101 protein-coding genes, 1 tRNA gene and 4 pseudogenes (1 of these 106 cut by a window edge) are annotated in these 114608 nt (G+C 70.1%); 53 read left to right on the forward strand and 53 right to left on the reverse strand.

Going from position 1 to position 114608, the window contains the following annotated elements:
• A protein-coding gene (locus tag GWK25_RS01065; RefSeq protein WP_308404147.1) for a hypothetical protein crosses the window boundary here: on the forward strand, positions 1-273 show its end. Its footprint begins 408 nt before the window's first position; 273 of the gene's 681 nt are visible here — the last part of the coding sequence; its start codon lies beyond the left edge, outside the window; the stop codon is at positions 271-273.
• Positions 274-401: 128 nt separating this feature from the next.
• Here GWK25_RS01065 and GWK25_RS01070 read toward each other — a convergent pair whose 3' ends face one another.
• Positions 402-1163, reverse strand: coding sequence for a DUF4142 domain-containing protein (locus tag GWK25_RS01070; RefSeq protein WP_215447954.1), 762 nt, complete (start codon positions 1161-1163; stop codon positions 402-404).
• 306 nt (positions 1164-1469) lie between these two features.
• On the opposite strand from GWK25_RS01070, the gene GWK25_RS01075 reads away from it, so the two are divergent.
• Both GWK25_RS01075 and GWK25_RS01080 read left to right on the forward strand, forming a co-directional pair.
• Entirely contained in the window at positions 1470-1907 is a 438-nt protein-coding gene (locus GWK25_RS01075) for an NfeD family protein (RefSeq protein WP_215447957.1), read from the forward strand.
• 29 nt (positions 1908-1936) lie between these two features.
• A complete protein-coding gene (locus GWK25_RS01080; protein ID WP_215447959.1) occupies positions 1937-3046 on the forward strand; it encodes an SPFH domain-containing protein in 1110 nt (369 codons plus the stop codon).
• Between the two features lie 245 nt (positions 3047-3291).
• On the opposite strand, the gene GWK25_RS01085 is transcribed toward GWK25_RS01080, so the two are convergent.
• Together GWK25_RS01085 and GWK25_RS01090 are read right to left on the reverse strand one after the other, a co-directional pair.
• Complete coding sequence (locus GWK25_RS01085) at positions 3292-3501, reverse strand: hypothetical protein (protein ID WP_215447961.1); 210 nt, start codon at positions 3499-3501, stop codon at positions 3292-3294.
• Entirely contained in the window at positions 3498-3794 is a 297-nt protein-coding gene (locus GWK25_RS01090; protein WP_215447964.1) for a hypothetical protein, read from the reverse strand. The genes GWK25_RS01085 and GWK25_RS01090 overlap by 4 nt, the downstream gene beginning before the upstream one ends.
• Positions 3795-4878: 1084 nt before the next feature.
• Between GWK25_RS01090 and GWK25_RS01095 the strand changes: the two are divergent.
• From GWK25_RS01095 to GWK25_RS01115, 5 genes and pseudogenes are all read left to right on the forward strand, one after another.
• A pseudogene (locus GWK25_RS01095) lies at positions 4879-5120 on the forward strand (MerR family transcriptional regulator); the annotation flags it as partial.
• Between the two features lie 337 nt (positions 5121-5457).
• A complete protein-coding gene (locus GWK25_RS01100; protein WP_215447967.1) occupies positions 5458-5943 on the forward strand; it encodes a cation:proton antiporter regulatory subunit in 486 nt (161 codons plus the stop codon).
• Between the two features lie 6 nt (positions 5944-5949).
• Positions 5950-7203, forward strand: a complete 1254-nt coding sequence (locus GWK25_RS01105; RefSeq protein ID WP_215447969.1) for a cation:proton antiporter — start codon at positions 5950-5952, stop codon at positions 7201-7203.
• A 261-nt stretch (positions 7204-7464) separates the two neighbouring features.
• Positions 7465-7992 (forward strand): hypothetical protein, encoded by a 528-nt coding sequence (locus GWK25_RS01110; protein WP_308404148.1) that lies wholly within the window; start codon positions 7465-7467, stop codon positions 7990-7992.
• Between the two features lie 286 nt (positions 7993-8278).
• Complete coding sequence (locus tag GWK25_RS01115; protein ID WP_251828644.1) at positions 8279-9025, forward strand: alpha/beta fold hydrolase; 747 nt, start codon at positions 8279-8281, stop codon at positions 9023-9025.
• A gap of 14 nt (positions 9026-9039) precedes the next feature.
• On the opposite strand, the gene nhaA is transcribed toward GWK25_RS01115, so the two are convergent.
• Both nhaA and GWK25_RS01125 read right to left on the reverse strand, forming a co-directional pair.
• Positions 9040-10356 (reverse strand): Na+/H+ antiporter NhaA, encoded by a 1317-nt coding sequence (gene nhaA, locus GWK25_RS01120; RefSeq protein WP_215447978.1) that lies wholly within the window; start codon positions 10354-10356, stop codon positions 9040-9042.
• 226 nt (positions 10357-10582) lie between these two features.
• Positions 10583-11665, reverse strand: a complete 1083-nt coding sequence (locus GWK25_RS01125) for a CdaR family transcriptional regulator (RefSeq protein WP_215447981.1) — start codon at positions 11663-11665, stop codon at positions 10583-10585.
• Between the two features lie 282 nt (positions 11666-11947).
• Between GWK25_RS01125 and GWK25_RS01130 the strand changes: the two genes are divergently transcribed.
• The 4 genes from GWK25_RS01130 (at position 11948) to GWK25_RS01145 (ending at position 15090) form a co-directional block, all read left to right on the forward strand.
• Positions 11948-12286, forward strand: coding sequence for an STAS domain-containing protein (locus tag GWK25_RS01130; RefSeq protein ID WP_215447983.1), 339 nt, complete (start codon positions 11948-11950; stop codon positions 12284-12286).
• Between the two features lie 173 nt (positions 12287-12459).
• Positions 12460-13701 carry a sodium:proton antiporter gene (locus GWK25_RS01135; protein ID WP_215447984.1) on the forward strand — a complete coding sequence of 414 codons (1242 nt, stop codon included), beginning with the start codon at positions 12460-12462 and terminating at the stop codon, positions 13699-13701.
• A gap of 159 nt (positions 13702-13860) precedes the next feature.
• Positions 13861-14274, forward strand: coding sequence for a GNAT family N-acetyltransferase (locus tag GWK25_RS01140; RefSeq protein ID WP_215447987.1), 414 nt, complete (start codon positions 13861-13863; stop codon positions 14272-14274).
• 234 nt (positions 14275-14508) lie between these two features.
• The gene (locus GWK25_RS01145) at positions 14509-15090 is read left to right on the forward strand and encodes a DUF1513 domain-containing protein (RefSeq protein ID WP_215447990.1); all 582 of its coding nucleotides are present in this window, start codon (positions 14509-14511) and stop codon (positions 15088-15090) included.
• A gap of 69 nt (positions 15091-15159) precedes the next feature.
• Here the strand turns inward: GWK25_RS01145 and GWK25_RS01150 are convergent, their stop codons facing one another.
• The 9 genes from GWK25_RS01150 to GWK25_RS01190 form a co-directional block, all read right to left on the reverse strand.
• The gene (locus tag GWK25_RS01150) at positions 15160-15513 is read right to left on the reverse strand and encodes a hypothetical protein (RefSeq protein ID WP_215447993.1); all 354 of its coding nucleotides are present in this window, start codon (positions 15511-15513) and stop codon (positions 15160-15162) included.
• A gap of 156 nt (positions 15514-15669) precedes the next feature.
• Positions 15670-17103 (reverse strand): flotillin family protein, encoded by a 1434-nt coding sequence (locus tag GWK25_RS01155; RefSeq protein ID WP_215447996.1) that lies wholly within the window; start codon positions 17101-17103, stop codon positions 15670-15672.
• A 109-nt stretch (positions 17104-17212) separates the two neighbouring features.
• Positions 17213-17728, reverse strand: coding sequence for a hypothetical protein (locus tag GWK25_RS01160; RefSeq protein WP_215447999.1), 516 nt, complete (start codon positions 17726-17728; stop codon positions 17213-17215).
• A 266-nt stretch (positions 17729-17994) separates the two neighbouring features.
• Positions 17995-19941, reverse strand: a complete 1947-nt coding sequence (locus GWK25_RS01165) for a TrkA family potassium uptake protein (protein WP_251828645.1) — start codon at positions 19939-19941, stop codon at positions 17995-17997.
• Positions 19942-20206: 265 nt separating this feature from the next.
• On the reverse strand, positions 20207-20614 hold the full coding sequence (locus GWK25_RS01170; RefSeq protein WP_308404149.1) for an STAS domain-containing protein: 408 nt from the start codon (positions 20612-20614) through the stop codon (positions 20207-20209).
• A gap of 52 nt (positions 20615-20666) precedes the next feature.
• Complete coding sequence (locus GWK25_RS01175; protein ID WP_210524967.1) at positions 20667-20858, reverse strand: hypothetical protein; 192 nt, start codon at positions 20856-20858, stop codon at positions 20667-20669.
• Positions 20859-21054: 196 nt separating this feature from the next.
• Positions 21055-25980 carry a DNA repair ATPase gene (locus GWK25_RS01180; protein ID WP_215448005.1) on the reverse strand — a complete coding sequence of 1642 codons (4926 nt, stop codon included), beginning with the start codon at positions 25978-25980 and terminating at the stop codon, positions 21055-21057.
• Positions 25981-26068: 88 nt separating this feature from the next.
• Entirely contained in the window at positions 26069-28105 is a 2037-nt protein-coding gene (locus tag GWK25_RS01185; protein WP_215448008.1) for a flotillin family protein, read from the reverse strand.
• Positions 28106-28198: 93 nt separating this feature from the next.
• Complete coding sequence (locus tag GWK25_RS01190) at positions 28199-28690, reverse strand: hypothetical protein (RefSeq protein ID WP_215448009.1); 492 nt, start codon at positions 28688-28690, stop codon at positions 28199-28201.
• 688 nt (positions 28691-29378) lie between these two features.
• Here GWK25_RS01190 and GWK25_RS01195 point away from each other — a divergent pair.
• The 5 genes and pseudogenes from GWK25_RS01195 to GWK25_RS01210 all read left to right on the forward strand — a co-directional run bounded on the left by GWK25_RS01195 (position 29379) and on the right by GWK25_RS01210 (position 33100).
• Positions 29379-30185: a hypothetical protein gene (locus GWK25_RS01195; protein ID WP_215448012.1), complete on the forward strand. Its 807-nt coding sequence runs from the start codon at positions 29379-29381 to the stop codon at positions 30183-30185.
• 7 nt (positions 30186-30192) lie between these two features.
• A pseudogene (locus GWK25_RS44655) lies at positions 30193-30408 on the forward strand (helix-turn-helix domain-containing protein); the annotation flags it as partial.
• A 102-nt stretch (positions 30409-30510) separates the two neighbouring features.
• Complete coding sequence (locus tag GWK25_RS43130) at positions 30511-31356, forward strand: ImmA/IrrE family metallo-endopeptidase (RefSeq protein ID WP_308404150.1); 846 nt, start codon at positions 30511-30513, stop codon at positions 31354-31356.
• 134 nt (positions 31357-31490) lie between these two features.
• Positions 31491-32624 carry a hypothetical protein gene (locus GWK25_RS01205; protein ID WP_251828647.1) on the forward strand — a complete coding sequence of 378 codons (1134 nt, stop codon included), beginning with the start codon at positions 31491-31493 and terminating at the stop codon, positions 32622-32624.
• Positions 32621-33100, forward strand: coding sequence for an ASCH domain-containing protein (locus tag GWK25_RS01210; RefSeq protein ID WP_308404151.1), 480 nt, complete (start codon positions 32621-32623; stop codon positions 33098-33100). The genes GWK25_RS01205 and GWK25_RS01210 overlap by 4 nt, the downstream gene beginning before the upstream one ends.
• 43 nt (positions 33101-33143) lie before the next feature.
• On the opposite strand, the gene GWK25_RS01215 is transcribed toward GWK25_RS01210, so the two are convergent.
• Both GWK25_RS01215 and GWK25_RS01220 read right to left on the reverse strand, forming a co-directional pair.
• Positions 33144-33653 (reverse strand): DUF3761 domain-containing protein, encoded by a 510-nt coding sequence (locus GWK25_RS01215; protein WP_215448018.1) that lies wholly within the window; start codon positions 33651-33653, stop codon positions 33144-33146.
• A gap of 556 nt (positions 33654-34209) precedes the next feature.
• Positions 34210-34283 (reverse strand) — tRNA-Gly (locus GWK25_RS01220).
• Positions 34284-34574: 291 nt separating this feature from the next.
• On the opposite strand from GWK25_RS01220, the gene GWK25_RS01225 reads away from it, so the two are divergent.
• From GWK25_RS01225 to GWK25_RS01235, 3 genes are all read left to right on the forward strand, one after another.
• Positions 34575-34733, forward strand: coding sequence for a hypothetical protein (locus tag GWK25_RS01225; protein WP_215448021.1), 159 nt, complete (start codon positions 34575-34577; stop codon positions 34731-34733).
• 131 nt (positions 34734-34864) lie between these two features.
• Entirely contained in the window at positions 34865-35440 is a 576-nt protein-coding gene (dcd, locus tag GWK25_RS01230; RefSeq protein ID WP_033530332.1) for a dCTP deaminase, read from the forward strand.
• Positions 35437-35952 (forward strand): phosphoribosyltransferase, encoded by a 516-nt coding sequence (locus tag GWK25_RS01235; RefSeq protein ID WP_215448023.1) that lies wholly within the window; start codon positions 35437-35439, stop codon positions 35950-35952. Before dcd ends, GWK25_RS01235 begins: the two co-directional genes overlap by 4 nt.
• A 72-nt stretch (positions 35953-36024) precedes the next feature.
• Here GWK25_RS01235 and GWK25_RS01240 read toward each other — a convergent pair whose 3' ends face one another.
• The 7 genes from GWK25_RS01240 to GWK25_RS01270 all read right to left on the reverse strand — a co-directional run bounded on the left by GWK25_RS01240 (position 36025) and on the right by GWK25_RS01270 (position 44393).
• A complete protein-coding gene (locus tag GWK25_RS01240) occupies positions 36025-37122 on the reverse strand; it encodes a hypothetical protein (protein ID WP_215457127.1) in 1098 nt (365 codons plus the stop codon).
• 195 nt (positions 37123-37317) lie between these two features.
• Positions 37318-38376 (reverse strand): Yip1 family protein, encoded by a 1059-nt coding sequence (locus GWK25_RS01245; RefSeq protein ID WP_215448024.1) that lies wholly within the window; start codon positions 38374-38376, stop codon positions 37318-37320.
• A 125-nt stretch (positions 38377-38501) separates the two neighbouring features.
• Positions 38502-39977 carry an FG-GAP repeat protein gene (locus GWK25_RS01250; protein WP_308404152.1) on the reverse strand — a complete coding sequence of 492 codons (1476 nt, stop codon included), beginning with the start codon at positions 39975-39977 and terminating at the stop codon, positions 38502-38504.
• A 146-nt stretch (positions 39978-40123) separates the two neighbouring features.
• Complete coding sequence (locus GWK25_RS01255) at positions 40124-40519, reverse strand: nuclear transport factor 2 family protein (protein WP_215448026.1); 396 nt, start codon at positions 40517-40519, stop codon at positions 40124-40126.
• A gap of 79 nt (positions 40520-40598) precedes the next feature.
• A complete protein-coding gene (locus GWK25_RS01260) occupies positions 40599-40817 on the reverse strand; it encodes a hypothetical protein (RefSeq protein ID WP_215448028.1) in 219 nt (72 codons plus the stop codon).
• A gap of 544 nt (positions 40818-41361) precedes the next feature.
• A complete protein-coding gene (locus GWK25_RS01265) occupies positions 41362-42792 on the reverse strand; it encodes an FG-GAP and VCBS repeat-containing protein (RefSeq protein WP_215448030.1) in 1431 nt (476 codons plus the stop codon).
• A gap of 125 nt (positions 42793-42917) precedes the next feature.
• Complete coding sequence (locus tag GWK25_RS01270) at positions 42918-44393, reverse strand: VCBS repeat-containing protein (RefSeq protein WP_215448033.1); 1476 nt, start codon at positions 44391-44393, stop codon at positions 42918-42920.
• 312 nt (positions 44394-44705) lie between these two features.
• On the opposite strand from GWK25_RS01270, the gene GWK25_RS01275 reads away from it, so the two are divergent.
• On the forward strand, positions 44706-45482 hold the full coding sequence (locus GWK25_RS01275) for a DUF6281 family protein (RefSeq protein ID WP_215448036.1): 777 nt from the start codon (positions 44706-44708) through the stop codon (positions 45480-45482).
• 139 nt (positions 45483-45621) lie between these two features.
• On the opposite strand, the gene GWK25_RS01280 is transcribed toward GWK25_RS01275, so the two are convergent.
• Positions 45622-47916 (reverse strand): (Fe-S)-binding protein, encoded by a 2295-nt coding sequence (locus GWK25_RS01280; protein WP_215448039.1) that lies wholly within the window; start codon positions 47914-47916, stop codon positions 45622-45624.
• A gap of 536 nt (positions 47917-48452) precedes the next feature.
• On the opposite strand from GWK25_RS01280, the gene GWK25_RS01285 reads away from it, so the two are divergent.
• The 5 genes and pseudogenes from GWK25_RS01285 to GWK25_RS01305 all read left to right on the forward strand — a co-directional run bounded on the left by GWK25_RS01285 (position 48453) and on the right by GWK25_RS01305 (position 54066).
• Positions 48453-49388, forward strand: coding sequence for an MraY family glycosyltransferase (locus GWK25_RS01285; RefSeq protein WP_308404153.1), 936 nt, complete (start codon positions 48453-48455; stop codon positions 49386-49388).
• 464 nt (positions 49389-49852) lie between these two features.
• Positions 49853-51700 (forward strand): molecular chaperone DnaK, encoded by a 1848-nt coding sequence (gene dnaK, locus GWK25_RS01290; protein ID WP_033524480.1) that lies wholly within the window; start codon positions 49853-49855, stop codon positions 51698-51700.
• Positions 51697-52374, forward strand: a complete 678-nt coding sequence (gene grpE / locus GWK25_RS01295) for a nucleotide exchange factor GrpE (protein WP_184905663.1) — start codon at positions 51697-51699, stop codon at positions 52372-52374. Before dnaK ends, grpE begins: the two co-directional genes overlap by 4 nt.
• A 51-nt stretch (positions 52375-52425) precedes the next feature.
• Positions 52426-53605, forward strand: a pseudogene (gene dnaJ / locus GWK25_RS01300) (molecular chaperone DnaJ).
• Between the two features lie 5 nt (positions 53606-53610).
• Complete coding sequence (locus tag GWK25_RS01305) at positions 53611-54066, forward strand: heat shock protein transcriptional repressor HspR (RefSeq protein WP_215457129.1); 456 nt, start codon at positions 53611-53613, stop codon at positions 54064-54066.
• Positions 54067-54142: 76 nt separating this feature from the next.
• Here GWK25_RS01305 and GWK25_RS01310 read toward each other — a convergent pair whose 3' ends face one another.
• Together GWK25_RS01310 and GWK25_RS44660 are read right to left on the reverse strand one after the other, a co-directional pair.
• Positions 54143-56206, reverse strand: coding sequence for a PA14 domain-containing protein (locus GWK25_RS01310; protein WP_215448041.1), 2064 nt, complete (start codon positions 56204-56206; stop codon positions 54143-54145).
• Positions 56207-56242: 36 nt separating this feature from the next.
• Complete coding sequence (locus GWK25_RS44660) at positions 56243-56824, reverse strand: GntR family transcriptional regulator (protein WP_374200585.1); 582 nt, start codon at positions 56822-56824, stop codon at positions 56243-56245.
• Between the two features lie 71 nt (positions 56825-56895).
• On the opposite strand from GWK25_RS44660, the gene GWK25_RS01320 reads away from it, so the two are divergent.
• The gene (locus GWK25_RS01320) at positions 56896-57699 is read left to right on the forward strand and encodes a hypothetical protein (protein WP_215448042.1); all 804 of its coding nucleotides are present in this window, start codon (positions 56896-56898) and stop codon (positions 57697-57699) included.
• A gap of 133 nt (positions 57700-57832) precedes the next feature.
• On the forward strand, positions 57833-58096 hold the full coding sequence (locus tag GWK25_RS01325) for a DUF6406 domain-containing protein (RefSeq protein WP_215448044.1): 264 nt from the start codon (positions 57833-57835) through the stop codon (positions 58094-58096).
• 282 nt (positions 58097-58378) lie between these two features.
• Here GWK25_RS01325 and GWK25_RS01330 read toward each other — a convergent pair.
• From GWK25_RS01330 to GWK25_RS01410, 17 genes and pseudogenes are all read right to left on the reverse strand, one after another.
• Positions 58379-58510: pseudogene (locus tag GWK25_RS01330) on the reverse strand (IS701 family transposase); the annotation flags it as partial.
• Between the two features lie 75 nt (positions 58511-58585).
• Positions 58586-58873, reverse strand: a complete 288-nt coding sequence (locus GWK25_RS01335) for a hypothetical protein (protein WP_215448045.1) — start codon at positions 58871-58873, stop codon at positions 58586-58588.
• A gap of 71 nt (positions 58874-58944) precedes the next feature.
• Positions 58945-59220, reverse strand: coding sequence for a hypothetical protein (locus tag GWK25_RS01340; protein WP_215448046.1), 276 nt, complete (start codon positions 59218-59220; stop codon positions 58945-58947).
• A gap of 28 nt (positions 59221-59248) precedes the next feature.
• Positions 59249-60838 (reverse strand): WhiB family transcriptional regulator, encoded by a 1590-nt coding sequence (locus tag GWK25_RS01345; protein ID WP_215448048.1) that lies wholly within the window; start codon positions 60836-60838, stop codon positions 59249-59251.
• Between the two features lie 133 nt (positions 60839-60971).
• On the reverse strand, positions 60972-61688 hold the full coding sequence (locus GWK25_RS01350; protein ID WP_251828649.1) for a hypothetical protein: 717 nt from the start codon (positions 61686-61688) through the stop codon (positions 60972-60974).
• On the reverse strand, positions 61685-62797 hold the full coding sequence (locus GWK25_RS01355) for a hypothetical protein (RefSeq protein WP_215448050.1): 1113 nt from the start codon (positions 62795-62797) through the stop codon (positions 61685-61687). The genes GWK25_RS01350 and GWK25_RS01355 overlap by 4 nt, the downstream gene beginning before the upstream one ends.
• Positions 62794-63423, reverse strand: coding sequence for a hypothetical protein (locus GWK25_RS01360; RefSeq protein ID WP_215448052.1), 630 nt, complete (start codon positions 63421-63423; stop codon positions 62794-62796). The genes GWK25_RS01355 and GWK25_RS01360 overlap by 4 nt, the downstream gene beginning before the upstream one ends.
• Before the next feature lie 34 nt (positions 63424-63457).
• The gene (locus tag GWK25_RS01365) at positions 63458-64087 is read right to left on the reverse strand and encodes a hypothetical protein (RefSeq protein ID WP_215448054.1); all 630 of its coding nucleotides are present in this window, start codon (positions 64085-64087) and stop codon (positions 63458-63460) included.
• A gap of 51 nt (positions 64088-64138) precedes the next feature.
• A complete protein-coding gene (locus GWK25_RS01370; protein WP_251828650.1) occupies positions 64139-65356 on the reverse strand; it encodes a hypothetical protein in 1218 nt (405 codons plus the stop codon).
• Complete coding sequence (locus tag GWK25_RS01375; protein ID WP_215448055.1) at positions 65353-65961, reverse strand: hypothetical protein; 609 nt, start codon at positions 65959-65961, stop codon at positions 65353-65355. The genes GWK25_RS01370 and GWK25_RS01375 overlap by 4 nt, the downstream gene beginning before the upstream one ends.
• Before the next feature lie 37 nt (positions 65962-65998).
• Complete coding sequence (locus tag GWK25_RS01380; RefSeq protein ID WP_215448057.1) at positions 65999-66628, reverse strand: hypothetical protein; 630 nt, start codon at positions 66626-66628, stop codon at positions 65999-66001.
• A 51-nt stretch (positions 66629-66679) separates the two neighbouring features.
• A complete protein-coding gene (locus GWK25_RS01385; protein ID WP_251830807.1) occupies positions 66680-68815 on the reverse strand; it encodes a hypothetical protein in 2136 nt (711 codons plus the stop codon).
• Between the two features lie 130 nt (positions 68816-68945).
• Positions 68946-69461, reverse strand: a complete 516-nt coding sequence (locus GWK25_RS01390) for a hypothetical protein (protein ID WP_215448061.1) — start codon at positions 69459-69461, stop codon at positions 68946-68948.
• Between the two features lie 102 nt (positions 69462-69563).
• Positions 69564-72566, reverse strand: coding sequence for an ATP-binding protein (locus GWK25_RS01395; protein WP_251828651.1), 3003 nt, complete (start codon positions 72564-72566; stop codon positions 69564-69566).
• Positions 72567-72637: 71 nt separating this feature from the next.
• Positions 72638-73120: a hypothetical protein gene (locus GWK25_RS01400; protein ID WP_215448064.1), complete on the reverse strand. Its 483-nt coding sequence runs from the start codon at positions 73118-73120 to the stop codon at positions 72638-72640.
• Between the two features lie 41 nt (positions 73121-73161).
• The gene (locus GWK25_RS01405; protein WP_045558205.1) at positions 73162-73437 is read right to left on the reverse strand and encodes a TrbC/VirB2 family protein; all 276 of its coding nucleotides are present in this window, start codon (positions 73435-73437) and stop codon (positions 73162-73164) included.
• 56 nt (positions 73438-73493) lie between these two features.
• Positions 73494-75188, reverse strand: a complete 1695-nt coding sequence (locus tag GWK25_RS01410) for a conjugal transfer protein (RefSeq protein ID WP_215448067.1) — start codon at positions 75186-75188, stop codon at positions 73494-73496.
• Between the two features lie 322 nt (positions 75189-75510).
• On the opposite strand from GWK25_RS01410, the gene GWK25_RS01415 reads away from it, so the two are divergent.
• From GWK25_RS01415 to GWK25_RS01440, 6 genes are all read left to right on the forward strand, one after another.
• Entirely contained in the window at positions 75511-76044 is a 534-nt protein-coding gene (locus GWK25_RS01415; RefSeq protein WP_215448068.1) for a hypothetical protein, read from the forward strand.
• Between the two features lie 25 nt (positions 76045-76069).
• Entirely contained in the window at positions 76070-76432 is a 363-nt protein-coding gene (locus tag GWK25_RS01420; protein WP_215448069.1) for a DUF4913 domain-containing protein, read from the forward strand.
• Between the two features lie 150 nt (positions 76433-76582).
• Positions 76583-77254 (forward strand): hypothetical protein, encoded by a 672-nt coding sequence (locus GWK25_RS01425; protein WP_215448071.1) that lies wholly within the window; start codon positions 76583-76585, stop codon positions 77252-77254.
• 7 nt (positions 77255-77261) lie between these two features.
• Positions 77262-79418 (forward strand): peptidoglycan DD-metalloendopeptidase family protein, encoded by a 2157-nt coding sequence (locus GWK25_RS01430; protein ID WP_215448073.1) that lies wholly within the window; start codon positions 77262-77264, stop codon positions 79416-79418.
• 65 nt (positions 79419-79483) lie between these two features.
• On the forward strand, positions 79484-80890 hold the full coding sequence (locus tag GWK25_RS01435; RefSeq protein ID WP_215448074.1) for a PQQ-binding-like beta-propeller repeat protein: 1407 nt from the start codon (positions 79484-79486) through the stop codon (positions 80888-80890).
• 54 nt (positions 80891-80944) lie between these two features.
• Positions 80945-82675: a type IV secretory system conjugative DNA transfer family protein gene (locus tag GWK25_RS01440; protein ID WP_215448076.1), complete on the forward strand. Its 1731-nt coding sequence runs from the start codon at positions 80945-80947 to the stop codon at positions 82673-82675.
• Positions 82676-82757: 82 nt separating this feature from the next.
• On the opposite strand, the gene GWK25_RS01445 is transcribed toward GWK25_RS01440, so the two are convergent.
• Entirely contained in the window at positions 82758-84527 is a 1770-nt protein-coding gene (locus GWK25_RS01445) for a glycosyltransferase family 4 protein (RefSeq protein ID WP_215448078.1), read from the reverse strand.
• Positions 84528-84565: 38 nt separating this feature from the next.
• Positions 84566-85711, reverse strand: a complete 1146-nt coding sequence (locus tag GWK25_RS01450; protein ID WP_215448080.1) for a hypothetical protein — start codon at positions 85709-85711, stop codon at positions 84566-84568.
• Positions 85712-85969: 258 nt separating this feature from the next.
• Here GWK25_RS01450 and GWK25_RS01455 point away from each other — a divergent pair, with 258 nt between their 5' ends.
• The 4 genes from GWK25_RS01455 (at position 85970) to GWK25_RS01470 (ending at position 89892) form a co-directional block, all read left to right on the forward strand.
• Positions 85970-86476: a hypothetical protein gene (locus tag GWK25_RS01455; protein ID WP_215448082.1), complete on the forward strand. Its 507-nt coding sequence runs from the start codon at positions 85970-85972 to the stop codon at positions 86474-86476.
• 99 nt (positions 86477-86575) lie between these two features.
• Complete coding sequence (locus GWK25_RS01460) at positions 86576-86938, forward strand: hypothetical protein (RefSeq protein ID WP_215448085.1); 363 nt, start codon at positions 86576-86578, stop codon at positions 86936-86938.
• Positions 86935-88152, forward strand: coding sequence for a zeta toxin family protein (locus GWK25_RS01465; protein WP_215448088.1), 1218 nt, complete (start codon positions 86935-86937; stop codon positions 88150-88152). Before GWK25_RS01460 ends, GWK25_RS01465 begins: the two co-directional genes overlap by 4 nt.
• Before the next feature lie 582 nt (positions 88153-88734).
• The gene (locus GWK25_RS01470; protein ID WP_215457132.1) at positions 88735-89892 is read left to right on the forward strand and encodes a sugar ABC transporter substrate-binding protein; all 1158 of its coding nucleotides are present in this window, start codon (positions 88735-88737) and stop codon (positions 89890-89892) included.
• Between the two features lie 151 nt (positions 89893-90043).
• On the opposite strand, the gene GWK25_RS01475 is transcribed toward GWK25_RS01470, so the two are convergent.
• The 3 genes from GWK25_RS01475 to GWK25_RS01485 are packed head-to-tail and all read right to left on the reverse strand — an operon-like array spanning position 90044 to position 93401.
• Positions 90044-90922, reverse strand: a complete 879-nt coding sequence (locus GWK25_RS01475) for a transglutaminase family protein (protein ID WP_215457133.1) — start codon at positions 90920-90922, stop codon at positions 90044-90046.
• 5 nt (positions 90923-90927) lie between these two features.
• Positions 90928-91863: an alpha-E domain-containing protein gene (locus tag GWK25_RS01480; protein ID WP_045558194.1), complete on the reverse strand. Its 936-nt coding sequence runs from the start codon at positions 91861-91863 to the stop codon at positions 90928-90930.
• Positions 91860-93401, reverse strand: coding sequence for a circularly permuted type 2 ATP-grasp protein (locus GWK25_RS01485; protein ID WP_215448091.1), 1542 nt, complete (start codon positions 93399-93401; stop codon positions 91860-91862). Before GWK25_RS01485 ends, GWK25_RS01480 begins: the two co-directional genes overlap by 4 nt.
• A 516-nt stretch (positions 93402-93917) precedes the next feature.
• On the opposite strand from GWK25_RS01485, the gene GWK25_RS01490 reads away from it, so the two are divergent.
• Positions 93918-94979, forward strand: coding sequence for a LuxR C-terminal-related transcriptional regulator (locus GWK25_RS01490; protein ID WP_251828652.1), 1062 nt, complete (start codon positions 93918-93920; stop codon positions 94977-94979).
• On the opposite strand, the gene GWK25_RS01495 is transcribed toward GWK25_RS01490, so the two are convergent.
• Both GWK25_RS01495 and GWK25_RS01500 read right to left on the reverse strand, forming a co-directional pair.
• Entirely contained in the window at positions 94936-95934 is a 999-nt protein-coding gene (locus GWK25_RS01495) for a helix-turn-helix transcriptional regulator (protein ID WP_215448097.1), read from the reverse strand. The two genes, GWK25_RS01490 and GWK25_RS01495, sit on opposite strands and share 44 nt — an antisense overlap.
• 22 nt (positions 95935-95956) lie before the next feature.
• Positions 95957-96970 (reverse strand): helix-turn-helix transcriptional regulator, encoded by a 1014-nt coding sequence (locus tag GWK25_RS01500; protein WP_215448100.1) that lies wholly within the window; start codon positions 96968-96970, stop codon positions 95957-95959.
• Positions 96971-97285: 315 nt separating this feature from the next.
• On the opposite strand from GWK25_RS01500, the gene GWK25_RS01505 reads away from it, so the two are divergent.
• Positions 97286-97621: a hypothetical protein gene (locus GWK25_RS01505; RefSeq protein WP_033524521.1), complete on the forward strand. Its 336-nt coding sequence runs from the start codon at positions 97286-97288 to the stop codon at positions 97619-97621.
• A gap of 319 nt (positions 97622-97940) precedes the next feature.
• Here the strand turns inward: GWK25_RS01505 and GWK25_RS01510 are convergent, their stop codons facing one another.
• Positions 97941-98354 (reverse strand): pyridoxamine 5'-phosphate oxidase family protein, encoded by a 414-nt coding sequence (locus GWK25_RS01510; protein WP_184905592.1) that lies wholly within the window; start codon positions 98352-98354, stop codon positions 97941-97943.
• A 118-nt stretch (positions 98355-98472) separates the two neighbouring features.
• Here GWK25_RS01510 and clpB point away from each other — a divergent pair, with 118 nt between their 5' ends.
• From clpB to GWK25_RS01530, 4 genes are all read left to right on the forward strand, one after another.
• Positions 98473-101106, forward strand: a complete 2634-nt coding sequence (gene clpB / locus GWK25_RS01515) for an ATP-dependent chaperone ClpB (RefSeq protein ID WP_215448103.1) — start codon at positions 98473-98475, stop codon at positions 101104-101106.
• A 161-nt stretch (positions 101107-101267) separates the two neighbouring features.
• Positions 101268-101804: a YbjN domain-containing protein gene (locus GWK25_RS01520; RefSeq protein WP_184905588.1), complete on the forward strand. Its 537-nt coding sequence runs from the start codon at positions 101268-101270 to the stop codon at positions 101802-101804.
• A 283-nt stretch (positions 101805-102087) separates the two neighbouring features.
• The gene (locus GWK25_RS01525) at positions 102088-102624 is read left to right on the forward strand and encodes a Uma2 family endonuclease (RefSeq protein ID WP_215448106.1); all 537 of its coding nucleotides are present in this window, start codon (positions 102088-102090) and stop codon (positions 102622-102624) included.
• A gap of 235 nt (positions 102625-102859) precedes the next feature.
• Positions 102860-104503, forward strand: coding sequence for a M4 family metallopeptidase (locus GWK25_RS01530; RefSeq protein WP_215448108.1), 1644 nt, complete (start codon positions 102860-102862; stop codon positions 104501-104503).
• Positions 104504-104533: 30 nt separating this feature from the next.
• On the opposite strand, the gene GWK25_RS01535 is transcribed toward GWK25_RS01530, so the two are convergent.
• Together GWK25_RS01535 and GWK25_RS01540 are read right to left on the reverse strand one after the other, a co-directional pair.
• On the reverse strand, positions 104534-105775 hold the full coding sequence (locus GWK25_RS01535; RefSeq protein WP_215448110.1) for a pyridoxal phosphate-dependent aminotransferase: 1242 nt from the start codon (positions 105773-105775) through the stop codon (positions 104534-104536).
• 126 nt (positions 105776-105901) lie between these two features.
• Positions 105902-106360 carry a hypothetical protein gene (locus tag GWK25_RS01540; RefSeq protein ID WP_215448113.1) on the reverse strand — a complete coding sequence of 153 codons (459 nt, stop codon included), beginning with the start codon at positions 106358-106360 and terminating at the stop codon, positions 105902-105904.
• Positions 106361-106612: 252 nt separating this feature from the next.
• Here GWK25_RS01540 and GWK25_RS01545 point away from each other — a divergent pair, with 252 nt between their 5' ends.
• From GWK25_RS01545 to fbaA, 9 genes are all read left to right on the forward strand, one after another.
• Positions 106613-106816 (forward strand): hypothetical protein, encoded by a 204-nt coding sequence (locus GWK25_RS01545; protein WP_215448116.1) that lies wholly within the window; start codon positions 106613-106615, stop codon positions 106814-106816.
• 149 nt (positions 106817-106965) lie between these two features.
• Positions 106966-107181, forward strand: a complete 216-nt coding sequence (locus tag GWK25_RS01550) for a hypothetical protein (RefSeq protein WP_215448119.1) — start codon at positions 106966-106968, stop codon at positions 107179-107181.
• 129 nt (positions 107182-107310) lie between these two features.
• Positions 107311-107709 (forward strand): hypothetical protein, encoded by a 399-nt coding sequence (locus tag GWK25_RS43140; protein WP_251828653.1) that lies wholly within the window; start codon positions 107311-107313, stop codon positions 107707-107709.
• A gap of 534 nt (positions 107710-108243) precedes the next feature.
• A complete protein-coding gene (locus tag GWK25_RS01560) occupies positions 108244-108777 on the forward strand; it encodes a DUF2617 family protein (protein WP_215448122.1) in 534 nt (177 codons plus the stop codon).
• A 284-nt stretch (positions 108778-109061) separates the two neighbouring features.
• Positions 109062-110720, forward strand: coding sequence for a polyamine aminopropyltransferase (locus GWK25_RS01565; protein WP_215448125.1), 1659 nt, complete (start codon positions 109062-109064; stop codon positions 110718-110720).
• Between the two features lie 133 nt (positions 110721-110853).
• Positions 110854-111807, forward strand: a complete 954-nt coding sequence (locus tag GWK25_RS01570) for an SRPBCC family protein (protein ID WP_215448126.1) — start codon at positions 110854-110856, stop codon at positions 111805-111807.
• A gap of 160 nt (positions 111808-111967) precedes the next feature.
• Entirely contained in the window at positions 111968-112762 is a 795-nt protein-coding gene (locus GWK25_RS01575; RefSeq protein WP_215448129.1) for an aldose 1-epimerase, read from the forward strand.
• 48 nt (positions 112763-112810) lie between these two features.
• The gene (pyrE, locus tag GWK25_RS01580) at positions 112811-113365 is read left to right on the forward strand and encodes an orotate phosphoribosyltransferase (protein ID WP_215448132.1); all 555 of its coding nucleotides are present in this window, start codon (positions 112811-112813) and stop codon (positions 113363-113365) included.
• Positions 113366-113531: 166 nt separating this feature from the next.
• On the forward strand, positions 113532-114554 hold the full coding sequence (fbaA, locus tag GWK25_RS01585; RefSeq protein ID WP_033524532.1) for a class II fructose-bisphosphate aldolase: 1023 nt from the start codon (positions 113532-113534) through the stop codon (positions 114552-114554).
• The last annotated feature ends 54 nt before the right edge of the window (positions 114555-114608 follow it).

Below are 114608 nucleotides of genomic sequence, written 5' to 3' on the forward strand. Positions count from 1 at the left end.
ACCGGCACCGAGAGCGGACGGTACCTGTGCTCCGTGGCCGACCGGGCCGGGGCTCCCCTCTCGACACGGATCTGGCGAGGATGTGCGGGCTCGACCAGGCCGGGGGACGCCCTGACGGTCGTGTTCGACCCGAAGGGAGCGGTGCCGCCACGAGGTGTGGCACCGGGTACGGACCGTGGCCCGCTGCTGGGGGTGGCTGCGGTGGCGCTCGCGCTCGTCGTCGGGTGTGCGCTTGCCGTCGTACGGTCCTTCCGGCTTGATCCGCCTTCCTGAGGCTCCTGAGGCTTGAGGAGCCCTTCGTCGAACGCGAGCCTCCTGGCCGGGTGCCGCTCGGCCCCGGTCGCCCGTCTCTCCGGTGGCAGGCGCGGGGCCGGGCCGACCCGTCACGGTGGGGCTCCGCGTCATTCCTCGCCGGCGGATGCCGACGCCGAAGGGCTGGGGGGAGCGGTCGGGGCGGCCGTGTTCACGTCCAGGTCCGGTCGAGGGGTCAGGACGACCATGGGAGCGCCGGGCTGGGGCACGGGCGGGGTGGCCTGCTCCTTCGGCAGCTTCGGTGGATTGGTCTGCTGGTAGTTGACGTTCTCGTGATTGACCAGGCCGGTCTTCTCCAGCACGGTGATGTGGTCGAGCACGGTGTCGTTGGCGAGGTCGGCGAGCTGGCGCACCAGGGTGTTGCGGGTGCTGGCGCGGATCTTGGCGATGGCCGGGAAGATCTGGCCGTGCGTGACGCGCATGATCTGCACGGCGGTGGAGTCGAACTCCTTGCCCTGGGCCGCGTCCACGGTGGCCACGAACTGCTGTTGTTGCGGACTCGCCTGGTTGTTGAGCGTGATGCCCAGTTCCGGGGCGATCTTGCGGCACATCTCGTCGAGGCCGGCGTGCCCGACGACCAGGTGCTCGCCGGCCTCCTTCATTTCCGGGGTCGTACCGCGTTCCATGGCCATCTCTCCCAGCGGGTACTCCCACAGCCCTGCCGAACGCACCTTGATCACGAAGTCCCGGTCTGCCTCCGTCAGCGGACCGAACGGCGTGTTGGCGATGATGCGCTCGGTCGAGGTGGCCGTCTTCTCGACGCCCAGGATGGCGGGGTAGGCGAGCGCGACGACGGTCATCAGCAGGCCGCCGCTCATGAAGATGGCTCCTGCGGTACGGGGGATGCGCATGGTTCCTCCTGGCGTGCGGGCTCTGGCCCGGGTCGGGGCGCGAGCGCGGGCATCCGCCGGGGAGCGGATTCGGTCGCCAGGAGGTACGGACGCCGGCCACGGATGAATCATTGCGCTGGGCAAAAATTGCATGAGGGTGACGTGATGTGTATCACATGTGGATTGCAGGTTGAGCAGTCGCGGGGGCCTGGCCGTCCGACGCTCGCAAGGACTCTGAGCGATCAGGAGCGAGGGCTCCCACGTCTGTTCCGCCCGGCGTTCCGGAAGGTAACTTGGTAAAGAAGGGCCCCGAAGGAGGGCGATGCGATGCCGTGGTTCCTCTGGCTGCTCGCTGCCGCGGCGCTGGGTGCCGCGGAGTTCTTCACCCTGCCCCTGGTCTTCGGGTTGCTGGCGGGCGCCGCCTTGGTCGCCGCCGTGGTCGCTGGTGTGGGTATCGGCGTTCTCGGCCAGCTCGTGGCCTTCGGACTGGCGGCGGCAGCGGGTGTCGTCATCGTCCGGCCCGTCGCGCTGCGGCAGCTGGAACAGCAGCCCCTCACGCGAGACGGCAGTGATGCCCTGATCGGCAAGCGGGCCGAGGTCTTGCAGGAGGTCACCGCGACCCGTGGCCTGATCAAGCTCTCTGGTGAGGAATGGTCGGCCCGCGCCTTCGACGAGAGCCTGGTGATCCCGGTGGGCGCGTGGGTGGACGTCATGGAGATCGAAGGCGCCACGGCCATCGTCTACCCCCGCGAACTCCTTCCGTGAACGGCTGAACCAACAGCAACGGAGGCACTGTGGATCCCGTCGTCATCCCCCTCCTCGTGGCGGCCCTCGTCGTCGTCTTCCTCGTGGCTTCCACGGTGCGGATCGTCCCGCAGGCGCGTCGCTACAACATCGAGCGGTTCGGCCGGTACCGCCGGACGCTGCAGCCCGGCCTGAACCTGGTCGTGCCGGTGGCGGACCGCATCAACACGAAGCTCGACGTGCGCGAGCAGGTCTATTCGTCCGATCCCAGGCCGGTGATCACCGAGGACAACCTCGTGGTGAACATCGACACGGTGCTCTACTACCAGATCACCGATCCGCGGGCGGCGGCCTACGAGGTCGCGGACTACCTCCAGGCGATCGACCAGCTCACCGTGACCACGCTGCGCAACGTCATCGGCAGCATGGACCTGGAAGAGACGCTCACCTCGCGCGAGGAGATCAACTCCCGGCTCCGCGCCGTCCTCGACGACGCCACCGGCAAGTGGGGCATCCGGGTCAACCGCGTCGAGATCAAGGCCATCGATCCGCCGCACACCATCAAGGAGGCGATGGAGAAGCAGATGCGGGCCGAGCGGGACAAGCGCGCGGCCATCCTGCACGCCGAAGGGGAGCGGCAGGCCAAGATCCTCACCGCGGAAGGCACGAAGCAGAAGGACATCCTGGAGGCCCAGGGTGCGCAACAGGCCATGATCCTTCGGGCGGACGGTGAGGCCAAGGCGGTGGAGCTGGTCTTCCAGGCCGTCCACCGCAACAACGCCGACCCCAAGGTCCTGGCCTACAAGTACCTGGAGACGCTCCCGCACCTGGCGAGCAACGACAACAACACGTTCTGGGTGATCCCGGGGGAGCTGACCGAGGCGGTTCGGACCGTCACCCGAGCCTTCGGCGACGACACGACGGCAGGCCCTCCCACGCCTGGGCAACCCGCGGAAGCGGCCACCGCCGACGGTGACGGCACCTCGGACGAGGCCGGGATCCCGCAGCTGGAACGTGGCTCGACGCCGTCCCTCGACGCGGCCGCCGCCGCGGACGAGGCCGGGAAGCAGGCCGCCGCGGCGGTGAGCGACGCCAAGGCGGAGGCCGAGGCCGCGAAGTCGGCCCAGCTGCCGCGCCGGGCGCGGACCTCCGACGACTGAGCCCACTTTCTGCGAGCACCTTCACCCCGAGGCCCGCCTCCGGGCAGTCGCGCGGGTCGGTTTCGCCTCGCGTCCGCAACGTCGGGCCCGTGAGCGGTCAGACCTTGAGGAGGCGGCCTGCGGCCGCTGACGCTCTATCGGAGGTAGGGATGCAGGGCACCTGCACGTGTCCGGCACCCGGCTGCCGGGCGGTTGGTGTCGTGCCGCTGCCGGCTGGCGCCGCTTGCTGAGCCGGTCGGCCCCCCTCAGCTGGTTTGCCGGTCGGCCCTTCGGCGTCGCCGCAGCCAGTCGCCGGTTTCCCCGATCGCGGCGAGGAACGCGGCCGAGGCGATGCACTGGGCGAGCGTGGCGGGCTGGTCGAGCGCCTTGCCCACGAGCCAGAGGACGAGAGCGATCAGCGCCCACCAGACGGTGACGGAAACCGCGAAGCGCCATACGCGCCGTCGACTGGTCACGAGGCGGCCTTCCCGACTCTGCGTGGCGCAAGGGCTGCGTACGTGCAGCCCACTGCGGCAACAATGGCCGCGGTGGCCGTAGCCACCAGAGTGATCACGGGCGGCGCCTCGGCCAGGCGCGGCACCGTGTTGAGGGGCGCGACGGCGTAGAGAGCGAGCAGGGCCAGGCCGCGGGGGCGCAGGGGCGCGAACCGGTGCCTCAGTCGGCGCGGTATCCGGCCGCTGACCAGGGCCAGTCCGGCCGGGAGCAGGGTGAGGGAGAAGAAGACGAGGCCGATCCAGTGCCAGATCATGCGTGCGAGGACTCCTGTGGTGAGCGGCGGGCCGACGGAGGCACGGGGCGACTTCCGCCGCGACGGTGTCGGCGGTCGGCTGCGTCCGGCTGGGGAGCGTCGGGCACGGGCGGATTGGGCCCGACAGGCGTAGGCCGACGGAGCGCGTGGCCGCCAGGTCGATCCGGATGTGCCTGATGACGACCGATCACGGTCGGTCCTCGTCCCGGTGGACGAGGTGGGCGGTGAGTGCACCGATGAGCAGGGCCCAGGCCACAGCTGTGGGGCCTGCCTGGTGCCAGCCCAGCAGAATGGTCGCCCCTGCTGTCGCCGCTCCGGCGGCTATAGCACGACGGTCGGTGGCAAACGCCCACTGCTCACGGGCGGTTCCTTGCTGCCGGAGCGCACCGAGTGCCGTTCTGACCATCAAGGCGGCGATGATGATTGCGGGGGCCAGTAGCGAGGCGTCTGTGGCCATCAACCGGACGTCCCGTCAGGTCGGTCCGTCATCACGGCACCCATCGGGCCGTCGGCCGCTTCTGCCTGCGGAGCGTGAGCGACGGCCTGCCATGCCGCAAGAGGGAACAGTCCGGTGAACGATGAGCGGAATCGTGGGCCTGTGGCCATGACGGCACACCTCCGGGCAATGGCGACGGGCACAAGGCCCCTTCACGCCGACCAGACTTCCCGGCACACCCCACGTCCCTTGACGTGTTCTTTGCACTCTATCTGCCGTCGGCGCTCCCAAACAGCCCTGCAAGGAACGGTGTGGGCCATGGCCCCGCATACACGCTCACTCCCGGCCTGGTCCGCCTGGTGATCATGCGCGACAGCCCGCCGACGCAGTGGCGTTCACGGCAAGAGCCGCTACCCGCAGCGACTCCCTCCCGCCCAGGACGCTTCTGCGGCCATGACTCCCTCCTCCACGGGGCGAGACGTACACCGGTTGCGTGTCGGCGGCGCGGCAGCGGACTGCACAGCGGTCGGCCCGGTACGCGTCTGATGCTCGCTTGCCGACCCCCGGCCGCGCTCCAGCTGGGTCGATACGGCCGACTCCGGCCGAAGCAGGCCAAGGAGCGGCTGTGCCGACGAGTGCGTCAATGGCCCCCTCGGATTCACCCTCGACGAGATGCGTGCCCGCTGGAGGCCACCGACCGCCTCGACTCCGGCAAGGAACTGCCGCCCAAAGAGCGCGAAGAACTCCTGGACCGGCTGCGGGGCTTCGAAGAGGCCGCGCAGCAGCGCATGGCCGATCTGCGCTCCCAGCTGGCCCGGACAGAGGAGCTCGCGGCCACACTGCGCCAGCGCCTCCCGGTCCGGACCGCCGCGCCGGTCCGGACCCCATAGCCGATCGGAATCGAGCAGGGCTCGGCTGTCACCCCGCCACTCGTCAGCCGCGGTGCCCAGACCGTGGCTGAGGACCGGGCAGCCGGGCCGCCACCGGATCCCGCCACGTTCAGCGCGCGGTCTCGCTGAACGTGAGAACACACGGAACGGCAAAAAAGCCAGGTCCGCTGCGGCCATCGCTGATGGCTCAGCAGCTCCAGCCGCTCCGGGGCGCCGTCCACCTCCGGATCATAGGATGAGCCTCACAATCCGGATCTGATCTGGGCGCTCGTCAGGGCGGCCCCCGCACGCGAGCCACAGCAACCAACGCTCACGCAGACAGAGGAGGGGGACAGCCATGGGCGCGCCACGCCTGAGCAGCACACCGTTGCCGGGAATCGGTGTCCGCTACGACCTGACAACACGGGAGCACCGCCGTCTCTCCGTGGTCGCCCACCGGGATGGGCCGCGCACGATCAGCGCGTACCGGGAGGACGACCCCGACGCGTGCGCCCTGTCCGTACGGCTGACCGCCGAGGAGGCGGCCACCCTCATCGACGCGTTGATGCCCGCCCACCACAACCCGAACCTGCTGTCCACCACCGGCCTGGGGCTCGTGGCCGAGCGCATCGAACTGACCGCCGCATCGCGCTGGAACGGGCGCCTGCTGGGCGAGACCCGGATGCGCACGGAGACCGGCGCCTCGATCGTGGCCGTGCTGCGCCGGGCTGAGGCCATTCCCTCCCCGACCCCCGACTTCCGGCTCGCCGGCGGTGACACCCTCATCGTCATCGGTACCCGCGAAGGCGTGGAGACCGCCGCCGCGGTTCTCGGGCGGGAGTAACCCTTCATGCACTCCTCCGCTGTCTTCCTGATCGAGTTCGGCTGCATCATCCTGGTTCTCGGGCTGCTCGGCCGGTTCGCCGGGCGCTTCCGGTTCTCCCCGATTCCGCTGTACCTGCTGGCCGGACTCGCCTTCGGCAACGGTGGTCTGCTGCCGCTGGGTTCCAGCGAGGAGTTCGTGGCCATCGGTGCCGAGATCGGTGTCATCCTCCTGCTGCTTATGCTGGGCCTGGAGTACACCGCCAGCGATCTGGTCACCAATCTCAAGACCCACTACCCCGCCGGTCTGGTCGACGCCCTCCTCAATGCCCTGCCCGGCGCGGCACTCGCGCTGTTGCTGGGCTGGGGCCCGGTCGCCGCCGTCGTCCTGGCCGGCGTCACCTGGGTCTCTTCCTCCGGTGTCATCGCCAAGGTCCTCGGGGACCTGGGCCGACTGGGCAATCGCGAAACCCCGACCGTCCTGAGCATCCTCGTCCTCGAAGACCTCTCCATGGCGGTCTACCTGCCGATCCTCACGGCCCTGCTGGCCGGGACCGGCCTGGCGTCAGGCAGCGTGACCCTCGCCATCGCCCTCGGCGCAGCCGCGCTCGTCCTGGTCCTCGCGGTCCGCTACGGCCGCCACATCTCCCGCTTCGTCTCCAGCGACGACCCCGAGAAGCTCCTCCTCGTGGTCCTGGGCCTGACCTTGCTGATCGCCGGGCTCGCCCAGCAGCTGCATGTCTCAGCCGCCGTGGGTGCCTTCCTTGTCGGCATCGCCCTGTCCGGCGAGGTCGCCGACGGCGCGCACAGCCTTCTTGCCCCGCTGCGGGACCTGTTCGCCGCCGTGTTCTTCGTCTTCTTCGGCCTGAACACCGACCCCGCCAGTATCCCGCCCGTCCTCCTGCCCGCACTCGCCCTGGCCGCCGTCACCGCCTGCACGAAGATCGCCACCGGTTACTGGGCCGCCAAGAGGGCTGGCATCGCCACCAAGGGCCGCTGGCGAGCCGGCGGCGCCCTCGTCGCGCGCGGCGAGTTCTCCATCGTGATCGCCGGACTCGCCGTCGCAGCCGGCGTCGAACCCTCCCTCGGCCCGCTGGCCACCGCCTACGTCCTGCTCCTCGTCCTCCTCGGGCCCCTCACCGCCCGCTACACCGAGCCCCTGGCCACACGCCTGCTCAGGCAAGGCCGCCCACAACCCGCCCCGAAGCCCAACGGCACCACACCGCCGCCGGCGGACACATACGAGACCATCAGCGATCAGGACGCTGTCGGCCGCGCATAACTGATCGCGCGGAACGGCTCACAGCAGCCAAGCCTGATTGGCAGGTCCGGCCCCGGCCCCGCACCAAGTCCCGGACCCGGCGCCGGGCTTCAACATGCGCGAACCGGCCCGCTATCCGGCCCATGAGAAGAGTGCCGCGACCGCAATGCGCAGGGGGCCATCGCGCATGCATGCTGATGTCTGCCGACAGAAACGGGGGCGCCAGTGGAAGCAACCGCAACACGCTCAGTGACGCGTGCACGCGTGGGGTCGTGCCTGGCGGTGACGGTCCTCCTGCTTCCTCTCGGCGGCTACGGGCTGGCCAGGATGGGGGTAGCCCCCGAAGGCACACCGATCGTGCTCGGCCTGCTGTCCGCGATCGCCGGCTTCCTCGTCCTACCTTCACTGTGCGAGGAGCGGGTCCCGTTCCGGCACTCATCGTCGCACCTGACTGCGCACACCCTGACCGGCGAACGGTCCGTCGACCTCAACCGGATCACCACAGTCCGGCTACTGACGACCTTCTCCTATGGCAGCGCGTACCGGACCGTGCTGGTGCGTGACGCCCACGGCGTGCGCCTGGGTATCACGACAGAAAGAAGCCGCAGGAAGCTGCGCCGCGCGATCGAGAAGGCGGACGCGAAAGACGTGCGAGGCGCCTTCAAGCCCCGGGTGAGTCGTGCGGCACAGGCACATCTGGGTCTTGCCCCAAGGCGAGGGCTCGTCGTCCATACGGTTCTCTCCCTTCTGTTTGTGACGGTGTCCGGGAGCCTGTATGTGGCTGCTGTACTCCGACTCGGCGGGCAGTAAGCCTTCCATGCAACGACTGATCAGCCCGTTATAGCCCTTGCGACGACTCACTCGTGATCACTCGAAGCGGCGCCGGCCCGCAGCGGTGTCGGCGCGTGGAACCTGGTGCCCACCCCGACCCCGTATCCCTCAGCGGGGCTACCCTGCCGACGTGCCCTCCATCTATCGCAACGCCAGCAGTCGGCACCGGGTGCGGGATTGGTGTCTCGGACGGCTCGGTGAGTGGGGTGTGCCGCACCAGCGCCATGAGATCCCCACGACCGCCGGGGTCACCAGCGTCATTACCATGGGCCCTGCGCCTGCGCCCGCCGCGCCGACCGTGGTGCTGGTGCCCGGCACGAACACCAACGGCGCCGTCTACCGGCACATCTCCGAGGCGCTGGCGGCATGTTGGACCACCGTGGTGCTGGACGTGCCCGGGCAGCCGGGTCTGAGCGCTGATGTGCGTCCGCGGCGAGGCCGGTCCGCCTGGTACGGGCGGTGGCTCACCGAGGCGCTGGAACAAGTGGTGCCGGGACCGGCCGTCGTCGTCGGGCACTCGCTGGGCGGCGCCATCGTGCTCGCCTCCGACTCCCCCCGCATCACCGGGCGGGTGCTGCTGTCCAGTGCCGGACTGGTGCGGCTGCTGGTCCCGCCGTCCATCGTGGCGGCCACCGTACCGTGGCTGGCTCGGCCGACAGCGCTGCGCGCGGCCCGGGTGCTGCGCTCGATGGTGGCACCCGGCGGACGGGTGCCGGACGAACTCGCGGAGTGGATGACCGTGGTCGCCCGCTGCTGCCACAGCAGTCTCGCCCCTGCCCCGCTCCCACCACGGCTGCTGGCAGAGCGCCGGTCGGTGCCGTGCGTAGTGGCCACCGGCCGTCATGACATCTTCCTGCCGCCGCAGCGCGTGGCACCGGCCGCGCAGCGGCACCTGGGCGCCAGACTGCACGTCCTTGAGCGCTCGGGGCACCTGTTGCTGGACGAGTCGCCTGACGAGATCATCACGCTGGTGGCCCAAGCCCTGGGCACGACACCCCGGGACATCGAGTAGCAGGCACCACCGTTTCAGCTCGTGCCCTCGACACCGTCGTGGCCGGAGGCGGTGCGCTGGTAGATGTCGGGGATGCCGTCCGCGTCTTCGTCCAGGGTTTCGGCCTCCCACAGGCGGCGGTAGATTCCGTTGCGGCGTTTGATCAGCAGTGCCGCGACGGCTGCGGCGAGCAGTGAGCCGAGCAGGACGGCGGCCTTGATGTGCTCGACGTCGACCGGGTCGGTGAAGGCGAGTTCACCGATCAGCAGGGCGACGGTGAAGCCGATCCCGGCCAGGACCGCCAGAGCGAACACGTCCGCCCACGCCAGGTCCGGGTTGAGGCGGGCCCGGGTGAAGCGGGCCGCCAGATAGGTGCCCGCGAAGATCCCCACCGTCTTGCCCACGACCAGACCCAGCACCACTCCCAGGGGCTCCGGGCGCGTGAACACCTCTCCGAGGACTCCGACCGACACGCTCACCCCGGCGGCGAACAGCGCGAACAGCGGTACCGCCACACCGGCCGACACCGGCCGCAGCAGATGCTCGGTCCGCTCCCCCGGGGAGGCGTCCTCGTCGTCGTCGCGGACGGTCCGCAGGATCAGGCCCATCGCCACACCGGCGACCGTGGCGTGCACGCCGCCGTTGTACATCAGCGCCCAGATCACCACTCCCAGCGGTACGTACCACCACCAGCCGCGCACCCGGAACCGCTGCAGCAGGTAGAACACGACCAGTCCGGCCGCGGCGCCGGCGAGGGCAGCGGGGTTCAGGTCGCTGGTGAAGAAGACGGCGATCACCAGGATCGCGCCGAGATCGTCGACCACCGCCAGGGTCAGCAGGAAGGCCCGCAAGGCGGAGGGGAGATGGGTGGAGAGGACCGCGAGGACGGCGAGCGCGAAGGCGATGTCGGTGGCCATGGGCACCGCCCACCCCTGTGCGCTGCCCCCGCCGAGTCCGACGGTGGCCAGGTAGACGGCGGCTGGGACCGCCATGCCGCACAGGGCGGCGACCACGGGCAGGGCCGCCGTGGCGGGGGTGCGCAGCTCGCCGACGACCAGTTCGCGTTTCAGCTCGATTCCGGCGACCAGGAAGAAGATGGTCAGCAGCCCGTCCGCGGTCCAGTGCCCGACGGACAGATCCAGGCCGAGCGCGGGTATCCCGAAATGGAAGTCGCGTACGTGCTCGTACGCGCCGCTCCACGGGGTGTTCGCCCAGACCAGCGCCACCACGGCCGCCGCCAGCAGCACCAGCCCGCCGACCGTCTCCGTGCGCAGGGCGCGGGCCACCCGCACCTGCTCCGGCCAGGGCAGCAGGCCGAGGAAGACAGAACGCTCACGCTGGCCGTCACGCATCCGGGAGAACCTCCACAGCATCGGATATCGGGCACACGTGCCCCTTCGACGCCGACCAGACTTCCCGGCACACCGCGCGTCGATTGACGCGTTCTTTACACACTATCCGGGGCCGCCACGTGTATGCGCCCTGGGCGCCGCGGCCTACTGCGACCTCCTGTGATGGTCGTCACGGCCAGCGGGCGGAGACCGCTGCCCTACACCGTGCGGCGAGCAGAGCCGGGGCCTATTTGCGAACCTGCGACGGCTTCGACGGCCAGTCCAACAAGCGGGCGCCGATCACGGCGGTCTGGAGCGTGTAGCGGTGCACCGGTTCGGACGGGTCGGCACCGGTGAGCTTGTGGATGCGTTCCAGGCGGTAGGTGAAGGCGCGCACACTCAGTGACAGCCGCCGCGCCGCCTCCGCCGACACACAGCCGGAGTCGAAATAGGCGGTGAGGGTGTCGAGGAGCGGCTGAGGGCCGCCCCGGGCTCCGCGCAGCGGGCCGAGGGCGCTTTCGACCAGGTCGGCCATGGCCTGCCGGTCGCGGGTGAGGACAGGGTAGACAAGGAGGTCGGCGGCGTGCAGCACGGGTTCGTCGAGTTCGAGGCGCTCACCCAGGTCAAGGGCGTTGAGAGCCTCCTCGTAGGACTGGACGACGCCGGCCGCGCCGGGCTGCGGGCGGCCGATTCCCACCTGGCCGCCGCCGGTGGCGGCGAACGCCTGCTTGGCGAAGTGGGCGAGCACCTCGCTCTGGTCGCCCGGGGCGATGCACACCAGTCGGCCGTCCTTGGTGGTGAGCAGGATGCTGCGGTCGCCGAACCGGCCGATCAGCGCGTGCTCCACCTCCCGGAGCACGGTGTCTCCCTCTTCGTACGCGACCGTGCCGCGTGCCACGGCGACCGCGTGCTCGTACGACAGCCGCAGCCCGTAGCGTTCGGCGCGCTGCGCCAGCCGGCCCAGGTCGCTGCGGCCGTACAGCAGGTCGTCGATGAACTCGCGGCGAGCGGCTTCTTCCTGGCGTACGGCGAGCCGCTGCGCCCTCTCGTAGCCTTCGGCGAACGCGTCGACGGCCTGCGCGGCGGCGCCCAGCGTGTCGTCCACGGAAACACTGTCCCCGGTCGGCCAGTGCGCCCGGGTGGCTGCCATGTGGGCGCCGACCAGGGCGCGCAGTCCTAGACCGGCCTCCGCGGCCTGCTCGCCCAGCCCACGACGGGAGCCGAGTTCGTCCCGGGTCAGTCGGCGACCGGTCGCCGAGGCGTCCGCGAGGATGCGGGCGTACCCCTCCAGGTACTCCTCGTAGTCCTCGGACACGTCCCGCCCCGCCATGTGGGTCCCCTCGACGTTTGATGCGTTGTTGACGTCTTTCTAGCGCATGGTCGCGAACTTGACCCGGTACGAGTCATGCCATTGCCTGTCTCCGGCACTTTTCAGAGGCGAGGACATGCCGACTACGGGCAAGGCGTCACTGCCGCGCGGAGGGGTACGGGCGCGCTCTGGTCAGCGCATGGAGGCAACGTAACGGGCGGGCGCCGGTTATCACCCGTACGCTGCTCCTAGGTGTGCCGGGAAGCCTGGTCGGCGGACACGTCCGCCTGCCCGGAGGCTCTGATGCCCCTCTTCCGCCACCGCCGCCGCCCCGGTCCGTTCCCACCATCGGGCCGTGAGGTTGTCCGGCTGCGCGGCGACCTCGACGCTCGCAGTGCTGCGCGGACGGGCCGGCGCCTCCTGCGGGTCATCGAAACAGGACCGGATGTCCTGGAGGTGGACCTCACGGAGTTGCGGTACCTCAGCCCGGTCGGCTGCGCGGCGTTCTTCACCGCCGTCCGAGCCGCGCGGGCACGCGGCACCCGGCTGATCATCACGCATCCGAGCGACCAGGCGCGGGCGGTCATGCGGCAGATCGGCCTGACCTACGTTCTGACGCACTGGGACACGGGAAGCCACTGAAGCGCGTCCCGTGCAGCGCACCATGCCGGATCGCGGCAATGTCGGACGGCCGTCAGTGCACGGAAAGAGCCTGTCAGCACGGCGTAAAGAGCGTGTAGGGTTCCCCGCGGTGTGCCGGGAAGTCTGGTCGGCGGTTGTGGGAGAACTCTCTTCGCCGATCGGGGGTCGTGGTCATGCTGCTCGTCGTGGTCTTCGGGGTGGCGCTGCTCATCGCGGTGCTGCTGTCAGGTCTCGCGGCCCGGACCGTGCTGTCGACCTCGCTTCTCTTCCTGGTCGGCGGCGCGCTAGTCAGCGACGGTTTCCTGGGCTGGATCCACATCACTCCGGACAGCGAGATCGTGTCCGTGACGGCCGATCTGGCGCTGTTCGCGGTGCTGTTCACCGACGGCATGCACGTCTCCTTCCCCAAGCTGCGCGAGAACTGGCGCAACCCGGCCCGCGCTCTCGGCCTCGGCATGCCCCTGGCGTTCGTCGGCATGGCGCTGATCACGCACTACCTGGTGGGACTGGACTGGACAACCTCCTTCCTCGTCGGTGCCGTGCTGGCGCCCACCGACCCGGTGTTCGCCTCCGCGATCGTCGGCCGCAAGGAAGTCCCCTCCAAGCTGCGGCAGTTGCTGAACGTCGAGAGCGGCATCAACGACGGTCTCGCCCTGCCCGTCGTGCTCATCCTGATCGCCGCGGCCGGGCCGACCTCCGGGCAGGCTGAAGCATCCTTGGGGACGATCGCGCTGGAACTCGTCCTGGGACTGGTCTTCGGTGTCGTCCTACCGTTCGTGGTGATCGAGCTCGTACGCTTCCGGCTGCTGGGCGCCGAGCCGAAGCTGCAGCCACTGCTCCCACTGGCGATCGGCGTGATCCTGTACGCGCTCTGCCACCTCACGCACGCCAACCCCTACCTCGCCGCGTTCGCCGCGGGTGCCGTGCTCACCGCCCGGTCACTGGAGGCGAAGGAGGCGTTCGAGCCGCTCGGGGAGGCCCTCGCGGAGCTGGCCAAGTTCGCGGCCCTGCTGGTGTTCGGCGCACTGCTGACGCCGTCGCTCTTCGGTGACCTGTCCTTCGGCGGGTACGTCGCCGTGGTCCTCGCCATCGTGCTGATACGCCCGGCCTCCTTGCTGCTCTCCTTGCTCGGCACGCGGTTCACCCGCCAGGAGAAGCTGGTCGCGGCCTGGTTCGGGCCGAAGGGCTTTGCCTCGGTGGTGTACGGGCTGCTCGTCCTGCAGGCCGGTATCCCGCAGGGCGAGGAGGCGTTCACCCTCATCGCCGTATGCATCGCCTTCTCGATCGTCGCGCACAGCTCCACCGACGTGCCGATCGCCCGCCTCTTCCACGTTGACGACCTCGCCGGAATCCCGGCCGGACGCAGGGACGCCGACACGCAGTCCAAGGAGACCACCGCGGATGCGCGCGCGTGAAGCGCGGCTGTGCCGGCCGCTCGTGGGAACGCCGTACCGCGTGTTATGGCGCGGACCGGCGAAGGAACCGGGAGACCTGGCACTGAGGCGTCGGGAGTATGACGCCGGAGCCTGACCAGACCTGCTCACCCCGCGGAGACAGCAGGAGGTCCACTCTCGATGACCGGGTTCTGGAACGTCGACGCCCCTGACGGTCAGCCGGTACGACTGACCTACGTCTCCGCCGCTGCTCCGGGTGGTACGGCCGAGTTCATCCTGCGCGGTCCGTGCGGCCGTGTCATCGGCCGGCTTCGTTTCCGTGCCTGCCGAGCGTGCCGTACGGGGCGCATCCTGGACCTCTGGGTCTGCGATACGTGGCAGCGCCAGGGGCTGGGGCGAGGACTGGTGTGTTCCCTGTTCGCCCACCGTCGCGGCTACCGGTGGAACACCACCCTGCAGAGCCGCCCGGGGCGGGCCTTCTTCGCGGCGATGACACGGGAGACCACACTGAGCCTGTCCCACGGTGGCCCGTTATGTCCGCATCTCATGGGATGGTTCCGGCGTACTTGGCGTCGTCTGTTGCACGCCTACTGAAGGCGGGGCTCAGCACGGCCGGGGGCCCGTCATCACCTTTCGCGGCCGGGATGTCGGCGGATTCCTGACAGCAACCTGCAGGCAGACCGTAGCGAACGCTGCCGGAACCTGGCAGTGCGACCGCTATAGATGTGCGTGCACCATGAAAGATGGGGAGCTGGACCGGGCAGTGGGCCCTTCTCTCCCCAGCAGGCTGGAAGCAAGTTGCCGGTGCTCACGAAGGGGTGTCGGCCGATGGCGACGGTGCGGTGTGCCAGGGTGCGGTGGTGGCGGTGGCGGCGTAACCCGCTGCGGCGGCGCAGCGATGTCATCGAAGCCTGGGTCATCCTCGCCGGATGGGTGCTGGCCCTGGTGGGCGGCTTGTTCGCGGGGCTGGCGGCGGCAGACGCGGTCGAGCGGTCCGCGGACCGGCAGCGGGCGGAGCGCCGCGAGGTGTCGGCCGTACTCGTCGAGGACGCCAAAGGCAAGGTGCCCGCCAGGGCAGCGGGCGATCCCCGGGTGTGGGCGACGGTCCGCTGGACCGCGCCCGACGGTTCGACACGCACCGGCGAGGCCCGGGTGTCGGCCACGAGCCCCGCCGGCAACCGGGTCACGATATGGACTGACAAGGACGGTCACCTCACTGCCGAACCTCTGACCGACGAGCGGGCACGATCCCATGCGGCTGCCGCAGGATTGCTGGTCGCGGCAGGTGCGGGCGGCATCACCCTGACCGCTGTCTCCGTCACACGCACGTGCCTGAGCCAGCGGCGTCTGGAGCAGTGGGCGGTGGAGTGGGAGCGGATCGACACGCGGTGGGGGAGAAAGGCCGGCTGACCCGACCAGTTGATCAGCGAGACCCAGCGGGGCGACGAAGTCCGCCCCCCGTCCGGCTGGCCAGGGTCATCACAGCCGACCGCTGATGCCCTGTGCCTGATCGACAGTCTGTGCTCGCACTGCCCGCCGGTAGAACCACTCGCCCAGCTGCGATCCGGCCACGAGCCCTCCCGCGAACACCAACAGCCCACCCTGCAGCACGGTGGCGAAGAAACTGGCGTCCTCGGTGTCCAGGTCGCTCCACCGCAGGAGCGGGCCGGTCAGCCCGCCGAGCCAGATCACCAGCAGGGCGACGCCCCGGACGCGGATGGCCCATGGGGTCGTACGGCTGCGGATTCGTTTCGGCGCCCAGCCCCGCAGCGAGGCAATGGCCACGGGCAGCGCGAAGGCCGACCAGCCGACCAGCCAGAGCCACAGAAACACCCCCTCGTACCTCCTTGCGGAAAGCCGCCCCAGCGGCGGAAAGACCAGCGCACACACCCTGCTCCGATGCCAGACAGCGAAAGTGCCTTCGTGTACGAGCCCGGGCGGTTTCAGGACCACCCGGGCTCGTTCCTCTGGCCGGTGTCGGTTTCGGTGTCAGCCGGTGATCTCGACCTTCCCGTTGGCCTCGGCGGGTGCTGTCGTCGCGGGGTGCGCGCCGCCGACCCGGCCGGTGATGCCCTTCAGCAGCTCGGCGAGGTCGACTCCGGTGGTGGAACCGAGCAGTTCGAGGCCCTGGGCGACGTTGTCGGCGACCGTGCGCGAGAGCTGACTGGCGCCGTCGGTGGAGATGACGGTCATCTTGTCGATCGCGCTGAGCGGTTCGGACGCCTTGGCGACGACCTGCGGCAGCACCTCCACCAGCATCTGCAGGACGGCGGCGTCGCCGTACTGGGCGAAGGCGTCGGCCTTCTTCTGCATGGCGTCGGCCTCGGCGGCACCCTTGGCGCCGATGGCGGCGGCCTCCGCCTCACCCTCGAGGCGGACGGCGTCGGCGAGCGCGGCGCGCTGCGCCTTCTCACCCTCACCGGTCAGCCTGGCCCGCTCGGCGGTTGCCTCGGCCTCCTTGACCAGCGCGATACGGCGGGCCTCGGCCTCCTGCTCGGCCTGGTAGCGGGCGGCGTCGGCGGGCTTGCGGACCTTGGTGTCCAGCTCCCGGTCGGTCAGCGCGGCCTGGCGTTCGGCGACCTTCTCCTGCTCGCTGAGCACTTCCTGCTGCCGGGCTGCCTCGGCGAGCGGTCCGGCTGCGGCGGCGCGGGCTGCGGCCTCGTCGGTCTCGGCCTTGATCTCGGCCTGCTTGAGGTAGAAGGTCCGCTGGGCGATGGCGATTTCCTCTTCGGCCTTCAGCCGGGCCTGTTCGGCGGCGCGGCGGGCGACGGCCTCGGCGATGTCGGCCTCCTGCTTGGCGCGCGCTGCCTCCGGGCGGCCGAGGTCCTCCAGATAGGAGCCCTCGGTGGTGATGTCCTGGATCTGGAAGGCGTCCAGTACCAGGCCCTGCCCGGACAGGCTGGCCTCGGCCTCTTCGGCGACCTGACTGGCGAACGCGGCGCGGTCGCGGATGATGTCCTCCACGGACATCCGGCCGACTATGGCGCGCAGCGCGCCGGAGAGAACTTCCTGGGTGAAGCCGACGATGCCGTCCTGCTGCATCAGGAACCGCTGGGCGGCGGCGCGGATGGAGTCCTCGGTACCGCCGACCTTGACGATGGCGACGCCTTCGAGGTTCGCCTTGACGCCTCGCAGCGTGACCGCGCCGCGTACCGCGATCGGGATGTGGCGCGAGGACAGGTCCAGGGTGAACTTCTGCTGCACGAACGGCACGACGAACACCCCGCCGCCGACCACGACCTTCTGCCCGCTGTTGTCGGTGAACACCCGCCCGGTCTCCGGGTCGGTGGCCTGCTTGCCGCGCCGGCCGGTGACGATGAACGCCTCGCTCGGACCCGCCACCTTGTAGCGGGTGACCACGACGAGGCCGAGCAGGACAAGGAGTACGACGACTCCTGTCACGGCAATGACGACTGAACTCATGAGCTCTTTCCCCTCAGCCCTCCCAGGGGACGGCAGATCGATACGGTTCAAGTGGATGAAAGGGCGGGGCCGGTGCAACGGCGCCCGATGTGAAGAACGGCGTGGCGGGTCAGCGTTCGACCGGGCGTACGGAGACCGCTGTCTGCGACAGTGCCTCCTCCACCCAGATCTCGGCGCCTCGCGGCACCGGGCCTGGGCTCTTCGCCGCGAGCTTGACCGGTTGCCCGGCCAGGTGGACCAGCACCTCGCCGTAGCCGCCGTCCGGAATGGCCGTCACCACGGAGCCCGCAGTGCCGATCAGGTCGTCGCCGCGCGGGGCAGCGCTTGACCGGTTGTTCAACAGGGCCCGGCTGAGGCGGTAGGCGAGCCAGCCCGTGGCAGCTCCAGCGGGCACGCCGACCGCGGTGGCGCCGACCGCTCCGAGCCCGGTGGTGCCCAGGACGATCGCGCCGGAGAAGCCGAGCATGGACACGAACCCGGCGATGACCGGAAGCGACAGCCAGCCGTCGAAAAGACCGTCGAGCGCGTCGACGCCGCCGAAGAAGCCCTCAAGAACACCGTCGAAGACGAGAGACAGAGCGAGGAGTACGACTCCTGCGATGCCGAGACCCAGAAACCAGGCCATCCGCGTTCACCGCCCCTCTCCCACTGTCACCGCGCTGGTGACCGCAATACTCACATGGAGACCCCGGCGAAAACACTGCCTGGTTCCGGCAATCTTTACGCTCTCTTGATGTCGTCCTCCCCGCAGCCTGGCCGGAGCGCGGTGATGACCCGGTCGGCGGCAGCCCCCGAAGGGCAGCCGCGTCCAGACCAGTTGCTCGCGTACAGCCGCCCCTGTTCCGTCGAGCAGCCGCACCGACCGGGTCGGGAAGCGCCACGGAGCCAGGTCTACGGCCTGGCGGGGTCGGCCGGCCTGGGCTGGCGGCCGAGGAGTTCGGCGAGTCCCTGTCGAGTCGTTGCCAGCACGACCCGGTCCTCGGGCCGCAGGACGTATCCGGGGTGCAGTTCCCAGAGCAGCCCGGGGGGCCGGTCGTCGCCGTCGGCCGGATGTGCCGCGGCGAGGTCGGGGCGCCGGTCGGCTGGCGCGGCGGCGTCCAGCGCCAGGACGCGCCAGGCCCCGGGGCGGAAGGCTTCGGCGACCGTGCGGCCCTCCAGTTGCGGGTGGCCTGCGACGACGAGGGCTGCGACGAGGAGGACCTTGCGTTCGACGGGGATGGCGCCGAGGATCTGGCGGCCCATCATCGCGCCGGCGAACGCGGGGGCCGCAAGGCTGGAGACACTGCGGCTGCGGGTGAGGGCCTGCGGGTGGGCGGCGCGCAGGGTGCGGTAGACGGCGGTGGCGAAGTCGTCGTCGTACAGCCGCAGCGCGACACGCAGGTCGGGCTTGACGGAGCGTGCGTACAGGGCGGCTTCGAGGTTGGTGGTGTCGGAACTGGTCAGGGCGAGCAGGGCGTGCGCGCGGTGGATCTTGGCGGACTCCAGGACGCCCTCCTCGGTGACGTCCCCGATGACGGTGGGGATGCGCAGACGGCGGGCCAGCGGGATGCCGCGTGCCTCGGGGTCCGACTCCACACAGACGACGGGGATGTCGAGTTCCTTCAGCCGGGCGAGTACGCGGGTTCCGATCTTGCCGAGGCCGAGGAGGACGACGTGCCCGGACAGGCCGCGCGGTGGGCGGCGCAGGGCGGAGGCGCTGCGGAATGTGCCCAGGCCCTCCAGCACGGCCGCGGTCATCACCGGCAGCAGCAGCAACCCGGCCAGCCCGGAGAGGAGTTGCATGATCTGACGGCTCAGCGGCTCGCCGAGCGCCGGGTCGTCGATAGCGAACAGGTCGAGCAGAGTGAGGTACGTGGCGTGCAGCAGGCTGTCGTCGGTGGTCAGCCAGGAGGCGACGGCGAGGCCGAAGACGCAGGCGAGCAGGCCGGACAACGACCAGCGCAGCCGACGCGAGAACAACTGTCCGAGCGGGCCCCGGTTGGCCAGCCGCCCGCTGGGCAGGAGCGGCCCGCTGTACGAGACGGCCTTCAGTACCACCGTGCCGTGTCCGGTCGCTGCGGTCACCGCCTCCTCGCTGGGCAGGAGTCGGGGCGCCTCCGTCCCGCTGCGGTCCGAACCCTCGGCCCCCGCAGGATCGTTGGCCGTCGCCGAGAGCAGTGCCAGCGTGCACAGGCCAGGGTCGAAAGCCTCACCCCGACGCGACGGAGTGCGTTCGACCGCGCGCAGCAGCAGTCCATCCGCCTGTACCACCTTGCTGGTGCCCGCGACGGCCGTAGCGGCCAGTGCCGGTGCGGCGGTGTCCGCGTCGGACAGGACGGTCGTGGAGGTGTCCAGAGCCACCGGGTCCAGCCCCGGTGAGGCGAGTACGGCGGCCTGGTCCAGCAGCTCCTCCAACTGCTGGCCGAGCTTGCGGTTGTACAGCCGGATGACCAGCCGCACCTGCGGGTTGAGGCGCCGGGCGATCAACGCGGCGCGGATGTTCACCTCGTCGTCCTCATGCACCAGAGCGACCGCGGTGGCCCGAGCCACACCGGCCGCGGCTAACACCTCGTCGGTGAGCTCCGACGCCTCCAGCACATGCCCGTCGCCGGTGGCATCCGGTGCGGTGCCCGCGGCCCTCGTCATCACCGAGGACACTCGTCCGAAGAGTGCCGTCGCCCGGTCCCGGCCGGTGGGTGACGTGCCCGTCGCGACACCGCCCTGGGTGGGAGCGACGAGCGTGACCTGCTCGCGGTAGACGTCGCGCAGTTCGCCGGACAGCCGGTGGGCCAGCCCGTCATCACCACAGACGATCATGTGCCCGCTGCGTGGCGGCAGCTGGTGTGGGAGGGACGACATGGAAGATCACTTTGCCGCAGTTCGACAGCTGCTTCCATGCCTACGGAACAGATGCCGTAGGTGGGGGCCGCGAGGCGGAGAGTGGATCGGCAGATCCGCATGATGGCTCTGCCTCCGCGCAGCGGGTGGTGCGGCGAACCGTTGTTTCGACCCGGCCGGCTGCGCCGCTTCGCACGCCGACGCCTGCGGCGCATCGGCACGGGCCGCCGTTGAGCCCCGGTCACGGCAACCCCTACCGGAAGGCCGACCGCGATGACGCCGCCGCTCAGACACCGAAGCCGGCTTCCGCGTCGACGACGGAGTCATGTACCCGAAGGACTTGATCAGCCCCCGTCATCTGAAGGACCCGCTGGAGGGGATCGGGGACACTCGCCAGTACCAGCACGGCGCCGCTCGCCGCCGCCTGCCGCCACGCTCCGAGCAGCACGCTCAGTCCGACCGAGTCGCAGAACGAGACGTCGGACAGGTCCAGGACGATGAAGCGATCGCCCCGCCCCAACAGCTCTTTGAACTGTGCTCGGAACACCAAGTCGGTCCCATAGTCCATGTCGCCGCCGACCCTCGCTACCAGGCAGCGACCCGAAGTGGTCATCTCGACCGAAGGGTCAGTCACAAGCGCTCTCCTAGGCCGTCCTGGTAGGGAGAAGACGGAGGAATCATGAGGGGAGCCCATGCTTCGCGGCTGAGGGAAGCAGCGACTCCCGCGGTCATCACCGCAGGATGTGTCACGGACCGCCTCGATTCCACCGGCCGGTCAGCAGCACGATGCCAGCAGCCGCCAGGCACAGGATGCCGAGCAGCAGCACCGGGAGTCCGGGTCCGGGCAGCACCCACATCACCGCACCGCAGAGAGTGAGCAACGCGCCCACGACCGTGAGCACACCTACGAGGGTGCATCCCGTGAGAGGTCTGGACATGTGGCGGCTCCAGGGAAGGGGGCAGTCAATGCCGACCAGGCTTCCCGGCTCACCTGTGGCGCATTGTAGCCACAGGCGACAGAAGCACGATGGCCAGGGAGACGAGAGAGGGGCGGCTTCGACGCCGACAGCAGTGGCAACTCGACGTGACCGCTCCCGCGGGCAGGCGCGGATCGACCGGACGGTGCGCGTGACCTCACTCCTTTTCCGGCCCCGGGGCCGGGCGGGCCGCGTGGCGGGCAGTGGGGTTGGCGATGAGGTGGCGTGGGTCGGCCGCTCGGCTGATCGCCAACTCGACGGCGGCGATCCGGTCGGCGAGGAGACCCAAGGCGGCGACTGCGCGAGTGAGCTGGTCGTCTTCGGGACCACCGAGCGCCTGCGCACGGACGTACGCGGTCTTCAACTCGCTCCAGCGGGTGGATTGTTCGGGCGTGAGCGTCCCGCGCAGCTCGGCGAGCCGGAGCAGGTTGGCCTCGGTGCCGGTGGTGAGGGTCTGGGCCTCGGCGGTGTAGTGGTCGTCGATCAGCGCCGCCAGCTCGGTGTCGTTCATGACGGGCTGGATGCGCTGGGTGATCTTGTTCATGTTGCGGTAGGAGCCCTGGAGCTGGAAGGGCGGCTCGACGCGGGTGGCGTCGGTCTGCGCGGCGGAGGCGATGTACGCGGCGTTCACCGCGAGGACCGTCGCGCGGGCCGTGAGCAGGTGGCGCAGGACGGCCAGGACGCGCTCCAGTTCGACGTGCTCGTACGTGTGGGTGAGCCGGTCTGCCCGGGCCGTCGCGTCGCCCTGGGCTAGGCGGACGAGCAGGTCGAGGTCGGCGCGGTCGCGTCCGGCGAGCGGGGCGAGGACCGGGTTGGCGGTGAGGGCGTTCTCGATGAAGCTGAGTGCGAAGGTGTCCTCCTTGCCGGTCAGGACGTCGCCGAGGTTCCAGACGTCGGCGCGGTTGGTGAGCATGTCGGGGATGCGGAAGCGGCTGCCGGACTCGGTGTAGGGGTTGCCTGCCATGCAAACCGCGAAGCGCTTGCCGCGCAGGTCGTAGGTGCGCGGTTCGCCGTCCCTCACGCCCTCGATGCGGCGGGTGGCGTCGCAGAGCGGGATGAACTTCTGCAGCAGTTCGGGCGAGGTGTGCTGGATGTCGTCCAGGTACAGAAGGGTGTTGTTGCCCGCCTCCAGTGCGAAGTTGATCTTCTCGACTTCCCGGCGGGCGGTGGCGTTCGGGGCTTCGGCCGGGTCGAGTGAGGTCACCGCGTGGCCGAGGGCGGGGCCGTTGACCTTGACGAGGATCATCCCGAGCCGGTCGGCGACGTACTCCATGAGGGTCGTCTTGCCGTAGCCGGGCGGGGAGATGAGCAGCAGCAGGCCGCCTGTGTCGGTGCGCTTGGACTCGCCGGTGGTGCCGAGTTGCTTGGCGAGGCTGTCGCCGATGAGCGGGAGGTAGACCTCGTCGATGAGCCGGTTGCGGACGAACGCGGACATGATCCGCGGGCGGTACTCGTCGAGGCGGAGGCGAGTGCGCTCGGCGGCCACCAGCGCCGTGCGCAGGTGCTGGTACGCGCGGTGGGCGGGCACTTCGTGGGCGCGGAACTCCTTGGTGCGGGCCAGGAGTTCGTCGACCTGGAGGGTGAGCGTGCGTCCGGTGATCCGCGGGTGGGTGCCGAGCAGGCCCTCGACGGTCTCGGTCAGGGGTGCGTCGGACTCGTAGCGCGGCAGGTCCGGGCAGAGTTCTGCGGCCACCGCCTCGGCCAGATCGCCGGGGGTGGTGTCCGTTCCGGTGGCGGTGGTGTAAGACGTCAGCCATGCCTCGACGAGTTGCCGGCGGGCGGCCGGATCGGCGAGGGCGGCGAGGTCGTCGTCGTAGGCCGATGTGCCCACCGTGCGGCGGAACTTGTCGAGCAGGGTGCGGCTGCCGGCGCTGATGACGAAGCCGGCGGGGCCGGTCGTGAGCTCCTCGAAGAGGTAGGTGGCCGCCGCTTGCGTGCCGATCACCTGCGCGAGTTCGGCCACGAGATCGTCGATGGCGGGCGCGAGACCGAACGTGTCCCGGGCGCGAGCCAGGGACACTGCGCGCCGGGTCCAGCTGTCGCGCTCCTCGGCCGTCGTGTCGTGCGCCCAGAAGAGGTGTGCGGCGGCGCGGGCGGCGGGCTCGTGACGAAGTAGCCCGGCGCTTTCGTGCAGGCGCAGGAGCGCGGTGAGGATCAGGGTCGCGTCGTGGTCGTGGACACCGCGTTCGTAGCCCTCGTCGTAGGCGGTCTGCGCCGTCTGCCGGACCAGTGCGGGCAGGTCGTCGGCCTCCGTGAGAGCGGCCGGGCCGTGTTCGTCGAGGAGGCGGGCGGCCAGGTGTTCGGCCCGGTAGACCTCGGGCGACTCCGAGGGCAGAGGGCGGTCCCAGAACGGACGGGTGGCCGCGAAGTCGGGGTCCGTGACCGGGGAGCGGTAGTCGGTGCCGGTCAGCGCGAAGGCCAGGCCCTCGCCGTGGGGGACGAGGGTGAGGTCGAGGGGTTGGGTGTTGACGGCGAAGCGGTGGGTGCCCAGGCGAAGGGTACGGCCATCGTCGGCGTAGAGGTCGGTGCGGTCGCGCAGGGCCCGCAGGGCCTCCTGGCGGGCGGACTTCAGGCGGCCGTCCAGCTCCTCCGCCCTGACCTGGTCGCGGAGGTCGCGCAGTTCGGCGGCGATACGGCGGACCTTGGCGGGCATGGGGTCGGAGGTGAAGTACGTGGCGACGGCGTCCGCGTCGGCGAGCGTGGCGGCGCGGCGGGTGATCGTCTTCAGGACGCGGTTCGCCGAGTCGGTGAGGCGTTCGGCGCGGCGGGCGCGGGTGTCGGCGAGGGTCTGCTTGCGGGCGGAGAATGTCTCGTGGATCTCGTCACGTCTGTCCGCCAGTTCGCCGAGGAAGTCGTCGAACTCGGCGAACCGGGACTCCAGGTTCTCCACCTGCACGAGCAGGCGGGCCAGCTGCTCGTCGCACGCCTCGGGGCTGTCGGCGGCGGCGAAGGCGCCGTTGACGGCCTGGCCGAGCAACGCGGACTCGGCCGCGAACTCGGCCCGCCCCTCGCGCTCCTGGAGTTCACGGCGGCGGCCCTCGAGGGTGGCGCGGGCGCGGTTGACGCCGCCCAGCACCTCGGTGATCCGCTCCAGGACGGACGTACGGACAGTGGCGTCGCCGATGTCGAGCCCGGCGACGACCTCGGTCACCGTGCGCAGTTGGCCGGTGAGGTCCTCAAGACGGGCGGCGAGGGGTGCGGCCTCGGCAACGGTGGCGATCGCCACCGTGTCGGTGGCGAGTCGCTCGATATCGGTCAGGTGCTCGGAGAAGGCGTCCGCGCGGGCGAGGTGGGCGACGGCCCGCTGCCCGAAGGCGACGAGGTCGGCCTGAGCGGCAGCGGCGAGTTCGTCGACGCGCACGGCGTCGGCGTACCGCATGTCCTTGAGCGTGAGCAGGTGACCTTGCGCCTGCCTGAGTTCGGTCAGGCCCGCCACCCAGGCGGCGGCGCCCTGGGAGACCTCGCCGCGCAGACGGCGCACCACCGTGGCGATGCGGGCCGCCGCCTCGTCGAGCGCGTCGGCTGCCTGTCGCGTGAGTGCCTGGACGGTCTCGAACTCGGCCAGTACCTGCTCGGCGGTGGCCCGCACCTGGGTGAGCGGCTCGTGCAGATCGCCGAGTTCGGGTTCGCGCAGCCAGTGGTAGGAGTCGGCGGCACGAACGCAGGCTCCGGCCAGGGCCTCGTACACCGCACTGGTCGGAGTCGTCTCGGCGACGGCGCCCGCGATCGACAGGCAGTCGGAGATGCCGCGGACGAGATCGGCGTTGCCCACGCGGGCCAGCGGGCCGGTGCCGACGGGCCGGGCGGCGGCGTGGTCGTCGGAGACGTACGGGGAGTTCCAGAGCTGGAGCGGGTGAACGCGTTGCGGCTCGGCGTCGACTCCCGCGGGGTCCGCGCGCAGCACCATGAGCGTGCCGTCGTCGAACAGGGCCCAGCCGTGACAGGACAGCGGGGTCGCGACCTCCTTGCGGATCATGTTGTACGGCAGCAGCAGGCTGCGGCCCTCCACGCGCGCGTGGAACGCGAAGAGGACGTCCTCGCCGTTGGGCGAGCGGACCGCCCGCTCGAATTCCAGCCCGCCGGTGTCGACGCCGTCGAACGTCTTGTACGCCCCCGTCGCCAGGCAGTACCCGCCGGGGAAGACGATCCCCTGGTCCTCGGGCAGACGGCGGCACGCCTGCCCGATGCCGTCGAGGCGGACGACGGTCCTGGTGAGCGTGTTGAAGACCAGGTAGCGGTGGACGTCCTCCTTGTAAGGGAGGACGTCCAGCAGGATGAGGGCACCCACGCGGGCGTACGAGATGTCGGCGTCGGCGAGCGACTGCAGAGGCTCGGCGACCGGCTCGGCGTAGATGCCCTCGCCCGTCTCGGTGTCGTCCTCGACCTTGACCGTCAGCGTCCCGCCGACCGTCTCGACGAAGACCTCGCCCTCGATGGAGACGTGCGGGTGGCGGCCCAGGACGTGGTCCTCGCGGGTCGTCTCCGTCCACGCGAAGTCGTGGGAGGGCGGGAAGACGTGGTCGCGTTCGCCGCGTGCGTCCAGGAAGGCCGCCCGGCCGTCGTCGGTCACTGCCCAGCGCAGGACGCGGATGTCGCCGGCCTTCTCACCGGTCTGGAAGACGGCGAGCACCTTGCCGTCGACGCGGCGGAGCTGGAGGAGGTGCGCCTGACGGTAGTAGCGGTGGAGAGCCGCGAACTCCCGTACGAAGGCAGGGTCGTCGAGCAGACCGGGCACGGCGTCGTCGGTCAGCCGGTTCAGGTCCCTGTCGTACAGGGCGAAGACGTCGCCGACGGTCGTCTGCGGCTTCAGACCGAGGAAGACGTTGTGGCCGAACAGCATTACGTCACCGACGGAGACGATGTCGCGGGGCACGCAGTTGTGCTCGGTGCGCAGCCGCTCGGTGCTGCTCAGCTCCAGACGGGTGGAGCCGAACTCCTCGGTGCGGCGGACGTTGAGCGCCTCGGCGCGCCGGGCGAGTTCGGCGGCCTGGGCGGCCAGCCGGTCGCGCAGCACCTCGTACGTACCCGCGTCGAACGCGGTGGCCGGCGCGTCCTGCGTACCGGTGTCCGGGCCGGTGGTCATGGGATCCCTCTCAACAAGTCGGTGGAGCACGGTCCGGAGCCGCCGTCCCCTGTGCGGCAGCTCCGGACCGCGGATCATGGGCCGCCGGTCAGACCTTGGCGACGCTGCCGTTCAGAGCGGTGAGCGAGGCGTCCGCGAGACCCAGCTCACCGGCCTTGTCGAGCAGCTGCCTCAGCGCGGCCGAGTCGGCCCCGCCCGTCTTCATCAGCTTCATCAGCAGCGCGGAGACGGTCAGTTCCCGCACATCAGCCGTCGATACGGAGCCGAGGACGCGGCCGAGATCGTCCGTGAAGCTGGAGGTGCCGTCCAGCCAGGGCTTCGCCAGCGCCTGGGCGGTCTCGGAGTGCTGGACGAAGCCGTCGACGCCCTTGCCGAGCGCGATCGAGGACACCAGCCGGTCGAGGAAGACCGACTCCCCGCCGACGATGTTGATGTCCGCGTTCTCCAACCCGGTGGCCAGCACCGTGGCCTGCGCCTCGGCGACCTGCCGCTGCACGTCCAGCCCGGCCAGCCGGATGTCCTTCTCCGCCTCCAGCCGCAGCCGGTACTCCTCGTGGCCGCGGGAGGCGTCGTCCAGGGCGGCCATGGCGGCGGCCTTGTCGGTGAGACCAGCGGCCTCGGCCTTCAGCTTCCCGCTGATGCCCTCGGCCTCGGCCAGTGCCTTGGCCCGCGCACCGTCGGCTTCGGCGCGCAGCCGGGCCTGGGTCGCCTCGGCCTCCGCGCGGCCGGCCTTCTCGATGACCTCGGCCTCCTTGTCGCGGACCTGGACGGCCGCCAGGCCCTCGGCGGCGGATTCGGCCTGGACTCCCTCGGCGAGGCGCAGTTTGGCCCGTGCGTCGAGGTCGGCGGTCTTCAACCGGGCCTCGGCCAGCGTCAGTTCCTCGGCGGCCCGGTGCGTGGCGGCCTGCTCGGCGGCCTCCGCCGCCTTGATGTCCTTGACCAGCTTCTCCTGCGCCTGAGCCTCGGCGGCGATGATCACAGTCTGCCGCTCCCGCTCCGCCTCCTCCACGGCCCGCAGCTTCTTGATGGACTCCTCCTGCTCGGCGACCGTACGGTCCACGGCGACGCGCTCGCGGATGACCTCGGCGATCTCCCGCTTCTCCGCCTCGACCTCCTTCGACGCGGCGATCCGCGTCAGCTCCGTCTCCCGCTCCCGCGCGATGACTTCGAGAAGACGGTCCTTCTCGATCCGCTCGGTCTCGATGGCGATGACGCGCTCACGGTTCTTCGCGGCGACCGCGACCTCACGGGCCTGGTTCTCCCGCTGCACACCCAGCTGCTCCTCGGTCCGCAGGAACGCACCCTGCGACCGGAGCCGCTCCTCCTCCATCACCCGCGCCGTCTCGGCCTCCTCACGGGCCCGTACCGTCTCGATCTCCCGGCGCTGCTTGATCTCGGCATCCGCCTGGCGGCGCTCCAGCTCCAGGATGGCCTCGCGGGCGTCGACGTTCTGCCGAGTGATCTCCTTTTCCTCATGGCGCTGCGCCTCGTTGGTGCGCACATGCTCCACGGCCGTCAGCTCGGTGATCTTCCGGATGCCCTGCGCGTCAAGGACGTTGGCGGGGTCGAGCTGGGTCAGCGGCGTCTGCTCCAGGTAGTCGATCGCCGCGTCCTCCAGGTGGTAGCCGTTGAGGTCGACGCCGATGACCTCGATGATCCGGTACCGCAGCTCCTCGCGCTTGGTGTAGAGGTCGGTGAAGTCCAGCTGCTTGCCGACGGTCTTCAGCGCCTCGGAGAACTTCGCGTGGAACAGCTCCTGCAACGTGTCCCGGTCGCTCGCCCGTGCCGTACCGACGGCCTGGGCCACCTTGACGACGTCCTCGACGGTCTTGTTGACCTTCACGAAGAACGAGATCCGGATGTCCGCGCGGATGTTGTCCTGGCAGATCAGTCCCTCACGGCCGGCCCGCGTGATCTCGATGGTCTTCACCGAGATGTCCATCACCTCGGCCTTGTGCAGCACCGGCAGCACGACCTGCCCGGTGAAGGTCACATCGACCTTGCGCATCTTGGAGACGATCAGCGCTTTGCCCTGCTCCACCTTGCGGAACAGTCGGGCGACGACGAGTACGGCGAGCAGGCAGACGGCGACGAGCGCGCCGATGCCCACGATCATGGTGACCATGGCATACGTCCTTGAGGCGTAAGGGAGTTGCAGCGTGAGGAAGAAGAGCCGGGGCGAGATCCGGCGGCGTTGCGGGTCAGGTGGTGTTGCGGGTCAGGCGGCGCGGTCCCGCCGATGAAGCGCGATGTCGCGTGACGTCCCCCGGCGGAAGTCTTGGCCGTCGGCGTCTCGCAGTCCGATCACGTCGCCCGAGCGGGCCTCGCCCGGCACGGACGGCCCGGGTTCATCGGGGAAGAGGCGCTGCAACGGCCGTACGAGCACGCGTGCCACCCGCCAGGCGAACAGCGGCGCGGCGATCAGTACGGCGACCCCGGTCACAGCGCGCACCGGACCCGAGAGGACAAGCGGATCCAGGAGAACGGTCGCGCAGAGGCTGCCGAGCCAGGCCGCACCCGTCACCAGCGAGAACCCGACGGAGACCGGCACCCCGCCCAGTCCCCAGACTTCGGCGTCCGCATCGTCGTCGAAGCTGCCGGAGTGAGCCGCGCCCACCGCGACCAGCAGCCAGAAGCACACGACCACGATCAGGGCGACGGTGAAGGGGAAAACCGGGTACGTCGTGGCGGCCCCGAAGAACGTCCGCATTCCGATCCCCCGATCGTCCCCGTCTGTGACAGCCTCAGCGCACACTCCAGGCCCTGGTGCCGGTCACCTGCCGGTGCCCGGCACCGAGGCCGATCCGCGTGCTTCCCTCCCGACCAATCCTGCCTGGGGAACACTCGGAGCGCATTGCTGGCTTCCGGCAATCTTTACTCGGTCTTCCATGCCGGTTCCCGCTAAGAGTGCGTCAAGATGTTCGCCGGACGAGTGCCCGATGTTCAGGGCTGGTCCGAGGCGCAGCCTGCTCCAGTGCCTCGGTCAGCCATCGCCCGCACCACGCGGACCGACCCAGACGTGGGCGGACGTCAGCGCTCAGACCGGGCTGTCCGGGCACGTCGAGCACGACGGTCGGCCAACGGGTCGCGAGTACTCCGGACGCGACGGAACTCTCGACGAGCCAGAGAGCGGGACCGGCGACGACGTGCGCCCCGATCGCGACCACGTCGAACGCCGCGTCCGTGGACTGCTCGACGACCTTGCGGTCCAGGCTTGAACTGACCCCATCTCAATGCGGAAGGGGTTGCCGAGCAGTGAACCGAAGCGCCCCGGCCGCCTGCCGTCTCGCGGACGCCTGCAGCATGGGCACCCTGATGTACTTGAGGTGCGTGCCGCTGACCAACCCATCTGCTTTATTCTCGCGCACCATTCGTGGCCTTCTGGTATCGTCGCGGCCGTGGAAATCACTCTGCAGCAGGCTGTGAGTGATCTCCGGCGGGTGCTGGAGATCATCCGGGACGTCGCGCGCGATGTGTACGCGACCAACGCCGACCGTCATGACCCGTCTCACGGGGACGACAACGGCACTTTTGCTCAGTTGGTCTGGCGGAACATCGCCAACCTCTCCTTCCAGAAGCTCCACCAGGCAGGGATTCCGGTCCGAAAGGTCGCAGGCGGGGCGATCGAGGTCATCTCCCAGCGGTGGGTCGTGAGGGTCTACAAGTTCCCGCTCACTGCCCCTGGAAAGGTGCGCGACAAGCTCGAACAGCTCAGCTGGGACGGCAGCGCCGCCCGACTTCGGGGTGCCGTGCAGAACAGCACTGCTCAGGATCAGATGGCGTTCGACCAGGACCCCGACTGGGCCGACAGCTTCGCGGCAGCTGTTCCTCAGGGGCATGTTCGGATCGTGCACACGGGTGATCCGGAAACGGGTAACTGCGTCATCGAGGTGGGTCTTCCGCAGGACAACCGCGAGGGCGGCTCGCCCTGGCTTGATGGGACGGTCGAGATCCACAATGATCTCCAGTCGGGCCTTCCGGCTCCGCGATCGGCCGTGGATGAACTTGTCGTGCACGGCGAGCTGCCCGACGAGAGCCTCGCAGATCAAGACCACGAGCCGGCGTCTGAAACGGATTCCGACGAGGACCGTACCGTTGAAGAGGAGGCCCCCAAGGCGCCTGATCACACTGACCTCAAGGAGAACGATCTGCCGCTTCGCCGGCGCACCGAAGACACGCGCGAAGAGCGCGAGAACACAGACTGAGAAATCAATGCCGACACCGCCGCGAGGATCGAGAGGCGCTGAGCTCGCCTCCCGTTCCTTCGAACCCGAAGCTCTGACCACGGCTCGTCAGCTTCGAGGGCTCCGCAAGAACGAGCTTGCCAAGCAGGTCGGGCTCACGCCGGCAGCGGTCAGTCAGTACGAGCTGGGCCAGAGTCGGCCTTCAAGCACGGTAGTTGCGCAGTTGGCCATGGCGCTGGGAGTGCCCGCCACCTTCTTCGCTACAGGGCACCCGCATCCAGCGGTGCCCAGCGCCGCCCACTTCCGAAGCCTCCGGGCGACGACGCAACTTCAACGGGATCAGGCGGTGGCGTTCGGCAAGATCGTCTGGCGGCTGGTGACAACCGTCGAGCACTACGTGGAACTCCCCCCAGCGGCCCTGCCGCGCCTTGCTCTGCCGGCTGAGCCGAGCAGGGCGGACATCGCGGCCGTAGCGCGCGAGGCCCGTGAGGCCATGGGGGTGCCCAGCGGCCCGATCCCGCATGTGACACGACTACTCGAAGCCCATGGCGCCGTGGTCCTGGAGCTTCCTGCGATGTCCAAACGGGTGGATGCCTTCTCGCATTGGTATGGGACCAGGCCGCTGGTCTTCCGGAACCCCGCCAAGAACGACAAGGCTCGATCTCGCTTCGACGCCGCGCACGAGGCCGGGCACCTGGTCATGCACCTTGATGCTGAGCCCGGCAGCAGGATCGTCGAGAACCAGGCGCACGACTTCGCGGCTGAATTTCTGATGCCGAGCGCTGAGATCCTTGCGGAGCTGCCGAAGAGGCTGGACTGGGAGGCGCTTTACGCGCTGAAGCGACGCTGGGGCGCATCGCTCAAGGCCCTCGTCTACCGTGCCCACGCCCTCGGTGCCTTCCGGGAGACGACGTACAAGCGCGCCATGATGATGCTCTCTCAGCATGGCGACCCCGAGCCTTGCGATCTCGGCCCTCGTGAAGCACCCCTCCTGCTCGAAAAGGCGGTCCGCCTTTGTGAGGAGACGGGTGTGTCGTTCGACGACCTTGTCGCCCGTTCGGGCCTGCCCTTCGAGCTTGCGAACGAGGTCTACGCCACGGCGACGATGACGAGGCCGCGCCTTTCCCTGGACGCATCCGAGGAAGGCACAAAGCCAGCCGCTCCTGAGGTGCTCACGCTTTTCCCGAGTTGATCGTCGGGGACAACCGGGGTCAGGGAGACTCTTCGGTCACCTTCTCCCTGATCAGGCCAGATCTGTGGCCAGGGACCGGAGCGCCGGACGTGGCTTGGGAAGTTGCCCGGGTCCGCGTCGTATCGCCCTCCACCGTGACGCTGCATGTGGACGAACTGCGGCAGGCCCAGGTGTACCGTCCGGCCGATCTGATGGGCACGGAGTTCCGGTCCAGCGAGGTGGCGCAAGGCGCGGAGGATGGACTGGTCGCCTTCTTCCATCAATCGGGCGGCGACGACGGCTCAGCCTTCGCCGAGCGTCTTCGATCGCTGACCGATGACACAGTCGTATGGCGTCGAGAGCTGCTGAGGGACGGGCAGGGTCACCCGGTCGCCCTCTACGCATGGGCGTTGGACGGTCGGACGCTGATCGTCCCCGTACTGCGCACCGCGGGCCATCCGCTGGAGGAGACCCTGGCCAGGCAGCTGCTCTTCCTGCTGAAGCGCCAGGGGCGCGACTGCGGGGCGGAGACCATACGCATCAGCGACCCACACCTCTCCGCCGTGGCCAAGGCCGCCGCCGGGGACGACGGCTTCTTCGAGCACGACGGCAAGTTCGTGGCCCTCTTGGTGAACGTGTGCGGTACGGCAGCCGAGGTGGAGGCGGTGGCCGGCGGGCTCGCCCGCGAGCTGACCGTGGAAGCAGCCTCACTTCACGCCGGGATGCCGGCCGAGGTGGCCTCGGTGGTCGAGCGCGCATGGTGGCCGGCGAAGGTCATCGACTCCGAGCTGCCGTCATTCCTGGTGCCGATCGAACCGCGCTGGTCCACCGAACTGTTCAACGTCCCGGCCATGCTGCTGCCGCGCAGCGACGTACTGGGGATCAGCCGGGAGCACGTCTACTACCGGTCTTCCGGGCACCGCGGCGAGAGCGTCCCTGCCCGTCTGCTCTGGTACGTCAGCAAGGGCACTGCGGGTGTGGACGGCCAGATGGTGGTGGGCAGTTCGCGTCTCGACGAGGTGCTCATCGACACACCTGACACTCTCTTCTCGAAATTCGAACACCTGGGCGTATATGGTCGGGGTGAGGTCAAAGCAGCCGCCGACGCCTCGGGCCGCGCCATGGCGCTGAGGTTCTCGGACACCGAGATCTTCCCCAGGCCGGTGACGCTGCGGCGATTGACCTCCCTCACCAAAGGGCTGGGACTACCGTTGTCGCTGATCTCCCTGTCGAAGATCAGCAACGAGCTGTTCCAGGCGGTCTACAAAGAGGGGCACCGAACGACGTGAACGAGCCGGAACGCGCGATGCTGCTGTCCGTCCACCCGCGCTTCGCCACCGCGATCCTGGACGGCAGCAAGACGGTGGAGGTCCGCCGCCAACGCGTCGCCGTGCCTCCCGGAACCCCGGTTCTGCTCTACGCGACCGCGCCCACCATGGCCCTGGTGGGCATGGCGCGAATCGTCTCGGTCCACGTGGCCTCCCCTAAGGAGGTGTGGTCGGCCCACCGTGCTCAGACCGGGATCACTCGACGCGAATACGACGCCTATATGAGCGGTGCTGCCCAGGCGAGTGGGATCACGCTGGAGCATCCCGTGTCCTTCGACGAACCTGTGCCGCTCAGCGCGCTGCGCGCCACAGGCACCTTCCACCCTCCGCAGAGCTACCGCTACATGAAGAACGATGATCTCCGGCAGGTGGCCGAAGCCGGGCCCGTGGCGGGCACCGCCCTTCGCGAGGCACTGGGTGGCCTGGTGCCCGCATAGGGCGGGTAGCGGTTGACGACGTCATCCGTGCCGACCGGTTGTGTCAGCTGGACCAGTTGAAGATCAAGGTCGCCCAGGGCCTCGCAGGGACGACGCCGCCGTGGTAGGAACATGCCCCTTGCCGTCCGATGGACGTGGAGGGCCATCCGTCACGACAGTGGGCGGGCGAAGGCATCACCACCCGGCTGACTTCCGCAGGGGCTTGCTGTATTCGAGTGGCCTGGCTTATGTAGTCGTCACTGAAGCACTCTTTGTGGTCGAGAACGACTCGTGCGGCACGCCCGGCCAGTTCGCGCTTGTCGCTGTATGCCGCCGAGATGTCCAGCTCGGTGGCCGACGTTGCGCTGAGGTCTCCGAGGTCGTCAGGGAAATCGGAGCCAAGCTGGAGGTCGAGGAGGCTCGGGTCTAGGGGAGACACGTGGGGAATCCGCACCGCTTGCGCCTTGTCGCTCTGCATGCGGGCCTGAGTCCGGAGCGGGCGGCACGCGGCCTCGTGCTGCTCCTCTTTCCAGGAGTCCCATGCGCAGGAGCCCAGGCTGGCGAGCAGTGCCATGGTGATGACACCGAGGCCGAAGCGAATGGTCCGTCGTTCTTGTTCGGCCCGCTGCCTTGCTCTCTCGGCTTGCGCCTCTGCCTCTGCCCTAGCTGCTTCACGCTCGGCCCGTGTCGCGTGGTGTCGGCAGCCGCGGCCGATCTCTTGGCGGAGCTTGCACGGCGTCCCCTTCTGTGTGGGGCGCCCGCATCGCGGCGCTGGTCGGCGTCTTCGAGAGCGGCTGTACGCGGCGGCCATGCCGCGCATTGTGGAGCATCGGCTCGCACTGCCGGGGCGGAACGGCCGAAGCAGTGCTGCGCAGTGGTCGGCGCGACACTGCCCCTGCAAGTTGCCCTTTGCGTACGCGACTTGGCCGCCATTTGCACGCCATGTGACCAAGGTCACCGAAAACGCGTCTCACTACTCGAGACATTGAGTTACTGGAGTGCCTGCAGTGGGCCTTTGTGGCGCCTCCGAGTGGCGCTTGACCTCGACTTAGGGCACGCAGAGGGCGCGCCACCCTCAAATTGGACTAGACAATAAACAAACCCCAGGCCACTGACCTGGGGTTTCATCGTGGAGCGGGTGACGAGAATCGAACTCGCGCTCTCAGCTTGGGAAGCTGATGTTCTACCATTAAACTACACCCGCGTAAGACGCCGGTTGGTGCCGGTGTCGGAACGCATCGTTACTTTACCTCATGTCGGGCCCCGCGCGCTGAAGGCGTGGGGCCCGGTTGCCTTTCAGGGCGGGGATGGGGCTGCGGGGCGCGGGAGTTGGGGCGTACGGTGGAGGTGCGGAAGAGGGTCCGAGAGGGTCGTGGAACGGATCGGAGTGCCGCCTGGAGGGGCGTCCCGTTCATCCCGTAATGTGGCGCTTCGTGTCACGTCGACGTAGGTCGACAGCCAGACGCGGCTCTTGGGGAAGGGACTCTTGGACTTGATGGAGCGCACCGTCGTCCGTTGTGCCGATGGGCACGTGTTCAGCACCGCTTCGTTCCCGATGCAGCAGGCCGAGCGCCTCGGCCCCGGTCGGCTCATGCGCTGCCCACGCTGCGCGCGCCTGCGCAGCGTCGTGCCGGTGGCGTTGCAGAAGCGGTAGTCGAAGCGGTAGTCGAAGGGGCTAGCCACAGCGGTCGCCACAGGTAGAGCTACCTGCGGCCGGCAGTCGTCGAGGCGCGCGGAGTCCGTCCTGATGGTGGGCGGCCCGCGCGTCTTGCGTATCCTCGGGGCGTGCTTCTCTCAGACAAGGACATCCGGGCCGAGATCGACGCCGGTCGGGTGCGGATCGATCCGTACGACGAAACCATGGTGCAGCCGTCGAGCATCGACGTGCGTCTCGACCGCTTCTTCCGGGTGTTCGAGAACCACCGCTACCCGCACATCGACCCGTCCGTCGAGCAGTCGGACCTCACGCGGCTCGTCGAGCCCGAGGGGGACGAGCCGTTCATCCTCCACCCCGGCGAGTTCGTGCTCGCCAGCACCTACGAGGTGATCTCGCTTCCCGACGATCTCGCCTCTCGGCTGGAGGGGAAGAGCTCCCTGGGCCGGCTCGGGCTCGTCACCCACTCCACCGCCGGGTTCATCGACCCCGGCTTCTCCGGGCACGTCACCCTCGAACTGTCCAACCTCGCCACGCTCCCCATCAAGCTCTGGCCTGGCATGAAGATCGGGCAGCTGTGCATGTTCCGGCTCAGCTCGCCGGCCGAGTTCCCGTACGGCAGCGAGCGCTACGGCTCCCGCTACCAGGGCCAGCGCGGCCCGACCGCCTCCCGGTCCTTCCTCAACTTCCACCGGACGCAGGTGTGAGCGTGTCCCAGCCCCGGGAGAACCTCACCTACGAGGCGTTCGGCACCGCCGTACGCGAACTCGCGCAGACCATCGCCGACGACGGGTACGAGCCCGACATCGTGCTCAGCATCGCCCGCGGCGGGGTCTTCGTCGCCGGCGGGCTGGCGTACGCCCTGGACTGCAAGAACATCCACCTCGTGAACGTCGAGTTCTACACCGGCGTCGGCACGACCCTCGACATGCCCGTCATGCTCGCCCCCGTCCCGAACACGATCGACTTCTCCGACAAGAAGGTCCTGATCACGGACGACGTCGCCGACACGGGCAAGACGCTCAAGCTGGTCCACGACTTCTGCCTCGACGCCGTCGCCGAGGTCCGGTCCGCCGTGATCTATGAGAAGTCCCACTCCCTCGTGAAGTGCGAGTACGTGTGGAAGCGGACCGACGAGTGGATCAACTTCCCGTGGAGTGTTCTGCCTGTAGTACGTAAGTCGGGGGAGCCTGTCACTCCGTCCAAGGAAGCGCTCTGATCCGACGGGGCGGGTGACGCTGCGGCCCCTCGCCCGGTGGGGGAGGGGCCGGCACGGGGCGTCACCAGGGGCTCACCACCGTGAGGCGGTCGCGCATCGCTCCCCGTCCGACTTCCGTATGCGCTCGTCCAGTGACGTGCTCCGGTCGTACGGGTCGAGTGCCGGGCCTTCTCCCGAGGGTGAAGTCGCGCGTTCCGCGGCGAACTCGGGGGTGAGGTAGCCGGTGAAGGTGTCGCAGCCGCCGTTGGTGGTGTCCACCTTGTAGGAGACCAGGGAGAACGTGCCGGGCTCGGTGATGATCTTCGCCGGGTCGTCCCAGCTCATCACGACCTCGCGGCGCACGATGGTGCGGGCGACCTCGTCGCTCCCCGCCTCCGCGCGCACGACCGGGTAGACGTACGTGACATCCGTGGTCACCTCGACCGCGCCCCGCTTCCCTTCCCGGTACGTGATCCGCCCGCGTGTCTTGACCACATCCCCGACCAGCCGGACCTCGGAGCTCTCGAACCGGCTGAACAGCAGCAGGGGATCGTTCTCCCGGCTGGGCGAACGGAACGCGGTCGCCAGGAAGTCCCGCACGTCCTTCTGGTGCGGATTGATCAGCGCGATCGCCTTCTTCGGGCGTTCCCCGCGCAGCACACCGCGATCCAGACTGGACTCGGCGAGGAAGTCCCGGCTCTTCTCGAGTGCCTCCGCCACCTGCGCCTTGCTCATCCAGCCGGTCGCCCGTGCCTCGGGCAGGGCGAGCGCGGCCGTCCCGTCACCCCACCGGGCCGCGGGCGATCCCCTGAACGGCTGCTTCAGGGTCGGCTGTTGGGTCGCCGGTTCTGTCGGCGGGGGTCCATCCGGGCGCTGCGACTCCGCCGCGAGGGGTGCGCGTTCGCCGCTCTCGCCCGCGAACCATCCGACCACCTGCCCCGGAGCCAGTGCCACGACCAGCAACGCGGCCGCGACGAGCAGACCGATTACGTACCAGCCCTTGCCTCTACGACGTCGGGGCGGTTGGTGACTCCTCCACGGCTCCGGCTCGGCGGGGGCGTCCCGCAGCCGTCCCGCCACCATGCGGGCCCGCGCCGACGGCTCCTCCGGCGCGTCCTTGCTCCCCGCCTCGGCTTCGCGGAGAAAGCGCTCCCACTCCTCGTCCGATATGGACTCCCCACCCTTGCCCACCCCGGCCCCCGCCCTCTCGCCCACCCGGCCCCACCCCAGGACCGGTCAGTTTTCAGCATCATCACACAGTGCAACTCGGCCCGCTCCAGCCGCCGTCGGCTACAGGTCCGGCCCTCGTCGGCCACTCGCGCGACTCCTGACAAAGAGAAAGGGCTCCCGGCAAGTCGCCGGGAGCCCCTCACTCGTCACCTGTGGTCAGAACGTACCCAGCTTGATCAGGGACAGGATCGCCACCAGCTGGATCGCCGAGGCGCCCAGGGCCTTCGGCCACGGGAGGTCGTGGGACTTGGCGACCATCATGGTCAGGAGGGCGCCCGCAGCGACCCAGGTGATCCAGCCGAGGATCTGGACGAAGGAGGCATCGCCGCCCGCGAACATCGCGACGACCAGGCGTGGCGCGTCCGTGAGGGTCATGATCAGCATGGAGAGGCCGACCGTGGGCTGCCAGGCGCCGTCTCCGCCGAGCTGCCGGGCGAGGGTGTGCGTGACCACGCCCAGGACGAAGATGCTGACCACCATCGTCACGCCGGTGACGAGCACGATCGGCACGGCCGCCGAGAGCGTCGCCTTGATCGCCTCTTCGCGTGCGGCGTCGAAGCCGAAGACGGCCAGCAGGCCGTACAGGAACGTCACGATGAGAGCGGGACCCCACACCGCGTAGTCGCGCATCACCAGGAACGTCTGGTTCGGGCTGGTGACGATGCCCTTGAGGAGCGCCTTCCAGGGCAGCCGCGGGCCGAGCGGCGCCGCCGGGGCGTTGCCCGCGCGGTAGGTGTCGCCCTGCTGGTACGGGTCCTCGCCGACGGAGAACATCTGGGTGTGGCCCGGGTTGTTGGCCGCGTACGGGTCCGGGCCGCCGCCCTGGGGGTGCCCGCCGTCGTCGCCGAAGTACTCCGGCTCGCCGTGGTTCCCGTGCCCGCCATGGCCCCCGTGGCCCCCATGGCCTCCGTGGTTGCCCTGGGGCCCGTAACCGCCGGGGCGTCCACCGCCGTGCGTCTGGGGCCAGCCGCCCTGACCGCCGCGCCCGCCGCCGTACGGCGGTCCCGGGGGCGTCTGGGGGTAGCCGTACGACGGGCCGCCGGCCTGCGGGGCCTGCTGTCCGTACGGAGGGTTTTGCGGTCGCGCTTGAGGAGCGCCGTTGTCCCGGCCGCGTCCGATCCTGAATCCAGCCACGTCATCGAACGTACCTGGTCCCGGACTGCCGCGTGCCGGGCCGGGGCCAACCGGCCCGGCTTTGCGGCCGAGCTGTGACATCCCCTAAGGGATCGTCAGGGATGTGTGAGGGGTGGGGCGGGGTCGGCCCGGTGGTCGGTCCAGTGGTCGGTCCGGTGGGGGCGGTCACGGCCTCCGCGCAGGTCGGCGGCCGTGCCGGCGCGCGCTCAACGGCTGCTGACGTACCTGCCGTACGACAGGGCCGACGCCGGGGACGGCAGGCCCAGGTTCTTCGGGGTGAGGGCGTAGGAGCCATTGACCGAGGTCTTCGGGAAGCCCCAGACGCCGCCGGACTTCGCGTTCTCGCCCGGGGCGCCGACGGCCGTGTCCGGGGTGCCGTCCTTGTCGTAGTCGCCGGTGGCGACGGCGGTGCCGAAGGCGTCGTTCGCCTCCGCCACGCCGGGGACCTTGGGCCGGTCCTGGTGGTACGGGACGGACGTGGCCTCGCCGAAGCGGTCGACGATGCCGCCCTCGTGGCTCAGCAGGAACGTCATCGCGCCGGCCGCCGCGCGGGTGCCGATGGCCTCGCCCGGGGCGCCCACGACCAGGTCGTCGCGGCCGTCGTGGTTCCAGTCCAGTACGGCGAGGGAGGCGCCGAAGCGGTCGCCGTCCTCGGCGACGCCGTGAACGCCGACGGTGTCCTGGTTGAGGGTCTGGGTGCGCAGGCCGAAGGAGTTCTTGTCGCCGTAGAGGAGGTGGATGCCGCCGCCCTTGGCGTACGACTCGGGGCCGCACGGGTCGTCGATGTTCTCGTCGGCGATCTCGCGGCACTCGCCGAGGGCCAGGTCGTCCAGTCCGTCACCGTCGAAGTCGCCGACGGCGAGCGCGGAGGCGGCGCCGTTGTCGGAGTTCCAGACGTTGGCCATACGGCGCTCGGTCTCGTCCCAGGACCACAGCCGTACGTGGGACTGGGTGAAGGGGGCGTCGATCGTGTAGTAGGCGAGGGCGAGGTCGTCCGTGCCGTCGGCGGTGAAGTCGCCGGTGGCGAGGACCGGGGCGCGGCCGCCCATGGGCGTGGCGAGGACGGTGGTGACGACCAGGTCCTCGCCGTTGTCGACGGCGGCCCGCACGACGACCTTGTCCCGGCCGCCGACCACGAGGTCCCGGCCGCCGTCGCCGGTCAGGTCCGCCGCCGCGACCGACCAGCCGTACGCCGCGTTCCCCGACGGGCCGGTGAGGGCGTTGGACGCCGGGCCCGTGCCGCTCCGCGCACCGCCGACGACGGTGACCGTGCCCGCGTCCGCGCCCCGGCCGGTGACGTCCTCGCCGGGCGCGCCGACGATCAGCTCGGCGAGGCCGTCGCCGCTCAGGTCGGCCAGCAGTACGGAGGCGCCGAAGCGGTCGCCGGCCTCGGGGGTGCCGGGGACCTCGGCGGTGGACTGGCTGACCCGGATGCTGCCGTTTCTGCCCAGGCCCTTGGGCCCGCCCCAGACGAGGTTCACATAGCCGGCCTTGGCCTTGCCGTTCACGGTCGCGTCGGGGACGCCGACGGCGAGGTCCGCGTAGCCGTCACCGTTGAAGTCGCTGGTCACGGCTGCGGCGGAGGGGGCGGCGGTGGCGACCGGCGCCAGGGTGAGGGCGAGGGCCGCCGTGGTGGCGGTCGCCACGGTGGCGGCGGCCAGGGCGTATGTCCGTCTGTGCACGGGGGGCTCCAGGTGATGGCCGGATTTCGGGGTGGGGTGCTGGCTGGTTCACCTGTGTGACACCTGGAGGCCGCGCGGGGTTGTAGTACGGGAGCCGGGAGCCGGGAGCCGGGAGCCGGGAGCCGGGAGCCGGGAGCCGGGAGGGGCTAGGACCAGAAGTCTGCCTCCTTGTCCATGTCCTCCTGGCACTCGTCGATGTCCGTGAACTTGCCGCCGACGATCCTGAAGACGAGGCAGCCGTTCTGCTCGATCCGCTTGCCGCCGCGCTCGGCGGTGTACCGGTGCACGGAGACGGCGTGGCCCCGGCCGTCCACGCACACATGGCTGAGGGTGACGTCGAACGTCCCGGCGGTCTCCTCGAAGAGGCGCTGGAACATGCCGATGATCGCGTCCTGCCCCTTGTAGTCGCCCGACAGCAGGTGGCTGCCGGGGACGTGGTGCGTACAGTCCGAGGCCATCAGGGAGCGGAGGGTGTCCATGTCGCCTCGGGTGAAGGCGTCGTAGCCCTTGCGGACGAGCGCTGCGTTCGGGTGTTCGGCCATGGGGATCGCCTACTTTCCGGATGCCTGCCTGTTGTGCTCCTTTTGTGTGATTATCGCCACTAGTGGGGTGCTTCGCAGGCTAGGGCTGGGTGCGGGCCAGGAGGAGGATCTGGTTTGGGCGGGGGCGCCGGGGGGCGGGGACGTCAAGTGCGGTGAGGCTCAGCCAGGCGAGTTCGAGGAGAGGGATGGGCTGGCCGTCGAAAGACAACGCTTCTTGGAGCACCGCGATGGCGACGAGGAGGGCTGTGCGGACACAGGGCAGCGTCCGGGAGTCGATGGGTGTGGCCCGGGACCGCATCGAGGCCAGCAGCGTGGAGATACACCCTGCGGCTGCCGCGAGCGGTGCCCTCGGCGGGGGCGGGGACGGCCCGCTCGGAGAGCAGGAAGCTCAGGACCGCGACGCCGAACGCGGCGTACATCCACGTCCAGCTGAGCCTTCCGTCGTTCAGCACCTGGTTCGTCGCCACGCCGCCCGTGACCAACAGCCCGGCCAGGCCCACGACTCGGAGCACACCGCGTACGCCCGTCATTCCCACCCCCGTGGTTCTCCGCGGTCAGTCCGGCTTCGGCTCAGTACCCAGTTCACACCAGATGTACTTGCCGTCCGTCCCGTTCGCCGTGAACCACCCCCAGTCCTCCGCGTAGGCGTCGACGGGGTGGAGGCCTCGACCGGAGGTGGGGGTGAGGGCGGGGGTGGTGATCGTCGGGGGTGTCGGGTCCGTGTCCCGCTCCAGGGGAGAGGGAAGGGAGGAGAGCGGGGACGCGAGGGGGGAGGGCGTACGCCGTCGTGGTCGTACCGGGGGCGTACGCCGTCCGGTCAGCCCGGGACGTACGCCGTCCGGTCAGCCCGCGAGTACGTCTCCGAAGTACGCGTCGCCCGAAGGGCCGCCCACCGTCTCGCCGTTGAAGGACTTCGCACCGGTGCCCGTGATGCCTGACGTGCCGGACTTCAGCGTCCAGACGGCACCGTCACTGGAGTTCTCGCCGTAGGCGCCCGCGACCAGTTCCGCGAAGCCGTCGCCGTTGCTGTCGGTGAGGCGGACCGCCGCTCCGAAGTAGTCGTACGCCTCCGCGGCGCCGGGGACGCCCGCGGTGTTCTGGGAGTAGGACTTGGCGCCGCTGCCGGTGAGGCCGGACTTCGAACCGCGCAGGACGACGACGGCACCGGCGTGCTTCTTCGAACCGACGGTCTTGTTGAGGACGCCGACCGCGATGTCGGTGTGGCCGTCGCCGTTGACGTCTCCCGCGGAGAGGCTCCAGCCGAACGCGTCGTTCTTCGTGGCGGTGCCGGGCACGCCCGCGGTGTCCTGGCCGATGCGGACCGGGGTGCGGGAGCTGAGGCCCGTGGCGCTGCCGTAGGTGACGGTGATGGCGCCGCCGAGGCCGCCGTTCGGCTCGTCGGTGGACTTCTCCATGAAGTTGCCGGTGACGATGTCGCCCCGGCCGTCCTTGTTCACGTCGGCGATGACGGCGGCGTAGCCGCCGGCTACCTTGGGGCCCGCCTTGAGGCCGGAGGCGGAGCCCTTGTAGAGGACGCCGCGCGTGCGGTAGCCGTCCTTGATCTCCTGCTGGCCCATGACCAGCAGGTCCGTCGCACCGTCGCCGGTGACGTCCCCCGCGACGATCTTGTCGGTGTTGATGCCCGTCTGCTCGTACGTGTCGATGCCGACGAGTTTCGTCGCCTTGCCGGTGCGGGAGATCGGGCCCTCGAAGATGTTCAGCTCGGGGAACGCGATGTTGGCGGCGGCCAGGTCGGTGTCGCCGTCGCCGTCGAAGTCACCGGTGGCGACGGACCAGCCCAGCTCGTTGCGGTTCTCGGGGAGGGGTGAGGTGATGTCGGTCGCTGTCTTGATACCGCTCGCTCCGCCCCACAGCACTGTGAGGGCGCCCGAGTCGCCGGACGAGCCGAGGGAGCGGCCGTGCGCGCCCACGATCAGGTCCGTGTAGCCGTCGCCGTCGAGGTCGCCCGTGGTCAGACGGTCACCGAAGTATCCGGACGACTGCGGGGAGCCGGGCACACCGGCCGTGGCCTGGCTGATGATCTGGCGCTTGGCCGTGGTGAGGCCCTGGGCGGTGCCGTAGACGACCGCCACGTAACCGGCCCCCTTCTTGCCGGAGACCTTGGCGATGGGAGCGGCGATCGCGAGGTCGCGGTAGCCGTCGCCGTTGAAGTCACCGGAGAGACCGGAGGGCGCCGCGACGCTCGTCGCCGGGAGCGCGGTGAGGAGGCCGGTGGCGAGGGCGGCGGCCAGGAGGAGGGAGCGGGTACGCAAGAGGGCTCCAGGAAGCAGGAGGTGGAGGAGGGGCTGGATGGAGGGCAGGTGCCGAGCGGACGGGGGCCCGCACCCGGTCGGGTGCGGGCCCTGCCACAGGCTGTGGAACGTCGGTCCGTGACTTCTCAGTTGGCCGCGTTCGCGCCGAAGACCGGCTGCCCGGAGGTGGAGACGCCGACCGCGGACGGGGCGATGGAGCGCGAGCCCGTCGTGGTGATCTTCGTGCCGTCGGAGGGCAGGTAGATCAGGGAGCCGTTGAAGTCGTTCTCGCCGTACGCGCCGACCGTCAGGTCCGCCTTTCCGTCGCCGGTGACGTCGGTGAGCTTGACGTCGCTGCCGAGGCGGTCGTCCGTCTCGTCCGAACCGGGCACGCCGGCCGTGGACTGGGCGAAGTACTGGTAGCCGGAGGTCGTGTTCAGACCGGCGTCCGTGCCGTACAGGATGGTCAGGGCGCCCGTGTTGACGACACCGCCGAGGTTCTCGCCGGGGGCGCCGGCCACCAGATCGGTCTTGCCGTCGCCGTTGATGTCGCCGAGGGACAGCTCGCTGCCGAACCAGTCGCCGCGCTCGGAGGAGCCGGGCACGTTGCCGCTGTTCTGCGTCACCGCGACCGTGGTGCCCGGGCCGTCGACGGTGCCGTAGACGACGTGGACCTTGCCGCCGGTGGACGACTCGGGCACGGAGGGCTCGCTGCCGTCCTTCGACGGGTCCCAGTCCTGGCCGGTGACGATGTCGCCGTAGCCGTCACCGTTGACGTCGCCGATGCCGGTGATGATGCCGCGCTTCAGCTCCTGCGCGCCCGAGGCGCTCAGACCGGAGGCGCTGCCGGGGACGTACCAGTTGGTGTTGTAGTGGTAGTCGCCGTCGGTCTCGTAGCCGTTGACGACGAGGTCCGTCCGCTTGTCGCCGTTGACGTCGCCGGCGCTCATCACCAGGGTGCCGGTGCCGTTGCCGGAGAGGATGTCGGTGGTGAAGCTGTAGCGGGCGCCGTACGTGCCGGACTTGCTGATGCCGCCCTTGAAGACGTACACCCGGTTCGACGAGGAGCCGACCGCGAGGTCCTCCTTGCCGTCGCCGTCGAAGTCGCCGGACGCCAGCGCGGTGCCCCAGTAGTCGTGCGAGGAGGTCGCCGGGTCCTTGACGGTGGTGGCGCCGGACAGGCCGCTCGCCGAGCCCCAGACGATGAGGACCGTGCCGCCGTCGGTGTCGCCGTCGACGTCCTCGGCCAGCGCCGACACGGCGAGGTCGTCGTAGCCGTCGTTGTTGTAGTCGCCGTACGCGCTGACCCAGCCGAAGGCGTCGTTCTTCTCCGCGCTGCCGGGTACGCCGGTGGTGTTCTGGCTGATCGTGGCGCGCTTCGTCGAGGTCACGCCGCTCGCCGAGCCGTACAGGGCGACGATCTGACCGGCGCCCGAGGCGCCGCCGACGGTGGCGTTGCCGGCCGAGTACGCGACGTCGCCGTAGCCGTCGCCGTTGAAGTCGGCCATGGGCTGGTGGACCGAGTCGGCCGCCGTCGCCGTCACGGACGAGAACGTGAGCAGACCGCCGGTCAGCGCGGCCGCGGAGGCCGTCGCGAGGGCGAGTCGCAGATGCTTGTGCATGCGGGAATCTCCTGCTGCATGCGGACGCCTGGCAGACGTCCGCAGTCAATGGGGTGCCCGTTCCATCCCTGTTCGTCTGTATTTCAGCAGGACGTAAGGAGGTCGTTGGCTAACAGGAGACCGCTGAGGGGGCCGGTGGGTTGTACGGGTATTCGAGAAACTTCTGCGGCCACTGAGATCGGTGGGACAACGGGAGCGAAAGGGGTTCGTAGGGCATCGGGCAGGCCGGGTGTCCGGGCGAACGTTCCGTCGCGCTCGTGCGTCTGCGGTGCGAGGCAACGACCGACAGGCCGGCGAACCGGAGGAGACGACATGCTGAGCGGTACCCGTGTACGGATCGCCCTGGCCGCCCTGGCGATGGCCCCCCTGACCGTCGGGTGCGCGGCACTGGACACCGGGGGTACGAGTTCCGCCTTGTGCGTGTTCGCCGTGGACTACGACGACCGCCAGTACGTCGAGGCGGGCAAGGTCGCCTACACCCTCGGCGCCGAGGTGGGCACCGCGCGGGACTCGGTCTGCGAGGACCAGGGCGGCGGCGAGGAGGACCGGGTGGCGGCCGAGGACCTGGCCGTCTACACGGCCTACGCCATCAAGGGCGTCGACACCGAGGACGCGATCGCGGTGCGTGAGTCGCCGGGGAGCGAGGTGCGCGTCCTGGTCAACGCGGTCGAGGACGAGGGGATGACCGCGGCGGTCGAGCGGGTGTTCGGGAAGGGTGAGCAGGGCGGCGAGGACAGCGCCGACGACGGCGCTTCCGACAGTGGCGACGGCGACAGCGCGGCCACCGTGGGGAAGTGCGCGCTCGTCGTGGAGTACGGGAACAAGGACTACATCGGCCGGGGCGACGCGAAGATCGAGCTGGGGGCCAAGGCCGGGTCGGCCCGTGCGGTGCCCTGCTGGGACACGCCCGGCGAGGTCGACCCCTCGGCCGACCCGGAGGTGTTCCAGGCGTACGAGATCAAAGGGCTGGACCCGGCCGACGCGATAGCGATCGACTTCTCGGCGGACGAAGAGCCGTTCTTCATGGTCCGCATGGGCGACGGCCTGCCGCCGGAGGTCGAGGCCCTGCTCGCGGCCGAGGAGGGGTGAGCGGCGCGGGGCCCGAGGCGTCCGTCTCCTGGCCGTACGTCTCCTGAGCCGTGCCAGTGGTGCCCGCCCGTGGCGTGACGGTGCCCCCGGTCCGAACCGGACCGGGGGCACCGTCACGCCAGTTGCTGTGCGCACGCGGCTACTTCACCGGCTGCGGCTCCGGCTCGCTCTCCGTCTCCGCCGTGCCCGCCGGGGGCTCGTCGTCCGGGACCGGGGTCTTGACGGACTCCAGCAGCAGCTGGGCGACGTCGACGACCGTGACGGACTCCTTGGCCTTGCCCTCGTTCTTCTTGCCGTTGACCGAGTCGGTCAGCATGACGAGGCAGAACGGGCAGGCGGTGGAGACGATGTCGGGGTTGAGGGAGAGGGCCTCGTCGACGCGCTCGTTGTTGATGCGCTTGCCGATCCGCTCCTCCATCCACATCCGCGCGCCACCGGCGCCGCAGCAGAAGCCGCGTTCCTTGTGGCGGTGCATCTCCTGCTGGCGCAGGCCCGGGACGGCGGTCATGATCTCGCGCGGCGGCGTGTAGATCTTGTTGTGGCGGCCCAGGTAGCAGGGGTCGTGGTAGGTGATGATGCCCTCGACCGGGGTCACCGGGATCAGCTTGCCCTCGTCGACGAGGTGCTGGAGCAGCTGGGTGTGGTGGATGACCTCGTAGTCGCCGCCGAGCTGCGGGTACTCGTTGCCGAGGGTGTTGAGGCAGTGCGGGCAGGTGGCGACGATCTTCTTGGCCGACTTGGGCTTGCGGGACTCGTCGGTCACCTTGCCCTCGTCGTCCATCTCCTCGCCGAACGCCATGTTCAGCGCGGCCACGTTCTCCATGCCGAGCTCCTGGAAGAGGGGCTCGTTGCCGAGGCGGCGGGCGGAGTCACCGGTGCACTTCTCGTCGCCGCCCATGATGGCGAACTTGACGCCCGCCATGTGGAGCAGCTCGGCGAAGGCCTTGGTGGTCTTCTTGGCGCGGTCCTCCAGGGCACCGGCGCAGCCGACCCAGTACAGGTACTCGACCTCGCTGAGGTCCTCGATGTCCTTGCCGACGACCGGGACCTCGAACTCGACCTCCTTGAGCCACTCCAGGCGCTGCTTCTTCGCCAGGCCCCAGGGGTTGCCCTTCTTCTCCAGGTTCTTGAGCATCGTGCCCGCCTCGGACGGGAACGCGGACTCGATCATCACCTGGTAGCGGCGCATGTCGACGATGTGGTCGACGTGCTCGATGTCGACCGGGCACTGCTCGACACAGGCGCCGCAGGTGGTGCAGGACCACAGGACGTCCGGGTCGATGACGCCGTTCTCCTCGACGGTCCCGATCAGCGGGCGCTCGGCCTCGGCCAGGGCCGCGGCGGGCACGTCCTTCAGCTGCTCCTCGCTCGCCTTCTCCTCGCCCTCCATGGTCTTGCCGCCACCCGCGAGCAGGTAGGGCGCCTTGGCGTGGGCGTGGTCGCGCAGCGACATGATCAGCAGCTTCGGCGAGAGCGGCTTGCCGGTGTTCCAGGCCGGGCACTGCGACTGGCAGCGGCCGCACTCGGTGCAGGTGGAGAAGTCGAGGATGCCCTTCCAGGAGAACTGCTCGACCTGGGAGACACCGAAGACGTCGTCGTCACCGGGGTCGGTGAAGTCGATCGGCTTGCCGCCGGAGGTCATCGGCTGCAGGCCGCCCAGGGCGGTGGCGCCGTCGGCGTTGCGCTTGAACCAGATGTTCGGGAAGCCGAGGAAGCGGTGCCAGGCGACACCCATGTTGGTGTTCAGCGAGACGACGATCATCCAGATCAGCGAGGTGCCGATCTTGATCATCGCGGTGAAGTAGACCAGGTTCTGCAGGGTGCTCGGGTCGAGGTCCTTGAAGGCGAGGACCAGGGGGTACGAGGCGAAGTAGCCGGCCTCGTAGTGGTCCACGTGGTGGATGGCGCCCTCGAGACCGCGCAGGGTGTAGATCGCCAGGCCGATGGTGAGGATGACGTACTCGACGAAGTACGCCTGCCAGGCCTTCGAGCCCGCGAAACGCGACTTGCGGCCGGCCCGGGAGGGCAGGCTGAGCAGCCGGATGGCGATCAGCACGAGGATGCCGAGGATCGTCATCACACCGATGAACTCGATGTACATCTCGAACGGCAGGAAGCCGCCGATGACCGGCAGCGTCCAGTCGGCCTCGAACAGCTGGCCGTACGCCTGGGCGAGGGTCGGCGGCAGCGTCAGGAAGCCGATCGCGACGAACCAGTGGGCGAAGCCGACGATCCCCCACCGGTTCATCCGGGTGTGGCCGAGGAACTCCCGGGCCAGGGTGATCGTGCGCGCCTTCGGGTCGTCGGTACGGCTGCCCGCCGGCACCGGCTGACCGAGCTTCACGAACCGGTAGATCTGCGCCACGGCTCGGGCGATGAGCGCAACGCCGACCACGGTCAGGACCAGCGACACGATGATCGCGGCGAGTTGCATTTCGGGGCTCCTCGGGCCTGCGAGGGGGTTTTCTCCGGCGATTTCTCCGGCGATTTCTCCCGGGGACCCGTCGGGTACCTCGAAGATCGCTGGAGATCACTGGAGATCATTACTAAGCGGTAACTTATGCAGTCCGTCTGAGACTACCCAGTTCTTCTGCCGCACTGTAGCCAGGGGGGCGGTGATCTGCGTCGCTGAGGGTTGCCTGAGTGCGACGCCGTGGCGCCCCCGTCGCGACATCGGGCGAGCGTGCTATTTCAAAACGATCGTGTTATTCATCAGGAATTGTGACATTTGTGCCTAACTTGGATCCGTGCTGTACGGAATCCTCGCCGCCGCCTCCGCCCTGTTGCTGACCGCCGTACTCTCGGCGGCCGTCCGCGTGCCCGCCCTGCGGCTGGGGATCGTGGAGCGCCGGCGCGGGCGGCGGGTGCCGTTGCTCGGGGGCGTCGCGGTGCTGGGCGGGGTGGGAGCCGTGGCCTGGGGGGGAGTGGAGCGAGGTCGCTCCGCTCGGTCGGGAGGCCGGATGGCTGATCGTGGTCGGGGCGGGGCTCGGGGTCTTCGGGCTGGTCGGGGACGTGTGGCGGCTGCCGGCCGTGGTGCGGGCGGCGGGGGTGGTCGTCGGTGCCGCGCTGGTCGTGCCGTACCGCGAGCTCGGGGTGCTGGGCGGGATGGCGGGGGTCGTCTGGATCGCCCTCGTGGTGCACGGGTTCAAGGGGATGGGACGCTCCGACGGGGTGCTCGGCGTGGTGGGGGCGGTCACCGCGTTCGCGTTGAGCGGGTGTGCGGCGGCGGAGGTGATGGACGGGCTGGCCACGCTGTTCAGCGTGCTGGCCGCCGCGCTCACGGGGTTCCTGATGCACAACTGGCCGCCCGCGCGCGTCGTGATCGGCACGTGCGGGGCGCTGTTCGTGGGCTTCCTGCTCGCGGGGGGTGCGCTGCATGTGTACGCCGTCGGGTACGGGGCCGGGGTGGGCGCGCCCTTCGCCCTGACGGCCGTGGCGACCGCCGACGCGGTGCTCGTCCTGGTCTCGCGGAAGCGGGCGGGGCGGGAGCTGTGGCGGGGCGGGCCGGATCATCTCGCGCACCGGTTGCGGCGGGTCGGGCTGACGCCGCCGGGGGTGGTGGTCGTGATGGGGGTCGCGGCCGCGGCGTCCACGGGTGTGGGACTAGCCATCCACATGCTGTGGACGCACCCGCGTTCGGCGTGGTGGGTGGCGGGGGCGACCGGCCTGGTGGTCCTGGCCATGCTCTTCGTCCCACCTGGCCCGGCCAGACCGTCCCCCACGGCCGTGCACCCCGCCTCCACGGGCATCCACCGCCCTCGTCCAGCTCCCACAGGGGGCCACCGCGCCCCCGCCCCGCCGGCTCGCCCCATCCCGGGAGGCCGCGCCCCCGGCCCCCGACCCCGCTCCCCACGCTTCCAGGAACAGGAGTCGGCGGAGCTGGGGCGGAGGGGGTGGGTGGGGTAGAGGGGCAGGCCGGGAGGTGTGGGACCGAGGGGGCGGGGCGGGAGGCTGTGTAGGGCCGAGGGGCGGGGGGAACTTGCGCGAGAAGCCCCACCGCGCCCGCGCCCGAAAATCGGACCGGCGCCGATCCTCACCCGACGGCGGTGCGGCGGTCGTCGGCCACTGCTGCGGACCCTCTCGCACGCTCCAGGGCATCGGGCGTCCACGGCGACCGCCCCCGACCGACCGCCATCCGCACCGCCTGCCTACCCCTCAGCGCCCGCCCCCCGGCCCCATCGCCCCGCCACCACCGGCCTGCCGTCACCCCCCAACTCTCCCCCGTGCGGAGCATTCCCGCAGGTCAGGCGCCCCTTGCGTATAAGGAAAACATAAGACTTGAGCCCCCTCGACTCAGCTCTGTTGACCCATCGGTGGGCGTCATGCACACTTGAGTCCGTTCCACTCAAGTCATTGTTGGAGGAATTGAAATGGCACGTGCGGTCGGCATCGACCTGGGCACGACTAACTCCGTCGTCAGCGTTCTGGAGGGCGGCGAGCCCACCGTGATCACCAACGCCGAGGGCGCCAGGACCACGCCGTCCGTCGTCGCCTTCGCCAAGAACGGTGAGGTGCTCGTCGGCGAGGTCGCCAAGCGTCAGGCGGTCACGAACGTGGACCGGACGATCCGGTCCGTCAAGCGTCACATGGGCACGGACTGGAAGATCGAGCTCGACGGGAAGCACTTCAACCCGCAGCAGATGAGCGCCTTCATCCTGCAGAAGCTGAAGCGCGACGCCGAGGCCTACCTGGGCGAGAAGGTCGCGGACGCGGTCATCACCGTCCCGGCCTACTTCAACGACTCCGAGCGCCAGGCGACCAAGGAGGCCGGTGAGATCGCGGGGCTCAACGTGCTCCGCATCGTCAACGAGCCCACCGCCGCCGCCCTCGCCTACGGCCTCGACAAGGACGACCAGACGATCCTCGTCTTCGACCTCGGTGGCGGCACCTTCGACGTGTCGCTCCTGGAGATCGGTGACGGCGTCGTCGAGGTGAAGGCCACCAACGGTGACAACCACCTCGGTGGTGACGACTGGGACCAGCGCGTCGTCGACTACCTGGTGCAGCAGTTCCGCGCCGGCCACGGCGTGGACCTCGCCAAGGACAAGATGGCGCTCCAGCGTCTGCGCGAGGCCGCCGAGAAGGCCAAGATCGAGCTGTCCTCGTCCACCGAGACCTCGATCAACCTGCCCTACATCACCGCCTCCGCCGAGGGCCCCCTGCACCTCGACGAGAAGCTCACCCGCGCCCAGTTCCAGCAGCTGACCGCGGACCTGCTGGAGCGCTGCAAGACGCCGTTCCACAACGTCATCAAGGACGCCGGGATCGCCCTCTCCGAGATCGACCACGTCGTTCTCGTCGGTGGCTCCACCCGTATGCCCGCCGTCGCCGAGCTCGTCAAGGAGCTGACCGGCGGCAAGGAGGCCAACAAGGGTGTGAACCCGGACGAGGTCGTCGCCATCGGCGCCTCGCTCCAGGCCGGTGTCCTCAAGGGTGAGGTCAAGGACGTTCTGCTCCTCGACGTCACCCCGCTGTCCCTCGGTATCGAGACCAAGGGCGGCATCATGACCAAGCTCATCGAGCGGAACACGACGATCCCGACCAAGCGGTCCGAGATCTTCACCACCGCCGAGGACAACCAGCCCTCCGTGCAGATCCAGGTCTACCAGGGCGAGCGCGAGATCGCGGCGTACAACAAGAAGCTCGGGATGTTCGAGCTGACCGGTCTGCCGCCGGCGCCCCGCGGCGTCCCGCAGATCGAGGTCTCCTTCGACATCGACGCCAACGGCATCATGCACGTGACCGCGAAGGACCTGGGCACGGGCAAGGAGCAGAAGATGACCGTCACCGGCGGCTCCTCGCTGCCGAAGGACGAGGTCGACCGCATGCGCCAGGAGGCCGAGCAGTACGCGGAGGAGGACCACCGCCGCCGCGAGGCCGCCGAGACCCGCAACCAGGGCGAGCAGCTCGTCTACCAGACCGAGAAGTTCCTCAAGGACAACGAGGACAAGGTCCCCGGTGACATCAAGACCGAGGTCGAGGCGTCCGTCGCCGAGCTGAAGGAAGTGCTCAAGGGCGAGGACACCGCCGAGATCCGCACGGCCACCGAGAAGGTCGCGGCCGTCTCGCAGAAGCTCGGCCAGGCCCTCTACGCCGACGCCCAGGCCGCGCAGGCCGCGGGCGGCGAGGCCGGCGCCGGCGCCGGTGACGCCAAGGCCGACGATGACGTCGTCGACGCCGAGATCGTCGACGAGGACCGTAAGGACGGTGCCGCGTGACGGAGGAGACCCCGGGCTTCGACGAGCAGCAGCCGCAGTCGGCTCAGCCGCAGCAGCCTGATGTCCCCTCCGGCTCCGCCGAGGACGCCGAGTCGAAGGCCGCCCCCCAGGAGGGGGCGGCCCCGGCCGGGGACGCGGCAGCGACGGCCCAGGTGGCCGGTCTGACGGCGCAGCTGGACCAGGTGCGTACGGCGCTCGGTGAGCGCACGGCGGACCTCCAGCGCCTCCAGGCCGAGTACCAGAACTACCGTCGGCGGGTCGAGCGCGACCGGATCACGGTCAAGGAGATCGCCATCGCGAACCTCCTGACCGAACTCCTGCCCGTACTCGACGACATCGGCCGCGCGCGCGAGCACGGCGAACTCGTCGGCGGCTTCAAGTCCGTCGCCGAGTCGCTCGAGACCGTCGCCGCGAAGATGGGCCTCATGCAGTTCGGCAAGGAGGGCGAGCCCTTCGACCCGACGATCCACGAGGCCCTGATGCACAGCTACGCGCCCGACGTCACCGAGACGACGTGCGTGGCGATTCTCCAGCCGGGGTATCGCATCGGCGAGCGCACCATCCGCCCCGCGCGGGTGGCCGTGGCCGAGCCGCAGCCCGGCGCGCAGACCGCCAAGGCCGAGGAGGCCGAGGCGGCCGACGACAAGGAGAGCGGTGGCCCGGACGAGGGCTGACGCCACAGGCCGACACGGCATGCAGGGTGAGTGGAAGGAGGGACGTCGAGGATGAGTACCAAGGACTTCATCGAGAAGGACTACTACAAGGTCCTCGGCGTCCCCAAGGACGCCACCGAGGCCGAGATCAAGAAGGCGTACCGCAAGCTCGCCCGCGAGTACCACCCGGACGCCAACAAGGGGAACGTCAAGGCCGAGGAGCGCTTCAAGGAGATCTCCGAGGCCAACGACATCCTCGGTGACCCCAAGAAGCGCAAGGAGTACGACGAGGCCCGCACCCTCTTCGGCAACGGCGGCTTCCGCCCCGGACCCGGCGCCGGCGGCGGCTCGTTCAACTTCGACCTGGGCGACCTCTTCGGAGGCGGCGCGCAGGGCGGCGGGGGGAGCGGGCGGCTTCGGCGGGGGCATCGGCGACGTCTTCGGCGGCCTGTTCAACCGGGGCAGCTCCGGCACCACCCGGGTGCAGCCCCGGCGCGGCCAGGACATCGAGTCCGAGGTCACGCTGAGCTTCACCGAGGCCATCGAGGGCGCGACCGTACCGCTGCGCATGTCCTCGCAGTCGCCCTGCAAGGCCTGTTCGGGCACCGGCGATGCCAACGGCACCCCCCGGGTGTGCCCGACGTGCGTCGGAACCGGCCAGGTCGCGCGGGGCTCGGGCGGCGGTTTCTCGCTCACCGACCCCTGCCCGGACTGCAAGGGCCGCGGCCTGATCGCCGAGCACCCCTGCGACATCTGCAAGGGCTCAGGCCGCGCCAAGTCCTCCCGCACCATGCAGGTCCGGATCCCGGCGGGCGTCTCCGACGGCCAGCGGATCCGGCTGCGCGGCAAGGGCGCCCCCGGTGAACGGGGCGGCCCCGCGGGCGACCTGTACGTCGTCGTGCACGTCGACCCGCACCCGGTGTTCGGCCGCAAGGACGACAACCTCACGGTGACCGTCCCGGTGACGTACCCCGAGGCGGCACTCGGCGGAGAGGTCCGGGTCCCGACCCTGGGCGGTCCGCCGGTCACCCTGAAACTGCCTCCGGGCACCCCGAACGGCCGTACGATGCGGGCCCGGGGCAAGGGCGCCTTCCGCAAGGACGGCACCCGCGGGGACCTGTTGATCACGGTCGAGGTGAGTGTCCCGAAGGACCTGTCGGGGAAGGCTCGTGACGCGCTGGAGGCGTATCGCGAGGCGACCGCGGGCGAGGACCCGCGAGCGGAGCTGTTCCAGGCCGCGAAGGGAGCATGAATGTGATGGACGGCCGCCGTAGGAACCCTTATGAGCTGACGGAAGAGACACCGGTGTACGTCATCTCGGTGGCCGCCCAGCTCTCCGGTCTGCACCCGCAGACCCTGCGCCAGTACGACCGTCTCGGCCTGGTCTCCCCGGACCGCACCGCCGGGCGGGGCCGTCGCTACTCGGCCCGTGACATCGAACTGCTGCGCACCGTCCAGCAGTTGTCGCAGGACGAGGGCATCAACCTGGCCGGCATCAAGCGCATCATCGAGCTGGAGAACCAGGTCGCCGCGCTCCAGTCCCGGGTGGCCGAGATGGAGGCCGCGCTCGACGGCGCCGCCGCGGCCATGCGCCAGCGCGAGGCGGCGGTCCACGCGTCGTACCGGCGCGATCTGGTGCCGTACCAGGAAGTGCAGCAGAGCAGCGCGTTGGTGGTGTGGCGGCCGAAGGGGCGGCAGCCGTCGGCAGACTGACGGTACGTCAAGTAGGAAGAGGGGCCCGGAGGTTCAGCTGAACCTCCGGGCCCCTGCTGTGTCCTGGTAGGTGTGCTCAGGGGGCCAGGGCCGCCCAGGCGTCGTCGGGGGCGGATTCGGTGCCGTCGGTGTGGAGGGCGGTCACCCAGTAGAAGTGGGTGGTGCCGGCGGCGGCCGTGGTGTCGGTGTACGACGTGCCGGTGACCGGGTCGGCGGTCAGGGGCTCGTAGGCGGCGGTGGCCGGGTTCCACCGGTACACCCGGTAGCCCGTGATGTCCGTCCCGTCGGAGTCGCCTGACAGCTTCCAGGTGAGGTCGACGCCGGCCCCGCCGGCGGCCTTCCCGGCGCTCGCGTCGACCAGCCGGTCCGCGGGGGTCTCCACGGTGGGCCGCAGGTCGAGCTCGGTGACGGTCGTGGACACCATCTTGTCGGCCGACGTGTAGGTGGAGTTGCCCGAGGTGTCCACCGCGTCCACGAAGTACGTGTGGTGCTCGCCGTCCTGGAGGTTCGCCGAGTCGACGAGCCGGCTGGTGCCCGCCTCGACCGTGCCCACATGCGTGTACTCGGTCCCGTCGTCCACCGTGCTGAGGCGGAACACGTTGTACTCGGCGAGGTCGGAGACCGGGCTGTCGTCCCAGTCCAGGACCGTGCCGTACTCGGTGGCGGTGGCCGTGAACCCGGTGACGAGCGGCGGGGCGGTGCCGTCGCCGTAGCCGTGGGAGATGGTCTGCGAGGGGGCCGACTCCCGGCCGAGCGCGTCGACGGTCGTCACCCAGTACACGTAGAACCCGTCGTCGGGGCTCGGCACGACCGTGGTGTCGGTGCAGGTGTAGGTGTACTTGGTGCCGTAGGCGGTGTCGGTGAGCTTCGGTTCGCAGGGCACCACCCGGGAGTCGACGACGTCGAAGGTCCCGGTCGCCTCGTCGAAGCGGCGCTCCTCGCGGTGGACGCGGAACTCGGTCGGCGCGTACGGCGACACGTCCCAGCGCAGATCGACGCCGCCGCCGTCCTCCGGCCGGTTCTCCGTCTTCCAGAAGTACGTCGTCGCGAGCGGCCGGGCGATCGACACCACCGACGAGTACGCGGTGTTGCCCGCCGCGTCCGACACCGCGACCTTGTAGTACGAGGTCTCCCCGTACGGGGCGGTGGCATCGGTCGCCGAGTTGCCCCAGGGGCCCTTGACCTCCTCGAACGGTCCGTCGGGCGAGGCGGCCCTCAGCAGCCGGTTCGTCTCGGCACCTTCGGACATCCACCAGAGGGACACCCCGTGGAGGGAGGACTCACCGCTGACCTTCAGATCCCGGACGGTCGGCGGGATCCGGTCCACCGTGGTGACCAGCTGATCGGCCGTGCCCGTCGACGTGTTGCCCGCCTTGTCGTAGGCGCGGACCTCGTAGTAGTACGCCGCGCCCGACTTCGGCAGCCCGGTGTCGGTGTACGAGGTGGAGGTGGTCGTCGCGACCGGCGTGCTGCCGAACGAAGCGCCCTTGAGCCGCCGGTAGACCTTGTACCCGGCGAGGTCCATCTCCTTGTTCTTCGCCCAGGTGACCTTGGCCCTGCCGGTGGCCTCGTCGTACGCGACCGCGGCCCCCGTCGGGACGAACGGCTTGACCGTGTCGACGGTGGCGGAGGTGCGGGGCGTGTAGGCGAACTTGACCTTGGCGGACCCGGTCCAGTTGACGTAGTCGACGCGGAGGGTGTGCTTGCCGGAGGGGATGGTGACGTTGACGGTCTTGGAGACGGTCGTCGAGCCGTTCGTCCAGAGGTTGATCTTGCGGGCGTCGGTGGTGCCGGGGTCGAGGTAGACGCGGATGCCGTCGAGGCCGGTGGCGGAGAGGGTGAAGGGGCCGCCGGAGCCGAAGTCGCGGGTCACGGTCCAGCGGACGCCGAAGTTGTTGGCGGGCAGTCCGGTGGCGGGTGCGCCGGTGCCCCAGTTCTGGTCGATCGCGCTGTCGCAGTCCGTCTTCTTCGGGGTGCCGGAGAAGGTGGTGTTGGCGAAGAGCTGCCGCTTGAAGACGGGGGAGGTGCAGGTGACGGCCGCGTTCGCCGTCGTGGCGGTCGAGACGAGCAGACCGCCGGCGGTGGCGAGCACGACGACGGCGGCCGCGGCGGCCGTCGTCGAGCGTCTGACTGAGGTCATGGGGTCCTGGGGTCCTTCAGGGCGGGAGGGCGATCGTCACCGGCGGAGGTTACACCGCCGGTGACGATCAGACGTTTGGGGTGGGGGGATGGTTGTACGGGGTGGATGGGGCGCGTGGGTGGCTTGGGGTGTGTGGGGTACTTCGCCGCGTGTCCAGTCCTGCTCGCGCACATGCCGCATGGCCTTTGCCGCCGTCGCGTTCACAACGCCGAACTCCTGGGCGATCTCCAGCGTGGACGGCACCCGGCTGCCCGGCGAGTACGTGCCGCCCTCGATGCGCCGGATGATCTCCGCTGCGATCTGCCGCCACAGCGGGCGCGTACGGTGTTCCATGGACGTGGTGTGGCCCGGCGGAGCGGCCCGCACCGGCTGAGGCACCCACCGGGCCCGTGCCGCAGCGAATGGCCTTCGGTGCCAGGCGCAGGACGCCGCGCGGTGCGCAAGCCAACGTCGGAGCGTCGGCCACGCCGCGAAGGCGAGAGCCATACGCAGCGAGTTGTGGAACGGCGAGTAGGCACGCACGGGCACGAATGTGGCCGCGCCGTTTCCTTGCGAAAGCGTTCGTACGGGGTTGGCCGACGTGCGCGCGCTGAAGGCCGCTGCGGATGACGTGGCCATGATCGGTTAGGGTCGGGTCTCGTCGCGCGTACGCGCGCGGGAGATGTGGGCCGACTCGGGGGAGAACGCGCGTGGAGACTGGATCGGGGCTGGGGCGATTCGGCCGCCTGGCATTCGCCGGCCCGGTGGTGCTGGCCGCTCCGATCCGTCCCGATCGGATATCGGACCCGGTCATCGACCGACTCCAGCGGGCCCGGACGGCGTTGGGGCTCCTGGCCAGCGTCTGGCTGGTGATGGCCTACCCGATGCGGAAGGGGCGGGAGGACTTCGTCCTGGGCAAGGTGGAGAACCTGATGATCGGCTGCGCCGTCCTGGTGGCCGCCGGAGCCGTGGGCATCACCGTCTTCATCTTCGCGGCGCGCCCACCGCTGCGCCGCCTGTACGCGCGCCGTCTCGTGAGTCCGCTGACGGTACTCGGCGTCCTCGCCCTGGAGATGGGCATGTTCTGGCTCATGCTCCAGGCGGTGCGCGGCAACGTCCTCTCTCCCGATGGCCTCAATGCGTGGTCGTCCGAGTCCGGTAACGTGCTCCTCCGCCTGGTGCTGGGCCTGCTCGCCCTCGTGGCTCCCATCGCCTATTTCGTTCTGATGCTCGCCTCCGCGCTCCTGATTCTGGTGACCACCTACTCGGCGCTGAACTCATGCTTCCGCGTCAGCGATGTGCACGAGCTGTTGCCCGGACTCCTCTCGCCGTTGCTGTTCTGGTCGTTGTTCTTCATCAGCCTCTCCGACAGCCCTGACGTCGCGGCCCCGCCGGAGGTGCTGTACTCCTTCCTGCTCGGCGGGCCGCTGTCGGTGACGGCACTGTCGGTGTGGGAGATACGACGTCTTCGTACGAGGTACGGCATGAACTTGCGGACGGCGCTGGCCCGTTAGGAGTTGCGGGGGCGGCATCCGGCAGCGTGCGCGCGGCCTGTGCATCGGCAGGTTCGACCTGGGAGGGTGTTCGACCGGGACATCCGGTTGGAGAGAGCGCGCTCTCTCCGAACTGCACCGTTTTGGAGACGAAATGACGACTCAGGAAATCGCGATCGCCCCCAACACCCAGACGAACAGGCCTATCGGGAGTTTCAGCGTCATTCACGTCCACGCACCGCAGGGGCAGCCCACGACGGTCCGGCTCGCTGTCGAATCCGGAGGTGAGGAGGCGCGTCACTCACTGACGGTAGGAGACGTTTTCCCGGTCCAGGACAGGCTATGGAAGCTCGACCGCGTCGAGGATCTCCATTCCCCGACGGGCAACTGGACTGTCGTTCTGTCCCGGGTGGAGTGAGCGACGGGGGCCGTTCACGCATCGTCAGAGCGCCTCGGGCGTGGGGCCCGTCGCCGAGTCGCGGACAGGGCCACGCCACCTGATTCGCCGGAGGCTGGGTTCCTGAGCCGTCGGCTCCTAGTACTGCAACGGTGCTTGTTCTGAGTCCGGGCAGTTTTCAGTGGCTGTGCCCGCGTCGTTTGTGATGGCCGACGCGGGCCTGGCGCTGGCGTCGTCGTCGCCAGGTCGAGCAGTGCAGGATGTGTTCGATGGGGATGGGGCGTCGGTCGGCGAGGCGGGTGATCAGGCGTCTGATCTCGACAAGGTCGAGGTGGATGAGCTGGGAGGATCCGTTTCTGCTTTGTCCGTGCCCAGTTCGCGGGCCCGCAGGACGGTCAGGCATGCGTGGGCGGCCATGGCGAGGGTCATGTGGCGATCAGTCCTCGCATGTAAGCGAGCACCGACTGGCGCGGCTCAACTGCCACTGTCTGCCCTCGAGCCGAACTGGGCTCAGCCGAGACCGCGGTGGGCTGCCCACAACGTCCCGGCGCGGCTGGCCGCGTCGACAACCAGAGCCGCCAGTTCTGGTTCGTCGGGGACCGGGAACGAGACATATGCGCCCCGGCCACCGCCGACTGGTCGGCCATAGGCTTTCGCGGCGAGGTGACCGTCCGGGAGAAGCCGGATGTTCAGTGTGGTCAGTTGGAACTCTTCACCACGTCGAGTGTCCGTCCAGCGGAGCGCCTGCGGGATCACGACGTTGATCGCCAGAGCACTCACTTCCAGGTCGCCACTCATGGACGGATGCTCTCACGCGAGCCGCATAGGCGGGGCGAAGTAACCAGTTTGATCACAGCTCGCTACGCACCCTAGTCGAGCTGTTCTGTCGTCCCGTCCGGGTGGATCAGGAGGCGGATGGCGCCGCCGTAGCGGTTGTCGGTGATCGTGGCCGGGGTCGGGGCGCCGAGTTGCTGGGCCCGTTGCTGGAGGATCGACAGGACGACGTCCTGGATGTCGCCGTACGGCGGCGCGGTGACCGGGACGCCGTCGATGAGGCCGGCGTTGGGGGAGAAGACGTGGACCTGGGCGTCCGCCGCGCCGGGGTTCGCGGCGGGCGGGATCGGAGACGGGGTGGGTTCGGTCATCTCGGGTCGGGGTTCCTTCCGGCTCGGCTCAGGCGCTCTTCGCCTCTCCCCGCTCGGGGAGGAGGGTCTCGTCGAGGTCCTCGACGTTCAGGGCTTCCAGGACGCGAGCGTACGTGCCGCGCGAGAGGCGTTGCAGGCGGCCCGACTTGACCAGGGTGGAGAGGACGTTGCTGATGGTCTTCGACGGGTCGCCGTAGACGCCGGCGGGCAGCGCGCGGAGCACGTCGCGGGCGGAGAAGGCGCCGGGGAAGCCGGCGACCGCCTTCTCGACGGCGGCGCGGATGCTGGGGGTGGAGGAGGCGCGGCGGGAGGCGGGTCCTGCCGTAGTCGGGGCCGGGTGCCCGGTGTGCGTGGGGTGGGGTGTGGGGGAGACCGAGCGCGGGAGGTGGTCGTGGATCTCTTGCACGGCTGCGCGGATCGTCTCCAGGGAGGCGTCGCCGATTGCGTCGCCGGCGGCCGCGAGCATGGTCGCGACCTTCTCTATGTTCGTGAGGGTGGCGGCCAGTTCGCGCAGCAGCGGTTCCAGGAAGTCGCGGCGGAGCGCGGCCACCGGGTCGGTGGTGGCGAGTTCGACGGAGACGGAGCCGGTGAGGGGGCGTCCAGGGGGGAGGGGCGCGCCGTCGGTGCCCTCGGAGGTGTCGGCGCCGTCGGGGAGCAGCGACTCGACAGCCTTGCGTAGGGCCGGCAGGTCACGCGGGGCTTCGGCAGCCGGATCGGTGCCGCCGGGCATGCACGTCAGCATCGCGACGAGTTGTTCGAGGCTGGTGAGCGCGGGGAGCGCGGAGCGCACCAGGGGGCCGAGCACGGCCTGCCGTACGGCCAGGGCGGGATCCTCGTACGAGAAGGTGATCCGTTGCCCGGCCTCGGCCGCTGCCATGGGTTCCTCGCTCCTGCCGTTCGACGGTCCGGACGTGTGGGGCGACCCGTCCGGAGGGGGCGTCTGTCTGTGCGTCGGCTGTGTGGGGGTGTGCGGTTGCAACAGCGATGTCAAAGCGGCGCGCGGTGGGCGTTCCCTCAACATGCGTTGATCATGGGCCAGTTGACCCTGCAGCTGCTGGAGCTGGTCGAACGCATCGAGGATCCGCTCCAGTTCGGGAAGGTCCGGGGCGGTCGACCGACGGCTTGCGGATTGGGCCGCGGACGACTCGTCCGCGCGGGACCTGAGGCGGGTGAGCCGTCGAGGCTGCGAGCCGGAGTCGAAGCGGACGGCGGCGTGGGCCGGCAGGTTGCCGTTCTCGTCGCCGAGGTCGAGCATGCGGCGCAGCGCGCGGCGGTCCTCCCGGGTGGTGGCCGCGGTGTAGCCGTACGGCTCGGCGTACGCGACGGCGTCCTGGAGACATTCCGCCCAGAGGGGGCAGGAGGCGCACAGATCGCGCGCGGTGCGGAGGAGGACGAGGTGTTGGCGGCGCTGATCGGGTGAGACGCCCGAGGGTGTCGGAGTCGCGGCGACCGGGGAGTGCGGGCCTTGCGGATTCTCCGAGTTGTCCAGCAGCGGGTGTTGGAAGACGTCCGGCCGACGCCGGCACGGCAGAGCCGCGTCGGGTATGTGGGCCTCCCGGTCGACCGCCCTGCGGGCAGGTCGGACAGGCAGCCTGGCCAGCGTCGTATGGCTTGCCATACGCATGAGTAATAGCCCCCGTGGTGATCTGTGATCGCGGGGGACTCTAGAACAAATTGTCAAACTGATGCAACGCATGTGCAAAGTGCTGGCTGGAAACGAACAGTGCCGCGACGAACCATTCACAGAAGCCTCAACTGTCCGCCGTTTTCCGGGCGTCACGAGGACGCGGCCGACGTATCGCCCTGCCCAACCTTCTGACCCGGGCTGTCATGGCCTTCGCGGATGCGCCGCGCAAGGCCAGGACACCGAGTACACCCACGAAACCGATCGGCACGCCCGCCTCCGGCACGAACATGCCGACGACGGAGCCGATGACCAGGATCACATCGGCGATCACGACCGTGACCCCGCGCCGCCCCGGGTGCTCCTTCACCATCCACGCGCCCAGCAATGCCATTCCGGCCAGCGCCCAGTAGCCGAAGGCCGCCGTTCCGGTGACGGCTGCGCTCGTGTTCATCCGGGCCGAGTCGCCGGCCGCGGAGAAGTAGCCGCTGAAGGCTGCGGCGAGGACCGTTGAGGCGAGGGCGAGGAGGAGTTGGGTGCGGCGACGGAGCAGCCAGACGGCTCCGCCGAGCAGCAGCGTGGCGCAGACCATCACGAAGGATGAGCCGCTCTGGGAGGCGATGGTGAAGAGGGTGTAGGCGGCGGCCAGACCAAAGACGATGCGGGGGAGCATGCGTACGGCCCAGGGGTCGGTCTTGTCCTGGCGGAGGAGGCGGCGGAGGCTCGCCGCGGGCGATGTCGGGCGGACCGGATCAGGGTCAGACGGCTTCGGCTGCGGCCGCGTGTCCGCCTTGGGATTCGTCTTTGTGCCCGTCTTTGGCTGCTTGCTCGTCTTCGTGGTCATTCCAGCCCTGTGCCTGTGGCTTGTTTTCCGAGGTCCGGGACCGGCGGGTCCGTGAGGCCGGCCGCCGGGGTAGAGGCGCGTGCTTCATTCTTGACAGGTACGGGTTTGAATCCGACCTGCCAGACAGGGATGTGGGCCGACGGCTGGGGCCGGACCGGATCTTTGACGGTGAGGGGAACCGTTTCGGGAACCTCGGACTCGGCAGCGGTCGCTTCTTCGGCCTCGGGAACCTCCGTTTCGTTCGTGGTGGAGGTGGCCGCCGCCTTCGCGGCTGCTCTCGCGTTGCGTTCGACCGTCACTGACGCGCACTCGGCGGCCAGCGCCTCCTGGCGTTCGACGGGATCCTGTTTCGCGTACGCGGCAACGTCGACGTAGTGCGGCAGGGTGGGGTCGTCGACCTGTACCTGCGCGCGTATCTGGTGCGCGCCGATCTCGTTCCGTGACGCTTCCGGCCACTGCTTGCTAGGCGCGTAGGCGAACTTGACGTTGTCCACGCCGACGTACGGATTCGTGTGCAGGGCGGGGAGCTCTTGGTTGTAGAGGATCGAGCGCGTGTGGGCGGACTCGGCGAACACGATGACCTGGCCGCGGGCTGCGGCGGCGTAGGTCTCGGAGATGTTGGCCCAGACGCCGCGGGCCCATTCGTAGGTGAAGCCCTGGCTGTCGCCACCGAGTACTTCTCGGACCGTGTCCTCGAAGAGGTACATCCGGTTCAGCTGTCGGCCGCCCTCTGTGGTTTCCAGGGTCTGGGCTGTTCCGAGCTGTCGCTTGTTCTGGGTCCTGGCCCAGGCTTCGGCGACGTACCGGTTGTCGAGGAAGTTCTCGTTCCTCCAGTTCAGCGGTGCATCCGGGTGCTCGACACCGTGAGACCAGAAGGCGCTGGTGGGGTTGGTCCCCTCCGGGGGTTCGACGCCCTTCGGATCCCTGCTCAGAGCCTCGATGTATGTCTTGACGGACCCGAAGCCCGCTGCTTCGGATTCCGCTTCGAGGCGATCGAGGATGGCCTGGGCCCCCTCCAGGGTGCTTGCCTTATGAGCCTCCGCAGCTTCCTCGTTGGCGATTTTGAGAGCGAGTCGTTCGATGTACCTGGGTATCGGTTGTGGGCTCACAGTGCTCCGATGTCGACCGGGCGCGGGTGGAACTTCACGGACAGGTTGGCGGCACCAGCGCGTGGGGCCCGCGAGGCGGTGTTCCCCTTGAGGAAGATCTCCAGGACCACCAGGGAACCGGTCGATTCCCGGGGCATCCAGTACGCCAGGCGGTGGGGGTTCTGCTGTGCGTGCCGGTACTCACGTGAGCCGACGTCGTGATTGCCGAGGTTCTCGGGAAAGTCCTCCGCGTCCCAGGCGCCTTCCCAGGTCGGCTCTCCCAGGACTGCGCAGGCGGCTGTCAGGTAGAGAGGCCATACGCGTGCCGCTTCTGCCAGCACCTCGGGGTTGTCCTCGACGGCTTCGGCGCCCGCTCCCCAGAGCCAGTGGCTGACGTGGGTCACCGGTGCCCAGCTGCCGCCGAGGTTGTTGAGGGTGAACGAGCCGCCCGTGTCGGTTCGGATCTGGAGCACCCGCTCGAAGCTCGTCGGTACCCAGTCGAACTGCGCGCACCACATGTCCAGGCCCTTGCCGGGGTAGGGCGGGCCGGCCCAGACCGTCGGCCAGTCCACGTCCGACAGCCCGCGCAGTTCGGTGATCAGTTCCTGCGGGGTCCGGTTCTGCGGCCCCGAAGCGGAGAGTCCCATGATCAGTACCTCTGGTTCCTCTTGTTCCTCGTTGTCACAGCAGCCAGCCGGAGCCGTCGTCGTCGGGGTCGGCTGGGCCGTGGCAGGCGAGGGAGATCGTCGCACTGCCGGGTCCCCACCCGGCCGCCGTACCCGCCGACAGGTTCGCCCTGAGCGCGCACATGGGCGCGCCCGGTGTACGGGGGAACCACACGGCGAGGCGGTGCGGGTCGCGGTGCTCCCGGCGCCACTCCTCGTCGCGCCAGTACGCGCGTCCGGGGGGCTCCGGGAACCCGTCGGTGTCCCAGTCGCCCGACCAGACAGGCGTGCCCAGGACAGCCTGGGCAGCGGCGAGGTAGCTGGGCCACTTGCGGCTGACGAGGGACATCACGGGCGCGTTCTCCGCCGCCGAGCCGGACCGGACCGACCACAGGACGTGCTCCACCCGGGTGATGGGCCGACCAGGGGCGACCGACGCCAAGTGCAGCTGGCCGCCCTGTGCCGTACGCACCCGCTGGCCCGCCTCGAACCACAGCGGCTGCCAGCCGAAACCGGCGCACCAGGACGCCAATTCCTCATCGTCCTCCGGTACTCCGGCCCAGAGCGCGGGCCAGTCCAGGCCGATGAGCCGCCCCAGTTCCTCGACCAGGTGGTCGGGGGTGCGGTCGACGGTCAGGGCGGGCATGCGGTGGCTCCTAGGTGTGGGGCGGTGCGGCAGGGGACGGCGGCGGTTTGATCACTCGGCCAGGGTCGGGCCGCGCACCTGCTCGGGGGCGGGAGGGGCTTGGGAGGTTGTGGCGGTGCTCGGGACTTGGGCGGCTGGGGCCGGTACGGGCTTGAGGGTGACTCCGGGCAGGAAGTGGGCGCCTGCGATGGCCGACGCCGAGGGCTCGGGCGGCTGGATCTGTTGCGGGCCGGTCCTCGCGTTCACTTCCACGCCGGGGAGGAAGGCGCCGTGGGTGCTGACCACCGGGGTGGCCTGAGCACGGGCTTCGTGCGCCCAGGCCAGATCCGTGGAGTTGGGCAGGGCCACTTCGTGGTCCGGGCGCAGAACCTTGATCTCCTCGACGTACTTCTCGACGTCGGCCGCGCGGGCGGGGCCGTCCATGGCCGCCACGCGGGCGCAGACCTCGAGGACGGCAGCGCGCTGGGCCTCCGGAGTGGGGAGCGACTTCAGGTGCTCCAGGTCGAGGTGGCCGGCCTTGGTGAGCGGCGTGTACTTGGGGTCGTTCTCGTCGTATCCGAAGGTGTGGACCTGGGCGCGTACTGCCCGGGAGGCCAGCAGCTCCTGGGTTTCCGGAGCGAGGTCCGCGTACTTGCCCATCGGCGGCGGATACATGAAGTCGATGATGTCGAGCTTGCCGTCTCGGCGGAGCTGCGGGGCTTCCGTCTGGTAGGCGACGGCTCCCGGGTTGAGCTCGGCCATGAAGAAGAGGGCTTCGGTCTCGGTCGTGGCCGCGTATCTCTGGGAGAGGGCGCCCCAGGCGTCGTAGGCGAGGGCCGTGCCCGTGTCCCGGTCCAGTTTCAGCGCCCTCTGCACGTTCGCATCCCACAGGTGGAGCTCGCCCAATGCCTTTCCGCCGGGCGTGCCTTCCAGATAGCGCAGAGTGTCCTCGACTATTGAGTTCTGAGCCTCGGTGTACGCCGCCGCTACGTGCATGCTCTGAAGCTGTTCCCCAGCCTCCACGTCGACTGTCGGGTGGTCCTCCAACCGGTAGGACCAGAACGCCGATCGGGTGTCGGGAGTGGGAAGTTCCATGTCCTGCTCAGCAGCGAACTCCCTCAGCCGCTTGCGGAGCTGCTCTGTGTATTCCTTGTCCGGAAGGTGGGCGATGCCTGCGCGCAACCGCTTCGAGATTCTCCTGACCTCGTCAGGAGTCGGTGCGGCCTCGCCGGTGTGCTGTCGGTCTCGGGCGTCGTCGAGGACTTGGCCCGACACGTGTACCTGGATCACGCAGCCTCCGGCGGGTAGCAGTCGACATTGATGAGTGCGCGCCGAAGCTCGCCGGGTTCCAGAGCGGCGCCCAGGCTGACGGTCAGAACCGTGATGCGCCCTTCAGGGCCGCTCTCGCGCCACACAGCCATGCGATAGGGGTCCATGTCCTCCAGGCGGATGTCGCGGGGCATGAGCCAGTGCCGGTCGTGCGGTGGTTCCGGGAAGGAAGGGTCGTCCCAGGCCCCGGCGAAGGCAGGTTCACCGAGCACAGGGCGTGCGGCAGCCAGGTACGCGGCCCACTTCTCGGATGCCTGCGTGAGGACCTCGTCGTTCTCGGAGACTTTGTCGGCCGACTGCTGCCAGCTCGTCCAGCCCAGTTGCTTGATCGGAGCCCAGCCGGCCTCGCGCACGGGGTCGAGCACGAAGGTCTGCCCCGTGGCGCTACGCACTGTCAGCACCCTCTCCGCCGAGGTCGGCTTCCAGCCGAACAGCGCGCACCAGTCGTCCAGCGCCTGACCGGGGTTCGGAGGACCCGCCCAGACCGCGGGCCAGTCCACGTGCTCCAGGCCCCTGAGCTCCTCTGCCAGCTGGTCAGGGCTGCGGTCGATCCTGAGCGTCGTCATCGTCTGTTGCCTTCCTCGTCTACTGGCCGGCTCCGGTTCATCCGCGCCGTGCCTGCCGCTCCGCGTCCGCGTGGGCGGGGTCGTGGCAGGCGAGCACGATCCTCGCATCGGCCGGTACCGGGCCGCGCCCGGTGACCGCGCCGAGCGTCATCCGCAACTCCACAAGGGGTGCGTGCGGTGGAAGGAAGCGCCACACCGCGACGCGGTACGGGTCTCGGTGCTCCGTGCGCCAGTGCGTGTCCGGCCAGGGCTGCGGGCCGGGCAGTTCCGGGAAGTCCGGGCTGTCCCACGTGCTGTGGTGGGTCGGGTTGCCCAGGTAGCCGCGCAGTGCGTCGAAGTGGGCCTGCCAGCGGCTCTCGCTGAGGTCCGTGACCCGGTCGTTCTCTGACAGGTCCCGCGACCGGGCCGCCCACAGCGTGTACTCGACGCGGGGCACGGGGAGGGCCGGGCCGGGTGAGACGAGGTGCAGGCGGCTGCCGAGCGTGGTGCGGACGCGCAGGCCGGACTGGAACCACAGGGGGTACCAGCCGAAGCCCGCGCACCAGTGCGCGCGCTTCTCCACGTCCGCAGGGGCGCCCGCCCAGACCGTGGGCCAGTCCACGCCGGTGAGCCGCTGCATCTCCCCGACCAGCTGGTCGGGGGTGCGGTCGGCGGTCAGGGCAGGCATGGGCTGGCTCCTCGGAGTGGGGCGGCGCCGGGTGCGGGCGGACGGGGCCGACTAGACGCGACCACTCGGGTCACGCGGGTCCCGTGGGGCCGGTCGCGGTGCGGGCGGAGTTGGATCCGCCGGAGCGACCCGGCGCGGTGCCGGCTGTGGGTCCGGCTCCTGGCGCGGTGCGGGGGTTGTGGGCGCGGGGCTCGGTGCGGGCCTGGGCGACGGCTGCTGGGTCTGCGCGCCGCTCGAACCGCTGACGCGTCCGCTGCGCCTGGAGTTGGCGGAATCCTGCCCCTCCGGCTCCTGTTCCGGCTCCGGCTGGGGTGACGGCGTGTTGGTGTTGTTCGCCGCGCGGGCTGCTGCCCTGTCCGCTCGGGCAACGCGCGCGTCCTCCTTCGCCCAGTACGCGGACTGGTTCTGCTCGCGCTTGGACTGGCCGAGCCAGCCCTTCTGCTGCATCTTGCCGCGTCCCTTGCCCTTGAAGATGGCGCGGTCCACTGCCCAGGCCGTGCCCTTGGCCGCCGTGCCCGCGACTCTCCCGGTTACCTTGGGCGCATTCGCCATTGCCTTCTCGCCCGTGGCTACCAGCTTGTCGCTCCCGGCTCCCGCAGCCTCCCGGATGCCCAGCGCGTCACCGCCGCCGCCCGCGAACTCGGGGCTGAAGTTCCCGGCGAGGAGCTTCTTCAGCATCATCACAACCGCGGCGGTGACCAGGACCAGCATCAGCAATTGTGTACCAAGAGCGACCTGGGCCGGAAGGATGACCTGGTAGAGGACGAGCAGGACGGTCAGGATCACGCCGAAGCCCGCCCGTAGCACGAAGCTGTGGATGAACGTCTCCAGCCAGCCCTTGAGCAGCTTCTGTTGCGAGGGGTGGATACCGAGTGTGGCGACCAGCGGCAGCATGATGACCAGGATCAGTGTGACCGCGTGCCAGAGCAGGGTCAGCACGCTGAGCACGATGACCATCACACCGACGATGAAGGAGGCGATGAGTGAGTAGAAGGCTATGCCCACTCGGTCGGTGGCGTTCTTGCCTGTCCAGTCGGAGAACGCCACCGGGTAATACGTGCCCTTGGCGATGTCTCCGCGGATCAGCTGCCAGTCCTTGAACTGGTCGAGTCCGTCCCTGTCGATGTTGGTTGTGGACTGGGTGACGGCCTGGCGCACACGGAGATCCGCGCAGCGTGTGCTGCCCTCAGTGCCCCAGTAACAACCGGCCTCTGGGACTCCCATCGAGACCCCGTCCGGGACCTTGGCCGGGCAGTAGCCGTTGACGACGGTCGATCCGTCGCTCTTCTTCCTGAAAATGCAGGTGCTGCCTGGCTGTCCGAACTGGCCCAGCGCCCATGGGCGGAACGCCAGTGTGTCGTACATCGCACAACTGGAGAGACGAAGACCCTCATTCGGTCGGTCGTCCTTCAGATCGCAGGGTGGCTGCGCCGTCCCCGACACACTGGACAGCGCGGCCGAGGTGAGCGCCGAATTGGCCTCCGCTATCCATTTGTCGGCGCCTGATACGAACAGGTTGTAGTTGTTGTTGCCGCCCAGAAAGGCCAGCACCGCGATTGTGGTCAACGCGGTCCAGGAGATCCCGGCCCAGACCTCGCGCATGTCGCCCTTGCGCCACTTGGTGAACACCCAGAAGCCGACCAGCACGATCATCACGGGTACGGCGGGTTCGAGGACGTGGGACTTGAGCGTCGCGACGACGTTGTCCCGTCCTGAGTAGAGGCTGGCGAAGGGACTCGGGTTGGAGGCCATCTCCTTGATGGAGATGGAGAAACGGGTCAGGACCTTGGTGCCGTAGAAGATGATGTTCGCCATGCCGTTGTTGACATAGGTCATGAACTCACAGTTATCAGCCCCGCTGAACCGTGTGCCGTTGCTCTTGGCCGCGTCCTTCTCGTCCTTGAAGGTCATGGACCAGTTGAGGCCCCGCATGCCGTTCAGTTCGTACAGGGTGTAGCTGCCCGCATCCTTCGGCTTCACCTTGAGGTCATCGGTGTGGGCTCCTTCTTCGTTGTTCAGGAGGTCGCCGTTTGGCTTGGTGGCCCACTGCGCGACCCCGGGTATGAAGTCCTCGCCGTTACTGCCCGGGGAGTCCTGGTGATAGGTCTCGTCCCCGGTCAAGTCGCAGGTGAAGTCCGCAGACGCTGACGTCGGTGCGGCCAGGGTGAGAGCGATCAGCGCCAGCACCAGGAAGAGGCCGGCACGGACGGCTGCGCCGGTTTTTCGGATGCGGCGGCTCAGCGCGTTGCGCGAGGGCATCTTCGGTCCTAACGGAGACAGGGAAGGGAAAGGAGCACGGCTGCGGGTCCGGTCTGCGTCAGGAGTCCGCGAGGTAGTCGGTCACCACGCATCCGTCGACGAGTCCGTCGATCTTCTTGTAGCCGCTGGGCACGGTGAGATCCGGGCTGCAGGACAGGGCCATCATCTTGCTTTCGGCGAGTTGGTGGACCGTCTCGCCGTTCACCGGGGCGATGGCGAAGTCCTGGCCGATCTGCCACGACTCCTCGCCCTTGGCGCTCTGCTCCTGGAACTTCCGCATGTCGTCGATGAGAAGAAGCGTGATGTCGTCGCCATGCTCGTCTTCACAGTGGGCGCGTTCCTTGATGCCCCACGCGGGGTTCTTCGCCTCGTCCTTCATGTAGTCCCAGTCCGCAGGGTCTGTTTCCAGATCCTGACAGGCCGCGTGTTCGTTGATCAGCGAGGCCAGGGACGCCATGTCCGAGGCGGAGGGCAGCCCGAGGTCCGCCATCGGGTCGTCCTCACCGCAGCCGGTCACAAGGACCAGGGCCGCGAGAGCTGTGGTGCCAGCGATTACTGCACGCTTCAGTCGCATGGTGTGCTCTGCCTTACTCGGAGACGTAGTCGGTCAGTACGCGGCCACGCACCAGCGTGTCCTGGATGCGATGGTCGGAGGGGAACGCGAGATCGAGACACCTCATGCGGCAGCCTCTTCCGGAGGCGCGGACCGAGCCGCTGCCGGGTCCTCCGCCGCCTCCTGCAGGAACGTCCAGTCCCACACGCTCAGCGGCGGGTTGACGCCCTGGCGGGCCGGGCGGGTCGTGCCGTTGGTGTCCGTGGCCGCGAGGATCTCCTTGAAGACCAGGTCGACGGCGACCGTGCCGACGCGTTTGTCGGCGTCGCGCTGGAGGCAGACACCGGTGCGGAGCTCCTGGAGCGCGGCCACGACCTTCGGGTCGTCCTCGGGGCGGCCGAGCAGCGGAGCCACCAGGGACGCCTCCTGCGCCGACTTCTGCTTGAAGGCGAAGACCGTGTGGATCTGGTTGGCGCCACCGCTGCGGGCCTCGGAGTCCTCGATCTGGACGAGGTCGATGGCCTGCTGGGTGATCAGGACGGTCACGGCCATGTACGAACGGCCCTGCTTCAGGGCGCGGCGCATCAGGTCGCGGCCCGACTCCGTGGCCGTGACGACGTACGCCTCGTCCACGAACAACGCCTTGGGGCGCAGGCCGATCTCGCCCGTCACCGGGTTCTTCTCGTAGCCGACGTCGAGCATCTGGCTGCCCAGCTCCACGACCGCCATCAGGGCCGTCGCCGCCAGGCGCTCCGCCGGGTTCCAGCTGCGCGGGTCGGAGGCCGCGGGTGACTGGAAGCCGCGCAGGGTGATCACCGTACGGCGCTTGCGCATCGCCGAGAGTGGCTGGGGCTGTTCGGAGAAGGCGAGACGGGCGTAGGGGAGGGTGCGCAGCTCGGTGAGGAGCATCTGCGCGAGTTTCAGGTCCTTCGTCGCCTCCCGGTCGCCCGAGGCGAGCGCCTGCTCGTACGCCGTCACGACCTCGTCGACCACCTGCCACAGCGTCGGGCGGGGGACCTGCGCGTCGGCGTCCCGGGCCGTCAGGCCTTGGTCGACCGCCTGGCGCATGGCCGAGTTGTAGCGGCCGACGACCGTGGCCATCGCCTCGATGACGGGGAGGCGTACGCGCTGGTAGTCCTCGTCGCCGAGGAAGCCGCGCAGCATCGACTCGGCCAGCAGACGGCCGGCCGGGACGTCGCGGGCGATCACCCATGGGTCCAGGACGCCCGCCTGGCCCTTGAGAAGGTCGACGACCTCCGTCTCCGCCCAGAACTCCGGGTTCACCGGCTGGAACCGGCTCTGCGGGGTCCCGAGGAGGCCCGCCTCCGCGTCGGAGGTGAACGCCGGGTCGTTCACCTGGGAGCCGAAGGCCAGGTAGTAGCAGAGCTGGGCGAAGTCGGTTTTGGGGTCGATGACCAGGCAGCGGACGCCCGACTCGGACTCCTCGTAGAACTTCTGCAGGGCCAGGGAGGACTTGCCACCGCCGGACGCGCCGACGATGGCGAGGCCACCGCCGTCGTTGCGGGCCGGGCCGACGTGTAGCGAGTAGTGGACCGGCATCTTGCCCGCCCAGCCGACCAGGTTGCCGACCCAGCCGAGGCGCTTTCCGGAGCGGTGCTCGGGGTTGTCGCCCAACTCCGTTCCTGCGGTGGGGAGTCCGGCCCCGAGCTGCTCGACTTCCTGGAGCCGGAGATACGGAGCGATAGGGAGCTTCGGCGCGTCACCCGGGAGTTGCGACTGGAGCAGACGCCACTGCTGGCGCGTCGGACGGAGCAGCGTGACCTTCAGGTCCTGCTTGAACTGCATTTCCAGGACCCGGCGGCGGCGCTCCAGCTCCTTCACGCTCGGAGCCGAGATCGTGAAGCGGATCTGCGCCTCCATCCCCGGCATCTTGTGCTCCTCGATGTCGTCAACGAGCTCCTGGGCGCGGGTGACCTGGTGGGCCAGCTTGGTGTCCGGGGTACGACCGGAGTTGGCCATGTCGTTCATCTCGTCGACGAGGTTGCCGCGGATCTTGTCGGCGCGGTCCTTGAACTTCAGGTACGGGATGAGCGTGAACCGCATGTCGATCTCGACCGGGAAGTCCACGTGCTGTGCGGCGTACCGGGCCCAGGCTGTCGACTGGCGGAAGCGGGTCTCGGCGGGCCAGTTGGCGGCGACCAGGGTCGTGGTGTAGCTGGTCTGCTGCTCGCCGGTGACCTCGTCGTACTGGTTCAGGACGATGTGCGTCTTGCGGTTCTCGCCCGAGAAGTCGACGACGAGGTCGAAGGCGTTGGGGCCCCAGGCGCGCGAGCCGAGCACGGGCTCGGGCGGGACTGGCAGGTCGCCGTGGAGGGGCTTGCGGATCAGCCAGACAAGCTCCTCGCGGGTGAGCGGGGTGCCCCGGAGGGTTTCCAGGCTCTCGTGGACCTCGGTCGCCACCTGCGTCCATTCCGCGACGACGGAGGGCGACAGATACTCGTCGGCGACCCCGGTCGCGGTGGCGGCCACATGGTCGGCGGCGCCCCGTACGCCGCGGAGCAGGCCCGGCTCGTCGTACGGCTCGTCGTCCTCGGACATCACGCCGGAGCCGCCGCTGTTGCGCTTGAGCGAGCCCAGCTTCACCAGCAGGACGTTGCGCTCCCGGTTGGCGCCGATGCGCTCCTGGTACTCGGCCTTGCGCAGGTTGTAGGCCTTGTAGTTGTCGGTCGGGTCCCAGGCGACCGCGTTCAGGTCCTCCGCCCAGGTCAGTGCGGTGATCGGCTGGTAGACCTTGCGGTAGTGGCACTCGACGTTGCGGTCACCTCGGGCGAGGTTGAGCAGACCGCGCGGCGGACCCTCGGCCATCGCCTGGAGTTCCTGGGCGTTCAGGTACTCGTCGATGGCGTTGGGCAGGACGAGGCCGGTCCACACCGAATCGCCGTGGACGAAGATCATGTCGTCCGCGTAGCGGTACGGCAGCCGGAGGTCCTCACGACGTGCCGAGGCACCGGCTCCGGAGGACGACCTGGAACGGCCGGCCGACGAGTTCGCCCGACCACCGCCACCGCCCTGGCCCGGCTTCTTGCTCGACGTGGCGGCCATGATCATGGCGACCACGAAGAAGGCGGCCGCCCCGACCAGAAGGATCAACAGGAACATGGACATGGAGGAGTCATCCTGCGGTAGTCGGCTTGGTACGGGGGTGGGTGAGCGGGGAGAACGGCCTGTTCAGCGGTTCAGCGGGGTGCCGAGAAGGCCGTACCGCGTTCGGCGGCGGCCCTGCGGGCGTCTTCGTAGCGGGCCTGCCAGCGAGGTCCTCCGGGGTTCCAGAGGATGACCTGCCAGTGCAGTTCCTCCGGTTCCTGATCGGCGGAGAGCCCCTGCAGCCGCTTGGGCTGGAACCACCAGTCGGTCCACACCACCAGCTGCTGGCTCAGCGTGAGTGCCGAGGGCAGGGGCCGGCCCCAGACGAAGTAGACGGCGAACGGCGGCCCGAAGTAGAGGACCGACGTGAGCATCGACATGCCGAGGAAGGGGAGGAACGCGGACAGGGTGAACATGGCGATGAGCCACACCAGCCCGAAGCCGAAGGCCGCACCCAGCGCCGGCAGCAGCAGGCCCGGGAGGGGAATGTTGCCCCAGTTCCAGATCCGCTTCGGCCGGTTGACCAGATCGGTGTGGTCGTAGGCGACCAGTGGCTCGGGCGCGTCCTGCGCCACGACGATCAACTCCTCCCTTTGGCAGCTTTAGTGACGGATCGTCAGCTTCCGTTGCCGATCTGGTCGCCGAGCGAGATGAGGAGACCGGCGAGACCACTGGCACCACCGATGACCAGGGCGGCGAGCGCGATCATGCCGAAGCCCTGGAAGGCCTCGCGCATACCGTCGCCACGCTTCATCGACATCAGCATGCGGATGCCGAGGACGAGAAGGGCGATGACGGCGACGAGCGTGCCGGCGCTGGTGAGGATGGACTGCACCTCGCCGAACATCTCCTTCATCTTGTTGGTTCCGTCGCCGTCGGCGGCCAGGTACATGGTGGTGGTTCCTCTCGGGTGGTGAAGAGCGAGCGATGTAGGTGGGGCGTAGAGGATCAGGGCTTCTGGGGCTTGTCGTCCCCGGACGGCTTGGACGAGCCGGAAGGCGACGCCGAGCCCGAGGGCGACGCCGACGGTCCGCCGGTGCCCTGCTCAGGCACGGTCTGCTCGTCGGAGTCGGCCCGGCCGCCCTCCGCGTCCAGCACGCCGCCGCGGATGTCCTTGATGAACCAGCCCTGCGCCGTGTTCACGACGGTCATCCGGTACGCGCGGCGCACGGTCGCGCCCTTGGCGTCGGCCCAGGTGACGCTCACACGGAGCTGCACGGCCTGGTCGTTGCCGTAGGTGTACGAATCGGCGCCCTGGAGGTTCTTGGGCACCAGCGCGACCACGTCGTCGACTGTCGGGTCCGTCAGCCGGCCGGCCAGGCCGGCGGTGGCCACCTGGGTGGCGCCGGGAGCGGCGAAGCGGGCCATGGCCGTGGCGTCGGAGGCCCCCCATGCCTCGAAGTAACCAGGCAGCACCTTCTCCTGGAGCTGTGCCGCGAGTGCGTCGTCGACGACCTCGTCCTTGCTGATCTCGGGCACGTCGGCGCGGGCGGGCAGCGGCATCTGGCCGACGTCGCCGGCCACGCGCAGACCCTCGCCCGTCGCGAGGTCCTTCACGTACACGGGCACGGTGAGCGTGGTCAGGGAGCCGTCCTCGCTACGGACCTGGATACCGAGGTAGCGGCCGCGGTCGCCGTACTCGGGAAGTTCTTCGAGGGTGCCGTCCCAGACGGCGGACAGGGCGGTGTTGGACCCCTCACCGCTCCAGCCGCACTCGGAGTCGACGCCGGAGGAGGCGTAGCGGGCCAGGTTCTCGCGGCGGTCCGCCTCCGTCTCCGGCGAGTACGTCATGCACAGCAGCGCGTACTGCTCGGCGAAGGTCGCCGCCTGCTGCGTCGGGAACTCGGTGAGGCGGTACTTGGCGGCGTCGTCGGAGTCGAGTCCCGCCGTGACGGAACTCGACGACGCGCCGACCACCATCCCCATCACACCGCACGAGCCCAGCGCGAACACGCACGTGGTGATCAGCAGGGTGGCGCGCAGTGCGACGTGCGTGCGGCGCCCGCCGGCGGGTGCCCGGCCACCGGGCTTGGGGACGTCGAAGTCGCGGGTGGGGCGGGACCCGGCAGCGGTGGAGGCGGTTCCGCCGGTGGTGGCCGGGGCGGTTGCGCCGACGGTGGCTGGGGTGGGAGCGGCCGGGGCGCCGGGGCGGGTGCCGAGGGTGAGGGTCTGGTTGCCTGCGGCCGGCGCCTGCGGCGCGTGGGTGACGGTAGTGGCCGCGGGAGGGGCGGTGGCAGCCGGCGCCCCGCCGTTCTTGCGCTGCTCCTTCGCAGCCTTCTTCTGCTCGTACGCGGCCTTGCGGGCCGCCCGCTCCCGCTCGCGCTTCTCCTTCTTCGACTCGCTCGCGGGGCGCGTCTCGCGCGGCGGCAGCGCCGGTACGGCGGCCTGTCCGGCCTGGGGCGTGTTGCGCACCCAGGCAGCGGCGACCTGCGCGCGGGCCGCGTCGGAGGGGAGTTGCTGCGGCTGGGGGTGGGAGGGCTGCGGGGCAGGGGGCTGGACCTGGTGCTGGGCAGAGGGCTGCTGCCCGTGGCCCTGCGCCTGCCAGGCCTGCTGCTGGGGCTGCTGAGGAGGACCGAAGGACCCGGGCTGGCCGGAAGGCTGGCCTCCGCCGACCGCGCCAGCAGGGCTGTTGTGGTCTGTCATCGAGTCGGTTACTCCAGCGAGTCGGTTCCCCGTCCGCCTCGGCGGGCACGACCGCACCGCACGACGGGCCCTGGCCCAGCCAGGTGCGCAGGCAGTGTGACAAAGACCTGTCACCTGGCCGCCGCCGAATTCCTCGCAGGGAGACGGGAATTCCCGCGAGGGCGGAGTTCGGGAAAGTGTTCGGGAAAAGTGTCAGGGACACGCCGGGGAGTCGCTTGGTCGTCCCGAACCGCGCTGGGCCCACAATGCGCTGGGGCGCGTCCGCGTACGCACGACGTTCCCGCACACAACCTGGACCCGACGGACCGGCGAAGGACGACAGTTGACCGACCACAACGGGCACCCCCAGCCGCCGCAGCCCGACCCGGGCACCTGGGGCGCTCCCCAGCAGACCCCGCCGGTCCAGCAGGCACCAGTTCCTGCCCCCGCCGTCGCACCGATGCCTCAGGTCTTCCCGGCCGACCGTGCCTGGGTCGACGGCTACGAGCCCGGCAACCCGTGGCAGGCACGGCTGTGCGTCGAGACGCCGTACGGCACCTTCGCCTATCCTCTGACCCCCAACACGATCCCCGAACTCCTCGAACAGATGGTGCTGGTGGCCCAGGAACAGCAGGGCCTGCCGGTCGGCTTCGACGCCGACCCCGAGGCCGAGGCCGAGCCCGGAACGGCACCGGCGAATGCCGAGGACACCGACGAGGACGAGCAGGAGCAGCCCGGCCTCCACGGTGGCCGCGCCGCGCGGCTGACCGGCTGGGCCCTCGTCCACGACCTGTGGGAACGCGAGGATCCGACGGCGCGGATCGTGATGGGCGCGATCGTCGTGGTGTTGTTGCTGCTCGGTATCGTCCTGTCCTGATCGCCCAACCCGCAGGAGTGGAACGATGACCGGTACCCAAGCCGACTCCACGGAGCCGGAGTTCTACTTCGCGGACGTCTACGTATTCGTCTCCGACTATCTCGCGCAGATGGTGCGTCGCCGGGTCAACGGCTCGTCGGCGACCTGGTGTCCCAAGTGGTGGGAGCACCCCGAGGCCGGTGCCCGGCTCTCCGCGCTCTGGCTGGCGTGGGAGCACCTGCGTCAGGACCCGGCGCTCGGCATGTCGACGTGGTGGCTGCACCATGCCGACCCGCATCTGCGTGTGCTGATGGACGCCGACTCGGGCCCGTTCGCGGCCTGTTCGCCCAAGGACGGGCACACCGCGTACCCGTTCGATCCCCTGCCGGTGGATCCGCGGCCGGAGTGACGCCCTCGGGCTTTCCCCGCGTTCGATTCCCTTTCCCGACCCATTCCCCGCCGGGAAAATCCGAGCCTCTTGCGCCCCCACCTCCCCCTACCGTGTCCCGGTCAGCGCCCGACCGCCGTACCGGCACAGCACGAGGGAGACGCGGGAACCGTGGAGTCGCCTGCCGAGAACAAGCGCACGGCACTGCTGGCACTGGCGGTGCTCGGCGCTCTGCTGGTTGCCGCGCTGACGGTGTTCATCGTCTTCGACGGGGACGACGAGGACTCGGCCGGCCAGAACGCGGCGTCCGCAGCGCCGTCCGAGGGGAAGCCGGGATCCGGCGGTGGGAACGCGGACTCCGGCTCGGACGAACCGGGCGACGCCGAGGCGACTCCCATCGTCCCGCTCTCCGAGGTGGACGAGGCACATACCGTCATGGCGAAGTACATGGCCGGCATCAGCACCTACGACTACAAGAGCAACGCCGTCACCTGGGTTCCCCCGCTGCTCGAACTGACCACCGACGACACCCGGATGAAGCAGCTGACCAGGTTGCCCTCCGGCAAGGCGTGGGCGACCTGCCAGGCGGAGCAGTGCGAGTCCAAGGGCACGGCCGTCGTCGTACGTGACGCGGTGATCTCCGACGATCTGGTGCGCGGCAGCGGACGGACGATCTCCAGCCTGGTCAAGGCGACGTCGACGGTCACCGCGGGCGGGCAGTCGACCACGGAGTCCAACGAATGGCTCGTGACCGTCCAGGAGGACCGGGGTAAGTGGGTGGTCTCCGGGTTCGACATCTTCGGCCTGGGTGACGTCGGCGCCTCCGAAGAATCGGGGGAGTGAGCCTGCCATGGTGGCACCTGCCGTACTGGCGGCCGCGGCGAAGGCCGCGAAGGTCGCCAAGACCGCCAAGGCGGCCGGACAGTTGGCCGCGAGTGCCCGCGGCTCCAAGGGCGGCGGCGGAGGCGGCGGGGGCAAGAAGAAGAGCACCTTCAAGTGGTGGATCTTCCTCGGCGGCGGAGGAGGCCTCGCCGTCGCGGGCATCTGTCTCGTCCTGCTGCTCATCGGCAGCATGCTCGGCGGCGTCGGCAACGGCGCCACGAACGCCGCCTGCGGCGACTACGCCGACAATGCCGAAGCCGGGAACACCGGCGACGCCGCGGCCACCAACCCGGTCATGCCGGCCGGCAAGATGTACATGCCGAGCGAGACCGCGCGCAACGAGATACCGCCGAAGATGATCCTCGCCTCGATGCGCGCCGCAGCCCGCTACGACGGTCTCGACTGGACCCTCATCGCCGGGCAGATGTACCAGGAGACCAAGTACGGCCAGGACCCGTCGGCCGCGCCCGGCGGCGCCAACTCCCTCGGCTACATGGGCATTCTGCAGTTCGGTAAGCCGGCCTGGACGGACTACGGGGACGACGGCAACGACGACGGCAAAGAGGATCTGTACAACATCGACGACGCGGCCTACGCCGCGGCCAACTTCCTGCACGCGAAGAAGGCGGAGACCCAGCCCTTCAAGGCGCTGCAGATCTACTCGGGTTCGTTGGCCTCCAACACCATCTACCCGCGCGTGGTCCTCACCCAGGCCGCCCGGTACCGCGGTGCGCTCACCGGCGACAAGGACCTCATCAAGCGCTGGTACGTGCACCTGAAGGAAACGATCGAGAAGAACCCCGACTTCCCCACCCTGGGCAAGCAGTCGGACATCCCGGAGCCGGTCGGCAACGACGCACAGCCGAACAAGGCCCTCAGCATCGCCGCGACCTCGCCCCGGTCGTGGTCGACCCCGCCGCTGAAGGGCGAGACCGAGGAGGTCGTCTCCGCCATGGCCCCGGTCGCGCACACGGTCGCGAGCGGCACGAGCGGCACGAACATGGCCCCGGTCGCGAACGTCATGGACGTCATGAACGCCACCGACGTCACGCCCGTCTCCTTCCCTGGCGCCAAGCCGCCGCCCAGCGCCGGCAAGGACTGGCAGTGGCCCATGAAGCGGGGCACCTACACGATCGGCACGCCGTACCACAAGAGCGGCGGCATGTGGAGCCTCGGCTACCACACCGGCCTCGACCTGGTGGCGCGCAGCGGCACCCCGATCTACGCCCCGGCGGACGGCAAGGTCGTGGCCGCCGGTCCCGGCGGAGCGTACGGGAACATGACGAAGCTGCGGCACGAGGGCGGCGTCATCACGCTCTACGCCCACCAGACCTCGTTCAACGTGTCCGTCGGTGACTCCGTCAAGCGCGGCCAGCAGATAGGAACGGTCGGCGCGACCGGCAACGTCACCGGCCCTCACCTGCACTGGGAGGTCCTCGTCCCCGGCGTCGACAACCCGTTCGTCGGTGGTCAGGACCAGGGTCCCGGCATGGTCGACCCCGAGGAGTGGCTGGCGGGTCGGGTCACCGCCAAGCCGGACTACGGCACGGTTCCCGGCTCGGACTCCGACGACAAGTCCCGTGACGCCGAATACGCCGACTGCGCGAAGGGCGGCAGCGGCGCGGCCGTCGCCCCCGACGGCGCCGGCGCCTCCGGTGTCCTCCCCGACTCCGACGACCCCGTGATCCGCGCGGTTCTCGGCTGGGCGCAGCGCGGCATCGGCGTCCCGTACGTGTTCGGTGCGCCCCGGCTCCAGGGTCAGAACCCGCGCAGCTTCGACTGCTCCAGCTTCACGCAGTGGGCCTACTACATGGCCAGCGACGGGAAGATCGACATCGGTGGCACCACGTATGTGCAGGAGCCCCGCCTGGAGAAGTACGAGGTGCAGCTCTCCGAGGCACAGCCCGGTGACCTGATCTTCTTCCGGCCGGAGGGCGACAACCTGTCCGGGCACGTGGGCATCGTCTGGGATCCCAAGAGCAAGAAGATCATCCACGCCCCGCGCCCGGGCAAGAACGTCTCCTTCAGCACCTGGGACGTCCAGGACAAGATCACGGGCGTCTACCGCGTACCGATTCCCGCCGGCACGAACCCGGTCGAGGGCGACGGCCACGCCGAGGCATAGGGCTCGGGGCGGGCCCGTGGATTCCGCCCCGGGTCTCTACACCACCGTACGGAGCAAGGAAGTTGATGAAGATACGCACGGGTCTCGTCGTCGGAACCGTCCTGTCCCTGGGACTGGTGACCGGCTGTGGCGGCGGTGACGAGGACGCCGGGACCGGTTCGAAGGCCAGCGGAAGCCCGAAGGCGTCCGCGTCGGCCGGCGCTGCCGACGAACCCGTCTACAAGGGGAAGCCGATCCCGGGGCTGGCGGCGAAGCCCGCCTGGGCCCTGGCCCAGAAGGACGGCGAAGAGTACTCCTGCCCGGGTGAGGCCGCCTTCGACGGGCAGAACGAGAAGGGCTTCCCGACCGTCCAGAAGGGCGTGTGCCAGGTGGGGGACGCCTTCGTCCTGGTCCAGGAGCGCTCCGTCCCGGACGAGGAATCCGAGACGGAGACGCCGACGGTGCACCTCGTCGCCCACCTCTTCGACGCGGCCACCGGTGAGAAGCGCAAGTCCCTCACTGTGAAGTGTGCGTACGACCCCGCGCTGGAGGAGCAGCCCTCGCTCGACACCCTCGTCCAGGTGGGCGAGTGGAAGGACGGCTCCCCGGCCCTCCTGATCCGTACCTGCGAGAACACGGAGGCCAGCGGTCTGAAGGCGGCCACCCTCAAGAAGATCTACACGATGTATGACCCCAACGGCAGGGAACTGGGCAGCTCGACCCTCACCGGTGAGGGCAACGTGGACCTGCCGGTGGTCCGGGGACATGTCGAGATGCCCGACGGCGAGGTGACCTTCGCCCCGATCGGCGGCGGCAAGGACTTCGTTCTCGAGCGGTTCCTGGCCGACGAGACCATCTTCGGCTCAGGCCAGGGCTATGTCGCCAAGTACGACGGCGCGTACTCCGCCCTGCGGTTGGCCGACCGAACCACGGGCGAGATCGTCTGGAACTCGGACGACGACGTCACCCCGCCCCGTGAACTCCGTGGCGAAAGCGACGACATCAAGGACGGCCACAAGGACCTCTTCCCGCTCCGGGGCGACCGGGCGACGCTCATGTGGACCCCGCTGGGCAGCAGCGAGTCGGTGATCACCACGGTCGACCTGCCGACCGGACGCACCGTGGCCACAGGGCCGACCGTCGAGGTCAACCTGGCCACGACCGACCTGGCCAAGATCGTCGTCTCACCCGACGGCAAGACGGCCGTCTGCAACTTCGGTGAGGGGGCGCTCGCCTGGAACACCGAGACCGGCGCCGAGCTGTGGCGCCAGGAGGCGGACGAGAAGGACATCGAGCCGTTGCAGATCACTCCCGGCGGTGTCCTGTACGCGACGCTCGACGACGGCGAGACCGCCGCTCTGGCCGCGGACAGCAAGGAACTGCTCGGCATGGTCCCCGAGGGGACGGAGCTGCCCGAGGCGTTCTCCAGCAACGGCTACACGCTCGTCGACACAGCCGACGGCCTCTTCGCCTTCGAGGGCGAGAAGGCCTGACGGCCCGGCCGTTCCACCAGCTTCGCCCCACCCCCAGAAAGGACGGACCCGCGGGTGACCGCAGAACAGCAGAAGAAGCCCCGCGCCGAGGACGACTGGACGATCGAGATCGTCATCGTCGTCGCGATCGTGCTCCTGGGGGTCGTCGGGGCCTGGCTCGCGGCGAAGATCGGCGCGCCGTTCGCGGACGCGCCGGCGCCCGCGTCGAACCCGCTGACGTTCCTCGTCGCCATGGTCAAGGGCGACTACAGCTGGCCGGGGTCCCCGGCCAGCGCCGTGGCCGCCGGTGAGGCCGTGCTGCTCGGCATCCTGGGCACCGCCGCGTACCGCGTCGTCCAGCGGTTCAAGAAGAAGCCCAAGGTGGACAACGCCGCTCAACACCTCGCCAAGGGCGAGGAGTTGGGCAAGCTCACCATGAAGGGCGCGGCGGCCATCGCCGAACGGCTCGGCGTGAAGGCGCAGACCCCGGGCGTCTTCATCGGACGGTCCGTCAAGGGACGCCAGCCGCTGTTCGGTTCGTACGAGGACATGCACGTCGACATCTGGGGCCCGCGGACCGGCAAGACGACCCGACGGGCCGTTCCCGCCATCCTCGACGGGCCCGGCGCGGTCCTGGTCACCTCCAACAAGCGGGACATCGTGGACTCCACCCGGGGCCCCCGTTCCGCGCGCGGCCCGGTCTGGGTGTTCGACCCGCAGCAGGTCGCCGCCGAGACGCCCAGCTGGTGGTGGAACCCGCTGTCGTACGTCACCGACGTGGCCAAGGCCCGCAAGATGGCCGACCACTTCGCCAGCGGCTCGCGGGACGCCAACGCCTCCACGGACGCCTTCTTCGACCCGGCGGGCCAGGACCTGCTCGCCAACCTGCTGCTCGCCGCCGCCTGCGGCAAGATGCCGATCACCCAGATCTACACCTGGCTGTCCAACCCCAAGGACGACACCCCCGAGCGGATCCTGCGCGGCTCCGGGCACACCATGGCAGCCGACGGCCTCAACGGCGTGCTCACCGCCCCCGACAAGCAGCGCAGCGGCATCTACGGCGTCGCCCAGCAGATGGCGTCCTGCCTGATCAACCCCGAGGTCAACCGCTGGGTGACCCCGCCTGCCGACCCGAACGCACCCCAGTTCGACCCGCACGCCTTCGTCCGCACCGGCGGCACCCTGTACTCCCTCTCCCGTGAGGGCCGCGACTCCGCCGGACCGCTGGTCACCGCGCTCACCGTCGCCGTCGTCGAGGCGGCCGAGGAGTACGCCACCACCCAGCGCGGCGGCCGCCTCCCGCTGCCCCTCGTCGGCGTCCTCGACGAGGCCGCCAACGTCTGCCGCTGGCGCACGCTGCCCGACCTGTACTCCCACTACGGCTCGCGCGGGATCATCCTCATGACCATCCTCCAGTCCTGGGCCCAGGGCATCGAGGTGTGGGGCGAGCGCGGCATGGAGAAGCTGTGGTCCGCCGCGAACATCCGCGTCTACGGCGGCGGCGTCTCCGACACCCGTTTCCTGGGCGACCTCAGCGAGCTGGCGGGCGAGTACGACCAGCGTGAGTACCAGGCGAGCCGCGAGTCGGAGTTCGGCGGCTGGAGCGGCAACCGCACGGTCAGCGAGTCCGTCAGCCGCCAACGCGTCCTCGGCGTCTCCGACCTGGGCGCCATGCCCCCGGGCCGCGCCCTCGTCCTCGCCTCCGGCACCAAGCCGGTCCTCGTCGAGACCATCCCGTGGTGGGAGGGGCCGTACGCCCGTGAGGTCCAGGAGTCGCTGCGCAAGTACGACCCCGGGGCGCGCTGAGCGCGGGCCCGGCGCTCGCGTGAGCGGTCCGGGCAAGGGTGACGACGAGGCCGGGGCGGACGAACCGCCCCGGCCTCGTCCGTCATACCTCGATTTCGCCGCCGCGAGGCCCCGACAGATCCGGCGGCGGCTGCTGCGCACCCGCGGACCGCCCCGGTTCGCTCTGCCCGGTACCGCGCCCTGCAGAGGGCGGGTCCTGGTCCATGCCCACCTGCCACAAAGGCGTCGCACTCTCGGCGGGAGCGGCACCGCGAGGGCTCCCGGCCCCGGCCCCGGCCTGGGACTGCGGGAGGCCGACCTGCCACAGGGGGGTCGGGTTCTCGGGCGATGCGGCGCCTTGGGCGCTCTCGGCCCCGGCCCCGGCCTGATGCTGAGCGCTCTGCGCGTTCTGTGGCAGACCCGCCTGCCACACGGGCGCCGGAGCGCCGGGTGCCTGACCCTCCTGCGCCGGCCCGTCCCGCTGCACGCCGACGCCGGGTCCCGGCTGCTCCTCCCTCACGGGCGGCGCCAGTTCCGGCGCGTCGGGCCTGAGTAACTGCCCGTTGGGCCCCTGCACCGTACGCAGCAGGTCCCGTTCCTGGGCGGTGATCAGAGTCCGGGGGTCGCGGTGCGGCAGCGGCGTCTGCTCCATCGCGGCCTGGACGGTGGCTTCGGCGGCGTGCTCCCAGGAGTACTGCTGGAGGATCTCCCGCATGCGCAGGGCACCGGCCTGACGTGCTGGGAGCTCTTGCCTGAGCTGACGGATCGCCTGCATCCACGCCTGTGCTCGGCTGCTGCCGTCCGTAGGCTCGGCGACCACGCACGGTCGGCCGATCTCCGGCGGGAACCGCTCGGTGTCCTGGAGGAACTGAGCGGCCCCGCTCTCCTCGTTGACGAGGACGGGGACACCGTGCCCCAGACCCTCCGAGGCCACCATGCCGAAGCCCTCGTGCTTGGACGGCATGATCATCGCGTGGGAGGCCCTGATGTCCTCGTTGATTTCGTCCACGCTTTTCGTGCGGGGTTTGACCGTGACGTTTCCGCCCGTGAGGTCCTCAAGCCTCTCGAACTGTTCTTCAAGCTCTTCCTGGCGGATGCCACGGACGGTGAGGTGTACCCGGAGACCGGCCTCGTTCAGCCGTTTCACTGCCATTGCGGCGTCGTCCACGCCCTTGAGGGGGTCCCCGACGCGTCCCATGACCAAAAGGTTCAGCGTCTCCGGCGCGGGGTCGTGCTGCACGGGATCGTAGACCCTGGTGCCCGGAACGAACTCGTGGGAGTGCGGGATGTGCTCGCCCTCGGCGGAGAGGTCTCTGCTCGCCTGCGCCAGCAGTGGGCCGACTCCGGCCACGACGTCCGAACGCTCCATCAGACCGCGTTCGATGGCGGAGTCCTTGGCAGCCTTGGCTTCGGCCCTCTCGGGAGTGAGGCCCCGCACGAACGGAAGCCGCTCGGGGCTTGTGTGCAGGAAGTGCACCAGGCGCGCGTCCTGGTACCAGTTCTCCCGTAGCCCGGCGGCGGCCGGCCCGGAAAACCGTGAGTGCCCGATGATGATGTCGTACGGCTGGGCAGCCGGGTCTTCCAGCCCGTACTGCTGCGGGTCCTGACCGGCGAGTTGTTCGAGCCAGTCCCGCCGTTCCATCGGCTTCGGTTCACCCTCCTCGCCCGGTCCCGGCTCGATCAAGGGCGGTTGCGTCTGCACCGTCCTCTGAATGCCCTGGTGCGCGGGCATATCGGGATTGGCCGTGAACAGCGTGACGTTGTGCCGACGGGCGAGAGCCTCGGCCAACTCCTGGTTGAAGACCTCGGCACCTCCCTCACCTCTGCCACTGTTGTCAGAGACGACGAGAATGTTGTAGCGCGCTCCAGACACCGATTCCCCCGTGCTTCGCAACCTTCATCCGTCCCGTCTCAGAAGCCGTACGTCGCCCTGAGTTCGCGGCCGATTCCCTGGGCGATGAAGTCCGTCAGGTCGTAGGAGGACAGGTGCATGACGCCGCACTGGGCGCCCGGGTGGATCCGCGCCGCGTACTCGTCCAGAAGCTCGGCCAGGATTTCCGCGCGGACGGCGGAGATGGCCACGTCCTCGGGGTTGCCCTTCTCACGGAAGATGCGGTGCTCGTTCGCGCGTGGGGCCCTCGGCTTCCGGCCCAACTCCACACTGCGCAGGAAGCCCTTGGCCATGCCCGTGACCGGCCGGGGATCCGGCTGGCCCTCGTTCCACTCCACCCCCAGCAGCGTATGCACCCGCGGATCGATCGTCTCGTGCCGCTCCCGCCAGTACAGCCCCGACCGCCCGGCCAGCAGGTTCTGCAGATCGTCCGCCGCGATCGTCGTCGCCGGAGTCACCGAGAAGTCCCCGTGGTCCCGCATGTCCTTCAGTGACGGCAGGTTCTCCGACGCACGCCAGGCCGCCCGGGACATGGTCTCGTACCGCGTCTGCAGGTCGTCCACGTCGGACGGCCGGTGGAACACCCGCGCCACGTCGACCGTGCCGACCGGGTGAGGGGTAGGTGTGGGCAGGCCGATGGCCGCCCTCAGTTCGTCGGCCGCCTCATGCAGTAGACGGCTCAACTCCGCGGTGTCCGCGGCGATGGTCACCGGGGGACGTCCCGCCGCCAGCCGGTGGACCAACTCGTCGAGCGGGCGACACAGCACCATCATGTGGCCCTCGGGGATCACCACGGCCCGGCCCGGCACCATGTAGTCGTCCGGGGAGGGCTTCATCCGCGGCTCGTAGGGGCCGGGATCCTCGATCAGCCGGGCCGTCCACTCGGCGACCGCCTCGGCGAAGGTGATCGGTCGGTCGACAGGACCCGCGGCCCGACGGGAGATCAGATGACGTACGGGATCGGACGGTTCACCGGCCTGGGGCTCGGGTGCCTCGGAGACGCTGAGTGCCGCCTCCAGTTCCCGCCAGGCCTCCCGGCGCTCCTCCGGCCAACCGCCGCCCGGGCTGTCCAGGCGCCACACCCGGGTCTCTTCCACCCACATCATTCGCGCCGCCGCCGAGTACACGAGGTCGTAGGCGTCGGCAAGCTGCATCTGGCCGCTCATCCCGGCTCTCCTTAACGACTGATCAAGTAACTCACATTCTCACACTGCGCTTTGGCGAAGAGGTGAAGATCGAATCGGTGGGAGCGGGGCCTTCGGTGAGCGTCGGGCGAAAGCCGAGGACGGCAGTTCGCCCGCCTCGCACGGAGCCTGCGTGTCCGTCAGGTGTGCCCCGGCGGACGGCTCGGGGCGTTGAACCATCTACGGCCGAGTAACGTCTCACCAGGTGAAACGCGTACGTCGCCGGTTGGGGAGGCACTCATGGCCATGGTGGGACTGTTCTGGATCGCCGAGGACGGTGGCGTGTACGTCGGGGCGCAGCCGGAGGGGTTCGGGCCCGGGGTGCGGCTGACGCCGGACTGGGTGGAGGGGCTGGGGACCGGGCAGAGCGCGGTGTGGGGTTGGTCGGAGATCAGGTCGGCGGCCGTGCGGTACGTGCGGATCCGGTCCGGCGCCCGGCTGCTCGCCACCACGGCCGTCGACCTCGTGGCCAACGCCGTCGCAGGCGGCGGGGATGCCGCGGCCGCGTTCGAGGTGCACCTGGAGACCGCCGACAGGACCGTCGAGCTCAACGCGCACTCGGCCGCGGCCCTCGGCGGTTACGTCCAGTCCGAGTACGACCTCTCCGTCGCCCTGCTGGACCGCCTCGTGGCGGGCACGGCGGACGTCGAGACCCTCGCACGCTGGGGCCGCGCCCACGCAGCTGAGGGCACCCCGAGACGTGAGCGGCGCGAGGCCCTGCTCCGGGAGTGGGCGACCGAGGCCTGAGCCGCCGGAGGCCGCGCCTCACCGAGTTCCCGGGAACCCCGTTCCCCTTCTTCACCGTCCCCCACAATGACCACTGACACCGGGACACGGGAGGGACACATGACCGCACGGGACACCCCCCAGAACACTCCGCAGAATCCCGCTCCACAGAACACCGCACGCGGCAACGGCATTTCGGTGACCCACGACCTGGAGCCGCACGACTGGTCGAACGAGGAGACCGCGGCGTACGAGGCGGCGATCGAGGCCGTGAACGGCGCGGTCGGCGCGTACAGCGCGACGATCGCGGCGGAGGAGGCGAAGGACGTTCCCGACCCCGCCGTCATCGAGGCCGCGCGCGCCGCGCAGGGGCGGCTGGCGAAGGAGCGCGAGCGGCTGCGCTCGGCCGACCGGGAGCAGATCGCCGAGGCCCGCTCCCGCTACGCCCGACTGGCCCGCGAGGTCATGGCGGACCTCACGTGACCGACCCGGCCGAGCGCACGACCCCTCCGGGCGATCGGGCACCCGAGCCGCCCGCACGCGTGATCGACCCCGCCGAGGTCGAGCGGCACCGGCTGTCCGACGCGGAGAACCGGCGGATCTTCCGTGAGCGGATCGTCCCCGACCTCCTCGCGGGCCGCGCCGGGCAGGAGATGCCCACCGTGGTGTTCCTGGTCGGGCAGCCCGGCGCGGGCAAGAGCCGGGTCACCGAGATGGTGGCCGCCGCACTGAACCGGCACGGCGGCTTCGCGGACGTCGACAGCGACCTCTACAAGCCGTACCACCCCGCGTACGCCCGGCTCATGGCCGAGGACGACACCCTGATGGCCGCCTACACCCGCGCCGACGGGCGCGCCTGGATGGCCCAGGCCGAGGCGTACGTCCGCGAGCACGGGTTGCACGCGATCATCCAGGAGACCTCCCAGAACGCGGCGGCCGTCGAGGAGAAGATGCGGGCCTACCGGGACTCCGGCGCCCGTGTCGAGGCCCTGTTCATGGGGGTGCCGCAGGCGATGAGCAACCAGGGCATCGTCAACCGGTACTTCGAGCAGCTCGCCGACCGGGGCCAGGGGCGGCTGACCGTGCAGTCCAACGCGGACGAGTCGTACCTCGGCATCCTCGAACTCGCCGACCGCGTCGACCGGGGCGCCCTCGCCGACCTCGCGAGCGTGTACCGCCGGGGCGAGAGCAAGCCCCGCTACAGCAACTCCGTCGACGACACCGGCCGCTGGACCGGCCCGCCCGAGCTGCGCCAGGCCCTCGCCGCGGAGCGGGCCCGCCCGTGGACGGCGGCCGAGAGCGACTCCTTCGTCAGCACGCAGCTGCGCCTGCGCGAGAGTGCCCGCGCCCTGGGCCCCGAATGGCCGGACCGACTCACCCGCATCGAGGACCAGGCCCGCCCCCTGCTGACCCCGACCGCCGCCGCCCAGCTGCCCTCCTCGGCACCATCGACGGCCCCTCCGACGCCGCCGCGGACGACCCAGGCGACGCCCTCCCCTTCGCCCTCTCCTTCGGCCCCTCCTCCCACCTCGCCCTCGGCCGCAGCCGCGCGCTCCCGCAGTACGCCGCGCTCCGGCGGTCCCGCCACACCGGGACAGGCGCAGCCTCCGGGACAGGGGCCCCGCCCCGCCTCCGGTCGGACGGTGACGCCCCCGCAGGGGCCGACCGGCCCCGACCCCCATCGGCGCGGCAGGTAGCGGCCAGCAGGCAGACGCCGGCAGACAGCGGCCAAGGGGCCAGGGACCAGGGGCCCGGGGCCGGGGACCAGCGGACAACAGACAGCGGCCCGGTCGACCGGCGCGGCAGCAGCGACAGGCCCGCCGCCCGCTCGACCGGCCCGACCGCCCCGACCGTGAGGTCCGCCACCCTCCTCACCCGTCCGTCAGCCGGAGGAGCGGGTCGGCCCGGCCAGGCCCATGGTGATCCCTGTCGCAGTCGGCCGCCGCCGTGCCCAGCCCCACCACACGCGCCCACCGCCTTGACCTGCCCCCCTCCACGACCACCCCGCCCCGACCCCCGCACTCCCTGTTCCCACAACCCCCGGCGGTACGGTGGACATTGGCGAGCGGGGGCACCCGGCGAGGCGCCGCCGGCCCGTGTCGGGTGAAGGTCGCGCGGCGACACCGAGGGCCCCTTGCTTTACCCTCTTCACACCGAGAACACACAAGGCTGTTGTCATCTCGTTAAGTGATTGGTCCTTGACGCAGAGGTGATCACCGCGTTGGCTTTCAGCCACCTGGGTCGCAGTGCTGCGCACCCACGCCCGGAAGGCCCTTGATGTGAACGCCCGTACCACCAGCACCACCCTCAGCACTCGTATACGTCGTCGCGCCACAGTTCTGCGCCGTACCGCCACCGCCCTCGTCGCCTCGGCGGCAGCCGTCTCCCTCGCCTCCTGCGGGGTCTCGGACATCGGCGACAGCGCGGAGGCGAGCCCGACGAAGGGCGACGACATCACGGTGGGCGTGCTGTTCCCCGACAAGGACACCAAGCGGTACGAGCAGTTCGACTACCCGAACATCAAGAAGAAGATCGCCGAGCTCACCGACAACAAGGGCGTGACCAAGTACGCCAACGCGGACAAGGACCCGGAGACCCAGAACAGCCAGATCGAGCAGATGGTCGCCGACAAGGTCGACATCATCATCCTCGACGCCGTGGACTCCAAGGCCGTCGCACCCGCCGTGCAGAAGGCGGACGACGCGGGCATCCCCGTCATCGCCTACGACCGGCTGGCCGAGGGCCCGATCGACGGCTACGTCTCCTTCGACAACCAGCTCGTCGGGCAGGTACAGGGACGCTCGCTGGTCGAGGACCTGGGTGACAGCGCCGCCAACAAGATCGTCATGATGAACGGGTCGCCGTCCGACCCGAACGCCGCCATGTTCAAGGAGGGCGCGCTCTCCGAGCTCCAGGACAAGGTGACGATCTCCGAGAGCTTCGACACCAAGGACTGGGACCCGAAGGTCGCCAAGGTCAACATGGAGCAGGCGGTCGCCAGGCTCGGTGCCGACAACATCGACGCGGTCTACGCGGCCAACGACGGCATCGCCGGCGCGGTGATCGACGTGCTGAAGACCGCCGGCGTCGCCAAGGTGCCGCCGGTCACCGGGCAGGACGCCGACCTGGACGCGGTGCAGCGGATCCTCGCGGGCGACCAGTACATGACCGTGTACAAGTCGTTCCCGACGCAGGCCAGCGCCGCCGCCGAGATGGCCGTCGCCAAGGTCCAGGGCCGCTCGATCGAGTTCGACGCCCTCGCCGCGGACAGCGTGGACTCCCCGACGACCAAGAAGATCCCGGCCCAGCTGGTGCCGCCGGTCGCCCTCACCAAGAACAACATCCAGGACACGGTCATCGCCGACGAGATCTACACGGTCAAGCAGATCTGCACGCCCGAATTCGAGTCCGAATGCGACGCGGTCAACCTGACGTGACGCCCAGGCGGCCCGGACGACCCGAAGTAGCGCACTGGCCGCCCGGACCGGCCTGAGGCAACGCCCAGGCGGTCCGCCGGCCCGAGGCAGCGCCCAGGCGGCCGGCCGGCCCGAGGCAGAGCTCGGGCGGCCCGGCCATCCGTGGCAGCCCTCAAGCCACCCGGGTGAACTCGACCGTCACCTCCGGTGGGCCCCCCGCCACCCCCCGGTAGATGCCCTTGTGCGGTGTCACGTCGTCGTAGTCGCGGCCTCGGCCCACGACCACGTGGGACTCGTCGGCGGGGACGCTGTTCGTGGGGTCGTAGCCCGTCCAGTCGCCCGCCCAGTACTCGATCCAGGCATGGCTCTGGCCCGCGACGGGACGGTGGAGTTCGGCCTCGCGCTCCGGGTGGAGGTAGCCCGAGACATAGCGGGCCGGCAGGCCGAGGCCGCGGAGCATGCCGAGCGTGAGGTGGGCGATGTCCTGGCAGACGCCGGCCCCCTGCTCCCACGCCTCGGCCGCGCTCGTGTGCACCCCGGTCGCGCCCGGCACGTACGCCACGCGGTCCGCGACCAGGGACGAGACCGCGATCGCCGTCTCGTGCGCGGAGAGACCCTCCGAAGCCTCCCGGGCCCGGTCCAGCAGGTCCTGCGGCAGCGTCGTACGGCCCGTCGCCGTCAGGTACTCCAGCAGCCGGGAGTCGGCGCTCGCCCGGCGGATCGACGCCCGGTCCGGCGCGTCCGGGAGCCGCTCGGGCGGGGACGTCTCCACCAGGCTGGTCGCGGTGATCGTCAGGTCGGAGTGCGGCTCGATGAGGTCGAAGCCGGTGACCTGGGTGCCCCAGTAGTCCCAGTACGACCAGGTCGGTGTCGACGGGTTCACCAGGACCCGGGCGTCCAGGGTGGTCTGGCCGGGCAGCGTCAGCGGCGTCATGCGGACCTCGTTGTGGGAGGAGGCCGCGGGCTGCGCGTACGCGACGCGGGTCGTGTGCCGGATGCGCAGACGCCGGGTCGCCCGAGGAGCCGTCGCGGCCGTTGCGGGCAGGTTCATCGTGCTCACGCGCCTTCCTGAGCCCATTCGACGGGCCCCTGGTACGGGAAGAACTTCTCGGCGACCGCCTCCGCCGAGGCCATGCACGCCTGCTGGAGGTCGCGCAGCAGCGCCGGCAGCCCGGCCTCCAGCGACTCGGAGTCGAGATATTCGAGGTGGGTGCGCAGGGCGCCGATCGGACGCCGGGCCGGGTCCTGGCGGGGGCGGCCGAGCGCCGCCAGGCACTCCTCCGCCGTTGTGAGGGCGTGCAGCGCCGAGCGCGGGAAGTCGCGGTCCAGCAGCAGGAACTCCGCCACCTTGGGGCTGTCGCCGAACCCGCCGTGCACCCGCGCGTACGCCTCGTCGGCGCCGCTCGCGCTCAGCAGGGTCGGCCAGTCCGGCGCGTGCGCCGCGTCCAGCACCCGTACCGACAGCAGCCGCACCGTCATGTCCACCCGCTCCAGGCTGCGGCCCAGCACCACGAAACGCCAGCTGTCGTCCCGGCTCATGGTGGAGTCCGCGAGCCCGAAGAAGAGGGCCGCGCGACGCCGTACCAGTTCCAGGTACGCGTACGGGCCGCCCGTGCGGCGCGCGGCCGTGCGCTGGTCGGCGAGCGCGTGCCAGGTGGAGTTCAGGCACTCCCACATCTCCGACGACACCGCCTCGCGGGCGCTGCGGGCGTTCAGCCGCGCCGCCCCGAGCGCGCCCTCGATCGACCCCGTCGAGCGGGCGTCGAAGGCCAGCCGGTCCAGCACCTGCTGCATGTCGCAGTGCCGGTCGGGCGCGTCGACGCCGAGGATCGCGTAGAGCGAGCGGCAGGCGGCGTCCTCGTCGCGCCAGGGGTCCTCCAGGAGGCGGTGGAGGTAGGCGTCGAGGATGCGGCCGGTCGCGTCGGCCCGCTCCACGTACCGTCCCGTCCAGGTCAGGGCCTCGGCTATCCGGGAGAGGATCACGTCGTTCACTGCTGCGCCCCTTCCTGTACGACCGCGCGGGTGCCGTCGGGTCCGAGCAGGCGCGGTGCCTTCTGCGGCAGCGGGCCGCCGATCGCCTCGGGGCGCTGCTCGGCGGGGCCCTCGGCGAGCACCCAGGTGTCCTTGGAGCCGCCGCCCTGGCTGGAGTTGACGATGAGGTTGCCCTCCTGGAGGGCGACGCGGGTCAGCCCGCCGGGCAGGACCCACACCTCGTCGCCGTCGTTGACGGCGAAGGGCCGCAGGTCGATGTGGCGCGGGGCCATCCGTTCGCCGGCGAGGGTGGGGGAGGTGGACAGCGCGACCGGCCGCTGCGCGATCCAGCCGCGCGGATCGGCCGCCACCGCCTCCCGGGTGCGCTCCAGCGTCTGACGGTCCGCCTTCGGCCCGATGACGATGCCCTGGCCGCCGGCCCCGTCGACCGGCTTGATCACCAGCTGGTCGATCTGGTCGAGGACCGCCTCCAGCTGTCCGGGCTCGTCCGGCCGGAAGGACTCCACGTTCGGGAGGATCGGTTCCTCGGAGAGGTAGTAGCGGATGAGGTCCGGGACGTAGGTGTAGAGCAGCTTGTCGTCCGCGATGCCGTTGCCGACCGCGTTCGCCAGCGTCACGTTCCCCGCCATCGCGGCGCTCATGATCCCGGGGCAGCCGATCACCGAGTCGGGCCGGAAGTGGAGGGGATCGAGGAAGTCGTCGTCGAGGCGCCGGTATACGACATGGACCGGCATCTCCCCTCGGGTGGTCCGCATCCACACCCGGTTGCCCCGGCAGACGAGATCGTGGCCCTCCACCAACTGCACGCCCATCAGCCGTGCCAGCAGCGCGTGTTCGAAGTAGGCGGCGTTGTTCGGGCCGGGGGTGAGGACGACCACGCGCGGGTCCCCGATCCCGCCGGGCGCGGCGGCTCGCAGCGCGGCGAGCAGCCGCTGCGCGTAGCCGTCGACGGGCACGACGTGCTGCTCGGCGAAGAGGGACGGGAACACCCGGGTCATCGCGCGCCGGTTCTCGATCACGTACGACACCCCGGACGGCACCCGGACGTTGTCCTCCAGCACCCGGAAGTCACCCGCCTCGTCCCGTACGAGGTCGATGCCGGCGACATGGATGCGGACCCCGCCCGCGGGCTCCACGCCGTGCGCGGCCCGGTGGAAGTGGGGGGAGTTGAGGAGCAGCCGCCAGGGCACCACCCCGTCCTCGAAGGCCCGGCACGGCCCGTACGCGTCGGCGAGGTACGCCTCCAACGCCCGTACCCGCTGGGCGACTCCGCGCTGGATCAGGTCCCACTCCAGGGCGTCCAGGATCCTCGGCACCAGATCCAGCGGCCAGGGTCTCTCCTCGCCCGCGAAGGCGTAGGTCACGCCCCGGTCGGTGAACGCGCGGGCCATCTGGTCCGCCCTGAACCGCAGTTCGGCCGGCTCGATCGGCTGGAGCGCCGCGAGCACCGGCTCGTAGGCGGCCCTGACCTCACCCGGCCGCTCGAACATCTCGTCCCACGCGTCGGCCAGCGCGTACGCGTCAAATATGTCCGCCATGGGCCGACGGTAAGCGCGCTCAGTAACACCCTGATCACCAACGCGTTTCCGCCACCTTGCGGGGGCGGCCACGACCTGCGGAAACGGAGGGTTTGAAGTACGGCCGGGCGGGGGATGCGGGGTGCGGCCGCGCGCGGGGAGCAGGCACCGGGGTCTCCGTCCGACGCCCAGCCGTTCGCGCGGGCGTGCGGGCGTGCGGGCGTGCGGGGGTGCGGGCCGCGGGGGCGCGAGGGCGCAACGGACCCGGGCGCAGTCAACCGCCCCAGACCCGCCCCCGAGATCCGGGGGCGGGACCGGACGCAAGCGCAGCACCACAGCCAGTGGCGCCCGCTGTGCAAGCCCGGGACTTGAGTCCCGGGTCGTGGACCTTGTTGCAGAGCGCACTGCCTGAGGGGTGGAGAAAGGCGGACACTATCCCTCCTATTGGGGCATAACCATGGCGCAGCCGTGTTGCGGAGCCGGTGCGGGCCGCGCATAGTTGCGCTGCGAAGGGCTGGAACCGGGGGTGAATGGGTGATGGCCGGGCACGCGACCGAGGAGCATCCGCACGGTGCCGACCGGCTCTGCGCGGCCGGGGACCGGGTGTACTCCAGGGCCGTACGGCGGGGCCGTGTCCCGCGCGCGGACGCCGACGCCGTGCCCTGTCTGCTCGAACTCGCGCTGCTGCACCCCGACCCCGACGACATGGGCTGGCTGGTGCCGACCTCCCCGCAGGAGGTCATGACCCGGCTGCTGCGCAGTGTTCACGCCGAGGTGAGCGCCAGTCAGGCCCGGATGGGCGCGGCGGTCGACGCGGTCGAGTGGTACGCCGGGCTCGGCAGCTCCCGGGGACCGCATCCGGCCGAGAGCACGGCGATCCGGGTGCTCGACGGGCTGTCCCGGATCCGGGCGGCGATCGACGAGGCCACCGACCGCTGTACGACCGAGGTGCTGACCGTGCAGCCGGGCGGCATCCGGCGCGAGGACGAGCTGCGCGAGGGGCTGCACCGGGCACTGGCGATGTGCCGCCGGGGCGTGCGGATGCGGGACCTGTACACGCATGTGGCCCGGCACGGGCAGGGCCTGCACAACTACATGGAGCTGATGGGGGAGTCGGCGGAGGCCCGCACCCTCGACGAGGTCGTGGAACGCCTCATCGTCTTCGACCGTACGGTGGCCTTCATCCCCGCGAACTCCGACCGCACCATGGCCCTGGAGATCCGCCACCCGGCACTGGTGGAGTACCTGGTCACCGTCTTCGAACGCCTCTGGCGCCTCGGCGTCCCGCTCGCCGCGTCCCTCCCCTCGACCGGCGTCGCGGGCATCACCCACCGGGAACGGTCCATCGCGGCGCTGCTGGCGGAGGGCCACCAGGACGCGGTGGTCGCCGAGCGGCTCGGGATCAGCGTGCGCACCTGCCGTGCCCACATCGCCCGCCTCTCCGAACGCCTCGGCGCGGCCAGCCGCACGCAGTTGGGCGTGCGCATCGCGGAGGCGGGCCTGGACGGTCCGCCCCGCACGACGCCGGCGGACGAACCCCTCAGGGTGCCCGCCCCTACGGCGCCGCTTCCCGCTCCAGAATCCCCGACTGCCCTATGAGATAGCCAAGTTGCGCCCGACTCTCACTGCCGAGCTGGGCGGCGAGTTTGGCGATGTGGGCACGGGCTGTCCGGACGTTGAGTCCCAGGCGGTCAGCTATTGCGGTGTCGGTGTGGCCTTCTACGAGGAGGCGGGCGATGGCGCGTTGGCGCGGGGTGAAGCCGTCGATCACGGGGAGCCGGACGGCCTCGGGGTACATGGGCGTCGCCAAGTGCCAGAGGCGGTCGAAGGTGGTGGCGAAGAAGGAGATCAGGGTGGGGTGGCGGATTTCCAGGGCCAGGGTGTGATCGGCGTCGGCGGGGATGAAGGCCACCGTGCGGTCGACGACGATGAGGCGGTCGGTGACCTGGTCCAGGGTGCGGGCCTCGGCGTCTCCGCGCAGTCGCTCGTAGCGGTCGAGGACGAAGGGGGAGTGCCGGAGGGTGTGCGGGTAGAGCGTGCGGATGCGGGCGCCTCGGGCCAGCACGGCCTGATCGCGGCCGAGTGAAACTGCTTGCCCTTGCTGGCCGCGCTTGCCGTGCTGGTGGCTGTGCGGCTGAATGCAGAGCAATTCCTGCTTCGCCTCGGCCAGGGCCTCGGTGATGGCGGTGTTGATCTGCTGGACGCCGCCGAGCAGGGTGATCGCCGAAGCGCCGATGTCCGCCGGTGTTGTCGACCGCTCGGCGGCCCGCAGCAACGGCTCGAAGACCGTCGCCAACCGCTCCTCCCGGCGCCGCTCCTCGGCGATCCGTTCCTCGATGCCCCGCAGGAGACGGTGCAGGGCGGTCGCGGGAGTCGCAGGCTCCAGCCGGTCGGGATCCTCGATCGCCGGGTGCAGCAATCCTGCCTGGATCAGGCAGGGCGCCGCGGACGCCTCCTCGCCGCGCACCTGGCCGTCCCGCAGCGCTCGCGCGTACAACTCAAGGCCCGCTGCGCACAGTTCGTCGGCCCGATGCCCATGGACCTCGCTGGTCACCTGCGCTCGCTTCCCTCGGCTGTCAGTGGCTCTGCCCCTGCTCCAACATCCCCGACTGGGCGATGAGATAGCCCAGTTGCGCCCTGCTGCCGCTGCCGAGTGCGGTGGCCAGTTTGGCGATGTGGGCGCGGCAGGTGCGGACGTTCATGCCTAGGCGGCGGGCTATGGCCTCGTCCACGTGGCCCTCGACGAGGAGTTTGGCTATGGAGTGCTGGATCTCCGTGATGCCGTCGGAAGCGGTCTCGTAGGGGGCGCCGGCAGTCAGCGGGACCGCCCGGGACCACATGAACTCGAACACCTTGATCAGATAGCGGACCAGGCCGGGGTGGCGCAGTTCCAGGGCGACCTGCCGGTCGTCACGGGTGGGGATGAAGGCGACCGTCTCGTCGCACACGATGAGGCGTTCGACCAGTTCGTCGATGGTCCGTATCTCCACCTTGCCGGCCACCTGGTCCACGTACGCCAGGTTCGCGGGGCTGTAGCGGGCGGTGTGCTGGTAGAGCGTCCGGATGCTCACGCCGCGTTCGAGCAACGGCCGGTCGCGCTCCAGGCCCTGGACGATCCTGCGCTCGGGGCGGTTGGTGCTCGGCTGGACCGTGAGCATCTGGCTCTGGCACTGGGAGGTGGCCAGGTCGAGCGCGGCGTTGATCCGGTCGCTGCCCTCCAGCACCGTGATCGAGTGGGTGTCGCTGGTGGCCCGGGCGCTGAGGGCCATGAACGGCTCGAAGGTCTCCGCCAGTTCGGTGGTCAGCCGTCGGCGCTCGTTGATCTCGCGTTCCAGCGGGTGCAGCCGCTGGGCCAGGGCGGCCGACGGAGGGACGGGGCGCAGCCAGTTCGCGTCGTCTGGATCGGGCTGGAGCAGACCGAACTCCATCAGACAGGGAGCCGTCTCCACATCCGTACGGTCGATACGTCCCGCGCGAAGAGCATTCGCGTAGAGACGGCTGCCGTCCTCGCACAGTTCGGTCACCGCATGAGGATGTGTCCCTTTGGTCCAGCTTGTTGCCAAATCTCCACCCCCCAGGGTCCTGAACATGCAGGAACATGATGCACCGATTATGTGGCCATGACGTGCCCGAATGAGCCATCGTCGTATGCGACGGGGGAAGAGGGGACCTTCAAGTGAGGACGAAGCCGACTATGCGTAAAGGATTGCTTCGCTCGGTGCTTGTCGCCGCCTTCTCCGCCGTTATGGCCTTCGGGGTGGTAAGCACACACTCCGCTGCGAAGAGCGACGCGCCCGCGGACAGCTACTGGGGTGGGGCGGTGGTGCAGATGGACACCATCGTGCCCGGCGACAGTATCTGGCCAGTGGCGCCACAGGGTTCGGACGAGACTGTGCAGGCCTGACATGACCACTCCTCCCGACGACCGTTCCTTCCGGCGCGAGATGGCCACCGCCTATCGCTCCGGCTGGCACTTCATCGACCTGGCCACCGCCATCCCCCACAGCGGTGACTCGTTGATGGTGACCGTGTTCGGCGAACCGGTGGTGGTGACCCGGGACGAGGACGAGGACATCCGGGCGTACCGATGTCTGCGGCGACCGCGCGGCGCGCCGCAGCCCGTGCGGTGTGCCGTTCGGTACGGGATGGTCTTCGTCAATCTCGACCAGCGCGACCACCGGCTCGCCGAGCCGGAGACCCAGGCCTCCACGGCCGTCTCAGCCACCCCCCGCAGTGCCTGAAGCGATTCCCCCGTCGTTTCAAATCGCTCAGGCGCTTCCCCCCAGCAGCGGCGTCACCGTGACCTGAACACGGTGACGCCGCTGCAGGTTTGCGGGGACATTTCGGGACCCCTCCCGGTATCGGAGCCGTACCGCCGCCCGCTCGTCGGCCCGGCGTCGGGCCGACGTCCGTCCGGCATCTGTCCGAAAAAAGGTCAACCGGAAGCAGGCGGTCACCATTGGCCCGCCCTCGCCCCTGGTGGCCCGCCGCCGCCCTCGGCGGCCCGTCACCGGCGCGGGCGGCCGGCCCCGTAGCCCTCCCCTCCCGCCGGCGGCCCCGTCAGCCCCGGCCCAGCGCCCGCGTCAGCTCGATCTCGATCACCACGCGCTGCGGATTCGGTCGCGGATCCCTGCCGTACCGCTCGGCGTACCGTCGCTCGGCGTCCGCGATCCGCTCCCGGTCCGTGCGGACGAACGCGCGCCCTTCCAGCGTGGCCCAGCGCTTGCCCTCCATCTGGCAGACGGCGACCCGGGCGCCCTCCTCCCCGGCGAGAGCCACATGCCGCGCTTTCGCGCTCGTCGAACTGGTGATCACCCGAGCGAGCCGCGCCCCGGGCTCGTATGTGACCCCGACCGGCACCACGTGGGGGCTGCCGTCGGCGCGGAGGGTGGTGAGGGTGCAGAGGTGGCGCTCCCGCCAGAAGGCCAGGTACGCGTCGTCGGGATCGCCCGGATCCACTCGGTAGGTGCTCACGGTCCTGGAATCTAACGGGGAACGCTCCCGACTCCACCTTGAGTGGAATAGACTCAACTTTGTGTACGTTACTCAAGTCACCATGGCCGACGGCTGACGCCAGGAGGGAAACGCGAACGTGGACGCCGAGCTGACCAACAGGAGCCGGGACGCGATCAACGCGGCCAGCAACCGGGCCGTGTCCGAGGGACACCCCGACTTCACCCCCGCCCACCTGCTGCTGGCTCTGCTCCAGGGCCAGGACAACGAGAACATCACCGACCTGCTCGCCGCCGTCGACGCCGACCAGGCGGCCGTACGCGCGGGCGCCGAGAAGATCCTCGCCGGCCTGCCCAGCGTGACCGGCTCCACCGTCTCGCCGCCGCAGCCCAACCGCGAGCTGCTGAGCGTCGTCGCCGAGGCCCAGGCCAAGGCCAAGGAGCTGGGCGACGAGTACGTCTCCACCGAGCACCTCCTGATCGGGATCGCGGAGAAGGGCGGCCAGGCCGGGGACGTACTCTCCGGGCAAAGGGCGAGCGCCAGGAAGTTGCAGGAGGCGTTCCAGAAGGCAAGGGGAGGACGCCGGGTGACCACCGCCGATCCGGAGGGCCAGTACAAGGCCCTGGAGAAGTTCGGGACCGATTTCACCGCCGCCGCGCGGGAGGGGAAGCTCGACCCCGTCATCGGCCGGGACCAGGAGATCCGCCGGGTCGTGCAGGTGCTCAGCCGCCGTACGAAGAACAATCCCGTGCTTATCGGTGAGCCGGGCGTCGGCAAGACGGCCGTCGTCGAGGGGCTCGCCCAGCGGATCGTGAAGGGGGATGTGCCGGAGTCCCTCAAGAACAAGCGGCTCGTCTCGCTCGACCTCGGTGCCATGGTCGCCGGGGCGAAGTACCGGGGCGAGTTCGAGGAGCGGCTGAAGACCGTGCTCGCGGAGATCAAGGACTCCGACGGGCAGATCATCACCTTCATCGACGAGCTGCACACGGTCGTCGGCGCGGGCGCCGGCGGCGACTCCGCCATGGACGCCGGCAACATGCTGAAGCCGATGCTGGCCCGTGGCGAACTGCGCATGGTCGGCGCCACCACCCTCGACGAGTACCGCGAGCGCATCGAGAAGGACCCGGCGCTGGAGCGCCGCTTCCAGCAGGTGCTGGTCGCCGAGCCGACCGTCGAGGACACCATCGCCATCCTGCGCGGACTCAAGGGCCGCTACGAGGCCCACCACAAGGTCGTGATCGCGGACGCGGCGCTGGTCGCCGCCGCCACCCTCTCCGACCGGTACATCACCTCGCGCTTCCTGCCCGACAAGGCCATCGACCTCGTCGACGAGTCCGCCTCCCGCCTCCGGATGGAGATCGACTCCTCGCCCGTCGAGATCGACGAACTCCAGCGGTCCGTGGACCGGCTCCGCATGGAGGAGATGGCCCTCGACAAGGAGACCGACGCCGCCTCGCGCGAGCGTCTGGAGCGCCTGCGCCGCGACCTCGCCGACAAGGAGGAGGAGCTGCGGGGCCTCACAGCTCGCTGGGAGAAGGAGAAGCAGTCCCTCAACGCCGTCGGTGAACTCAAGGAGAAGCTCGACGAGTTGCGCGGCCAGGCCGAACGCGCCCAGCGCGACGGCGACTTCGACACCGCCTCCAAGCTGCTCTACGGCGAGATCCCCACGCTGGAGCGGGCGTTGGAGGAAGCCTCCGAGGCGGAGGAGGAGGCCGCCGCGTCCAAGAACACCATGGTCAAGGACGAGGTCGGCTCCGACGACATCGCGGACGTCGTCGCCTCCTGGACCGGCATCCCGGCCGGCCGCCTGCTGGAGGGTGAGACCCAGAAGCTGCTCCGCATGGAGGACGAGCTGGGCCGCCGTCTCATCGGCCAGACCGAGGCCGTACGCGCGGTGAGCGACGCCGTGCGGCGTTCCCGCGCGGGCATCGCCGACCCGGACCGCCCCACCGGCTCCTTCCTCTTCCTCGGCCCGACCGGTGTCGGCAAGACCGAGCTGGCGAAGGCCCTCGCCGACTTCCTCTTCGACGACGAGCGGGCCATGATCCGCATCGACATGTCGGAGTACAGCGAGAAGCACAGCGTGGCCCGGCTGGTCGGTGCGCCCCCCGGATACATCGGCTACGAGGAGGGCGGCCAGCTGACCGAGGCCGTCCGCAGGCGCCCGTACTCCGTGGTCCTGCTCGACGAGGTGGAGAAGGCCCACCCGGAGGTCTTCGACATCCTCCTCCAGGTGCTGGACGACGGCCGGCTCACCGACGGACAGGGCCGCACGGTCGACTTCCGCAACACCATCCTGATCCTCACCTCGAACCTGGGCAGCCAGTATCTGGTCGACCCCGTCACCACCGAGGCGGAGAAGAAGCAGCAGGTCCTGGAGGTGGTCCGGGCCTCCTTCAAGCCGGAGTTCCTCAACCGTCTGGACGACCTGGTCGTCTTCTCCGCCCTGCACAAGGCGGAGCTGGAGCGCATCGCCAAGCTCCAGATCGACCGCCTCTCCAAGCGGCTCGCCGAGCGCCGCCTCACGCTGGAGATCACCCCCGAGGCCCTGGCCTGGCTCGCGGACGAGGGCAACGATCCCGCCTACGGCGCCCGCCCTCTGCGCCGCCTCGTCCAGACCGCCATCGGCGACCGCCTCGCGAAGGAGATCCTCTCCGGCGAGGTCAAGGACGGCGACACGGTCCGGGTGGACGCGTTCGGGGAGGGGGAGGGCCTGATCGTGGGACCGACGACGGACGGCCAGGCTGCCCCGTCGATGGAAAAGAACGCGTGACCGGGGGTACCCGAAAGGTTCCCGTCCACGCTCGTAGCTGAATCCGCAGGCGAATCCCTTCCCGGATCCGGCCAAGGGCGACGAACCACGCGGGGCGGGGGTTGCCACTCCCGCCCCCGCATGGGGGAGGATGGCGGAATCCGTACGAAGGGAAAATCACGGTGAGCATCGACCCGTCCTCGATTCCGAACTTCGGGGGCCAGCCCGAGCCGCAGCCCGGCCCGCCGCCCGGCCCCGTGGTCCCGGATCAGGACCTCGTGAAGCAGCTCCTGGACCAGATGGAGCTGAAGTACGTCGTCGACGACGAGGGTGACCTCGCGGCGCCGTGGGAGGAATTCCGTACGTACTTCATGTTCCGTGGCGAGGGTGACCAGCAGGTCTTCTCGGTGCGCACGTTCTACGACCGCCCGCACCAGATCGACGAGAAGCCGGCCCTGCTGGAGACCATCGACGACTGGAACCGCCGCACCCTGTGGCCCAAGGTCTACAGCCACACCCACGACGACGGCACGGTCCGCCTCATCGGCGAGGCCCAGCTGCTGATCGGCACCGGCGTCAGCCTGGAGCACTTCGTCTCGTCGACGGTGAGCTGGGTGCGCGCCGCCATCGAGTTCGACAAGTGGCTCGTCGAGCAGCTCGGCCTGGCCGAGGACGTCGACGAGGCCGACAAGCCCAAGGACGACGAGGGCGACGCGTAGCCGCCCCGCCCGCTTCCGTGGCCACCGGCGGCCGACCGCCCCCGGTGGCCGTCCGGAGGCACGCCAGAACCCGGCCTTGAGCCGCTTCGCGGCCTCCGCGCGGTGGTCGTGGAAGGCGGCGTCGCAGGTAACCGCGTCGCCGAGCGCACCGCCGTCACCGGCTCGGACGCAACCGACACCCGGTGTGCCCCAGGGCGGTCCGGCCCGGCTCGTAGCCCTTGCCGCCGCTCGGTGGTGCGGCTCCGTCCGCCGTATCCTGACCGCACAAGGGAAGGAGCCGTTCATGACCGTCGACGCGATCGTGCACACCCAGTTCCCCAAGGGGTACACGGTCCTTTTCGGGGCCGACGGAAAGGTGATCATGACCCCGCAGAGCGAAGAGCACTCCAGCACCATCAGGTCGATGCAGATCGACTCCGCTCACGCTCTCGGCCGTCACGCAAAGGTCACCTCGGATGTCTACATCGACTTTCCCGCAGACGAGAACTCCGCCCCCGACCTGGCGATCCTGCGCGAGGACGCACGCAAGGAAGGCAAGCGGTACAGCTTCGACGACGTCCTGCTGATCTCCGAGGTCGTCTCGACCTCCTCCGCGCGCAAGGACTACGACGACTGCACTGCCAAGTACGGACGCTACGGCATCCCGATCTACCTGGTGGTCGACCCCTACGCGCAGGAAGTCGTCCTCCACACCCAGCCGACCGGCGCGGGTTACATCGCGGCACACACCCACAAGTACGGCACGGGCAAGCTCCCCATCCCCTTGGCGGACGGCCGCACCTTCACCCTGGACCTCGACGAGCTCCCGCGTCCGGACTGAGAGACCCGCGCTCACGCCGGTGGTCATGCATTTCCTTACGGCGTCGGCCGTACGGGACCTCCCCTGCTCGGCTTCCTGGTCTCCCGTCCCCGTGTATTGAGTATGGACATGACATGCTTCTGTCCTCTTGAATGCCAGCACAAGATCGGTGCCGTCCCCGGCGCCTCTCATGTGCCGCACCCCGGTGCCCGCCCCACGCGCGCCCGCGGGCATTTCCCCAGGAGACAGAAGACTGATGAGCCGGTTACGGCAGCACGTCCGAGGTTCCCGTCTCGCCACCGCCGGCATCGCCACCACCGCCACACTGCTGGCCGCCGCGCTCTCCCCGGCCGCCGACGCCGCCGACAGGCCGACGCGTGCCACCGCCCTCGACAACGCGGCGGCGGTCCTCGCCGACCGGGCCGCGGTCCTGGGCCTCACCTCCGCGCAGGACACCTCCGTGCGGGACGTGGTCGTGGACGAGGACGGCGCCCAGCACGTCCGGTACCACCGGACCTACCGCCAACTCCCCGTGCTCGGCGGCGACTTCGTCGTCCATCTGGCCCCCGACGGAACGTACCGCGGCGCGGACCGGGCGGCGGAAGCGGCGATCTCGCTGCCGAGCACCACCCCCAAGGTGCCGGCCCCCAAGGCGGCCGACGTCGCCGTGAACGCCCTGCGCTCGGCCAGGCCGGGCGAGACGCTGCGGCAGGTGAAGGCCAGACCCCGGCTCGTCGTCGACGCTCTGCACGGTGCTCCGAGACTGGCCTGGCGCACGAACGTCTCCGCCCTGGACCCGCTCGGCAACCCGGTCGCCCGCGCGGTGCTGTCCGACGCGCGCACCGGCGCCCGGATCGACGCCTGGGACACGATGGAGACGGCGACCGGCGACGGTCAGTCCCTGTACAGCGGCACCGTCCCGCTGGAGACGACGCTCTCGGGATCGACGTACCAGCTCAAGGACCCCACACGCGGCAACACCTACACCGGTGACGCGGCCGACAGGACGGACGTGTGCGGCGGCGGCACCTGCAGCAGCCGTGTCCCCCTGACCCTCTTCACGGACGACGACGACCACTGGGGCACGGGCACGACCGCCGACCGCTCGACAGTCGCCGTCGACGCCCAGTACGGCAGCGCCATGACCTGGGACTACTACAAGGACGTCCACGGCCGCAACGGCATCGCAGGCGACGGCAGGGGCTCGCACAACCGCGTCCACTACGGCAACAGATACTCGAACGCGTACTGGACCGACGACTGCTTCTGCATGACGTACGGCGACGGCAACGGCGTCCACTTCGGGCCGATGGTCGGCCTGGACGTGGCCGCCCACGAGATGTCCCACGGCGTGACCTCGAGAACCGCCGGGCTGGTCTACTCGGGCGAGTCCGGCGGTCTGAACGAGGCGACGTCCGACATCCTCGGAACGCTGGTCGAGTTCTACGCAGAGAACCCGAAGGATCCCGGCGACTACCTGATCGGTGAGAAGGTCGTCCGTTCCGGCCTGGGGCGCGACGCCCTGCGCTACATGGACAGGCCGAGCAGGGACGGCGGCTCCGCGGACCACTGGAGCGGTTCCGTCGCCAACCTCAGCGTCCACCACTCGTCCGGCGTCGCCAACCACTTCGCCTACCTCCTCGCGGAGGGCAGCGGCACCAAGACCATCAACGGGGTCACCTACAACTCCCCGACGTACAACGGCTCGACCGTCACGGGCATCGGCCGCGCCAAGCTCGGCGCGATCTGGTACCGCGCTCTGACCGTCTACATGACGTCCACGACCAACTACGCCGGCGCGCGGACTGCCACCCTGAACGCGGCCCGCGACCTCTACGGCGCGGGCAGCACGGAGTACGACACGGTCGCGGCGGCCTGGAGCGCGGTCAACGTGAACTGAGCGGCCGTCAACTGGCGGGACCGGCCGCGGTCAGCCCGCGAATGCCTTGCGCAGCCGTTCCGTCGCGTCTGTCAGCACCTCGATGCGCTTGCAGAACGCGAACCGTACGAACGGGGCGCCGGCCTCGCGGTGGTCGTAGAAGACGGCGTTCGGGATGGCGACCACGCCGGCGCGTTCGGGCAGGGCGCGGCAGAAGGCGAAGCCGTCCCTCTCGCCCAGGGGGCGGATGTCGGTGGTGACGAAATAGGTGCCCGCTGTGCGGAACACTCCGAACCCGGCGTCCGCGAGTCCCGCCGACAACAGGTCGCGCTTGGCCAGCATGTCCGCGCGGAACGCGTCGAAGTAGCTGTCCGGCAGGGCGAGGGCCTCGGCGACGGCGTACTGGAACGGCCCGGACGCCACATAGGTCAGGTACTGCTTCGCCGAGCGCACCGCCGTCACCAGCGCGGGCGCGGCCGTCACCCAGCCCACCTTCCACCCGGTGAACGAGAACGTCTTGCCCGCCGAGCCGATGGTGACCGTCCGCTCGCGCATCCCCGGGAACGACGCCAGCGGCAGGTGCTCGGCGTCGTCGAAGACCAGGTGCTCGTAGACCTCGTCCGTCACCACCAGCAGGTCCCGCTCCACCGCCAGCTCGGCGATCGCCGCCAGCTCCTGGCGGGTGAGGACCGTCCCGGTCGGGTTGTGCGGCGTGTTGATCAGCAGCAGCCGCGTCCGGTCGGTGACGGCGTCCCGCAGCTCGTCGAGGTCCAGCCGGAACCGCCGGCCCCCGTCTGCAGCGCCGGACCCCTCTCCCTGTTCGTCGGACGGCCGCAGCGTCACCGGTACGCGCGTCCCGCCCGCCATCGCGATGCAGGCCGCGTACGAGTCGTAGTACGGCTCCAGGGCGACCACCTCGTCCCCCGGCTCCAGCAGCCCGAGCAGGGCGGCCGCGATGGCCTCCGTGGCACCGGCGGTGACCAGCACCTCGGTGTCCTGGTCGAACGTCAGTCCGTACCGTCGCCGCTGGTGGTCGACGATCGAGGCCCGCAGCTCGGGCACGCCGGGGCCTGGCGGGTACTGGTTGCCCCGGCCGTTCCGCAGTGCCCGTACGGCGGCCTCGCGGATCTCCTCGGGCCCGTCCGTGTCCGGGAAGCCCTGTCCGAGGTTGATCGACCCGGTCCGCAGGGCGAGCGCCGACATCTCGGCGAAGATCGTCGTCCCGAACTCGGCGAGCCGCCGGTTGAGCGCGGGGCGAGGGGCGGGGCTGGAGCTGGAGGTCATGGCCGCCATCCTGCGCCGAAGCCCTGGAGTTCCTCAACCCGCGGTCGCAATGTGGCACCTGAGGTGTCGCTCCTCGCGCGGCCCCGCGCGCCGCCCGGCCGGGAAACCCCGGGCCGGGCGGCGTGCTTCCCGGGATCAGGCGGGCGGACCGTCGAAGGAGGACCACTCGGACCAGGCGTCGTCGGGGTGGGTGCTCACTTTCCACGAGGACACCGAACCGTTGTCGGTGCCGACCACGATCTGCGGGCGGCCGTCCGTCAGGGTGGCCACACCCACGCTGCGGGCCGACCCTGGCAGGCCGTTGAACTTCGTCCAGTCGGCCCAGGCGGCGCTCGCGTCGGTGGTCACCTTCCAGGTGCTCCACAGCTCGCCGCCTTCGGACACGGCGAAGATCTGCGGCCGTTCGTCCGTGAGCGGGGCCGCGGCCAGCGACACCACGCGGCCGTGGTCGAAGGGGAACGGCTGCCAGTCGGTCCAGCCGGCATCCGGGTGCTCGCTCTCCTTCCAGCGGGTGAACAGCCCGTGGTTGCTCCCCGCGAAGACCTGCGGACGACCGTCCGTGAGCCGAGCCGACGTCATGCTTCGAACAGACATATGATCCGTCTCCTTTTCAACGCCCAGGCAGGCGTGCACGTCCCTCCCCTCGGATCCAGCGTTCGTGCGACCACCCGGGACCGCAAGTCGGACGGCCCCCGACCGGCATGTCTGCGCAGGTCAGGAGGTGTTGACCCGAGAGAACCCTCTGAACTTGCTCAACTCGTCTTTGGCCGGTGGGACGCCCGGGCATCCCCACGTCACGCACGGCCCACGGGGGGTCCGTACGGGGAACGAAAGGCGGGTGCCGTCATGGATGGCTTCTTCATTCTCTTCCTGGGCGCGGCGGCCCTGATCGGTGTGCTGTCGTCGCTCGGCCGAGGCTCGCGGCGCAGCCGCAGCAGCTGGTGGGCGGACGGCGGACCGTCCCACCGGTCGTCCGGGAGCGGCAGCTGGTTCTCCTGCGGCGGTGGCTCGTCGTGCGGCGGGGGTGGCGGTTGCGGTGGCGGCAGCTGAGGACGCGCCGCCGCGCCCGAAGCTCTGGACTTGCTCAACTCGGCTTTGAGCGGTCACCGGCGGGGGCATCCCCGCCACACGCAAGTGAGCGAGGCACCCACGGGGGGTCGCTTCGGGGGACACACGCAAGGAAGAGGGGAGGGTGGGTCATGGCGGAAGTCGGTCTCATCCTGGTGCTCGGCGCCATCGGTCTGGCCATCGTCATCGCGGTCGTCCGGAGTTCCCGGCGACGCGGCCGGGGCGACAGCTGGTGGGCGAGCGGGGGCTCGTCCGGGGGATCCAGCGGTGCGTCGTGCGGAGGCGGTTCGTCGTGCGGCGGCGGGTCCTCCTGCGGTGGAGGCGGCGGCTGCGGTGGCGGCAGCTGACCGCGCGACGGCGCCCACGAAGGAAGTACGGCGACGGCGCCCACGAGGGAAGTACGGCGACGACATCGGGCGAGGCACCCACGGGGGGTCGCTTCGGGGGACTCAGGACAAGAGGGGAGGGGTGACGCCATGAACGCGATCGTGGTGATCGGCATCATCCTGGTGGTGGTCTGTGCGGTGACGGTGGTCGGCGTGGCCGTCAACCGCAGCAGGGCGAACGCGGCGCGTACGGCGGCAGGGCGCCGTCGGGCATCCGCCGGGGGCGGTAGCGCGTACCGCGGCAGCCGAAGCGACAGCGGTGCCCACAACAGCGGCTCCGACAACAGCTGGTGGGTGCTCGGGGCCGCGACCGTCGGCGACTCGGGATCGTCCCACTCCTCCGACGACCGCGGTTCGTCGTCCGGTGGTGGTGGCTCGTCCTGCGGCAGCAGCAGTGGTTCCTCGTGCGGAAGCAGTAGTGGCTCGTCCTGCGGTGGCGGGTCCTCCTGCGGAGGCGGCGGCGGGGGCGGATGCGGTGGAGGCAGCTGACACGGGGCAGCTGAGCTCCACGACACGAGCGCCCGCCGGGACGACCTCCCGGCGGGCGCTCGCGTGTCCGGGTCTGCTGTCCGGGTCTGTGTGTCCAGGTCTGTGTGTGTAGGTCCGCCATGAGGGGGCAGGCGCACCGATGTGGCGCTTCTTCACGCCTGAGTACGCCGGGTGGGCCCGGTTGTCCGGCAGGCGCTCCCCCGAGTTCGCGCGCCCGGCCGCGCGGGCGCGTGGGGAGCGCGTCGGACGACGGGGCGTACGCCTGGTTGAACAGTTGAGCTGGGCAGCCCTCGGGGGGATGGAAAGCACGTCAAGTTGGGTAAAAACGCTGTGGTGGCGCCACAGTTCATGATTCCCTATAAATCGCCAACGCAGCCCCCGGACGTCCCTCCCGGGCAGGCCTGACCTGGCTGACCGGACCGACCGGGACGTCGTCCTCACGTGACCTGGCTGACCGGGCCTCAGCTCCCGGTGCCGACCGGGGTGCGCCGGACCCACCTCCTCCTCTTCTTTGCGTCGCTGCGGAGCCGACCCATGCTCACGACCCTGAACACCGCCTACACCGACACGCGCGCGGCCGACCTCGCCTGGGCGCTGGGGCGCGAGCCGCTGCCCGCGCTCGCCACGCTCGATCTCGAACTGACGGGGGCAAAGCTGCAGTTGAGGCTGCTCGGCGCGTCCCACCAGGTTCTCCTGGAGGAGGAGCGGGGGAGCCACTGTTCGGAGACGGTCGCGTGCATCCCGGGATCCAGCACGCCGCTCCCGCTCGGGGTGGCCAAACGTGTGGGTGACTGGGAGTACGAGTTCGCCGCGCGCGTCGAGGTCTTGTCGCCGGGGTCCTTCGCGGGCCGGGCCCAGGAACTCCTGGCGCTCGTCTCCGACCATCCCCATGGGCTGGCCGGGGTCTTCCCCGGCAGCCCGCACGCCTTCACGGCGATGCTGGCGCAGCGTCACGAGGGGCAGGTGCACTGGCGTACGTGGCACGCGTATCCCCAGGACGGGCAACTGGTGGCCACGAGAACGAGGGTGGGGGTGAGGGCGCCGGTGCCGGTGCCTGCGGCGCTGTGACGGGTGCCTGATGGCTCGGGGGTTCGGGTTCGTCGCCGGGTGCGGCCCCGGTGGGGCTTCTCGCGCAGTTCCCCGCGCCCCTAGAAGATCAGGCCCTGCGGGCCTGAAAAGCACGGAACGCAGCCCCGGCTTTTCAGGGGCGCGGGGAACTGCGCGAGAAGCCCCACGCACCCGCAGCCGCCCATCCACCCGAACCCCCGAGCCACCAGGCACCCGGCCACGCGTCGCAGACCACCCGTGTGGGTGACCCAGCGCAGCGCGACCGTGACGGTAGCGTGCCAGGAGTGATCGAGCCGCACGCCCCCGCACCCCCCGGCGCCCCTCCCCCCTGGCGCGGCCCCGGCGGCCATGGCGGCCCCGGCGGCCCCGCCGCCCACGCGTGGCTCCCGGTCCGCCCGGGACTCGGCCGTTTCCTCGTCCTCGCCGGCGTGTTCGTCTGCGCCGCCTGCGGACTGGTGTACGAACTCGAACTCGTCGCCCTCGCCTCGTACTTGATCGGCGACTCCGTCACGCAGGCCTCCGTGGTCCTCTCGGTCATGGTCTTCGCCATGGGCATCGGCTCCCTCGGCGCCAAACGCCTCCGCCCCCGGGCGGCCCTCGGTTTCGGCGCCATCGAGGCCGCCCTCGCCCTCGTCGGGGGCTGCAGCGCCCTCGCGCTGTACGCCGCGTTCGCCTGGACCGGCGACTGGGGCGGCATGTGGGCGAGCGGCTCCCGCTACCTCCTCGTCGCCTTCTCCCTGGCCATCGGCCTGCTCATCGGCGCCGAGGTCCCGCTGCTGATGGAGCTGATCCAGCGCATCCGCCGCCAGGACGCGGGCGGCGCGGTCGCCGACCTGTTCGCGGCCGACTACGTGGGCGCGCTCGTCGGCGGCCTCGCCTTCCCCTTCCTCCTGCTGCCCTGGCTCGGCCAGTTGACCGGCGCCCTGCTCACCGGCACGGTCAACGTCCTGGTCGGCGGCGCGCTCGTCCTCGGTCTGTTCCACCGCGACCTGACCCGCCGCGCCCGCTGGCTCCTGCTGGTCACCAACCTCGCCGTGCTCGGCCTCCTCGCCACCGCCGCCGTACACGTGGACGACTTCGAACGCGCCGCCCGGCGCGCGGTGTACGGCAAGGACGTCCGCGTCGCGCTGCAGACCGGCCGACAGGAGATCGTCCTCACCGGCGGCCTGGACGGCAGCCCGCTCTCCCTGTACCTCGACGGCCGGCTGCGCATCAACGGTCGTGACGAACAGCGCTACCACCGGGCCCTCGTCCAGCCCGCGATGAACGCCGGACCGCACGCCCGCGTCCTCGTCCTCGGCGGCGGTGACGGCCTGGCCGCCCGCGAGGTGCTCCGCCACGACGGCGTACGCCATGTGGACATCGTCGAGATCGACCCGGGCGTGGTGCGCCTGGCCCGCACGGACCCGGCTCTCTCCACGCTCAACGGCCACGCCCACGACGACGACCGGGTACGCGTCCACACGGAGGACTCGTTTGCCTGGCTGCGCGGCGCCCGACCCGCCGAGCCGTACGACGTCGTGATCTCGGACCTCCCCGACCCCGGGATCACCGCGAGCACCAAGCTCTACTCGCAGGAGTTCTACGGGCTGGCCCGCGAGGTCCTGGCGGTCGACGGGCGCATGGTGGTGCACGCCGGGCCGGTGGCGTCCCGGCAGCAGGTGTTCTGGACCGTCGACGCGACCGTGCGCGCCGCCGGGCTGCGCACCACGCCCTACGGGGTCACGGCCGCCGACCTCGGCTTCGTCACCCGCCCCGACCGTACGGCCCACACCTCCCGCGCCCCGCACGACTGGGGCTTCGTCCTGGCGACCCGTCCCTCGCCCCACGACGGCCGCCGTCCGGGCCCGGACCTCGGCACCGGGGCGACGCGGCTCAGCGCCGCCGACGGGGTGCGGGACCTGCCGCCGTCGACGCTGGTGCACCCGAGGTACGCGGGCTGAGCCGTGGCCGGGGTGGAGGGGGCGGTGGGCGTGGTGGGGTGCATGGGTGTGTGTGGGGCCGCGTGGGCGGAACACGAGCAATAACGCGTATGTACGGGTGCGGTGCGGGGCCACGTGGGTAGGCTCGACTGCCATGGAGCATGAGGTGTTCGTTCCGGTTCCCGTCGGCCGCCTCCGGGAGGCGTTGTCCGACCCCGAGCGGGTGGCCCGGGCGGTCCCCGGGCTCCAGCAGGACGCGGGCACGCCGCCGGTCGCCGGGCGCCTGAAAGTACGGGTCGCGGGGCACACCATCACCTACCGGGGCACCCTGCGCGTCACGCCGCAGGAGGACGGCTCCTACGTCGTGGAGGGGGACGCCGCCGAGGCCCGGGGCTCCGGCACGGTGAAACTCACCCTGACCCTCCGCCTCGCCCCGGCCCCCGAGGGCACCACCCTGACCTGCGCGGCCACGGCCACCGCGACCGGCCGCATCACCGAGCTCCCGTCCGACTCGGTGACCTCGGCGACGACGCGTCTGCTGGACAGGTTCGCGGAGAACCTGGGGGCGGGGCCGACGGCCGAAGAGCAGCCCGCCGCACCCGAGACCAAGGACGAGGCCAAGGACGAGGCCAAGGACGGCGCCGAAGCCGAAGCCGAGGGCGGGGCCAAGGACGGGGCAGAAGGGGAGCCCGGTGCCAAGACCGAGGCCGAAGGCGAGCCCGGTGCCACCGCCGACGAGAAGTCCCCGGCGCCCGCCGGCGAGAAGTCCCCGACGCCCGCCGACGAAGAACCCCCGGTCCCCGCCGAGGGCGAGCCGTCGGCCTCCGTCTTCGAGACCGACGTCCCACCCTCGGCTCTGGACCCCTTCGGTGAGGGCGGCTTCGTCGCCGGGGACGAACCCCCGGCCGAGGCGGCGCACGCCCGCCGGACGATGATCGGCCGCAGCGCGGAGGAGGTGGACCACGCCCCGCCACGCGGCAGATACGCCCCGGTCCCGGCGCCGGAAACGGTCTCCGCGAGCGCTACGCTCCGCTGGGCGGCGCCTGCGGCGGCCCTGGCCGTGGCGTCGGCCATCATCGTGAGCCGAGCCCTGCGCAAACGCCGCTGACCGCACGCCACCGGGCTCTGCCCCATCCCGGGCCCAGCCCCTTCCTGTTCCCGGCCTCCTCCCGGCCCCCCCACGTCTCCGCGCCATACACCCCAGCGGCCCGCGCCCCGGCACCGTCGTCCGTAACTCCCCCGTCCCGTCAGACCAGTAGGGTCGAGGCGTGAGTAGTGAAGAGATCACGTTGGCCGCGGGTGACGCGGAGGTCGTGTTGGCGCCGGGGAACGGTGGCCGGGTCGCGGGGCTGCGCGTCGGTGGGGTCGAACTGCTGCGGCAGGGCGAGCGGTTCGGCTGCTTCCCGATGGTGCCGTGGTGCGGCCGCATCCGCGACGGACGTTTCCTCAGCGGCGGCACCGTCCAGCAGATGCCCCTCAACGCCCCGCCCAACGCCATCCACGGCACCACCCGCGAGGGCGCCTGGCGCGTCGCCCGGCACGACGCCACCGAGGCCGTCCTCACCTACGACCTGGTCGAACCCTGGCCCTACCCCGGCCGCGTCACCCAGGTGTTCACCCTCACCCCGGACGCCCTCACCCTCACCACGTCCGTGGAGGCGTACGACTCCTCCTTCCCGGCGCAGGTCGGCTGGCACCCCTGGTTCAACCGGTCCCTGGCGGGCGGTGGCGAGGACGTACGGATCGACTTCCACCCCGCCTGGCAGGAGGAGCGCGGCGCCGACCACCTCCCCACCGGCAACCGCGTCGACCCGAAGGCCGGCCCCTGGGACGACTGCTTCGGGATGCCCGACGGCGTCGACGTCACCCTGACCTGGCCGGACCGGCTGGAGCTGAAGGTGACTTCACGCGAGGAGTGGGTCGTGGTCTACGACGAGCAGGCGGAGGCCGTCTGCGTCGAACCGCAGACCGGCCCGCCCAACGGCCTCAACACCCACCCCCGGCTGGTCACCCCCATCGACCCGCTGGAGGCGAGCACGACCTGGACCTGGCGTCGCCTGTAAGCGGACACGCCTGTAAGCGGACATAAGGGCCCCCTTAAGCTGACTGCCATGACTGACGTGGACGTACGTGGATCTTTGCTGCAGCAGATCAAGGACAAGGCCGTGGTGCACGGCAAGGTGACCCTGTCGTCGGGTCTGGAGGCGGACTACTACGTCGACCTGCGCCGCGTCACCCTCGACGGCGAAGCCGCCCCGCTGGTCGGTCAGGTCCTCCTCGACCTGACCTCCGACCTCGACTTCGACGCGGTCGGCGGCCTCACGATGGGCGCCGACCCGGTCGCCGGCGCGATGCTGCACGCGGCCGCCGCCCGGGGCCGCACGCTAGACGCGTTCGTCGTCCGCAAGGCCGCCAAGGCGCACGGCCTGCAGCGCCGGGTGGAGGGCCCCGACATCAAGGGCCGTCGCGTCCTCGTCGTCGAGGACACCTCCACCACCGGCGGCTCCCCGCTCACCGCCGTCGAGGCCGTCCGCGAGGCCGGTGCCGAGGTCGTCGCCGTCGCCACGATCGTCGACCGTGCCACCGGCGCCGCCGAGAAGATCGAGCAGGGCGCCGGGGTCCCGTACCGGTTCGCGTTCTCGAAGGACGAACTGGGTCTCGACTGAGGCCGACCCGCCGGGCGGAACACCAAGGTCAGGGGTTACTCAACAGTTCCGGACACCCTGGCCGGAGCATCGGGCCCCGTCTGCAAGGATGGGGCCGACGATGATGTCGCAACCCTAGGTCAGGGACCGTAAGCACAACGCCACCCGCACATACAAGGAGCGGACCATGCCCATCGCAACCCCCGAGGTCTACAACGAGATGCTCGACCGGGCGAAGGCAGGCAAGTTCGCCTACCCGGCCATCAACGTGACCTCGACCCAGACGCTGCACGCCGCGCTGCGGGGCTTCGCGGAGGCGGAGAGCGACGGCATCGTCCAGATCTCGACCGGCGGTGCCGAGTTCCTGGGCGGTCAGTACAGCAAGGACATGGTGACGGGTTCCGTCGCCCTCGCCGAGTTCGCGCACATCGTGGCCGAGAAGTACCCCGTCACGGTCGCCCTGCACACCGACCACTGCCCGAAGGACAAGCTGGACGGCTACGTACGTCCGCTGCTGGCCGTGTCGGAGGAGCGGGTCAAGGCCGGTCGCAACCCGCTGTTCCAGTCGCACATGTGGGACGGCTCGGCGGAGACCCTCGCCGACAACCTCTCCATCGCGCAGGAACTCCTCGCCCGCGCCGCCGCCGCGAAGATCATCCTGGAGGTCGAGATCACCCCGACCGGTGGCGAGGAGGACGGCGTCTCCCACGAGATCAACGACTCCCTCTACACGACGGTCGACGACGCGATCCGCACCGCCGAGGCGCTCGGCCTGGGCGAGAAGGGCCGCTACCTGCTGGCCGCCTCCTTCGGCAACGTCCACGGCGTCTACAAGCCGGGCAACGTCGTCCTGCGCCCCGACCTCCTCAAGGAGCTGAACGAGGGCGTGGCCGCCCGCTTCGGCAAGGAGTCCCCGTTCGACTTCGTCTTCCACGGCGGCTCCGGCTCCACGGAGGAGGAGATCCGCACCGCGCTGGAGAACGGCGTCGTCAAGATGAACATCGACACCGACACGCAGTACGCCTTCACGCGTCCGGTCGCCGCGCACATGTTCCAGAACTACGACGGCGTCCTGAAGGTCGACGGCGAGGTCGGCAACAAGAAGACCTACGACCCCCGCACCTGGGGCAAGCTCGCCGAGGCGAGCATGGCCGCGCGTGTCGTCGAGGCGACGCAGAACCTGCGCTCGGCGGGTCAGAAGATCAAGTAAGCCCAGCCGCACACCTTCCTTCGTGCAGCGAGCCCGGTGCCACGGCGCCGGGCT

The organism is Streptomyces sp. ATCC 21386 (assembly GCF_018728545.1).
GTDB lineage: Bacteria > Actinomycetota > Actinomycetes > Streptomycetales > Streptomycetaceae > Streptomyces.

Excerpts from the sequence above, each read along its gene's own strand:
- GWK25_RS01345 (WP_215448048.1), bottom strand. The coding sequence starts at position 60,838 with ATGGCAAGCCATACGACGCTGGCCAGGCTGCCTGTCCGACCTGCCCGC.
- GWK25_RS01225 (WP_215448021.1), top strand. The coding sequence starts at position 34,575 with ATGGAGCGCACCGTCGTCCGTTGTGCCGATGGGCACGTGTTCAGCACC.
- GWK25_RS01365 (WP_215448054.1), bottom strand. The coding sequence starts at position 64,087 with ATGCCCGCCCTGACCGTCGACCGCACCCCCGACCACCTGGTCGAGGAA.
- GWK25_RS01310 (WP_215448041.1), bottom strand. The coding sequence starts at position 56,206 with ATGACCTCAGTCAGACGCTCGACGACGGCCGCCGCGGCCGCCGTCGTC.
- GWK25_RS01180 (WP_215448005.1), bottom strand. The coding sequence starts at position 25,980 with ATGACCACCGGCCCGGACACCGGTACGCAGGACGCGCCGGCCACCGCG.
- GWK25_RS01175 (WP_210524967.1), bottom strand. The coding sequence starts at position 20,858 with ATGTCCAGACCTCTCACGGGATGCACCCTCGTAGGTGTGCTCACGGTC.
- GWK25_RS01380 (WP_215448057.1), bottom strand. The coding sequence starts at position 66,628 with ATGCCTGCCCTGACCGCCGACCGCACCCCCGACCAGCTGGTCGGGGAG.
- GWK25_RS43140 (WP_251828653.1), top strand. The coding sequence starts at position 107,311 with ATGAACGCGATCGTGGTGATCGGCATCATCCTGGTGGTGGTCTGTGCG.
- GWK25_RS01100 (WP_215447967.1), top strand. The coding sequence starts at position 5,458 with ATGGGCGCGCCACGCCTGAGCAGCACACCGTTGCCGGGAATCGGTGTC.
- GWK25_RS01395 (WP_251828651.1), bottom strand. The coding sequence starts at position 72,566 with ATGTCCATGTTCCTGTTGATCCTTCTGGTCGGGGCGGCCGCCTTCTTC.
- GWK25_RS01070 (WP_215447954.1), bottom strand. The coding sequence starts at position 1,163 with ATGCGCATCCCCCGTACCGCAGGAGCCATCTTCATGAGCGGCGGCCTG.
- GWK25_RS01270 (WP_215448033.1), bottom strand. The coding sequence starts at position 44,393 with ATGCACAAGCATCTGCGACTCGCCCTCGCGACGGCCTCCGCGGCCGCG.
- GWK25_RS01340 (WP_215448046.1), bottom strand. The coding sequence starts at position 59,220 with ATGACCGAACCCACCCCGTCTCCGATCCCGCCCGCCGCGAACCCCGGC.
- GWK25_RS01245 (WP_215448024.1), bottom strand. The coding sequence starts at position 38,376 with ATGTCACAGCTCGGCCGCAAAGCCGGGCCGGTTGGCCCCGGCCCGGCA.
- GWK25_RS01145 (WP_215447990.1), top strand. The coding sequence starts at position 14,509 with ATGGCGACGGTGCGGTGTGCCAGGGTGCGGTGGTGGCGGTGGCGGCGT.
- GWK25_RS01155 (WP_215447996.1), bottom strand. The coding sequence starts at position 17,103 with ATGAGTTCAGTCGTCATTGCCGTGACAGGAGTCGTCGTACTCCTTGTC.
- GWK25_RS01115 (WP_251828644.1), top strand. The coding sequence starts at position 8,279 with ATGGGCCCTGCGCCTGCGCCCGCCGCGCCGACCGTGGTGCTGGTGCCC.
- GWK25_RS01215 (WP_215448018.1), bottom strand. The coding sequence starts at position 33,653 with ATGGCACTGCTCGCCAGCCTGGGCTCCTGCGCATGGGACTCCTGGAAA.
- GWK25_RS01570 (WP_215448126.1), top strand. The coding sequence starts at position 110,854 with ATGGAGCATGAGGTGTTCGTTCCGGTTCCCGTCGGCCGCCTCCGGGAG.
- GWK25_RS01255 (WP_215448026.1), bottom strand. The coding sequence starts at position 40,519 with ATGGCCGAACACCCGAACGCAGCGCTCGTCCGCAAGGGCTACGACGCC.
- GWK25_RS01560 (WP_215448122.1), top strand. The coding sequence starts at position 108,244 with ATGCTCACGACCCTGAACACCGCCTACACCGACACGCGCGCGGCCGAC.
- GWK25_RS01375 (WP_215448055.1), bottom strand. The coding sequence starts at position 65,961 with ATGACGACGCTCAGGATCGACCGCAGCCCTGACCAGCTGGCAGAGGAG.
- pyrE (WP_215448132.1), top strand. The coding sequence starts at position 112,811 with ATGACTGACGTGGACGTACGTGGATCTTTGCTGCAGCAGATCAAGGAC.
- GWK25_RS01185 (WP_215448008.1), bottom strand. The coding sequence starts at position 28,105 with ATGGTCACCATGATCGTGGGCATCGGCGCGCTCGTCGCCGTCTGCCTG.
- GWK25_RS01140 (WP_215447987.1), top strand. The coding sequence starts at position 13,861 with ATGACCGGGTTCTGGAACGTCGACGCCCCTGACGGTCAGCCGGTACGA.
- GWK25_RS01350 (WP_251828649.1), bottom strand. The coding sequence starts at position 61,688 with ATGACCACGAAGACGAGCAAGCAGCCAAAGACGGGCACAAAGACGAAT.
- GWK25_RS01170 (WP_308404149.1), bottom strand. The coding sequence starts at position 20,614 with ATGGGCTCCCCTCATGATTCCTCCGTCTTCTCCCTACCAGGACGGCCT.
- GWK25_RS01545 (WP_215448116.1), top strand. The coding sequence starts at position 106,613 with ATGGATGGCTTCTTCATTCTCTTCCTGGGCGCGGCGGCCCTGATCGGT.
- GWK25_RS01435 (WP_215448074.1), top strand. The coding sequence starts at position 79,484 with ATGAAGATACGCACGGGTCTCGTCGTCGGAACCGTCCTGTCCCTGGGA.
- GWK25_RS01485 (WP_215448091.1), bottom strand. The coding sequence starts at position 93,401 with ATGGCGGACATATTTGACGCGTACGCGCTGGCCGACGCGTGGGACGAG.
- GWK25_RS01460 (WP_215448085.1), top strand. The coding sequence starts at position 86,576 with ATGACCGCACGGGACACCCCCCAGAACACTCCGCAGAATCCCGCTCCA.
- GWK25_RS01390 (WP_215448061.1), bottom strand. The coding sequence starts at position 69,461 with ATGCGACTGAAGCGTGCAGTAATCGCTGGCACCACAGCTCTCGCGGCC.
- GWK25_RS01160 (WP_215447999.1), bottom strand. The coding sequence starts at position 17,728 with ATGGCCTGGTTTCTGGGTCTCGGCATCGCAGGAGTCGTACTCCTCGCT.
- GWK25_RS01275 (WP_215448036.1), top strand. The coding sequence starts at position 44,706 with ATGCTGAGCGGTACCCGTGTACGGATCGCCCTGGCCGCCCTGGCGATG.
- GWK25_RS01135 (WP_215447984.1), top strand. The coding sequence starts at position 12,460 with ATGCTGCTCGTCGTGGTCTTCGGGGTGGCGCTGCTCATCGCGGTGCTG.
- GWK25_RS01535 (WP_215448110.1), bottom strand. The coding sequence starts at position 105,775 with ATGGCGGCCATGACCTCCAGCTCCAGCCCCGCCCCTCGCCCCGCGCTC.
- GWK25_RS01420 (WP_215448069.1), top strand. The coding sequence starts at position 76,070 with ATGACCGGTACCCAAGCCGACTCCACGGAGCCGGAGTTCTACTTCGCG.
- GWK25_RS01260 (WP_215448028.1), bottom strand. The coding sequence starts at position 40,817 with ATGCGGTCCCGGGCCACACCCATCGACTCCCGGACGCTGCCCTGTGTC.
- GWK25_RS01325 (WP_215448044.1), top strand. The coding sequence starts at position 57,833 with ATGACGACTCAGGAAATCGCGATCGCCCCCAACACCCAGACGAACAGG.
- GWK25_RS01075 (WP_215447957.1), top strand. The coding sequence starts at position 1,470 with ATGCCGTGGTTCCTCTGGCTGCTCGCTGCCGCGGCGCTGGGTGCCGCG.
- dnaK (WP_033524480.1), top strand. The coding sequence starts at position 49,853 with ATGGCACGTGCGGTCGGCATCGACCTGGGCACGACTAACTCCGTCGTC.
- fbaA (WP_033524532.1), top strand. The coding sequence starts at position 113,532 with ATGCCCATCGCAACCCCCGAGGTCTACAACGAGATGCTCGACCGGGCG.
- GWK25_RS01280 (WP_215448039.1), bottom strand. The coding sequence starts at position 47,916 with ATGCAACTCGCCGCGATCATCGTGTCGCTGGTCCTGACCGTGGTCGGC.
- GWK25_RS01540 (WP_215448113.1), bottom strand. The coding sequence starts at position 106,360 with ATGTCTGTTCGAAGCATGACGTCGGCTCGGCTCACGGACGGTCGTCCG.
- GWK25_RS01405 (WP_045558205.1), bottom strand. The coding sequence starts at position 73,437 with ATGTACCTGGCCGCCGACGGCGACGGAACCAACAAGATGAAGGAGATG.
- GWK25_RS01165 (WP_251828645.1), bottom strand. The coding sequence starts at position 19,941 with ATGTCGTCCCTCCCACACCAGCTGCCGCCACGCAGCGGGCACATGATC.
- GWK25_RS01105 (WP_215447969.1), top strand. The coding sequence starts at position 5,950 with ATGCACTCCTCCGCTGTCTTCCTGATCGAGTTCGGCTGCATCATCCTG.
- GWK25_RS44660 (WP_374200585.1), bottom strand. The coding sequence starts at position 56,824 with ATGGCCACGTCATCCGCAGCGGCCTTCAGCGCGCGCACGTCGGCCAAC.
- nhaA (WP_215447978.1), bottom strand. The coding sequence starts at position 10,356 with ATGCGTGACGGCCAGCGTGAGCGTTCTGTCTTCCTCGGCCTGCTGCCC.
- GWK25_RS01090 (WP_215447964.1), bottom strand. The coding sequence starts at position 3,794 with ATGATCTGGCACTGGATCGGCCTCGTCTTCTTCTCCCTCACCCTGCTC.
- GWK25_RS01500 (WP_215448100.1), bottom strand. The coding sequence starts at position 96,970 with ATGTTCAGGACCCTGGGGGGTGGAGATTTGGCAACAAGCTGGACCAAA.
- GWK25_RS01430 (WP_215448073.1), top strand. The coding sequence starts at position 77,262 with ATGGTGGCACCTGCCGTACTGGCGGCCGCGGCGAAGGCCGCGAAGGTC.
- GWK25_RS01190 (WP_215448009.1), bottom strand. The coding sequence starts at position 28,690 with ATGCGGACGTTCTTCGGGGCCGCCACGACGTACCCGGTTTTCCCCTTC.
- GWK25_RS01550 (WP_215448119.1), top strand. The coding sequence starts at position 106,966 with ATGGCGGAAGTCGGTCTCATCCTGGTGCTCGGCGCCATCGGTCTGGCC.
- GWK25_RS01410 (WP_215448067.1), bottom strand. The coding sequence starts at position 75,188 with ATGACAGACCACAACAGCCCTGCTGGCGCGGTCGGCGGAGGCCAGCCT.
- GWK25_RS01455 (WP_215448082.1), top strand. The coding sequence starts at position 85,970 with ATGGCCATGGTGGGACTGTTCTGGATCGCCGAGGACGGTGGCGTGTAC.
- GWK25_RS01450 (WP_215448080.1), bottom strand. The coding sequence starts at position 85,711 with ATGAGCGGCCAGATGCAGCTTGCCGACGCCTACGACCTCGTGTACTCG.
- GWK25_RS01335 (WP_215448045.1), bottom strand. The coding sequence starts at position 58,873 with ATGAGTGGCGACCTGGAAGTGAGTGCTCTGGCGATCAACGTCGTGATC.
- GWK25_RS01130 (WP_215447983.1), top strand. The coding sequence starts at position 11,948 with ATGCCCCTCTTCCGCCACCGCCGCCGCCCCGGTCCGTTCCCACCATCG.
- GWK25_RS01475 (WP_215457133.1), bottom strand. The coding sequence starts at position 90,922 with ATGAACCTGCCCGCAACGGCCGCGACGGCTCCTCGGGCGACCCGGCGT.
- GWK25_RS01505 (WP_033524521.1), top strand. The coding sequence starts at position 97,286 with ATGACCACTCCTCCCGACGACCGTTCCTTCCGGCGCGAGATGGCCACC.
- GWK25_RS01490 (WP_251828652.1), top strand. The coding sequence starts at position 93,918 with ATGGCCGGGCACGCGACCGAGGAGCATCCGCACGGTGCCGACCGGCTC.
- GWK25_RS01530 (WP_215448108.1), top strand. The coding sequence starts at position 102,860 with ATGAGCCGGTTACGGCAGCACGTCCGAGGTTCCCGTCTCGCCACCGCC.
- GWK25_RS01525 (WP_215448106.1), top strand. The coding sequence starts at position 102,088 with ATGACCGTCGACGCGATCGTGCACACCCAGTTCCCCAAGGGGTACACG.
- GWK25_RS01360 (WP_215448052.1), bottom strand. The coding sequence starts at position 63,423 with ATGGGACTCTCCGCTTCGGGGCCGCAGAACCGGACCCCGCAGGAACTG.
- GWK25_RS01305 (WP_215457129.1), top strand. The coding sequence starts at position 53,611 with ATGGACGGCCGCCGTAGGAACCCTTATGAGCTGACGGAAGAGACACCG.
- GWK25_RS01125 (WP_215447981.1), bottom strand. The coding sequence starts at position 11,665 with ATGGCGGGGCGGGACGTGTCCGAGGACTACGAGGAGTACCTGGAGGGG.